We start from the raw sequence: 110,026 nt of genomic DNA, 5'->3' as shown, positions 1-110,026 counted from the left end.
CGCGAGCGCGTCCGCTACCTGCACTACAGCCTGCGCACCGAGAAGGCCTATGTCTATTGGGTTCGCCTGTTCGTGCGCTGGAGCGGCATGCGCCACCCTCGGGAGCTGGGCGCGCGCGAGGTGGAGGGGTTCCTGACGATGCTGGCGACCGAGCGGCGGGTTTCGTCGTCCACGCACAACCAGGCGCTCAGTGCGCTGCTCTTCCTCTACAAGGAAGTGCTCGGCATGGAGCTGCCTTGGCTGGACGGCCTGCAGCGCCCGGCCTACACGCGCCGCATCCCGACGGTTCTGACGCTGGACGAAGTGGGTGCCTTGCTTGGCGCCATGAGCGAGCCGGTGAGCCTGGTGGCCCGGCTGCTGTACGGCACCGGCATGCGACTGATGGAAGGCATGCGCCTGCGCGTGAAGGACGTGGACTTCGATCGCAAGGTCATCATCGTGCGCGAGGCCAAGGGGAACAAAGACCGTGTGGTGATGCTCCCGAGCTCACTGGCGGAGCCCCTTCGCCGCCAAGTCGCCTTCGCGCGCGTCGCCTGGGAACAAGACAGGAAGGAAGGCTTCGCGGGCGTCGATGTGCCGCATGCCCTGGAAAAGAAGTACCCGAAGGTCGGCCAGAGCTGGGGATGGTTCTGGGTGTTTCCTTCCCCCACGCTTGCCACCGACCCGCGCTCAGGCATCGTTCGGCGGCATCACCTCTTCGAGGAGAGGCTGCAGCGCGCCATGAAGGCCGCCGCAGCGAAGGCCGACATCCACAAGCGCGTCTCGGCACACACGCTGCGCCACAGCTTCGCCACCCACCTTCTGCAGGGCGGCACGGACATTCGCACGGTCCAGGAGTTGCTCGGTCACAGCGATGTCAGCACCACCATGATCTACACGCACGTGCTCAAGGTCGCCGCAGGCGAAACGCGCAGCCCCCTGGATGCCCTGCCCCTGTGAGTTGGGGCCACCGGGCCGGGCTCGGTGCCGGCCCGCGGAATCGACCGTCAGCGCGCCGGCTTGTACGGGCGCTTTTTCAGGTCACGCGGCACGAACACCTTGCCGCCGTTGCCCAGCTTCGTCGGCTTGGCGAACCCGTCCCCGCGGTTCGCGCCGCTGCCTTCGCTGCGCGGCGCCGAATCGCCCCAGCCCGGCTTGCGGCCGTAGCCGTCGCCGGCGCCGCGGCGCACGTCGAAGCCGCCGCTGCGGCCGCCGAACTTGCGGTCGCGGCCATGGCCTTCGCGGCCGCGGCCGCCGAAATCGGGGCGCGGCGAGCGCTGCTGCGGCTCCAGGCCCGGGATCACCTCGGCCTTGAACGGCTGCTTCGTGAAGCCTTCGATGTCGAAGATCTTGCGGCGGTCGCGGAACTCCGCGAAGGTCACCGCCAGGCCGTCGCGGCCGGCGCGGCCGGTGCGGCCGATGCGGTGGGTGTAGTCCTCGGCCTTCATCGGCAGGCCGAAGTTGAAGACGTGGGTGATCGAGGGCACGTCGATGCCGCGCGCGGCGACGTCGGTGGCCACCAGGATCTGCACCTGGCCGTTACGCAGCGACATCAGGCGGCGGTTGCGCAGGCCCTGGCTGAGCGCGCCGTGCAGCGCCACGGCATGGAAGCCGGCCTGCTGCAGGTCGGTGGCCAGGCCGTCGCACTCGATCTGGGTCGAGGCGAACACGATCGCCTGGTTGATCGAGGCGTCGCGCAGCCAGTGGTCCAGCATCTTGCGCTTGTGCTGGGCGTTGTCGGCCCAGAACAGCACCTGCTTGATGTTGGCGTGCTTTTCCTGCGGCGTGTCGATCTGGATCTTGCGCGGCTCGCGCATAACACGGGTTGCCAGCTGCTGGATGCGCGGCGCGAAGGTGGCGCTGAACATCATGGTCTGGTGGCGCTTGGCGGTGAGCTGGTTGATCTCGGCCAGGTCGTCGGCGAAGCCCAGGTCCAGCATGCGGTCGGCTTCGTCGACCACCAGGAACTGCACCTGCTCCAGCTTGATCTGCATGGAGCGCTGCAGGTCCAGCAGGCGGCCGGGCGTCGCCACCACCAGGTCGGCGTTCTGCAGGCGCGCGATCTGCATCTGGTAGGGCATGCCGCCCACCACGTTGGCGATGCGCAAACCCTTGCAATGCTTCACCAGGTCGATCGCGTCATGCGCCACCTGCTGCGCCAGTTCGCGCGTGGGGCACAGCACCAGCGCGCCGGGCGTAGCCGCCGTGAAGTGACGGGGATTGGTCGGGTCCTTTCGGCGCGGGCGCTTGGGCAGCGCCTCGCCCTTGGCCGCGGCTTCGGCGGCCAGGCGTTCGAACTCGGCACGCTCCTCAGCCTGCGCGGCGGCGCGCTGCTGCAGCAAGGTGTGCAGCACCGGCAGCAGGAAGGCCGCGGTCTTGCCGCTGCCCGTCTGGCTGGAAACCATCAGGTCGATGAAGGAGGCATCGCCTTCGCCCGGCAGCGCCATGGGAATGGCCTGCTCCTGCACCGGCGTGGGCTGGGTGAAGCCCAGGTCCTGGATCGCCTGCATCAGCTCGGGCGCCAGGCCCAGTTTCAGGAAGCCGTTGGGCGCCAGATCGATGGCGGTGTCGGCAGTGTCAAAGGATTCCGCGGAGGCAAAATCGCCCCGCACATCAAAAGTGTCGGTCATGAAAAACTCACACGCCTGCGCTGCCGGGAGGCAGGCACAGTCGTCAGGATGGCTGGAAGACATCAACCATCAAACGACTGTCAGCTGTTCACGCCATGCGGCGTGCGTGCTGTGGCTCTTCTGTGACGGAGCCGCTGTGTGTGAGGGGAGATGCGCGGTGGCTGCTGTTGCAGCCGAGAATGAGATTGTCGCAGATTCAGGGTTAACCCGCAAGCACTCCCTCGCCGGCGAGCTTCAGGAAGTTCTCGCGGTAGTGCGCCAGTTCGTCGATCGATTCGTGCACGTCGGCCAGCGCGGTATGCGCCTGCTGCTTCTTGAACGCGCTGTACACGTCGGGCCGCCAGCGCTTGGCCAGTTCCTTCAGCGTGCTCACGTCCAGGTTCCGGTAGTGGAAGAAGGCTTCGAGCTGCGGCATGTACCTGACCAGGAAGCGGCGGTCCTGTCCGATGGTGTTGCCGCACATGGGCGAGCCGCCCTTGGGCACGTACTTCGAGACGAAGGCCAGCAACTGCTCTTCGGCCTGGGCCTCGGTGATCGTCGACGCCCTGACCTTGTCGATCAGGCCGCTCTTGCCGTGCGTACCCTTGTTCCAGGAATCCATCTTGTCGAGCTGCTCGTCGGTCTGGTGGATGGCGAAGACCGGGCCCTCCACGCGCGGCAGCAGGTTCGGACCGGTGACGACCACGGCGATTTCGATCAGGCGGTCGTTCTCGGGGTCCAGCCCGGTCATTTCGCAGTCGATCCAGATGAGGTTCTGGTCGCTTTTGTCGAGCGTAGGGGCGGCAGGCAGGGGGGCGACGGTCATGGGCTGGGATTGTCGCCGTAAACTTCCGCGGATGTCCCTCTCCTACCTGATGACGCTGGCCTTCGCCGCCTTCCTGCTGGCGACGCTGGCGGTCAAATTCTGGCTCGCCTCGCGGCAGATCCGGCACGTCGCCCTGCACCGCGCGAGCGTTCCCGCGGCCTTCGCGCACCGCGTGCCGCTGACGGCCCACCAGAAGGCAGCCGACTACACCATCACCAAGACCCGCTTCGGGCTCTTGGAGACGGCCTTCGGCGCCGCGGTGCTGCTCGGGTGGACCCTGCTGGGCGGGCTCGATGCCCTCAACCAGTGGCTGCTCGGCCTGCTGGGCGAAGGCATGGTGCAACAGCTCGCACTGGTGGCCTTGTTCACCCTGGCCGGCGGCGCGCTGGAACTGCCGTTCACGCTGTACCAGACCTTCGTGATCGAGCAACGCTTCGGCTTCAACAAGATGACCTGGCGCCTGTGGGTCGCCGACGCGATCAAGGGCCTGCTGCTTGGCATCGCGCTGGGCCTTCCGCTGCTGTGGGTGGTGCTGTGGCTGATGGCCGCGGGCGGGCGCTGGTGGTGGCTGTACGCCTGGGCCTTCCTGGCGGCTTACCAGCTGTTCGTCATGTGGATCGCGCCGCGCGTCATCCTGCCGCTGTTCAACAAGTTCACGCCGCTGCAGGACGAGACCCTGAAGCAGCGCGTGACGCGCCTGATGGAGCGCTGCGGCTTCGCCGCCAAGGGCCTGTTCGTGATGGACGGCAGCAAGCGCAGCGCCCATGCCAACGCCTTCTTCACCGGCTTCGGCGCCAACAAGCGCGTGGTGTTCTTCGACACCCTGCTGGCGCAGCTGTCGCACGGCGAGATGGAGGCCGTGCTGGCGCACGAGCTGGGCCACTTCAAGCGCCGGCACATCGTCAAGCGCACGGTGTCGGGTTTCCTGATCTCGCTGCTGGCGTTCGCGCTGCTCGGCTGGCTGTCGCAGCAGGCCTGGTTCTACACCGGGCTGGGCGTGCGGCCCTCGCTGGGCGCGCCCAACGATGCGCTGGCGCTGCTGCTGTTCATGGTTGCGGTGCCGGTGTTCTCCTTCTTTGTCTCGCCCATGTTCGCGCAGCTGTCGCGCAAGCACGAGTTCGAGGCCGATGCGTACGCGGTGGAGCATGCCAGCGGCCAAGACCTGTCCGCCGCCCTGCTCAAGCTCTACGAGGACAATGCCTCCACGCTGACCCCCGACCCGCTGTTCGTGAAGTTCTACTACTCGCACCCACCGGCCTCCGAGCGGCTCGCGCGCATGGCGACGGCCTGAGAAAGTCCCCAATGACGTCCATGCTCAAGAAAAAGGATTGGTCGCTGCTGCCGCGGCGCGCGCTGACGCCCCCCGAGGTCGTGACGCGGCTGTCCACCCAGCCCGGCTGGCAGCTGACCGGCAGCGGCGCCGACGTCGCCATCGAAAAGACCTACACCTTCGCCAACTACTACGAGACCATCTCGTTCGTGAATGCCGTCGCCTTCATCGCGAACGCGCAGGATCACCACCCCGATCTGTCGGTGCACTACAGCCGCTGCGTGGTGCGCTTCAACACCCACGACGTCCAGGGCCTGACCGACACCGACTTCGAATGCGCATCGCTGGTCGATGCGCTGCTGGCGTGAACGGATTGGACCGCGGCCTGGTGGTCGCTAGCCACGGCCGCCACATGCTCGTGGAAACGCCCGAGGGCCACCGGCTGATATGCCATCCGCGCGGCAAGAAGAACGACGCCGTGGTTGGCGACCGGGTGCTCTGGCGCCGCTCCCACGACGAGGGCACGGTCGAGAAGGTCGACGCCCGGCGCAATCTGTTTTTCCGGCAGGACGAGATCCGCACCAAGTCCTTCGCCGCCAACCTCGACCAGGTCCTGGTCCTGATCGCGGCGGAGCCGGAGTTCTCGGAGCACCAACTCGCGCGGGCCCTGGTGGCGGCCGAAGCCGAGCGCATCGTGCCGCTGGTGGCCCTGAACAAGAGCGACCTGGTCGAGCCTTTCGAGCGGGCCTGGGCCCGGCTGCTGCCCTACCAGCGCATGGGCTATGGCGTGCTGCCGCTGTCGCTGCGGCTGTCGGGCGCGGTCGACCGGGAGACGCTCACGAAGCACCTGGAGGGCAAGACCACGCTGGTGCTGGGCCCCTCCGGCGCCGGCAAGAGCACGCTGATCAACCTGCTGGTGCCCGGCGCCTCGGCGCAGACGGGCGAGATCTCACGCGCGCTCAACTCGGGCAAGCACACCACGACGACCACGACCTGGTACTGGGTCGATGAGGACAGGAAGACCGCGGTGATCGACTCGCCGGGCTTCCAGGAGTTCGGCCTGAACCACATCGAGCCGACACGGCTGGCCGAATGCATGCCGGACCTGAAGGAGCACCTGGGCCATTGCCGCTTCTACAACTGCACGCACCGGCACGAACCGGGCTGCTGCGTGAGCGGCGCGGTGGAAGCCGGCGGCATTGCCGCTTCACGGCACCGCATCTACCGCGAGCTGTTCGAAGAGCTGTCGCAGCCGAAGTACTAGGCCGCGGCCTCAGCCGAGCAACCGCGCGAACGACAGCAGCGCCAGCAGCACCATCCACAGCACGACCGAGCGCCAGACCAGGCCCACGATGCTGCGCAGGTGGCCGATCTCGGCTTCGCGTCCCGGCGTGCTTTCGATGCCTTCCAGCACACGGGTGCCGTCCGCGTTGAAGCCCTGCGAGGCATTCGGCGCGAACGCCGGCTGCAGGGCCTCGCCGCCCAGGCGCACGTTCACCGCGCCCGAGGTGGCGGCCAGGATCACGCCGTCGTTGTCGTTCGGGAAGCGCTGCGCATGGTTGCGCCAGGAGTCGATCGCTTCCTCGAAGTTGCCGACCACCGCGAAAGCCAGGGCCGTCGCCCGCGCGGGCAGCCAGTCGATCGCCTCCCAGGCGCGGGCGGCCGCGGCCTGCAGGGCCGGGCTCACGGGCTGCACCTGCGTGCGCGCGCGGTATTTCCAGTAGCGCGCCACCAGTTCGCTCATGCGGTAAAACACCGCGCCGGCCGCCGGCCCCAGCCCGCAGGCGGCCAGCACCGAGGACCAGGCGAGCACGCCGAACACGTGGCGATGGGCGGCCAGCACCGAATACTCGATTACGTGCCGCACGATCTCGCTGCGCGGCAGCTCGCTGGCATCCACCTGCTGCCACTGCGCGAGCAGTTCGCGCGCGCGCCGCTCGTCGCCGGCGTCGAGCGCGTCGCGGATGTCGGTGAAATGGTGGCTGAACTGGCGAAAGCCCAGCGTGACGTAGAGCACCGCCACGCTCCACAGCAGGGCCAGGGGCCAGCCCAGGTAGATCAGGAGCAGCCAGTGCACGGCCGCCGCCACCAGCGCGGGCGCCAGCACCGCCAAGCCCCAGGTGACCCAACCGTGCTGGGGCTTGCCGGCATCGAAGTTCGTGCTGGTCCAGCGCGCCCAGGCCCTGAGCATGGCGTGGATCGGGTTGTGGCGCGCCAACGGCCGCACCTGCTCGATCAGCAGGGCGAACAGGATGGCGAAAAAGCTCATGCGGCGATGATAGCGGCCAGGCCCCGAATGAGCACCCCCTCTGACCCCGGGGCGCGCCCCAAGGCGCCCGCCCTAGCGCCCTAGGCGCTCAGGAAGCGGTAGAAGTTGCGCAGCATCCCGGCCGTGGCGCCCCAGATGAAGCGCTCGGTGGCGCCGTCCATGTAGGGCATGGAGAACCACTCGCGCCGCAGGCCTTCCACCTCCAGCTGATGGCGGTGATGGTGGGCCGGGTTCATCAGGAACTCCAGCGGCACCTCGAAGGCGTCGGCCACCTCGTGGGCGTTCAACACCAGGCGGTGGCTCGGGTTGACCAGCGCCACCACCGGCGTGACGATGAAGCGCGTGCCGGTGGTGTAGGTCGGCATCGCGCCCAGCACCTCCACGTGCGCGGGGTCCAGGCCGATCTCCTCCTGCGCCTCGCGCAGCGCCGTGTGGGCCTCATCGCGGTCGGTGGCGTCCCGCTTGCCGCCGGGGAACGCGACCTGGCCCGAATGCGTGGACAGGTGTGTCGCGCGCTCGGTCAGCAGCAGCGTGGGGTGCTCGCGCATCACCAGCGGCACCAGCACCGAGGCCAGCGCGGGCGGGCGATCGGCGAACCGGCGCTCGGCCCAGACCTCGGGCTCCCAGGTCGGCGGACTGGCGAACCGCGCCCGCAGGGCCTGCGGCAGCAGCGCCTGGGGCGCGACCGCCGGCAGGTGGCTGTCGATGCCCGCCACCGGCACGCGCCGCGGGTCGAAGTTCGGCAGCTTCGACAGCGGGATGGCGTTCTCGGGGATGGGTTCGGGCTGGATGGGCATGCAGGGATTGGAGCAAAAAACAAAAACCGCCGCGAGCGCAGGACGCTGGCGGCGGCTTGCGGGCAAGGCCCTCGCGAGAATTACTCGGCGGCGGGCTTGTTGTGGTGCGCCAGCTTTTCCTTGATGCGGGCCGACTTGCCACTGCGCTCGCGCAGGTAATACAGCTTGGCGCGGCGCACGTCGCCGCGGCGCTTGACTTCGATGCCGGCGATCAGCGGGCTGTAGGTCTGGAAGGTACGCTCCACGCCTTCGCCGCTGGAGATCTTGCGCACCGTGAAGCCGCTGTTCAGGCCGCGGTTGCGCTTGGCGATCACCACGCCTTCGTAGGCCTGCACGCGCTTGCGGGTGCCTTCGACGACGTTCACGCTGACGATCACCGTATCGCCGGGGGCGAATTCGGGGATCTTTTTGCCCATGCGGGCGATTTCCTCTTGTTCGAGGGTCTGGATGATGTTCATGGTTACCTCAGTGATCTTGCCCGCGCCCATGAAGTTGGGGGTGTTTGGACCGGGTAGAGGATCGGCAAGCCCGCCATTATAGCAAGAGGCCTGCCAGGAAGGTTTCGTCGGCCCGCGTGAGGCGCCCCTGGCGCCGCGCCGCCTCGATCAGGTCCGGCCGGCGCCGTGCCGTGATCTCCAGGCGCCGCTCGCGGCGCCAGCGCTCGATCTGCGCATGGTGGCCGGAAAGCAGTTCGGCCGGCACGCGCACGCCCTCCCACTCCTCGGGCCGGGTGTAGTGCGGGCAATCGAGCAGGCCGTCCAGCCCCGGATTGAAGCTGTCCAGCTGGTGGCTGTCCTGGTCGCCCAGTACCCCGGGCTGCAGGCGCGCCACCGCATCCAGCAAGGCCATGGCGGCGATCTCGCCGCCCGACAGCACGAAGTCGCCCAGGCTCACTTGGACGTCCACGTGGCGTTCGATGAAGCGCTGGTCGATGCCTTCGTAGCGGCCGCACAGCAGGATGGCGCCCTCGGCGGCCGACCACCTGGCCACCGCGGCATGGTCGAGCCTGTCCCCGACCGGCGAGAACAGCACCACCGGCGCGGGCGCCCCGCGCTGCGCGCGGACCGCCTCCACGCATTCGAGTAGGGGCTGCGCCATCATGACCATGCCCGGCCCGCCGCCGAAGGGGCGGTCGTCCACCCGCCGGTAGTTGCCCTGGGCGTAGTCGCGCGGGTTCCACAGCCGCACGTCCACCTGCCCGGTCTCGAAGGCACGCCGCGTCACGCCGCTGGCGAGGAAGGGCGGGAACAGCTCGGGGAACAGAGTGAGGACGTCGAAACGCATGGCTGAAGCCGGCCCTAGTAGTCGGGCTGCCAGTCCACGATGATGCGCCGCCCCGGCAGGTCCACGCTGTCGACGTAGGCCGAGACGAAGGGGATCATGCGCTCCTGGGGCTTGCCCGCCGCTTCGTAGGCGAGCACCAGCACGGTCTGCGGCCCGGTGGACATCAGCTCACGCACCTGCCCCAGGGCCACGCCCTCGCGATTGACGACATCCAGGCCGATCAGGTCGACCCAGTAGTACTCGTCGTCGCCGGCCGTCGGAAAGCTGGAACGGGGGACGAAGACGCGGGCGCCCTTCAGGGCCTCGGCCGCGTTGCGGTCGTCGACCTCGTGCGCCAGGGCCACGATCGAATCGGAATGCTCCTTGGCCTCACGGATGCGCAGCAGCCCGGTGCCGGCGAAGGCCTTGCCGCCCTGGGCCGGCGGCTGCAGGTACCAGCGCCTGGAAGAAAAAAGCGCTTCGGGTGAAGCGCTGTGGGGGAGAACCTTGAACCACCCTTTGATGCCCCAGGCGTCGGCGATGCGGCCGACTTCGATGGCATCGGGGGGGAGGTCCACCGCCTCCAGGCCCGCCGGAAGCTCGGCTGGGAGGCGGCTCGGCATGGGTCTCAGGCCGCGGTCTTGGCGGCGGCTTGCTTGAGGAGGCGCTCCACCGTCGGGGAGGCTTGGGCGCCGACGCTCTTCCAGTAGGTCAGGCGATCCTGGGCGACACGCAGGCCCTCTTCGCCGCCCTTGGCGATCGGGTTGTAGAAGCCCAGGCGCTCGATGAAGCGGCCGTCACGGCGGGTGCGCTTGTCGGCAACGACGATGTTGAAGAACGGACGCGCCTTGGCGCCGCCGCGGGAGAGTCGAATCACGACCATGATTTATCCTTGGGTGGTTTGAAGGCCCGCCATGGGCCTTCGAATTCCTCTCAGCGTTGAGACACGCGCTTCGGCCACCCGGCCAGCGACACGCTGGGAAAGCCGATCATTATAGCCCGCAGCCAAGCATGAGCACCATCCGCCCCAGCCGCGACGCCGACGTCGCCGCCATCACGGCCATCTACAGCCACCACGTGCTCCATGGCACTGGCACCTTCGAGACCACGCCCCCCACCGAAGCCGACATGGCCTCGCGCCGCGCCGATGTGCTGTCCAGGGGCCTGCCCTACCTGGTGGCGCAGGACGATGCCGGCCAGGTGCTCGGTTTCGCCTACTGCCAGTGGTTCAAGCCGCGCCCGGCCTACCGCTACTCCGCCGAGGACTCGATCTACCTGCACCCGGACGCCGCCGGCCGCGGCCTGGGCAAGCAGCTGCTGGGAGAGCTGGAGCGCCAGGCGCAGGCCGCCGGGGTCCGCAAGCTCATCGCCGTCATCGGCGATTCGGCCAACGCCGGCTCGGTCGGCGTGCACCGCGCCCTGGGCTTTGCCGACGCGGGCGTGATCAAGTCCTGCGGCTGGAAATTCGACCGCTGGCTGGACATCGTGCTGATGGACAAGGCGATCGGCGAAGGCGACACGACAACCCCCGAATGAAGAGCAAGACCCTCGCGGCCTGGCTGGCCTTCCTGGGCGGCCCGCTGGGCCTGCACCGCTTTTACCTGCACGGCTTTCGCGATCTCATCGGCTGGCTGCTGCCCCTGCCCACTTTGCTCGGCTTCTACGGCATCGCGCGCCTGCAGGCCTACGGGCAGGACGACCTCTGGAGCTGGATCCTGATCCCTTTACTGGGCCTCACGATCGCCGGCTGCTCACTGGCCGCCATCGTCTACGGCCTCATGACCCGCGAACGCTGGAACGCCTGCTTCAACCACGCCGCCGCGCAGGACCATGCGGCCGGGGCGACCAGCTGGTCCACCATCGCCGCCATCGTGGCATCGCTGATGGTGGGCACGGGCGTGCTGATGGCCACCTTGGCCTTCAGCTTCCAGCACTACTTCGAGTACCAGGTCGAGGAAGGGCGCCGGATCAGCCAGTAGCGCCAATTCCGCGCGCCGACCGCCGCACGCCGCGCATGAGCTCATGCATAGGCGGCATTTCACGCGCTGGGGGGCTTGGCGTAGATTGGATCGTCCATTCACTCTTTTGATCGAAGGAGCACCGACATGGACGCCGCCCACAAGGCCGACGCCACCCAGATCGTGATCCGCAGCGCCGAGCCCGAGGACGCCGCCGCCATCGCCGCCCTGCTCGGGCAGGAAGGCGTCGCGGAAGGCCTGCTGCAGGTTCCGCTGTCCCCCAACGCCACGCGGATCGAATTCCACCAGAAGCTGGAACCGCAAGGCTGCCGCCTCGTCGCGGTGGCGGGCAGCGAGATCGTCGGCATGGCGGGCCTGCACATGGCCGGGGCCTCGCTGAGGCGCCTGCACGTGCGCTCGCTGGGACTGGGTGTCGCGACGGCCTGGCAAGGCCGCGGGGTGGGACGCCTGCTGCTCACGCAACTGGTGGACTGGGCCGACAACTGGGGCCAGGTGCTGCGCATCGAACTGCACGTGCACGCCGACAACGCGCGGGCGCAGGCGCTGTACCGCTCGCTCGGCTTCGTCGAGGAAGGCCGGCACAAGGGCTACGCGCTGCGCCAGGGGCGCTACATCGACAGCCTGTCGATGGCGCGGCTGCACCCGAATCCGCCGGTCATCGCGGGCTGAAGGCCGCGTGGACCGTCAGAAGATCTGCAGGCTGACCCAGTAGGCGATGGCCGCGACGAAGGCGCTGGCCGGAATGGTGAAGATCCAGGCCCAGACGATGTTGCCGGCCACGCCCCAGCGCACCGCGCTGGCGCGCTGGGTGGAGCCCACGCCGACGATGGCGCCGGTGATGGTGTGCGTGGTCGACACCGGGATGCCGAGCGCGGTGGCCAGGAACAGCGTCATGGCGCCGCCGGTCTCGGCGCAGAAGCCGCCCACGGGCTTGAGCTTGGTGATCTTCTGGCCCATGGTCTTGACGATGCGCCAGCCGCCGAACATCGTGCCGGCCGCGATTGCCACATAGCAGGCGATCACCACCCAGTGCGGCGGCTCCGAGGCCGTCTGCGCCGTGTAGCCGGTGGCGATCAGCAGCATCCAGATGATGCCGATCGTCTTTTGCGCATCGTTGCCGCCGTGGCCCAGGCTGTAAGCGCCGGCGGACACCAGCTGCAGACGCCGGAACCAGCGGTCCACGCGCGAGGGCGCGGCGCGCCGGAAGATGTGGGACACCGCCAGCATCATCAGCGACCCCAGCAGGAAGCCCAGCGTGGGCGACACGAAGATGAAGGCCACCGTCTTCCAGATGCCGGAGGCGATCAACTGGCCGGCGCCCGCCTTCGCCAGCGTCGCGCCGACGATGCCGCCGATCAGCGCGTGCGAAGAACTGCTCGGGATGCCCCACAGCCAGGTCAGCACGTTCCACGTCGTGGCCCCGACCAGGGCGCCGAAGACGATGTGCGTATCCACGATGCCGGGCTGCACGATGCCCTTGCCCACCGTGGCCGCCACGTGCAGGCCGAAGATGAAATAGGCCACCAGGTTGAAGAAGGCGGCAAAGATCACCGCCGTCGACGGGCGCAGCACGCCGGTGGAAACCACGGTGGCGATCGAGTTGGCCGCATCGTGGAATCCGTTCATGAAATCGAATGCCAGGGCCAGTGCCACCAGCATCACGATCACCCACAGGGCGACTTGCGCGCTTTCCATGCCTTGTTCTTCTTGTTGTGCCGTCGATCAGGAATGCTCGAGGATGATGCCTTCGATGACGTTGGCCACGTCCTCGCACTTGTCGGTGATCTTCTCCAGCAGCTCGTAGATGGCCTTGAGCTTGAGCACCTCGCGCACATCCGGTTCCTCGCGGAACAGCTTGCTCATGGCCGAGCGCATCACGCGGTCGGCGTCCGACTCGAGCCGGTCGATCTCCTCGCAGGTCTTGAGGGCAGCCTCGGCGGTGTGGTGATCTGCCAGCTTGCCGATCATGTAGACGGCCTCCTTGACGCGGTCGCAGCACTTGACGCTGAGCTCGGTCAGGCGCGTGATCTCCTCGGTCATGTGCCGCACGTCGTACAGCGCCATGGTTTCGGCCGAGTCCTGGATCAGGTCGGCCACGTCGTCCATGGTGTTGATCAGCGTGTGGATCTGGTCGCGGTCGATCGGCGTGATGAAGGTCTTGTGGATCAGCCGGTTGACGTCATGGGTGACGCGGTCGGCGGCGCGCTCGGCATTGTCGACGTCGCGGTTGTACTGCTCACGCAGGTGCGGGTCGCTGTAGTTCGCCACCAGATGCGCGAACGCGCGCGCCGCCTCGACGATGCGGTCGGCGTGCTGGTTGAACATCTCGAAAAAATTGCCCTCGCGTGGCAACAGCTTGCCAAACAGCATCGGTGCTCCTGTTGTCGGTTTGTGACCGTTTCGTGAACGCAGCGAGTGTACCTGCGCCCGCTCCGACGGCTCAGGCGTTGCGGAATATGAAAAAGACCGCGCCGACCATGCAAAAGCCCGCCCACAGGTAATCGAGCTTGACCGGCTGGTCCAGGTACATGACGGAGAACGGCATGAACACGGCCAGCGTGATCACTTCCTGCATGATCTTCAGCTGCGCCACCGAATAGCCCGCCTGCTGGAACCCGATCCGGTTGGCCGGCACCTGCAACAGGTATTCGGCCAGCGCGATGCCCCAACTCGCGAACGCGGCGACATACCAGGGCGCGGTCGCCAGGTTCTTGAGATGACCGTACCAGGCCAGGGTCATGAAGATATTGGAGGCGACCAGCAGCAGAATGGTCTGGATCGACAGTGGAATGGCCTGAAGCATGCTCATGGGGGAATTATCGGCAACGCACCCACCCGGCTCGGTGCTGGCCGTGCTGCACGCCTGCGAACAGTTGCTGGTGCTGGACAAACCCTCGGGCCTGCTGTGCGTGCCCGGCCGCGGCGTCGACAAGCAGGATTGCCTGTCGCTGCGGGCGCAGCAGGTCTATCCCGACGCCCTGGTGGTGCATCGCCTGGACATGGCGACCTCGGGCCTGTGCCTGATGGCGCGCGGCGCCGGCGCGCAGCGGCGCCTGAGCCAGGCCTTCGCGCAGCGCGAAGTGGGCAAGCGCTACATCGCCCTGGTGGCCGGCCGCATGGCGGCGGACAGCGGCCTGATCGACCTGCCGCTGTCCGTCGACTGGCCGAACCGGCCGCTGCGGATCGTGGACCGCGTGCGCGGCAAGCCCAGCCAGACCCAGTGGCGGCTGCTTTCCTATGACGAGCAGCGCGACGCGAGCCGCCTCGAGCTGGAACCCGTCACCGGCCGCTCGCACCAGCTGCGGGTGCACCTGCTGGCCCTCGGCCACCCGATCCTCGGCGATGCGCTGTATGCCCCGCCGTCCGTGCGCGATTGCGCGCCACGGCTTATGCTGCATGCAACGCAGCTCGCGCTGGCGCATCCCGCGACCGGCGAGCCGCTGAGCTTTACCAGTCCCTGCCCCTTCTAGCCGATAGGAGCGACCATGGATGCAAGCAGACTCAGCCGGCGCCAGGCCGCGGCCCTGGTCGCCCTGCCCATCGTCTGGCGCAGCGTTCGCGCGCAGCCGGCCGCTCCCCGCAAGGTCACACCGGCCCAGGCCGAAGGTCCCTTCTACCCTGTCGCCATGCCGCGCGACAGCGACTTCGACCTGCTGCGCAACGGCACCGTGGCGTACGCGCGCGGCCAGCCCGCCTGGGTCGAAGGCCAAGTCGTCGATTTGCAGGGCCGCCCGCTGTCGGGCGCCATCGTCGAGATCTGGCAGTGCGACGAATCCGGCCACTACCACCACCCCGGCGATGGCGGCCGCGCCGACCCGGCCTTCCAGGGCTTCGGGCGGGTGGTGGCCGACGCCAGCGGCAACTACCGCTTCCGCACCATCCGGCCGGTGGCCTACAGCGGCCGCACGCCGCACATCCACTTCAAGGTGAAGCAAGGCACGCGCGAGTTGCTCACGACGCAGCTGTACGTGGCCGGCGAAGCGCTCAATGAGCGCGACGGCCTCTGGCGGCGCCTCGGCGCCGAAGATCGCGCGCTGGTGACGGTCCCCTTCCAGGCCGGCGCCGACGGGCTGCGCGCCAATTTTCCCATCACAATCGCCACGTGACGTCGACTCCAACACATCTCACCATCATCACCGGCGCGTCGCGCGGCATGGGCCTGGCGATGGCGGCCCGGCTGCTGCGGGACGGCCATGAGCTGCTTTGCATCTCGCGCAAGCCCAACCCGGCGCTCGACGAGTTCGCTGCGCAGGCCGGCATGCCTTGCGAGCAGTGGCCGCACGACCTGGCACGAGCGGCCTCCGCGGCGGCCAAGCTGGAGACCTGGCTCGCGTCGCGCGACGCCGGCGCGCTGGCCAGCGCCACCCTGATCAACAATGCCGGCCTGCTGCCAAAAATCGCCCCGCTGTCCGAGCTGGCGGCCGACGACCTGGCCGACGCGCTGCGCGTCGACCTCGAGGCGCCGATGCTGCTCACCTCGGCCTTCCTGCGCGCCACGGCGTCCTGGACTGCGCAGCGCAAGGTCCTGAACATCTCCTCGGGCATGGGACGCCGGCCGATGGCATCGCAGGCGGCGTATTGCGCCGCCAAGGCGGGCATGGACCACTTCAGCCGCTGCGTGGCGCTGGAAGAAGCCGGGCGGCCGAATGGCGCGCGCATCTGCTCGCTCGCGCCCGGCGTGATCGACACCGACATGCAGGTGCAGCTGCGCGAAGGCGACCCCGGGCAGTTCCCGGACGTGGGCAACTTCATCGGCCTGCAGGAAAAGGGCCTGCTCAGCACCCCTGATGATGCTGCGGCACGCGTGCTGGCGTACCTGGCACGCGAGGACTTCGGCACCAAGCCGGTGGCCGATGTGCGCGACTAGAAGGCCGGGCCTAGTGTCCTGTCCCACAAATTCCTGTGCTCTCGCTTGTGGGACAGGACACTAGCCGTCCAGGAAACCGCCGGCCCGGTAGGTCAGGACCAGCGTGTCGCGGTGTCCGCCGCCTTCCTGCGGCTGGATCGGCGTGGATTCGTGGATCACCCGCTCGTCGTCGAGCAGCAGCAGGCTCCAGGGCTCGGTCAGCGTGAAGCGCTCGCCGCGCGGGCCGTCGGCCTGGAACACGCGCGTTTCGCCGCCCTTGATCGCCTCGCGCGCGACCAGGAACACGGCCACGAAATCCACGCCGTCGCGGTGCGCGCCCTCGGGCGTGGGCCGGCCGATGCCCCCTGCGGTGTCGATGCGGAACTGGTGCGCCTCGACATACCAGGGCTGCGCGCCCCTGATCTGCGAGAACACGCTGCCCAGGCCGCGCAGCAGCTTGCCCCACGCCGCGGCCCGCGCCACCGCGGGCGTGACCGGTTCGAACCATCGCTGCATGCCGCCGTGCAGCGCGTTGTATTCCAGCGGTTGCCAGTGCGCGCGATGCGGCGCCTGTTCGACCGCATCGCCCCGCACCACCAGCGACGAATGGCGCCGCCGGCGGTAGCGGCCGCCGTCCTTCAGGTAGTTGTCCGGCGGCAGATCGTCCCAGCTGGGGCGCAGCGCCATCAACTCGTCGATCGCGCAGCCCGTGAGCTCGCACACGCCCTGGGCGGTGAGCACGGCATAGCCTTGCTCACGCAGGGTGTCGGTCAGGGCGCTGGGCGGGGTCGGGTGCGGTGCGAGAAGTTTCACGGCTCGAGCTTAACGCGGCCGCAGCCCGCCCGATTGCTGACCTGCATCAAGTCCTTCGCGTGCGCCCGCCACTAGGCTTGCTACCCCAAGGAGTCTTCCCATGCCCACGCTTGAATGGTCCGAGGCGGTCGCGCTCGGCCTGTCCTTCATGGACGACACGCACCGCGAATTCATCGACCTGCTCGCGGCGGCCGAATCCGCGTCCGATGCCGTACTGCCCCAGGCCTGGCACGCGCTGGTCGAACACACGGCCGCGCACTTCGGCCAGGAAGACCAGTGGATGCAGAAAACCGGCTTCGCTGCTTCCAATTGCCACACGACGCAGCACAAGGTGGTGCTGCAGGTGCTGCGCGAAGGCAGCGTGCGCGCCGCCGCCGGCGATCTTGCGCCGGCGCGGCAGATGATCCGCGAGCTGGCCGAATGGTTTCCCGCCCATGCGCAATCGATGGACGCCGCCCTGGCCCTGCACCTGCGCGGGATCGGCTACGACCCCGCAAGCGGCACCGTGGCGCGCCCCGATGCCCTGCCCACCGCGGAAATCCACGGCTGCGGCGGCGCGACCTGCTCGCCGGCGGAGACGGCCTGAGTCTCAGGTGGTCGATCAGGCCGGCGCGTGCAGCCAGTGCACGCAGAAGCGCCGGCCGGCATCCATCCAGACCGGGCCGGGCCTGAAACCGGCCTGCCCGGCGAGCGCGCGCAGTCCCTCGATCGTGAACTTGTACGAGTTCTCGGTGTGCAGCGTCTCGCCCTCGCCGATCTCGAAGCACTCGCCGTCCCATTCGATGCGCTGGTTCTTCCGGCTGACCAGGTGCATCTCGATGCGGCTCTTCGGCGCGTTGTAGAACGCGCTGTGCCAGAACAGGCCCAGGTCGAAGCCGGTGCCCAGTTCGCGATTGGCGCGCGCCAGCAGGTTGAGGTTGAAGGCCGCGGTGACGCCCTGGCTGTCGTTGTAGGCCGCGTGCAGGATGTCCGGGTCCTTCACCATGTCGGCGCCGAGCAGCAGCGCGCCGCCGCGCAGCACCTGCGCCGCCGTGGCCAGGAAGTGCCGCGCCTCCTCCGGCGTGAAATTGCCGATGGTGGATCCCGGGAAGAACCCCACGCGCCGCCCGGCCCCCGGCAGCGGCGCCGGCAGAAGCAGGCGCCGCGTGTAGTCGGCCACCACCGGCTGCACGTCCAGGCCGGGGTACTCCTGCTGCAGTTCCGCGGCACAGCGCGCCAGGTGCTCACCCGAGATGTCGATCGGCAGGTAGCGCGCCGGCTCCTGCATCGCCTCCAGCAGCAGCCGCACCTTGCGCAGCGACCCGGCCCCGAACTCCACGACTTCGGCGCGCGGCCCCATGTGCGATGCGATCTCGCCCGCGTGGGCCGCGAGGATGGCCAGCTCCGTGCGTGTCGGGTAGTACTCGGGCAGCTCGCAGATGCGGTCGAACAGCCGCGAGCCGCGCTCGTCGTAGAAGTACTTCGGCGAGATAGTGCGCGGATGCGAAAGCAGCGCGGCCTTGAGGTCGGCGGCGAAGCACGAGCTCTGGGCATCGCGTGCCTCGCCCTGTGCCTCGCCGCTGTCGATGCGGAACAGCGGGCGGTTCAGCATGCGCCGTCCCTGGCCAGGCGAAGGCCCGAAAACTGCCAGCGCGCGCCCGGCGGAAAGAAGTTCCGGTAGCTCGCGCGCGTGTGCCCTGCCGGCGTGGCGATGCTGCCGCCGCGCAGTACGAGCTGGCCGACCATGAACTTGCCGTTGTACTCGCTCACGGCGCCCGCCAGCGGCCGGAAACCCGGGTAGGGATCGTAGGACGAGCGCGTCCACTGCCAGGCGTGGCCGGTCATCTGCCGCATGCCGGGCGCAGCGGCGGCCGCCTCCCATTCGAACTCGGTGGGCAGCCGCGCGTCCGCCCACAACGCATAGGCAGACGCCTCGTAGAAGCTCAGTTGGGTGACCGGCGCTGCGGCATCCAGCGCCTGCGCGCCGCCCAGGCCGAACACCTGCCAGTGCGAGGCCGGCGCACGCACATCGCCGGGCAGGATCCAGTACAGCGGGTGCTTCCAGCCGCCCGCCTGCACGGCGGCCCAGCCGTCCGACAGCCACAAGGTCGGCTGTTCGTAGCCGCCGTCCGCGATGAAGCGCGCATATTCGCCGCATGTGACCAGCCGGTCGGCGATGCGGTAAGGCGCGAGCAGCACCGGGTGGCGCGGCGTCTCGTTGTCGAAGGCGAAGCCCTCGCCCGCGTGGCCGGCCTGGGCGGCGCCCCCGGGCATAGCGATCCATTCCGCGCCCTCCTGCGCCTCGGCCAGCCGAAGTTGACGCGGGTCGGCGGCCCGGTAAGCGGGCAGCAGCGGATTGCAGGACAGCAGGTGCAGCACGTCGGTGAGGATCAGCTCCTGGTGTTGCTGCTCGTGGTTGAGCCCCAGCTCGATCAGGGGCGCGACCGCCTGCCAGGCCTCGGGCCCGGCCTCGGCGATGAAGCGCGACACCGCATCGTCCACGTGCTGCCGATAGGCATGGACTTCGGCCAGCGAGGGCCGCGTGAGCAGGCCACGCTGCGGGCGCGGATGGCGCGCGCCGAGCGACTCGTAGTAGGAGTTGAACAGGTGCCCGAAGCGCCGGTCGAACGCCCGATAGGCCGGCCAGTGCGGCCCCAGCACCACCGCCTCGAAGAACCAGCTGGTGTGCGCCAGGTGCCACTTCGTCGGGCTCGCGTCCGGCATGGACTGCACGCACTGGTCCTCGTCCGACAGCGGCTCCGCCAGCGCCAGGCTGTGGCCGCGCACCTGCGCGAACCGGTCCTGTGCCAGGACCCGGTCCTGGGGCGCAGCCGCAGTGGCGGCCGCGAGAGCGGATGACTCGGACAAGCGCATAGGCCTCCTGGTCTGACAGGTTTCAACCAGCGCAGCCTAGTGGAGCACCGGCCTCAAGCACATCGGTGTTTCCCTCGCAATTCATTACAGCACATGCCCATGGCGCCGCCGGTTCATCGCAACCTCTTCTGACAGAACGAAACACGCCCCCTGTCCAGCCCTAGTTCGGCGCCACCACGGGCCGCAGCCGCCCGCCTTCGAGCGCTACGCGCGAGCCGGCGGGGAGCGCGCCGCGATGCTGGACGGTACGCACGCTGCCGTCGTCCATCCGGATGTGCATCTGGTAGCCGCTCGGCTGGGCGTCGCCATGCTCGTGCATGGCCACGACGGTTTCGATGACGCCGCAGTTCGGGCAGGCCGGCGCCCCGCCCATGACATGGGTCGACGGGCGTTGCGGCTCGCCGCCATCGGGGCTGGCGCGCCCCGGCGGCGGGAGCCACCTCAGCGGAGGCGCGGTCACGAGGTCCGTGCCGGCAGCGCTGCGCCCCGGCTCCCCGGGAACGGCGACCGGCTCCAAAACGGCCAGTTCCGGCCCGCTGGTGCCGGCCCGGTCGACCAGCCACAGCGTCAAGCCCGATGCGACCACGACCGCGGTCACGGCCGCCACAGCGAGGGTGGACAGCACTGACCCGCGCCGCCTCGGCTGCGCGCGCGCGCGTACCCGCGCAGCGGGTAATCGCTGTTCGCTCATGCTCGGGATTCCTTCGCTGCTCCCCTTGTAGCGAAGGATGGCGTGCGGCGGCTGTAGGCTGGCGCCACTAGGCGCATCGCCACCCGCCGACAGGGCTGTCAGCCGCCGCCTCTAGTCGAGCGCGGCGTAGACCAGGTGACGGAAGAGGTTGCGGAAGAAGATGCGCTGGTTCGGCGCCTGCGTCAGCAGCATGGCGAAGATGTCCTCGGCCGGATCGACGAAGAACGAGGTGCCGCCGATGCCGCTCCAGAAATACTGGCCGACCGATCCCGGCTGCGGCGCCAGCCCGGTGTGCGTGCGAACCGCCACGCCCAGGCCGAAGCCGTAGCCCGGCAACAGCAGCTCGCCCTTGGGCAGGATCGCGCCCAGGTGATCGGCCGTCATCCATTCGATGGTCTTGCGCGAGGCGATCCGGACGCCGTCGCAACTGCCGCGGTTTCGCATGAGTTGCAGGAAGCGCAGGTAGTCCCCGGCCGTGGACATGAGCCCGCCGCCGCCCGACTCGAACGCGGGCACGGCGCGCGGGTCCAGCATGGTCACGGGCTTGCCGCTGTCGGGGTCGGTGGCGAAGGGCTCGGCCAGCCGGCCCCAGTGCGCTTGCGGCACCGAGAAGGCGGTGTCTCTCATGCCCAGGGGCTCGAAGATGCGCCCCGCCAGCCAGCGCCCCAGCGTTTGCCCGGCCGCCACTTCCACCACCGCGCCGAGCACGTCGGTCGCGCGGCTGTACTGCCAGCAGGAGCCGGGCTGGTCCTGCAGCGGCAGCGCGGCCAGCACCTTGCAGAACTCGCGGTTGCTGCGCGAGGTGTCGGTGATGTCCACCGCCTCGTAGGCACACTGCACCGCGTTGGCCCCCAGGAACTCGTAGGTCAGGCCCGAGGTGTGGCGCAGCAGGTCGTGCACAGTGATCTCGCGGCGGGCCGGCTCGGTGCGGGCGATGCGCCCGTCCTCCTCGATAGCCACCCGCAGCTTGCCCAGCTCGAACTCGGGCAGGTAGCGGGACACCGGGTCGCCCAGCGCCAGGGCGCCCTCCTCGGCCAACATCAGGGCGGCCAGCGACACCAGCGGCTTCGTCATGGAGTAGATGCGGAAGATCGCATCGGACTTCATGGTCGCGTCGGCCTGCGGGTCCTGCAGGCCGAGGGCCTCGAACATCTCGACCTCGCCGGCACCGGCCAGCAGCACCACGGCGCCGGGAATCCGGCCCTTGTCGATGTGCGCCTGCAGCGCGCCCCGAAGCCGGGCCAGCCCGCGCGTGTTGAAGCGCCCCATCAGCCGAATCTCTTGCGGGCCAGCTCCGCGCCCCGCGCCAGGGCTTCGAGCTTGCGCCGCGCGACCTCGCGGTCCATCGGCGCCAGGCCGCAGTTGGTGCAGGGAATCAGGCGGTGCTTGGGCACGAACTGCAGCGCGGTGCCGATGGTCTCGGCCACCTGCTCGGGCGTCTCCACCTCGTCGGAGGCGACGTCGATCACGCCGACCATCACGTCCTTGCCCTCCAGCAGCTTCATCAGCTCGGGCGGCACGTGCGAGTGGTAGCACTCCAGGCTCACCTGCTGGATGCTGCTGCGCGCGAGCGCCGGGAAGACCTGCTCGTACTGGCGCCACTGGTCGCCCAGCGTCTTCTTCCAGTCGGTGTTGGCCTGGATGCCGTAGCCGTAGCAGATGTGCACCGCGGTCGTGCAGCTCAGGCCCTGCGCCGCGCGCTCGAGCGCCTGCACGCCCCAGTCGGCAGCGTCCTTCATGTACACGTTGAAGGCCGGCTCGTCGAACTGGATGATGTCCACGCCGTCGGCCTGCAGCGCCAGCGCCTCCTGGTTGAGCAGCTCGGCGAAGGCAAAGGCCAGCTTCTCGCGGTCGCCATAGAAGCGGTCGGCCACGGTGTCGACGATGGTCATGGGACCGGGCAGCGTGAACTTGAGCCGGCGGAAGGTATGGGCCCGCGCGAGCCGCGCCTCGAAGGCATGCACCCGGCCCTTGAGCTTCAGCGGCGCCACCACCTGCGGCACCATGGCCTTGTAGCGGTCGTCGCGGATGCCCATCTCGACCTTGTGTTCGAAGTCGATGCCCTCGACCTGCTCGAGGAAGCCGTGCACGAAGTGCTGGCGCGACTGCTCGCCGTCGCTGACGATGTCCAGCCCCGCGTCTTCCTGCATCTTGATCCACAGCAGCGTGGCGTCGGCCTTGGCCTGGCGCAGGGCCTCGCCGTCGACGGTCCACCGCGGCCACAGCTTGTGGGTCTCGGCCAGCCATCCGGGTTTGGGCAGGCTGCCGGCGATCGTTGTGGGGAACATGGTGGTTCGTCTCCTGGAGTGACGGAATACATTGAGGAACCTTCGCATAATGCCAGCATGGCGGCGAGCACGAACAACAACAAACCCCGAGTCGTCATCATCGGCTGCGGCTTCGGAGGCCTCGAAGCGGCGCGTGCCCTGGCGCGCGCGCCGGTGGACGTCACGCTGGTGGACCGCACCAACCACCACCTGTTCCAGCCGCTGCTGTACCAGGTCGCGACCGCGGGCCTGTCGGCGCCGGCAATCGCTGCGCCGATCCGCCACCTGTTTCGCAAGCAGGCCAACGTCACCTGCCTGCTCGGCGAGGTGAGCGCCATCGATCCGGGCGCACGGCAGGTGCAGCTCAAGGACGGCATGGCGCTGCCCTACGACCACCTGGTCGTCGCCGCCGGCGCCACCCACAGCTACTTCGGCCGCGACGAGTGGGCGGCCTTCGCGCCCGGCCTGAAGACGCTGGACGACGCCTTCGAGATCCGCCGCCGCATCCTGCTCGCGTTCGAGTCCGCGGAAAAGGAAAGCGACCCGCGGGCGCGGGAAGCCTGCCTCACCTTCGTCGTGATCGGCGGCGGTCCCACCGGCGTCGAGATGGCCGGCACCGTCGCGGAGATCGCGTGCGACACGCTGCCCGGCGAGTTCCGGCACATCGATCCGGCCAAGGCGCAGGTGTTGCTGATCGAAGGCTCCCCGCGCGTGCTGCTGGCGATGCCCGAGGACCTGAGCCTGCGCGCGCAGCGCCAGCTCGAACGCCTGGGGGTGCAGGTGCGGGTGAACTCGCGGGTCACTTCGGTCGACGCGGGCTCGGTGGAGGTGCAGCCGGAATCGGGCGCGGCCTACCGCATCGCCAGCCGCTGCATCGTCTGGGCCGCCGGCGTGGCCGCGTCGCCGCTCGGACGCCAGCTGGCGGACGCCACCGGCGCGCGCACCGACCGCGCCGGCCGCGTGCTGGTCGAACCCGATCTCACGCTGCCGGGACACCCGGAGATCAGCGTGATCGGCGACCTGGCCGCCGCCCAGAGCCATGTCCCCGGGAAGGAGCCGCGTCCGGTGCCCGGCGTGTCGCCGGCCGCCAAGCAGATGGGCCGCGCGGCGGCGGCCAACATCCTGCGGCGCATCGCCGGCCAGCCGACGCGGCCCTTCCGCTACCGTGACTACGGCAACCTCGCGACCATCGGTCGCAACGCCGCCGTGGTGGACCTCGCCTGGCGCCTGGGCCGCTTCAAATTCAGCGGCTACTTCGCCTGGCTGTTCTGGCTGTTTGCCCACATCTACTTCCTGATCGGCTTTCGCAATCGGCTGGTGGTGTTGATCGACTGGGCCTCGGCGTACTGGAGCCGGCAGCGCTACGCGCGCGTGGTCACCGGCATCGAACAGCAGCAGGCCAAGGCGCGCGGTGCGCAAACATGAACTAGCGTGAATTTCAGGAGGATCGAACCATGAGCATCCGCATCGTCCGTCTCGGCACGCCCCGCGCGTCCGGCGAGGGTCTGCGCCTGGGCACTGTCCGGCGCCCGCCGCGTGGCGTGCCGAAGTCCGAGTTCGGCACGCGCGACTTCTACGACACCTGGCTGCCCAACATCGCGCCCAGCGCCGAACTGATGGCCGAAGGCCAGGCCGCGCAGACCGACAAGGAATGGGCCGCCTTCAAGCGCAAGTTCAACGCCGAGATGAAGGCGCCGGAAGCCAGCCACCTGCTGGACCTGCTGGCCGCCCTCTCGCACCAGACCTCGTTCGCGCTGGGCTGCTACTGCGAAGACGAGAACCGCTGCCACCGTTCGGTGCTGCGCGAACTGCTCGCCCAGCGCGGCGCCGACATCCGGAATTGAGCGCTTACAGGGTGGGGTGCAGCGCGCTGGCCACCGCCGTGCCCAGCGTGTGGATGTCGAAGGGCTTGCGCAGGATGGCGGGCTTGCCGGCGAGCCGCTCGACGGCCGACATGTCCGCATAGCCGGTGGCCAAGACCACCGGCAGGTCGCCGACCAGTTCGCGGGCGCGGGAGATCACCTCGGCCCCGGTCATGTCGGGCATGACGTAGTCCACCACCAGCAGGTCGGGCTTGTGGCTGGCGATCGCCGCGAGGCCTTCGCTGCCATTGGGCGCTTCGCTCACCGCATAACCGATGAGGCCCAGGCACTCCACGATCACACGGCGCACGTCGGCGTCGTCCTCGACCACCAGGATCCGTTGCGACCGGCCGTCGACGGGGGCCGGCGTGGGCATGGGTGCCGGCGTGGCCGCGAGCGCCTCGGCGGGTGCGGCCGGAAAGTACATCTCGACCGTGGTGCCCTTGCCCGGCTCGCTCCTGATCAGCGCGAGCCCGCCCGACTGGCGGGCGAAGCCATAGACCTGGCTCAGCCCCAGCCCGGATCCGCTGCCGGCCGGCTTGGTCGTGAAGAAGGGCTCGAAGACCTTGCCCAGCAAGGCGGACGGAATGCCCGGTCCGGTGTCCGTCACCCGCACGGCCACGTAGTCGCCCCAGCGCGCCTGCCCGCCGACGTCGGTGTCGTGCTGCGGAAAGGTCGAGATCCGAAGCAGCCCGCCTTCCGGCATGGCCTCGCGCGCATTGGCCGCGAGGTTGAGCATGGCGACCTCGAACTGGCCCGGATCGACCACGACGGACAGGTCCGGCTCGCACAGATCGAGTTCGATCTCCACGGCCGAGCCTGCCGAAATCTGAAGCAGGTCCTTCATGCTCACGAGTAGCTGGTTCAGCTGGGTCAACTGGGGCAGCAGCGTCTGGCTGCGCGCGAAGGACAACAATTGCCCGGTGAGTTTGGCGCCGCGCCGGGCCGCGCTCTTGGCCCGCTCCACCACCGGCTTGACCTTCTCCTCGCTGGCGTAGAGCGAGACCAGCTCCAGGTTCATGTTGACGACGTGGAGCAGGTTGTTGAAGTCGTGCGCAATGCCGCCGGTTAGCCGCCCGACCGCCTCCATCTTCTGCGCTTGCGTGAGCGCCGCCTGGGCGCGCTCGCGGCCGGCGATCTCCGTCATCAGCCGGTTGTTTGCCTGGGCCAGCTCGATGGTACGCGCCTCGATGCGCCGCTCCAGCTGGCCGTTGAGCTCCTGGACTTCGGCCTTGGCGCTGCTGATCTCGTCGAGGTGCTCGCGGGTGGCGTACTGGCGCCGGCGGGCGCGCACGGCTGCATCGGCCGCGCTCAGCAGGATCTCCGGGTTAATCGGCCGTTCGAGCAGGATCACGTTGCCCAGCTCGTGGCCGAAGTGCAGCTTGCGCTGCGGCCGGTTGTCCTGGCAGGAACCCAGCACCAGGAAAGGAAAGTCGGACCACGGCGGCTGGGTCGCCAGCCACGCCGCGAGCTGCGCCCCCAGCGCGGTCTTCGCCAGCGTCTCTTCGCCGATCACCGCCGCAGCGGCACCCTCGCGCATCGCGTCCAGCAGCTGGACCGCCGTATCGCAGATGAGCACTTGGTGACTAGGCTGGATGACGTCCTTGACGGAAGAGGCATCTCCGCTGCGCGGGGTGTGAACAAGGACTCGCAGTTCCATCGGTGGGCATCCTATGAGAAAAACCCTCACCAATATGTAGGAGAGCGCCGATAGCCGCAGAGCTCGGGCCGTGCCAGAACGCACGGCTGAGCAGGCCCAAGCTCAACCGTTGCTGCCCTTCTCGGCTTCCTGCAAGAGGCGCCACATGACCTTGCCGCTGCCACTCTTGGGCAGGCCATCGGCGAACTGGACGATTTTCGGCGCCTTGTAGACCGCCATGTTCTCGCGGCACCAGTCGATGATCGCCTTTTCGCTGACCGATCCCTTGTGGCTCTGCCGCAGCACGACCACGGCCTTCACGGTTTCCCCGCGGTACTCATCCTTGGCGGAGATCACGCAGGCCTCTTGGATCGCCGGATGCCGGAACATCAGCGCTTCCACCTCAGCCGGCCAGACCTTGAAGCCGGACGCATTGATCATGCGCTTCAGGCGGTCGGTGAGGAAGAAGTAGCCGTCCTCATCCATGCGGCCGAGATCGCCGGAGCGGAAGAAGCGCTTGCCCTCGATTGCGACGAAGGCCGCCGCCGTCGCCTCCGGACGCTTCCAGTAGCCCGAGAACACCATGGGGCCGTGGATGAAGATCTCGCCCTGCTCGCCGGGTGCGACCTCCTGCATCGTGTCCGGGTTGACGACCCTTGCGTCGCAACTCATGAAGGGAATGCCCAGGCACTGCTGCTTGGGCGCATCGTGGGGGTTGCTGTGCGAGGGCGCGGCGGTTTCCGTCAGGCCATATCCCTCCACGTACTTCAGGCCGAACTGTTCCAGCAGGCGCTGCGCGACGGCCTGCGGCATGGCGGCGCCGCCGCCGCCGATGTGCGTCAGGCTCGACAGGTCGAACTGGTCCAGGTTCGGGCTGCCCAGCAGGTCGATCACCATGGTGGGGATGTTGGTCCAGGTGCTCACGCGCCAGCGCGAGATCAGGCGGCCCGCCAGTTCGCGGTCCCAGCGCGGCATGATCACCAGCGTCGAGCCCAGGTAAATGTTGGTGTGCATGACGCTCACCATGCCGGTGATGTGGAACATCGGCACGACCAGCAGCGCCACGGCTTCGCAAGTGCCGTTGCCCCAGGCTGCGGCGGCCGACGCGTTGTGCATGAGGCTGCTGTGCGGGTGCATGCAGCCCTTGGGCAGGCCGGTGGTGCCGCTGGTGTAGGGCAGCACGGCCAGGTCCGCCGGCCCCGCCTGCAGCGGCGGCGGTGGCGCGTCATGCGCGAGGGCCTCGGTCCAGCTCAGTACGTGGCCGCCCGCCAGCGCGGGCAGCGGATGGCTCGTGAGCAGCCAGTCACGCCAGGCCTCGGGCAGGGCGTCGGCGTTCGGGTCCTGCGGATCGAAGCCATCGGTGAAATGAGTGACGATGAGGTGCGACAGGCGCTGCTCCGCCGGCAATGCGTCGCTGGCGCGGGCCACCTCGGGCGCCAGGTCGGCCGTCGTGATCGCGACCTTGGCATCCGGGTCGGTGATGTAGTGCTTGAGCTCCTCGGCACGGTTCATCGGATTCACCGGCACCACGACGGCGTTGGCGCGCAGGATGGCGAAATGCGCGATCAGCAGCTGCGGGCAGTTCTGCATGTCGAGCATGACGCGGTCGCCCCTGGCGACGCCGAGCCGGACCAGCGTGGCGGCCAGCCGTTCCGCCTGGCGCACGACCTCGCGGTAGCTGTAGATGCGCCCGAAAAAGACCACCGCGGCCTTGTCGGGGTAGCGCTGGGCACTGATCGCGAGGTTGTCCCACAGCGAGGTGGCCGGCACGGTGAGTGAATGCGGGAGGCGCGCTGGCCAGAATCTGTAATGCGGTCGGTCCATGGAGCCAGCCTAATCCGCGCTCACGGCTGAGGCATCCGGAAAGGCCCGGAAACCGTCACCTTGGCGACGCCCGCCGGCGCCTCAGTGATCGCGCGACTGGAACAGGGAAAGGTCCAGCGGCCACTCGGCGCCCAGCCAATAGGCGTGGAGCGTGTGGTCTGCGAGGTCGTTGCCGGTGAGGCCATGCACGAAGACGTCCAGGCCGTTGCGATGCTGATCGAGCCAGGGAATGAGGCGATCGAATTCGCCGGCATCGAATGCCAGTTGGCAACTCCACGCCGGATGCGGCCCCACGAGCTTTTCATGCACGCGTCCCACGCTGACCTCGAACAGCCGCCCGGCATCCTCCGCCAACCGGCGCGCCTGGCCCACCGTGTCGGGGCCGAAGTAGATGTGCGCGTGATAGGCAGGATGGAGGTTGACGGGTCGGCGTGGCGGCATCGCGCGAGGATAGGCCTCAACGCGTCAGCTTGGCAAACAGGTAGCCGACCACGAAGGCGCCGAACACCACCGCCAGCGGGTTGGCGCGAATCTGCTCGCGCGCCATCTCGCCGTATTCCTCTTGCAGGTCCATCACCCGGCCGGTGCCGGAGTTCAAGGTCTGTTCGAGCTTGTCCACCGCCTTGTGCGCCTTCTGGGCGACGCGCTGCGTGGCGTTTTCCATTCCTGCGGCTCCGCCGCCCATGGTTCTCATCGTGTCGCTGGTCTCGTCCATCGTCCTGTTCCTCTCGCTGCTGAAACGGCTCGGGCTTTCAACTTTAGAAAGCTCTTCACTCCCGTGTTGTCGGCCAAAGGCCCGCTTCCGGCGTAGGACGCATTCCTTCGTGGGTTCCTTCGTGGCTGCTGGGCCAGGACAAACTCGTCCGTGGATAATGGTTTTCATGCCCCGTACAGCATCGCCACAGGCGCGCCGCCGCAGGTCCGGCGACGGCGCCATCACCGACGTCGCCGGCATCGAGGTCGGCCACTACACCGACACGCGGCGGCCCACCGGCTGCACCGTCGTGCTTGCGCAGGCCGGCGCCGTCGCCGGCGTGGACGTGCGCGGCGCGGCGCCCGGAACGCGCGAGACCGACCTGCTGTCGCCCTGCAACCTGGTCGATCGGGTGCACGGCATCGTGCTGGCGGGCGGCAGCGCCTGGGGCCTGGACGCCGCCAGCGGCGCGGTACGCTGGCTGGAAGAACAGGGTGCGGGGCTGGACGTGGTCGCGGCGAAGCTGCCGATCGTGCCGGGCGCGGTTCTGTTCGACCTGATGGTGGGCGATGCCGCGATCCGGCCCGATGCCGCGGCCGGCTACGAGGCCTGCCGGGCCTCGTCCGCCGCCGCGCCGGCCGAGGGCAATGTCGGCGCCGGCGCGGGCGCGGCCGTGGGCAAGATCTTCGGCATCGCGCGCGCGATGAAAGGCGGCATCGGCACCGCCTCGGTGACCGTGGACGGCGTGACCGTGGGCGCGATCGTCGCGTGCAATGCGCTGGGCGACGTGATCGACCCGGAGACCGGCGCCGTGGTGGCCGGCGCGCGCACCCGTAACGGCAAGGGCCTGGTCGACACGCGCCGCGCCTTGCTGCGCGGCGAGGCGCCCCGGCCCGTGCTGGCCGGCACCAACACCACCATCGGGGTGATCGCCACCGATGCGGCGATCACCAAGGTGCAGGCCTGCCGCCTGGCCACGATGGCGCACGACGGGCTGGCGCGCGCGATCAACCCGGTCCATACCATGTCCGACGGCGACACCCTGTTCGTGATGGGCACCGGCCGCGCCAAGGGTTCGCCGGGCATGATGGTGCTGGGCACCATGGCGGCCGAAGCGACGGCGCGCGCCGTGGTTCGCGCCGCCCGCGCCGCGCGCGGCGTGCGCGTCGGCCGCCTGCACCTACCGGCGGCCTGCGACCTGGCGTAAGGCGGGCAGACGCTGTGATGGCTTCCATCCGCTACGCACTGGTGTCGTTCCGCGAACTGCTGGTCTCGGGTGGGCCGGTGCTGGTGCTGGCGATCGGCCTGCTGGTGCTGGCTTACCTGTGGCTCGACCCCAACCCGCCCAAGAAGGTCACCCTGGCCACCGGTCCCGCGCAGAGCGCCTATGACGAATTCGGCAGGCGTTACCAGCAGGCGCTCAAGCGCTACGGCATCGAGGTCGTGCTGCTGCCCAGTGAAGGGTCGCGCGCCAATCTTCGCCTGCTGAAGGAAAAGCGCGCCGATCTCGCCTTCGTGCAGGGCGGCAGCGGCGACGCCGCCGCGAACGAGGAGAGCGGCATCGTGTCGCTCGGCAGCCTGTTCGTGGAGCCCCTGTGGCTGTTCTACCGTGCCGACGCGGCCAAGAAGGTGCCGGGCGGGGCCTTCACTTCGCTGACGCAGGTCACCGGGCTGCGGATCAACATCGGCGCCCGCGGCAGCGGTTCGCCCGGCATCATGCGCCGCCTGCTGGAGGCCAACAACCTCGACCCGGCCACCCTGCAGCTCTCGCGGCTGGACCAGACCTCGGCCACGGTGGCCTTCCTGGACGGCGAAATCGAATTGCTGGTGTTCGCTTCCGCACCGGAGTCGCCGCTGGTGCAGATGCTGCTGCAGACCCCCGGCGTGCGGCTGGTCGACTTCAACCAGAGCGAGGCGTATTCGCGGCGCTTCCCCTTCCTCACTCCGGTGCTGCTGCCGCGCGGCGTGGTCGACCTGGCGCGCGACCTGCCGCCGCAGGACGTGCACCTGATCGCCACCACCACGGCGATGCTCGCCCGCGAGGAGACGCATCCCGCGCTGCTGCAGCTGTTCGCGCAGGCGGCGCGCGACCTGCACGGGCCGCCCGGCTGGTTCAACCGCGCCGGCGGCTTCCCCAATATCGAGCACAGCGAATACCCGGTGGCGCCGGAGGCGGAGCGCGCGATCCGTTCGGGCAAGCCCTTCCTCCAGCGCTGGATGCCCTTCTGGCTGGCGAACGTGGTCGAACGCATGTGGCTGGCGCTGGGCCTCATCCTGGCGGTGCTGCTGCCCCTGACGCGGATCGTGCCCCCGCTCTACCAATTCCGCATCCGCTCGCGCGTGTTCCGCTGGTACGGGCAGCTGCGCGACATCGAGGCGCGGATGCAGGCGGGCGACGCCGACCGCGCGCAGCTGGCGCGCGAGCTCGAAGCGCTGGACGAGCGCGTCGAGCGCATCAGCGTGCCGCTGTCCTATACCGATGAGCTCTACGCCTTGCGGCAGAACATCCTGCTGGTGCGCGCGCGGCTGGCGCCGCAATGAGCGCTTTCGGGCTCACCCGACCAACGTAACCATCTCTTGCGTTGCATCGCCGAAGGTAAATTCTTCGGCCGGTGTTGGGCTGGCCCCACAGCACTGATGCGGGCGCCCCAGCCCAGCACCCGGCCCTGCGAATGGCTGAGTTTCGACTGTTGAGCCGGAGCCTGCACCTCGCGCGAATACGGGGCAGCGGCTGGCGGCGCCCCAAGCTCAACTGTAAGCGCAGCTTCCGACTCCTTACGTTTGAAGGCCGCCGCCGTGTCGGCGAGTAGGCGCTGTCCTACTAGTATTGCCACCGCTGAGCTTGTGCGCCGCCCCGGTGCCGGCCCTGCCGCCGGGCCCGGCCCGCCGAGCAGCGCCTCCTCCATGGCTCAGCCGCACGGAGCAGTACACCCAATGAAGAGACGTCACTTTTCGACCTTCGCAGCCGCCGGGCTGCTGACTGGCGGCAGCGCCTTCGCCCGCAGGAAGCCCTCGCCGGCCCCGGCGCCCACGCCCGCACCGACTCCCGCGCCGGCCCCGGCCCCGGCACCGACACCGGCTCCGACGCCCGCCCCGGCACCGACTCCTACGCCGGCCCCCACGCCCGCACCCACCCCGGCGCCGGCCCCGGCGCCCGTGAACGGCGTCGCCTATCCCTTCGGCGCGCGCCTGGCGGCATACGTGGCGGGCACCCGGCCCAACCAGAGCACGTCCACCATGGACGCCGCGCTCAAGCGCCACTACGACGCCTGGAAGGCTGCGAACGTCATTTCCGCGTCCTCGGTGGTCACCGGCGGCTATGCCGTGCGCTTCTCCGACTCGAACTACATGGCCGTGTCCGAGGGCATGGGCTACGGCATGCTGCTCACGGTGCTGTTCGCCGGCCACGACCCGCAGGCGCGCACGCTGTTCGACGGCATGCTGGCCGTGGTGCGGACCCGCTATGCCTACGGCAACGCGACCTACGACCCCAACGGCCGGTACCTGATGGACTGGCGCCTGCACGCCAACGGCACCTCCGCCGGCGATGGCTGGAACGCGATGGACGGCGATTTGGACATCGCGATGGCCTTGCTGATGGCCGACAAGCAGTGGGGTTCGACCGGCAAGTGGAACTACCTGCAGGAAGGCCGCAACACCATTGCCGCGCTGAAGTCGATCAACATGAAGCCGGACGGCACGACCAAGGGCCTTTCCACGGCCAACGTGAGCCGCACCTCCGACTACATGATCGGCCACTTCCGCGCCTTCCAACAGGCCACCGGGGACGCGTTCTGGAACACCGCGATCAACCGCGCCTACCAGCTGGCCGACCGCATGCAGACGGTGTATTCGCCCAACGCCGGCCTGATGCCCGACTTCGTCGTGGCCACCGACACCGCCACGCCCTACCCCTCGCCCGGCTACATGGGCGACGGCAACGCCAACGAGGACAAGTACTGGTGGAACGCCTGCCGCAACCCGTGGCGCTTCGCCTCCGACTACCTGCTGTCGGGCGACACGCGCTGGAAGACGGTGACGGCGCGCCTGGTCAACTTCTTCCGCAACCAGGTGAACGCGGCCGGCGGCGACATCTACTCGATCGGCACCGGCTACACCCTGGCCGGCGCCAAGGTCACCGGCGGCAACAGCGGCGCCTACCACGGCCCACTGTGCGCCGGCGCCTGCATCGACGCGCAGTACCAGGGCTTCCTCGATTCGCTGTGGAACTGGAACGTCACCCACCTGACCACCGGCTACTACGACTGCGAGCTGCAGCTGCTGAGCCTGGTCGTGGCCTCCGGCAACTGGTGGTCGCCCGTCAACGTCGGTAGCGGGCAGGCGCCTGCGCCTTCGCCGGCTCCTGCACCTTCGCCGGCTCCTGCACCCGCACCTGCACCGGGCTGTGTGCCCTATCCCAACTGGGACCCGAACTTGCGCTATGTGGGCGGCGAGAAGGTGACGAGGCTGGGCAACTACTACATTGCCAAGGTGGTGGGCCCGTCTGTGTGGAATGTGAATTCGCCCCCCGAGTGGACGCCCAGCTACTGGGGATCCACGACCTGCCCCTGACCGGGTACGGTCAGCATCACGGCGACGGCCGACGGCGAACAACGCCATGGGCGTGGTGGACCAGCTTGCGCTGACCCAGATCGGCTGACCTTCAGCCAGGAAGCCCGCGCAGTCGCGCGGGCTCCTGCCGGGCTCCTGCAAGTCGAGCCGCTGTCCTACTGGGACAGCGGCTCACTTGCATTTCAATGCTCTTTGCTCTGCTCAACATCGCCCAGGAGTACGCCATGTCAGCAACGCAGAGGCCGCAGCAAAGCGACGACCAGGACGATAAGTTCATGGACGGCCAGGAGCCGCACATACCGGATGAAGATGGCCCCCACGATGTGCCGGACGACAAGGTGATCGAGAAGACCCTGCCCAGTTCGCCATCGCCGGAACGGACACGCTCCACCTGAGGCTGCGGCGAGGCTGCCGCGGTCCTTCGTATGCCTTGCGCCGCAGCGCGGACGGACCATACTTGCAGGTCGATTGAAGGAGTCCTGTGATGTGCTTGAGGATTCGTCAAGAGCAAACTGATTCGCAGGCCAGCGGCACGACGTTGCCGCAGCCCGGCACCGATCGCTTGCGTCCGCGCCTGGCCGGCGCCGTGGCGGTCGCACTGGTCGCGGGTCTGGCCGCGGCCGCTTTCGTGACCCCGCCGCCGGTCCGGCAGGCACCGGCCGTGCAGCAGAGCGCCACGGCAACCGGTGCACCGGCCGCGCCGTACGTCGAGAAGGCTTCCATCGCTGCGGGCACGCAGGAGCAGGCGGCTGCAGCGACACCGTCCGTGATCGAGCAGTTCACGCTGTCCGGCGACGACGGGGTGCCGACCAACACGGATCTCGCCCGGACCGCATCCGGCGGCTGCGCGCACGAACTCTGAGCGAAGTCTGAAGGCGAGCCGCGCGCTTGTTGCGTGCGGCGTTTTTGCGTGCGGCGCAGGCCACTCGCCAGCCGGCGGGCGTGATCAGTGCGGCGCCGCGATTTCGCGCAGCTCCGGCGGGGCCTGCTCCAACTTTTCGCCGCCCCCTTCCCCTGGGTCACGCGATCCGATCGCCTCGGTCCAGATGGCCACCTCCTCGCGCGTCATGTTGCTGGCGGGCGTGAGCCGGCCATCGAGGTAGCCGAGCTGCTCCACGTCGTGCAGGTACTGCTCGCGCGACAGCAGCGTGCCGTTGCACACGCGCGCATCGACCACGGGGGTCTCGCGGGTTTCATGCGCGAGCCGCGCAGCCAGTTCCTCCATCACCCAGCGCGGCACCCGCTGGCGCTCGCCCGGATAGACATAGCCGAACAGCGTCAGGTGCGCCAGCAGCACGCGCCAGTGACGCCCGCAGCGCTGCAGCAGCCCGGCCCAATCGAGCTTCTCCGCATTCGCCTGCAGCAGGTGGACGATGTCGGCGCCGTCGAAGCGCTCCCGCTCCATGATGAAGGCCTTGGACAGCAGCGAGTCTTCCGGATTCGCCAGGCTGACCGGGATACCCAGCACCTCCGTCTGCGTGTTGTTCTGGAACCAGCTCTCGTCCACCGGCATGACGCCGTTGCCGGAATTGAAGATCAGGTCGATGAAGTCCTCGCCCGCGTAAACCTTCGCCAGCCAGTGCGGGTAGACGAGCTCGGCGCGCCAGCCGTGCGAGCGCATCAGGCGCACCACCCGCCGGTAGTCCTTGCGCCGGATGAACAGGTCCAGGTCCTTGGTCGCGCGCCGGATGCCGGTGTAGCACGCATGCGCGAACGCGCCGCCCACCAGGAAGGGGACATGCGCATCCGACAGCGCGCGCAGCGCGCTGCGGTAGAAGCCCGCCGTTTCCGGCAGGATCTCGCCTTCGAGCGAAGGAGCGACGGGGGGGACCTGCATGCGCAGCAGGCTAGCCCGAACGACGGCGTGCGGCACCCGGCGGACACGCTAAGCCGTTGCCCGACGTGGCCTGACCCAGCGTCGGCGGGCTCCTACACGCCGCCACGCGCATGGACGATGCCGAGCGCCCCCTGTGCTGCGGCAACATGCGCGAAACCGTCCCAGCACCGTCCATGGGCAAGTCCGCCAGCGTTGTCCGCTTCGCCGCCGTCGGCGATCTCCACGTCACCAAGGCTTCCGCCGGAAGCCTGCGCGCCGTCTTTGCGCAGGCTTCCGAAGTCGCGGACGCGCTGCTGCTGTGCGGCGACCTCACCGACTACGGCACGGCCGAGGAGGCACAGGTGCTGGCCGACGAACTCGCCGCGGTGGCGGTGCCGATCGTCGCGGTGCTGGGCAATCACGACTACGAATCCGACCTGCCTCACATCGTGCGCGAGACGCTGGTGCGCGGCGGCGTGCAGGTGCTCGATGGCGAGGCCTGCGAGATCGAGGGCGTGGGGATCGCGGGCGTGAAGGGGTTCGCCGGCGGCTTCGGGCGCGCCTCGCTCGGCTCCTGGGGCGAACCGGCGATCAAGCAGTTCGTGAAGGAGGCGCTGTCGGAGGCGATGAAGCTGGAATCGGCGCTGGCCAAGCTGCGCACGCCACGCCGCATCGCCCTGCTGCACTATTCGCCGATCGCGGGCACCGTCGCCGGCGAGCCGGTCGAGATCTTTGCCTTCCTGGGCAGCAGCCGGCTGGAGGAGCCCTTGATCCGCTATCCGGTGGATGCGGTGTTCCACGGCCACGCGCACCGCGGCACCCTGGAGAGCCGCACCATCAACGGCGTGCCAGTCTTCAACGTGTCCAAGCCCCTGCTGCTGCGCAGCCACCCGGAGCAGCCGCCGTTCCGGCTGTTCGAATTGCCGCGGGATGCGCCGGCGTCCATCGCCGCCGGCGATCCCAGGCTTACTTCAGCGCCTTGAAGCGCACCCGGTGCGGCTTGGCGCCTTCTTCGCCGAGGCGCTTGCGCTTGTCGGCCTCGTATTCCTGGTAGTTGCCGTCGAAGAAGGTCCATTGGCTGTCGCCTTCGGCGGCCAGGATGTGGGTGGCGATGCGGTCCAGGAACCAGCGGTCGTGGCTGATCACCATCACGCAGCCGGCGAACTCGAGCAGCGCGTCTTCCAGTGCGCGCAGGGTTTCCACGTCGAGGTCGTTCGAGGGCTCGTCCAGCAGCAGCACATTGGCGCCCTGCATCAGGGTCTTGGCCAGGTGCAGGCGGCCGCGCTCGCCGCCGGACAGCATGCCGACCTTCTTCTGCTGGTCGCCGCCGTTGAAGTTGAAGCGGCCGCAATAGGCGCGGCTGGGCATCTGGAACTTGCCCACGGTGATGATGTCCAGCCCGCCGGAGACGTCTTCCCACACGGTCTTGTCGTTGCCCAGGGCATCGCGGCTCTGGTCCACGAAGGACAGCTTCACGGTCTTGCCGATCTTCACCGTGCCCGAATCGGGCTGCTCGCGGCCGGCGATCATCTTGAACAGCGTTGACTTGCCGGCGCCGTTCGGGCCGATGATGCCGACGATGGCGCCCGCGGGCACCTTGAAGCTCAGGTTGTCGATCAGCAGGCGGTCACCGAAGCTCTTGGAGACGTTCTCGAACTCAATCACCTCGTTGCCCAGGCGCTCGGCCACCGGGATGAAGATCTCGTTGGTCTCGTTGCGCTTCTGGTAGTCGACGTCGGAGAGTTCCTCGAAGCGGGCCAGGCGCGCCTTGCTCTTGGCCTGGCGGCCCTTGGCGTTCTTGCGCACCCACTCGAGTTCGGCCTTCATGGCCTTGGCATGGGCTTCCTCCCCCTTCTGCTCGGCCTCCAGGCGCGCTTCCTTCTGCTCCAGCCAGGTGGAGTAGTTGCCCTTCCACGGGATGCCGCGGCCGCGGTCCAGTTCCAGGATCCATTCGGCCGCGTTGTCCAGGAAATAGCGGTCGTGGGTGATGCCGACCACCGTCCCGGGGAAGCGCGCCAGGAATTGCTCCAGCCACTCCACCGACTCGGCGTCCAGGTGGTTGGTGGGCTCGTCCAGCAGCAGCATGTCGGGCTTGGACAGCAGCAGGCGGCACAGCGCCACGCGGCGCTTTTCGCCGCCCGACAGGTTCTTGATCACGGCGTCCCACTCCGGCAGGCGCAGCGCGTCGGCCGCGATCTCGAGCTGGTGCTCGTCGCCGCCGCCGGCGGCGGAGATGATCGCCTCCAGCTCCGCCTGCTCGGCGGCCAGCTTGTCGAAGTCCGCATCGGGTTCGGCGTAGGCGGCGTACACCTCTTCCAGGCGCGCTTTGGCTTCGAGCACCTCGCCCATGCCGCCCTCCACCGCCTCGCGCACCGTCTGTTCAGGCTCGAGCTGCGGCTCCTGCGGCAGGTAGCCGATCCGGAGGCCGGGCATCGGCGTGGCTTCGCCCTCGATCTCCGTGTCGATGCCCGCCATGATCTTCAGCAGCGTGGACTTGCCCGAGCCGTTCAGGCCGAGCACGCCGATCTTGGCGCCGGGAAAAAAGGACAGCGAGATGTCCTTGAGGATCTGCCGCTTCGGCGGCACGATCTTGCCGACGCGGTTCATTGTGTAGACGTACTGGGCCATGGCAGCTGGAAACGGGAAAACCTAGGATTATCCCCAAAGGCACAGCGCCTCTCCCCGCCATGCCATGCGGAAGGCAATTAAAAGGGGACTTGCGCCGCTGCCGCGGTCAGTCTTTGGGCTTGTCGAGGCTGTTTTGCAGCGCGGTCTTGGCGACCTGGTCCAGCGCCTCGTCCACCACGTTGCGGTCGGCCACCACCTTGATGCTGCCTTGCGCCTGCAGGCGGTCCATGGTGCGACGCGACATCGAGTGCGCGGTGCCGGCCTGCGAGGTGAACATGAACAGGGTGCCGGCGGGACTGGCCCAGGTGAGCTGGGCGCGGATCCATTCGTCCTTGACCTTGAGCTCGACCCAGGTGCCGGTCCGCATCTCGTGGGCGCGCGCCGGCGCCGGCGGCTCCTCGAGCACGGCCTCGGGGCTGGCCACCTTCTCGGGCGCGAGGTCCTCGCTGTCGAGATAGCCGGAATCCTCCGCCTCCTGCTGGTCCAGCCACAGCTCGTCGGCCGCGGCCATCATGCTGTCGCTGAAGGCCGACTCCTCCGCCTCGGCCGCATTGGCCGCCGCCTGCACGACGGCATCGCGTCCCTCGTTCACCGCCGCCTGATGGATGGTGATGAGGTTGTTGAAGAAGCGCACGGTGAGTTCCGGCGGGTACTCGATGCGGTCCAGGCCCTCGCGCAGGCGGGCCAGCAACTCGGGGATCATGTGCACCAGGCGCTTGGCGCGCCCGCGGGTGGCGGTGGCGCGCTGCACGCTCCAGACCAGGTCTTCCACCAGCGCGCGGTAACCGTAGGGATCGTCCGAGCCGTCGGCGCAGCTCAATTGCGCCTCGGCCACCACCTGGGCCCAGGATTGGCGCAGGAAGTCGCCCACGAACTCCGGCACCTCGAGGTCGCGGATGTGCTCGACGAATTCGGCCGCCAGCTTTTGCGCCAGCAGGTTGCGCTGCTCGGCATGCAGCAGCGCGCGGGCCGCGTCCTCGCGGCGCTGGCGCAGCGATTGGTCGTGGTCGTTCCACTGCCCGTGCAGGTGGTCCATCAGCTCGCCGAAGGTGTCGGCGTCGACCACCTTGCTGTCGAGCCAGCGCACGGCATCTTCCACCGTCGCCATGAAGCGGTGCCAGCCCGGATCGTTCTCCTGCGAGTAGCCGAGGCTGCGCTGGGTGACCTTGTCGAGGAACTGGCGCGCCGGGTGGGTGCGGTCGCTGAAGAAGCGCGAGTCATCCTCGCCGAGCTTGAGCAGGGCCGGCTCGATCAGCTTGAGCTGCAGCTTGAACTGCGGCAACAGGCGCTTGTCGGCCGTGAGGTTCTCGAACATCAGCCGGATCACCTCCGCGCCGAGTTGCGTGCCCAGGCGCGGCGCTTCCGTGGCGGGGGCCTCGGGGCGGGCGGCCAGCATGTCTTCGGGCGCGGGCGGCGGCGGCGCCTTGGGCCGCTTTTCGAGTTTCTGGACCAGCGCATCCACCTGCTTCATTTCCTGCAGCAGGGACATGGACGCGGGCATCGTGTGCTGGAAATCCTTGCGCGCGGTCTTGGCGTCGAAGTCGCCGTGCAGCAGCTTGCGCAGGCGATCCAGCGTCAGCAGCGTCTTGGCGACCGAGTCCACCACCTGCGTGCCGCTGGCGCCGCTGCCCTTCTGGACCCGCCCGCCGATCGGCACGGCCGGCTCGATGCCGGAGGTGCGCAGCCACTCCGCCAGTTCGCGATAGAGCTTGCGCAGGTTGGCCCCCAGCAGGCCGGCCGCCGGGGCGATCAGCAATTCGCGCAGGGCCGACTCGGGCACGTGCGCAGCCAGCGTTGCTTGCAGGGCGCGCACGAAGACATCCGGGCGCAGCGGGTTGAGGCCGGGCTGGATGGTGCGCCAGCCCAGCAGCGTGCTCACCAGCGCATCCAGCATCGGCAGCGTGTCATCCACGGCCACCGAGACTTCCTGCTGCGCGCGCGCGACCTCGATGCTCTGGTCGAGCTCGCTATCCTCGAACAGCCGCAGGTCCTCGAACCGGAGGGCCTCGGCATGGACCAGTTCCTTGCCGCCACCCTGGTACACCAGCCGGGTGAGTTCCGAGCGATAGGTGGCAATCACGTCCTTCGACGAGGCGTGCAGTTTCTGGACCGCGACCTGCAGGCCGGGCTGCTGGAAGCCGGCGATGCGGCGGGCACTGTTGGGCGCGGTCGCCGCGACCAGGCCGCCCAGCATGTCCGTCACCAGGAAGTCGGCCTGCTTCAGCATCGCTTCCAGGCAGTCGTTGAGCGACGGCTGGAATGCGGTGGGGTCGTCGGAAACGCCGAGTCTTAGCTTCAGCAGGTTGGCCATGTAAAAACGGGAAAGCGCCCAAATTATCGTTCCCTGCCGCTGAGCTGCGCCAGCCTCCCCCCACTTCCGGCGGCCTGTTGGTGGGCCAAATACGACAGCCCCAAGCTCTGCAGGGGCGGCTGTGCGACAATGGCGGCTCGCGGACTCCAGTTGCCCGCGAACCCAGCGATGGATGGGCGCTTCCCAACGCGAAGCTGATCCTCATCGCCTTACTCCCCAACCCATCTGCCTTTGACTGGACCGGCGCCGCGGCGCCGACAGGCCGATTCCAGCGCCGGAAATGGCGCGAGTATTGATTTTCCGAATGACTTTTGACGAACTGAAGCTAGCCCCCGCCATCCTCAAAGCCGTGCGCGAGCAGGGCTATGAAACGCCGACGGCGATCCAGGCCCAGGCCATCCCGGCCGTCCTCGAAGGACACGACCTCCTGGGCGGGGCACAGACAGGCACCGGCAAGACCGCGGCCTTCACCCTCCCGATGCTGCACAAGCTGGCGATGAGCCGCAGCGTGTCGAACAAGTTCGGCAGCTATGGCGTGCGCGCCCTGGTGCTGACGCCCACCCGCGAGCTGGCCGCCCAGGTCGAGGAGTCGATCCGCGCCTATGGCAAGTACCTGCAGCTGAGCTCCACGGTGATCTTCGGCGGGGTCGGCATGAACCCGCAGATCGAGCGCATCCGCAAGGGCGTCGACATCCTGGTCGCCACGCCGGGCCGCCTGCTGGACCTGCAGGGCCAGGGCTTCCTGGACCTGTCAACGGTGCAGGTGCTGGTGCTGGACGAGGCCGACCGCATGCTGGATATGGGCTTCATCCACGACGTGAAGAAGGTGCTGGCGCTGCTGCCGAAGGACAAGCAGAGCCTGCTGTTCTCCGCGACCTTCAGCGACGAGATCCGCGATTTGGCCAGCGGCCTGCTGCGCGAGCCCCGGCACATCCAGGTCACGCCGCGCAACACCACGGTGCAGCGCATCACCCAGGTGGTCCATCCGGCCGGCCGCGCCCGGAAAAAGGCCCTGCTGGCGCATGTGATCAAGGAACACGACTGGAGCCAGGTGCTGGTCTTCACGCGCACCAAGTTCGGCGCCAACAACGTCGCCGAATTCCTGAACAAGAACGGCATCACCGCGATGGCGTTGCACGGCAACAAGAGCCAGACCGCGCGCACCCAGGCACTGGCGGGCTTCAAGAGCGGCGACATCCGCGCCCTGGTGGCCACCGACATCGCCGCGCGCGGCATCGACATCGACGAGCTGCCGCACGTCGTGAACTACGAGATCCCCAACGTGCCCGAGGACTACGTGCACCGCATCGGCCGTACCGGCCGGGCCGGCAACGAAGGTGCCGCGGTGAGCTTCGTGTGCCTGGACGAAGAAGGCTTCATGCAGGAGATCGAGCGCTTCACCAAGCAGCGCATCCCGGTGCAGGCGGTCGAGGGCTTCGGCCCCGAGCCGGGCGAGAGGGCCGAGCCGATCGCCATGGGACGCCAGACGCTGTGGGGTGGCGCCGGCAAGCCGCCCAGCCGCGAAGTCATGGCCGCCGCCGCCAAGGCCGCGCGCCAGGAAATGATGCAGCGCATCCGCGACAACAAGGCCCCGCAGGGCGAGCGCAGCCCGAAGAAAGAGCAGCGCACCGATGGGCGCGGCGCCAAGGTCGTCAATGGCCACAGCCAGGCGCCGGGACCGCATCATCCCAAGCCCGCTCACGCCAAGCCCGCCCGTGACGCTCGTGACGCTCGTGACACCCAGCCGCGCAACGGCAACGGCAACGGCCAGCGACACAACGGCAACGGCCGCGTGGACCTGGAGCGCCAGCCCCGCGAAGGCGCGCACCAGAACGCCAGCCCCTTCGTGCAACGCGACGCGAGCGTCAAGCGCGGCAACGACGGCCAACCCGATCCGCTGCGCACCAGCGTCGACGGCATGGGTGGGCGCGGACGCGGCGGGCGTGGCCGCTCCGGCGGCCCGCGCGGCGGCACGGGCAATCCGGCCCGCTCCTTCGGCCGATAGAGGCCGGGGCAAACAAGAAAGAGCCGCGCTGCGGCTCTTTTTTTTGGCTTCTTTCTTGCGCGTCCCCGTGTCAGGATGTTCGGCCGTAGGTCTTGGGCGCGCCCGACACGGCTTCGTCGCGAAGGTTGCGAATCACCTTGCGCAGGGCCAACACCTTCAGGTTCGAGTACAGCGCGGGATGCGTCTGGCGGAACTCGGGCGAGGCCACGAAGGCGGCCGGGTCTTCGAACACCCCGCCGCTCACCGGTTTCAGGTGCTCGGCCGCGATGGCGTCACCGACGAGAAAGGCATTGCCCAGGCCGCCCCAGATCGAAGCGCCTTCACGGTGGATGCCATAGCCGCATTCCCAGTCGAGCTCCCGCAGGCGATGGCGCGCTGCCGCCATGTAGGCCGCGTCGAAGATATAGGTGTCGGTGGCCAGCCATTGGCCGCCCAGCCAGATTTCCACGACCGGCCGGGCGGTGGGCGCGGTTCGCGTGAGCAGTCCGCGCAGCATCTCGCCGGGCAGCGCCATGTGCCGGATGCGCGCGGGGATGTCGACGATACGAAGCAGCGCCAGCAGCAGCCCGACCTTGTCCAGCGCGTCGCCGCAGCCGGCTTCCAGCACCTTGCGCGGACCGCGCAGGCTCAGCTTGAATTGCCGGGTGAATGGCAGGCGCTTGACGTATCCGTAGAGGGCCAGCGCCTTCTCGCGCTCGGACTTCGCCAGCTGTGTGAGTGAGCGGGCGCGCAGGCGGACCTTGGCATCGCCCAAGTCCAGCAGCTCGGTAGGCCCGAGCCAGTGGTCCGGGTCGTCTTCGGCCGTCCGCCCCTGTCGGTTGTCGGCGGACTCATCGGTCGTCATGCGAAACAAAACCTTCTATACGGCAAGCCCCGTCCCGGGGGCTGTAACGTGCGCAGCGCGCTCCTCCCATGGGCACGGCAGGCGACCTTGTCTCAGCCATTGTAGACGGCTGGGGCCAACCCTCGTTACCGCCCGAGGGGGTGGGCGGTAAAGTGGCAGACCGACACTCGTTCGCAGGAAGCACCATGACCGACAAGCTCCGGAAAAAGCCGGGTGAACTCCGCAGCCAGCAATGGTTCGGGCGGCAAGACCGCGACGGCTTCAACTACCGCAGCTGGGTCAAGGGAAAGGGCGTGCCGCACGACCAGTTCGATGGACGGCCGGTCATTGGAATTTGCAATACTTTCAGCGAACTGACGCCGTGCAATTCGCACTTTCGTACGCTTGCCGAGCATGTCAAGACCGGCGTCTACGAAGCCGGCGGCTTCCCGCTGGAGTTCCCGGTGATGTCGCTGGGTGAGACGCTGCTTCGGCCCACGGCCATGCTCTATCGCAACCTGGCGAGCATGGACGTGGAGGAATCGATCCGCGGCAACCCGGTGGACGGCGTGGTGTTGCTCATGGGCTGCGACAAGACCACGCCCTCGCTGGTCATGGGCGCCTCCAGCGTCGACCTGCCGACCATCGGCGTGTCCGGTGGCCCCATGCTCAACGGCAAGTGGCGCGACCAGGAGCTGGGCTCGGGCACCGGCGTGTGGAGCATGAGCGAGCAGGTGCGCGCAGGCACGCTGAAGCTGCAGGACTTCTTCGAAGCCGAAAGCTGCATGCACCGCAGCCACGGGCATTGCATGACCATGGGCACGGCCTCGACCATGGCCAGCATGGTCGAGGCGCTCGGCCTGGGCCTGCCCGGCAACGCGGCGTACCCGGCGGTGGACGGGCGGCGCAACATCATCGCGCGGATGGCGGGCCGGCGTGTCGTCGACATGGTTCACGAGGACCAGAAGCTCTCGACGATCCTCACCCGGCAGGCCTTCGAGAACGCCATCAGGACCCTCGCGGCGATCGGCGGCTCCACCAATGCCGTCATCCACCTGATCGCAATGGCCGGGCGCCTGGGTGTGCCGCTTTCCATCGACGACTTCGAACGCCTGGGCAGCGAACTGCCCTGCCTGGTGAACCTGCAGCCCTCGGGCAAGCACCTGATGGAAGACTTCTGCTACGCGGGCGGCCTGCCCGTGGTGATGAAGGAGATCGCGCAGTACCTGCACCTGGACGCCGTCACGGCCAACGGCAAGACCATCGGCGAGAACATCGAGTCGGCCAAGAACTGGAACACCGACGTGATCAAGCCGCTGGCCACCCCGTTCAAGGAGAAGGCCGGCATCGCCGTGCTGCGCGGCAACCTGGCGCCGCGCGGCGCCGTCATCAAGCCCTCGGCCGCCACGCCGGCGTTGATGAAGCATCGCGGACGCGCCGTCGTCTTCGAAAACATCGAAGAGTTCCACACCCTCATCAATGACGAGTCGCTCGACATCGACGAGAGCTGCGTGATGGTGCTGAAGAATTGCGGCCCCAAGGGCTATCCCGGCATGGCCGAGGTCGGCAACATGCCTCTGCCGCCGAAAGTCCTGCGCAAGGGCATCACGGACATGGTGCGCATCAGCGACGCGCGCATGAGCGGCACCGCCTACGGAACGGTGGTGCTGCACACGGCGCCCGAAGCCGCGGCGGGCGGTCCGCTCGCGATCGTGCAAACGGGCGACTACATCGAGTTGGACGTCGAACAGCGCCGCCTGCACCTGGACATCAGCGACGAGGAATTGGCCGCTCGCCTGAAGCAGTGGCAAGCGCCGCAGCCGCCGCTGGCGAGCGGCTACTGGAAGCTATACGTGGACCACGTCCTGCAGGCCGACCAGGGGGCCGACTTCGACTTCCTCGTCGGCAGCCGGGGCGCCTTCGTGCCGCGGCCGGACGAGCCCGAACCCGTGGAGGGCCCGGGCGGCCCGCGCGGATCGTTCGTGCCGCGCGACAACCACTGAGCCGGCGCGAGGCCCGATGCCGCACAGCTTCGACATCGCCGCGCTCGGCGAAGCGATGCTCGAGTTCAACCAGACCCGGCCCGGCGAGCCGCAATACCTGCAGGGTTTCGGCGGCGACACCAGCAATGCGGTGATCGCGGCGGCGCGCGCCGGGGCGCGCACCTGCTACCTCACCCGGCTGGGCGCCGACTGGTTCGGCGACGAGCTGATGGCCCTGTGGCGGCGCGAAGGCGTCGATGCCGGCGGCGTCGAGCGCGACCGCCAGGCGCATACCGGCATCTATTTCGTCACGCACGGCGAAGGCGGCCATGCCTTCAGCTACCTGCGCGCCGGCTCCGCCGCCAGCCGCATGACGCCTGAGTGGCTGCCGCGCGAGCGGGTGCAACAGTCGAGGATCCTGCACGTCTCGGGCATCTCGCTGGCGATCTCGGACAGCGCGCGCGAGACGGTGCTCGAGGCGATGCGGGTGGCGCGCGAAGCCGGAACGCTGGTGGCCTTCGATTCCAACCTGCGCCTGAAGCTCTGGCCGCTGGAGGTCGCGCGGCAGACGATCGCCCAGGCCGCGTCCCTGTGCGACTACTTCCTGCCGAGCGTGGAGGATGCTGCCGCCCTGAGCGGCATGCACGCGCCAGCAGCGATCCTGGACTGGGCGCATGCGCTGGGCGCCCCGCAGGTCGTGCTGAAGCTCGGAGCCGAAGGCGCGCTGGCCAGCGACGGCCGGCGGCGCGAACGCATCGCCGGCGTCCCGGTGCGCGCGATCGATGCCACCGGCGCGGGCGATTGCTATTGCGGCAACCTGCTGGCGCGCATCGCCCGGGGTGAGGACCTCTTCGCCGCCGCGCGCTATGCGAACGCCGCCGCGGCCCTGGCGGTGCAGGGCTTCGGCGCGGTCGCGCCCCTGCCCTACCCGCGCGAGGTGGAGGCGCTGCTGTGAGGCCGCTGGTCGCGGTCGACTGGGGCACGACCTTCCTGCGGGTGGCCCGCCTGGACGCCGCCGGCTCGGCCCGGGAAGAACGCGAGCTGCCGCGCGGCATCCTCAGCGTCGAGCCCGGCGGCTTCGCCGCGGTGTTCCAGGAAGCCTGCGGCGACTGGATGCAGGCGCCGGGCGCGCTGGCGCTGATCTGCGGCATGGCGGGCAGCCGGCAGGGCTGGATGGAAGCCCCCTACGCAGCCTGTCCGGCAGGCCTGTCCGACGTGGCGAACCAGCTCACCTGGGTCGAGCCGGACCGCATCGCGATCGTGCCCGGCCTGATGTGCACGGGTCCGGTCGCACCCGATGTGATGCGCGGCGAGGAAACGCAGACCTTCGGTGCGCTGCAACTGCTGGAACGCGAGGACGCCGTGGTCGTGCTGCCGGGCACGCACAGCAAGTGGGTGCGCGCGCGGCGCGGGCGCGTGGAGTCCTTCGCCACCTTCATGACCGGGGAGTTCTTTTCCCTGCTGCGCCGGCATTCGATCCTGGCGCGGACCCTGGACGAGGACGACGGTGAATTGGATGACGGGGCGCTGCGGCGCGGTGTGGATGCCGCCATGACCAGCGGCAATCTGTTGCACGCGGCCTTCAGCGCGCGCACGCTGGCACTGGTCGGGCAGCTGACGCCGCAGGCCGGCAGCAGCTACCTGTCGGGCCTGCTGATCGGCGAAGAACTGCGCTCCCGCCATCTCGATCCTGCCAAGCCCGCGCTGGTCCTGACGGGTTCGCCGGCGCTCGTGCGGCGCTACGGCGTGGCGCTGGCCCACCTGGGCATCGCCTTCGAGGCCCTGGGACAGGAATCAGCCTGGCAGGGCCTGGCCGCCATCGCGCGGTGTCTGCAGGAGCGAACGTGAGCGCAGGCAATCTCAATTCGGCCATGGCGGCCCTGCCGCTGATCGCCATCCTGCGCGGCGTGCAGCCACACGAGGCCGTGGCCATCGGCCAGGCCCTGAACGACGCCGGCTGGCACATGTTCGAGGTTCCCCTGAATTCGCCGCAGCCGCTGCAAAGCATCGCTTTGCTGCACAAGGCCTTCCCGCACCTGCTGGTGGGCGCCGGCACCGTGCTGCGGCCCGAGCAGGTGCAGGAGGTGCACCAGGCCGGCGGGCGCCTCATCGTCGCGCCCGAATTCAACGCGGCCGTGGTGCGCGCGGCGCTCGACCTGGGCATGGTGTGCCTGCCCGGCGTGGCCACGCCCACCGAAGCCTTCGCCGCGCTGGAGGCCGGCGCCACCGGCCTGAAGCTCTTTCCCGCCGAGATGATCCCGCCCGCTGCGGTCAAGGCCCTGCGGGCGGTGCTGCCACCAGGCACGGCGCTGCTGCCCGTCGGCGGCATCGACGCCTCGAACATCGCCGCCTATGTGGCGGCGGGGGCCAGCGGCTTCGGCGTCGGCTCGTCACTGTACAAACCCGGCATGGCGGCCGACGAGGTGCGCCGCAATGCGCTGGCGCTCAAGGATGCGTGCACGGGCACCATGCGCGCATGAGCCGCACGGCCGCCCGAAGGCTCATAGCACCGCAGCCCGCAGGGCGGAGGTTTATCTAATGAACGGCGCTACCCCTACCCCTTCCTCTATCTCCTTCGGCCTGCAAGGGCGCGTGTGCCTGGTCACGGGCGGCTCGCAGGGCATTGGCGAAGCCTGCGCCCGGCGGCTCGCCCGCGAGGGCGCGCCGGTCGTGATCGCCGACGTCGACGACGCGCGCGGACAGGCGCTCGCCAAGGAACTTGGTGCGCGCTATGTGCACTGCGACGTGGGCGACAAGGCGCAGGTCGACGCCGCTGTCGACGCGGCCATCCAGGCCCATGGCCGCCTCGACGTGCTGGTAAACAATGCCGGCATCTTCAAGGCTGCGGATTTCCTGGACGTGACCGAGGCCGACTTCGACGCGGTGCTGCGCGTCAACCTCAAGGGCGCCTTCCTCATGGGCCAGGCGGCGGCGCGCGAGATGGCCAAGGCCGGCCGCGGCGCGATCGTCAACATGAGCTCGGTCAACGGCACGCTGGCCATTCCCAACATCGCCAGCTACAACGTCAGCAAGGGCGGTATCAACCAGCTCACGCGCGTGATGGCGCTGGCGCTGGCGGACAAGGGCATCCGCGTGAACGCGGTCGCGCCCGGCACGATCGCCACCGAGCTCGCCGCCAAGGCGGTGCTGACCAGCGAGGACGCCCGAAAGCGCATCCTGAGCCGCACGCCGATGAAGCGGCTGGGCGAGCCGGCCGAGATCGCCGACACTGTCGCCTATCTGGCGAGCGACGCTGCGAGCTACATCACCGGCGAGATCGTGGTGGTGGACGGCGGCCGCATGACGCTGAACTACACCGTGCCGGTGTAGGGCCTGTGAACAGGCCCTAGGCGTTACTGCCCGCTCGGCACCTGCAAGCCGAGCAAAGCTGCCAGTTCGGCCGTGGGCAGCGAGCCCTCGCGCTTCACCAGGGCACCGGTCTGCGCATGCTTGCCGACGATGGTCGGGATGGAGGCGAAGCCGTACTTGTTGAACAGCTCGGTGTTCTTCTTCACCAGCGCGCGCTGGGCCGAGATGTCGCCGCTGGCCTCGATGCCGCCCTTCTTGTTGGCCAGGAAGACCACTTCGTGTTCCTCCATCGCCGCCGCGGGGTCCTTGGCGGCCAGGATCGCGGCGCCCTGCGTCTCGCTGGTGTCATTGAGCAGGCGCACCGGCATCCAGACGAACTTGGCCTGGCCCTTCAGCGGCTTGGCCGCATTCCACAGTGCGCCGCAATGCGGGCATTGGGCATCGAAGAACACATACACGGTGCGCACGCTCATCTGCGAGCCGACGGTGAAGCCACTCCCCTCGGCCTGGATCGTCTCGATGGAAACGGCTTCGGTAGCCTGCGCCTTCGCCGGAGCGCCGGCGCTGGAACTTTCCTGCTTGCCGCAACCGGCGAGCGCGGCGGCAATGAGGAGCGCGGACAGAATCTGGAGCTTTTTCATGAGTTCGGGTGATCTGGCAAGGGCCCAACGATACCAAACCCGAAAGACCCTCAGGTAGCGCAGACCTCGGCGCTGGACGGGTCTCCCGGCACGCCGCGCAGGTTCTTTGCCTGCGCGACTTCCATGTCACGCGGCAGCGTGACGCCGTTCTTTACCGCGATGATCTCGGCCATGATGCTCACCGCGATCTCCGGGGGCGTCTTGCTGCCCACGTAGATGCCGATCGGCCCGCGCAGCCGCGCCAGTTCCGCATCGGTCAGCTCGAAATGCTCGCGCATGCGCTCGTGGCGCGAGGCGTTGTTGCGGCGGCTGCCGATGGCGCCGACATAGAAGGCGTCGGTGCGCAGCGCTTCCAGCAGCGCCAGATCGTCGAGCTTGGGGTCGTGGGTGAGCGCCACCACGCAACTGCGGCGGTCGGCGCGGAAGGCGGTGACCACGTCGTCGGGCATGTCCGGCGTCAGCTTCACCCCGGGCACGCTCCAGGCGCCGCGGTATTCCTCGCGCGGGTCGCACACCGTGACCGCGAAGCCGCAGAACAGCGCCATGGTCGCGAGGTACTCGGTGAGCTGGCCGGCGCCGATCAGCAGCATGCGATATTCCGGGCCGAAGGTGTTGGCCAGGCGCGCCTCGTCGAGTTCCAGTTCCTCGGGCGCGCCGGCTTCCTCCAGCCTGACCTGGCCGTCGGCCAGCCGCACCACGCGCCGCATCAGCCGCCCGGCCTCGAGCGCGGTAACGAGCTCGGCCAGGATCGCGGGGTCGGGGTCGTACTCCAGCAGCAGCTCCAGCGTGCCGCCACAGGGCAGGCCGAAGCGATGCGCCTCGTCGGCGGTGACGCCGTACTTGACGAAGGAGGGTGGCCCGACCGGGATCTCGTGCCCGGCACCGGACTTGCCGGCGTAGGCGGGCGTGAAGCGATGGATCAGGTCGTCCTCGATGCAGCCGCCCGACACCGAGCCCACGACGCTGCCGTCCTCGCACAGCGCCATGATCGAGCCGGTGGGCCGCGGCGAAGAGCCCCAGGTGCGCACCACGGTTGCCAGCAAGGCGCGCTTGCCGGCGGCGCGCCAGTCGCGCAGCGCGCGCAAGACGGTGACGTCCAGGTTTTCCATTTCGTCTCCCTACATGTCTCTATGGGCAGCGGGATTAGCGCATCATGCTCCAGACGATGGCGACCAGCACCAGCGCCCCGACGATCCACACCCACGTCGGGATCGCCATCTTGGCCACTGCCGCTTCGTGCACCTCGGGAATCCCTGCGGCTGCTTCGTCCGGCTCCGCCCCAGCCGCGACCGGATGGCGGCGCTGCATCTCTGCGTCGAAGCGCTTGAAGAAATCCTCGGCCATGGAGCGGGCCACGCCATCGATCAGGCGCTGGCCGACCTGGGCGATCTTGCCGCCGACCTGCGCATTCACGGTGTAGTTGAGATCGCAGCCGGAGCCCTGGGGCGCGAGCTTGACCTGGGCACTGCCGCGGCCGAAGCCCGCCACCCCGCCCTGGCCGTCGAAGCTGATGGTGTAGCTGTTCGGCGGATCCAGGTCCGACAGCGCGATCTTGCCGGTGAAGCGCGAGGCGACCGGCCCCACCTTCACCTGCATGCCGACGGTGTACTGGCCCGGCCCGGTCGCTTCGACCTTGTCGCAGCCGGGGATGCACAGCTTGAGAACCTCGGGATCGTTGAGCGCGTCCCAGGCCTGTTGCTGCGTGACTGCGAGCGTGCGGCTGCCTTGCATGTCCATGGTCGTCTCCTAGCGTGCCTTCATCACGGCCGCGAGTTGCGCTGCCAGGTCTTCCAGCTTTTCCAGGTTGTGTACCGCCACCATCCGGTCCGCGAAACGGTGCAGCACGGCCGCACCCGTCGCCAGTGGAGCGTAGCCCTCATAGCGAAGCAAGGGGTTGAGCCACATCAGCTTTCGGCAGTGTCGCTTGAGCCAGCCCAGTTCCTCGGCCAGGGCGCCGCCGTCGCCGGTATCGAGTCCGTCGCTGATCAGCAGCACCAGGGTGCGCCCGCCCACCAGCCGGCGGGCATGCCGCGCGCGCAACTGCGCCAGCGATTCGCCCAGCCGCGTGCCACCCGCGAAATCGTCGATCGCCGCGGCAGCCGCCAACAGCATCGCGTCGGTGTCGGCCTGCCGGAAGACGGGCGTGAGATCGGTCAGGTGCGTGCCGAAGGCGAACACGTCGCGCCGCCGCGCGCCGCGCGTGGCCGCATGCAGGAAAGCGAGCAACAGCCGCGCATAACGCTCCATCGAACCCGACACGTCGACCAGCACCAGCAAGGGAAGCTCCTGGGGCCGGCGCGCACGCCGCTGCAGCACTGCGAGCTCGCCGCCGGTGCGCGTGGCGCGGCGTATCGTACGCGCCCAATGCGGCTGCGCGCCGCGCTCGCCGGCGCGGGTGCGACGCGACGCGACCTGCGGCACCCGCAGCGGCACCTCGCGCGCCAGCCGTTCCACCAGCGCGTATTCCTGCGCGCTGAGCGCGTTGAAATCAGCATGGCGCAGACGCATCGCCTCGCTCGCCGTCATGGCGGCGTCGAGCTCCACCTTCTGCTCGTTGCGATCCGGCGCAGCCGCAGCCTGGCTGCCCGGCGACAGCGCCTGCGCCACGCGCGGACGGCGCGTCGGCGCCGCCTTGCCGTCGTGGGAAGGCAGCATCTGCGCCAGCAGCTTGTTGGCGATCTCCGGATCGCGAAAGAACGCATCGAACAGCTCGCGGAACACGCCGCGGTCCTGCTCGCGGCCGACCATCACGCACTCCAGCGCCGAGCCGAAATCGATCTTGCGCTCCACGCCCACCATCTGCGCCGCCTCCTGTGCCAGCGCGATGCGCGAGCTGTCCACCGGGACGCCGGCGCGGCGCAGCGCGCGGCCGAAGGCGGTGATGTTGTCCGCGAGCTTGCCCGTACGGGCATCGCCCAGCGGCGTGTTCATTCGATGACCTCCGCCCTCCGGGCTGCGGTGCTGCGAGCCTTCGGAGCGGCCGTGCGGGTCACTGGATAACCTCCGCCCCGCGGGCTGCGGTGCTATGAGCCTTCGGAGCGGCCGTGCGGCTCATGCCGCCTCCTCCTCAGGCTTGAGCAGCTCGGCCGCCAGCTGCGGCGTGAGCGCGGCCACGTCGTCGCGCTGCTTGAACAGGATGCCGGCCGTGCCCGAGACCACCTCGGGGTCGAGCGCCAGCGTGTCCAGCGCCACCAGCGCGCGCGCCCACTCGACGCTCTCGGCGATGCCGGGCGCGCGCTGGAACGCATTCGCAAAGGGTTGGCTGCGCAGCCGTTGCACGAACTGCGCGACCTGCCGCGCCAGCGCTTCGCCGGCCTGCGGCACGCGGGAGCGCACGATCGCCAGTTCGCGCTCACGGTCCGGGTAGTCGAGCCAGTGGTACAGGCAGCGCCGCTTGACCGCGTCGTTGAGCTCACGCGTGCGGTTGCTGGTGAGGATGGTGACCGGCAGCGCCTTGGCACGCACGGTGCCGATCTCCGGGATGCTCACCTGGTACTCGCCCAGGTATTCCAGCAGGAAGGCCTCGAAGGGCTCGTCGGCGCGGTCGATCTCGTCGATCAGCAGCACCGCACCGGGCTCCGGCGTCTGCAGCGCCTGCAGCAGGGGCCTGCGGATCAGGTAGCGCTCCTGGTAGACCTCGCGCTCCATCTGGTCGGCAGCTTCCTTGCCTTCGACCGCGCGCATGTGCAGCAACTGGGCCGCGTAGTTCCATTCATACAGCGCCTCGCGCTGCTCCAACCCGTCGTAACACTGCAGGCGAAGCAGCTCGCGCTGCAAGGCCGTCGCCAGCGACTTGGCGAGTTCGGTCTTGCCCACGCCCGGCTCGCCTTCGAGCAGCAAGGGGCGCTGCAGCTTGAGCGCGAGGAAGACGGCGGTGGCGAGGCGCCGGTCGGCGAAGTAGCCGGCGCCGGCCAGCGCCTGCTGGAGGTGATCTATCGAATCGAGCACGACTCCAAGACTACCCCAATGCCTTGGCGACTGCTCGCTGCGTCATCACGCTGATGAGGTTGGCCCGGTAAGCCGCGCTGGCGTGGATGTCGGTCGCAAGGTCGCCGGCGTCGATCTTCACCGACGCGGCCGACTGGGGCGTGAAGTCCTTGGACAGCGCCGCTTCCAGGCCGGAATGACGGAACACCCCGTTGCCGCCGCCGGTCACGGCCACGCGCACACCGCCATCCGTCTGCGCGACGAACACACCGATGAGGGCGAAGCGCGAGGCCGGCTGGCGGAACTTCATGTAGGCCGCCCGTTTGGCCTGCGGAAAGCTCACGGCCGTGATCAGCTCGCCATCCTTGAGCGCGGTGGCGAACAGGCCCTGGAAGAAGTCGTCGGCTGCGATCTTGCGCTGCGTGGTCTGCACCGTGGCGTTCAGGCCCAGCACCGCCGCCGGGTAGCAGGCGGCCGGGTCGTTGTTGGCCAGCGAGCCGCCAATGGTGCCCAGCGCCCGCACCTGCCGGTCGCCGATGCCCGCCGCCAGGTCGGCCAGCGCCGGGATGGCGGACTTCACGTCGGCACTTGAGGCGACGTCGGCATGACGCGCCATGGCGCCGACCACGACCGCGTTGCCGTCGCGCTTGATGGTCGCAAGCTCGGCAATGCCGCCCAGGTCGACCAGCTGCTCCGGATTGGTCAGCCGCAGCTTCATCGACGCCAGCAGCGTCTGCCCGCCGGCCAGCGGGCGGGCGCCGGCATTGCCGGCCAGCTTCGTCGCATCGGCGAGCGAGGAAGGACGTTCGAAGGTGAATGCATACATGAGTCGTCTCCTTCCTTCAGGCCTTTTGCTGCTGGATCGCTTCCCACACGCGCGCCGGTGAGGCGGGCATGTCCAGCTCCTTCACGCCCAGCGACGCCAGCGCATCCAGCACCGCGTTGATCACCGCCGGCGGCGAGCCGATTGCGCCGGCCTCGCCGCAGCCCTTGGTGCCCAGCGGGTTGTGGGTGCAGGGCGTGCAGACGGTGTCGAGCTTGAAGGTCGGGAAGTCGTCGGCGCGCGGCATGGCGTAGTCCATGAACGAGCCGGTGAGCAGCTGGCCGGTTTCCTTGTCGTACACGCAGTTCTCCAGCAGCGCCTGGCCGATGCCCTGCACCAGGCCGCCGTGCACCTGCCCCTCGACGATCATCGGGTTGATGATGGTGCCGAAGTCGTCCACCGCGGTGAAGCGGTCGATCTTCACCGTGCCGGTCGCCGGATCGACGTCCACCTCGCAGATGTAGGTGCCGGCCGGGAAGGTGAAGTTGGTCGGGTCGTAGAACGCGGTTTCGTTCAGGCCCGGCTCCAGCTTGTCCAGCGGGTAGTTGTGCGGTACGTAGGCGGTGAGCGCCACCTGACCGAACGGCACCTTCTTGTCGGTGCCCTTCACCTTGAACTCGCCGCCGGCGAACTCGATGTCGGCCTCAGCCGCTTCCATCAGGTGTGCCGCGATCTTCTTGGCCTTGGTCTCGATCTTGTCGAGCGCCCGCATGATGGCCGCACCGCCGACGCTGATCGAGCGCGAGCCGTAGGTGCCCATGCCGAAGGGCACCCGTCCGGTGTCGCCGTGCACCACCGACACGTTCTCGATCGGGATGCCCAGGCGCGCCGCGACCACCTGCGCGAAGGTGGTCTCGTGGCCCTGCCCGTGGCTGTGCGAGCCGGTGAACACCGTCACGCTGCCGGTCGGGTGCACGCGGATCTCGCCGCACTCGAACAGGCCGGCCCGGGCGCCCAGGGCGCCGGCGATGTTGGACGGCGCGATGCCGCAGGCCTCGATGTAGCTGCTGTAGCCCATGCCGCGCTTCAGGCCCTTGGCCTCGCTGGCCTTGCGGCGCGCATCGAAACCGGCCACGTCGGCCAGCTGCTGCGCCTTGTTCATCGTGGTCACATAGTCACCGGTGTCGTACTGCAGCGCCACCGGCGTCTGGTACGGGAAGCTGGTGATGAAGTTGCGCTTGCGGATCTCGTCCTGGCCGATCCCCAGGTCCCAGGCACAGCGGCTGACCAGGCGCTCCAGCATGTAGGTCGCCTCGGGCCGGCCCGCGCCGCGGTAGGCGTCGACCGGCGCGGTGTTGGTGAACCAGGCGTCCACCTCCACATAGATCTGCGGCGTGGTGTACTGCCCCGCCAGCAGCGTGGCGTACAGGATGGTCGGCACGCAGGTCGAGAAGGTCGACAGGTAAGCACCCAGGTTGGCGTCGGTGTGCACGCGCAGCCCCAGGAACTTGCCGTTGGCGTCCATCGCCATCTCGGCGGTGGTGACATGGTCGCGGCCGTGCGCATCCGACATGAAGGACTCGCTGCGGTCGGCCGTCCACTTGACGGCGCAGTTGAGCTGCCTGGCGGCCCAGGTCACCGCCACGTCCTCGGCGTACAGGAAGATCTTCGAGCCGAAGCCGCCGCCGACGTCCGGCGCGATCACGCGCACCTTGTGCTCGGGCAGGCCCAGCACGAAGGCCGTCATCAGCAGGCGCTCGACGTGCGGGTTCTGGTTGGCCACGTAGAGCGTGTACTCGTCGCTCGCGCGGTTGTAGGCGCCGATGGCCGAGCGCGGCTCGATGGCGTTGGGCACCAGCCGGTTGTTGGTCAGCGAGACTTTGGTGATGTGCGCCGCCTTGGCGAACACGCCGTCGACCAAGCCCTTGTCGCCGATCGCCCACTTGTAGCAGTGGTTGTCGGGCGCGGCATCGTGCAGCGCCGTGCCCTTGGCGGCGTCGCGCACGTCGACCACCGCAGGCAAGGCGTCGTAGTCGACCTCGACCGCCTCGGCCGCGTTGCGCGCCTGCTCCAGCGTGTCGGCCACCACCATCGCCACGTGGTCGCCGACGTAGCGCACCTTGCCCAGCGCCAGCACCGGATGCGGCGGCTCCTTCATCGGCTGGCCGTCGGTGGAGGTGATGAGCCAGCCGCAGGGCAAGCCGTTGACCTTGCCTTCCATGTCCTTGCCGGTGAACACCTTGGCGACGCCGGGCATGGCCTCTGCCTTCGAGACATCGATGCCCCGGATCGTCGCGTGCGCATGCGGCGAACGCACGAACACGGCGTAGCGCTGGTTCGCCAGGCTGACATCGTCGGTGTACTGGCCGGCGCCGGTGATGAAGCGCAGGTCCTCGACGCGGCGCACGGCCTCGCCGATGTGGGGAAGCTTGGAAAAGTCGGATGCACCCATGTCGGCCTCCTTAGCTGCTGGCCTTCATCGCGGCCTGGCCCTGCTGGACCGCGCGCACGATGTTCTGGTAACCGGTGCAACGGCAGATGTTGCCGTCGAGCTGCTCGCGAATCTCGGCTTCACTGGCGTTGGGGTGGCGCTGGCAGAGGTCCACCGCGCTCATCAGCATGCCGGGCGTGCAGAAGCCGCACTGCAGGCCGTGGCACTCCTTGAACGCCGCCTGCATGGGATGCAGCGTGCCGTCGGCCGCCGCGAGGCCCTCGACGGTGGTGATTTCCGCGCCGGGGTGCTGCACCGCGAGCGTGTTGCACGACTTTATGGCTCGGCCGTTGACCAGCACCGTGCACGCGCCGCACTGGGCGGTGTCGCAACCCACGTGCGTGCCTGTGAGACGCAGGTTCTCCCGCAGCGCCTGCACCAACAATGTGTTGGGTGCAACGTCGACACTGACCTGCCTGCCGTTGACCTTGAACTGGACCAGCATGTTGTCTGTCTCCTTGAAAATGTCCGGGGCGGAACATCCCCGGAGGGGACAGTCATTGTTGAACCGCACCCAAGTGGAAACCCTAGGCTAAACCCTAGGTCCGTGCGGGTTTTGCTCGACCCATGCGATCGAGCTGCAGCCATGGATCAGCTGGCGTCGTCGGCCAGCCGTTCCATGCAGTCGTCGATCAGCGCGTGCAGCTCAACCACGCGACGCGGGCCAAGCATCTCGTTGATGCGCTCCTGCGCGATGCGCCAGCGCCGCTGCGCTTCGAGGCGCTTGTCGCGGCCGGCCGCCGTGACGCTCACCAGCCGGCTGCGCTGGTCGGCCCCCGGCCCCAGCTCGGCCAGGCCGGCATCGAGCAGCGGGCGCAGGTTGCGCGTGAGCGTGGAGGGCTGGATGCCCATCTCGCGCGCCAGGTCCACGGGACGGATCGGGCCGAGCTTGGCGACATAGGACAGCAGCGAGTACTGCGTGCCCTTGAGCCCGGTCTTGCCGACCTCGGCGTCGTAGTGCGCCGCCACGCGGCGCATCAGCTGGCGCAATTTGAGGTTGGTGCAGCCTTGCGGCTTGACAGCGGCGTCCATGGCGTTTATTGTAGCTGCAACTGTTGCATATGCAAGTGTTGATCAAGGAGTATCGATGAGTGAAGTGAACCAGCTCGAGGCGTGGTTGGCGCTGGAGCGCGAAGTGAAGGCACGGATCGAAGCCGGCAGCGGTGTCGGCGTGGCCCGGCCGGAACAGGTGGCCGGCAAGAGCGGCCTGGAGATGTTGCAGGCCGTGCTGAGCGGCGAGATCCCGGCGGCGCCGATCTCCAAGACGCTGGACTTCGACCTGATCGAGGTGGAGCGCGGCCGCGTCGTGTTCCAGGGCACGCCCGGCCCTGCGCATCTCAATCCCATGGGCGGCATCCACGGCGGCTGGTATGCGACGCTGCTGGATTCGGCGCTGGGCTGCGCGGTGAACACCATGCTGCCTCCTGGAACGGCCTACACCACGGCCGAACTGAGCGTGAACCTGGTGCGCGCCATCGGCAGCAAGGCGCCGCGCGTTCGCGCCGAAGGCAAGATCATCCACTGCGGCCGGCAACTGGCCACGGCCGAAGCGCGCCTGTACGGGCCGGATGGCACGGTCTACGCGCATGGCACGACGACCTGCCTGGTGTTCGAGCTGAAGTGAAGGCGCCCGGCTCCGGCCCGACCTGTCACGGCTCATGGTCGGCTGCAGCGATGTGGCATGACTCGTTCTGAGCCGCTTGCGGTTCTCGCCCATCACCGTTCTTGATGGCAGCGGTGCGAGGCTTTGTGGGCAGAAGGCCGAGGTAGATCCGTCAGGAATCAGGTGTACGCTTGGCTGGCGCTCACGCACATTGGCCTCGAACCTTGGGCTTCAGGAGGTGCAGGATGAAGGAGGAACCCGTCGTGTTCTTGCCGCCTGGGGCCGTGCGCCAATCCCTTCCGGATAAACAAAAACCTCGCATCAGGTTGTCACGCAACGGACCCTATCTGGTTGCGGTCGACGACCTGACGAATTCGAAGGGAGAGCGGCTCCAGGGCTGGAACGGCGTCGCCTTGTGTCGCTGCGGCGCTTCGCACAAAAAGCCGTTCTGTGACAGCTCCCACATCCGGATCGGATTTTCGGACGATCAGCGACCGGACCGCACGCCGGATGGCGTCGTGGACTACCCGGGCGCCAACCTCGTCGTGAGCTTCAACCGTCTTCAGTGCTCGGCGTCGGGGCGGTGCGCCAAGTCGCTTCCGCTGGTCTTCCGCGAAGGAGAAAGGCCATGGATCCAGCCGGATCGGGCCGACGCAGACGCCATCGCCGAAGTCGTTCGACGCTGCCCATCGGGCGCGCTTCGATACACATGGCACGGCCAACCCGGACCCAGTGAGGCGCGTGCTCCCCGCATTCGGATCGCGCGAAACGGCCCCTATGAGGTCGAGGGATTTGATCTTGACACCGGGAACTGGAGCGAAGGCGCCTCGCGTGAGCGCTATACCCTCTGTCGGTGCGGCGGATCGAAGAACAAGCCGTTCTGCGACGGTACGCACCGCAGCATCAATTTTCAGGACGACGGCAACTGAATCCGTAGGCTGCCGCCCTCACCCCCTGCCCTCTCGCAGAGCGAGAGGGCGCACGACCTCAGGGACGCAACAAGCTTTCGAGCATCAAGCCCGCCGCCAGGCAGCGGCTGTCTTCGCCCGGCGGCGCGATCACCTGCAGGCCCATCGGCAAGCCGTTGACGCCAGTGGCGCCGGGCACGTTCAGGCAGGGCGTGCCGAGCAGGGTCCAGGCGCGGTTGAAGGTCGATGTGCCCGTGCTGGCATAGCCGCCAGGCGGCTCGTCCGGCGCGCTCGGCGTGAGCAGCACGTCGATGCCCGGCAGCCATGGCGCGCAGGCCAGGCGCGCGCCGGCCGCGACGGCCTGCGCCGCGGCGTAGTCCGGGTCGCCAATCTGGCGTGCCTGCAGCAGGTAGTCGCGCAGCAGCGGCGACAGGCGATCGAGGTCCGTGTCGATCTCGCGCGCCAGCGAGCGCGCTGCTTCCCAGCCCTGTATCGCGTCGTGGGCGTGGAAGGCGTCCCCGGCCCAGGCCGGCAGCTCGCATTCGACCACGCGGGCACCGGCTTCACGCAAGCGCTTGGTCGCCAGATCGAGTGCCTGCGCCGCACTGTCGCTCAGTGCGCCCCAGGGATATGACCGCGGAATGCCTACGCTCCATGAGGTGGGCGCTGCCTGCCGGCCGGCCTGGATGCGCCTGCCACTCACGGCCTGGGCGAAGCGGCCGACCTCGCCCACCGAGCGCGCGAACAGGCCCACGGTATCGAGTGACCAGGAGAAGGACTTCATGCCCGCGGTCGGCAACATGCCGAAGGTCGGCTTGAAGCCAACGACGCCGCAGTACGAGGCCGGCCGCACGATGGAGCCGCCCGTCTGCGAGCCGATCGCCAGCGGCACCAGCCCGGCCGCCACCGCCGCGGCCGAACCTGCGGACGATCCACCCGGGGTGCATCCCGGCGCGGCCGGATTCAGGGTGGCCGCGGGATGCAGGTAGGCGAACTCGGTGCTGACGGCCTTGCCGATCACCAGGCCGCCCGCCTGCCGGATGATCCCCACCATGGCCGCGTCGGTGGCCGGCTGGTGGCCCTCATAGATCGGCGAGCCGTAGCCTGTAGGCAGGTCGGCGGTGTCGAAGATGTCCTTGACCGCCACCCACTGGCCCGCCAGCGGGCCCTTCAGCTGCCGCGCCAGCTGTTGCACGGAATCCTCGTCGCGCAACGCCGCGAAGGCCTTCAGTGCAATGTCGGCGGCGCGGATGCGGTCCAGGCCTTCCATCATGACGCCTGGGTCCAGCCGCCGCCCAGGGCCTTGTACAGCAACAACTGGCTTTGCAGCTGCTGGGCGCGCGTTTGCACCAGCAGCAGCCGCGCGGTGTAGAGCGCGCGCTGCGCATCGAGCAGGTCGAGGTAGCTGGCCACGCCGCTGTTGTAGCGCAATTCCGAGAGCTTGAAGCGAACGGCTTCCGCCTCGACCGCGCGCTGCAGCGCCTGCACCTGGTCGCCGAAGGTAGCGCGCCCGGCCAGCGAGTCCGCCACCTCGCGGAAGGCCGACTGGATGGCGCGTTCGTACTGCGCAATCGCGATGTCGCGGCCGGTCTCCGTGGCCGCGAGATTTGCGCGGTTGCGGCCGGCATCGAAGATCGGCTGCACCAGGGTCGGTGCCACCGTCCAGTTCCATGCGCCGCCCTGGAACAGACGCGAAAGCTCGCTGCTGGAGCGGCCAACGCCGGCCGTGAGCGTGATGCGGGGGAAGAACGCGGCGCGCGCCGCACCGATGTTGGCATTGGCGGCCATCAGCAGTTGCTCGGCCTGTCGCACGTCCGGCCGGCCCGTCAGCACTTCAGAGGGCGTTCCCGCCGGCAAGTCCGGCAGTTGGACCGATTCGGTGCTCGCCGAAGTCTGGAATTGCGCCGGCACCGGCTGGCCAAGGAGCAGCGCCAGCGCATTGAGGTCGAGCGCGCGTTGCCGCGTGAGCTGCGCCAACGCTGCCCGCGCGGTCTCCACCAGCGATTCGGCCAGCCGGAAATCCAGCTCGGAGGTCGCGCCGTTCTCGAAGCGCAGGCGGGTCAGGCGCAGCGACTCTTCGCGCGTGGCCAGCGTCTGGCGGGTGATCTCCAGCGCCTCGTCATCGGCCACCAGCGCCACCCAGGTGGCGGCGACACTGGACACCAGGCTGATCTGCGCCGCCTTGCGCCCTTCCTCGGTCGCGAAAAATTCAGCGAGCGCCGACTGGCTCAGGCTCGCCACGCGCCCGAACAGGTCCACTTCCCAGGCCGTGAAGCCCAGGGCCGCGGTGTACTGCGTGGTCATGACGCCCGAGGTGTTCGGCGCGCGCGATCCCGCCACCGTGACGCCGACGGTCGGGAACTGGTCAGCCCGCTGGATGTTGTACGCCGCCCTGGCCTGCTCGACGTTGAGCATGGCGATGCGCAGGTCGCGGTTGTTCACCAGCGAAATGCCGATCAGCTGCTTCAGGCGCGCATCGGCAAAAAAGTCCTGCCAGGGCAGCGCGGCCGCCGCCGGCCCTTTCTCCGCCGAGGCATAACCCCAGTTGTCGGGTACCGGCGCCGCCGGCCGCTGGTAGGCCGGGATCATCGAACAGGCGCCCAGGAACACGGAGGCGCCGAGGGCAATCAGTTTCTTCTTCATTCCGCGCTTCCGGGGACGGCCCCTTTGTCCAGCTCGTGCGCGTACATGCGCCGCTGCCGTTCGCTGCCCTTGAAGAGCTTGCGTATCACCACGAAGAACACCGGCACGAACAGCACCAGCAGGCTGGTGGCGGTGAGCATGCCGCCCATCACGCCGGTGCCGATGGCGCGCTGGCTGGCCGAGCCGGCGCCGGTGGCGATCACCAGCGGCAGCACGCCCAGGATGAAGGCCATCGAGGTCATGATGATCGGGCGGAACCGCAGGTGGCAGGCCGCCAGCACCGCCTCGGTCAGGCTCTTGCCCTGCGCGTGCAGGTCCTTGGCGTACTCGATGATCAGCACCGCGTTCTTGCCCGACAGCCCGATGATGGCCACCAGGCCGACCTTGAAGTACACGTCGTTCGGAAAACCGCGCAGCGTCGCGCCCAGCAGGGCGCCGACGATGCCCAGCGGCACCACCAGGATCACCGAGATCGGGATCGACCAGCTCTCGTACAGCGCCGCCAGGCACAGGAACACCGCCAGCAGCGAGAAGCCGAGCAGCACGGCCGCCTGCGCGCCCGACAGCTTTTCCTCGCGCGAGATGCCGGTCCACTCGTAGGCGAAGCCGGACGGCAACTGCGCCGCCAGCCGCTCCATCTCCTCCATCGCCTCGCCGGTGCTGCGGCCGGGCGCCGCGTCGCCCGCGATGCGCATGGCCGGATAGCCGTTGTAGCGGATGGTCTGCATGGCGCCGGTCACCCAGTGGGTACTGGCGAAGGCCGACAGCGGCACCGGCACGCCCCGGCTGTTGTTGGCCGTCAGGCGCAGCAGGTCTTCCGGCTGCATGCGCGACGGCGCGTCGGCCTGCACCACCACGCGCTGCAGGCGCCCGCGGTTCGGGAAGTCGTTGACGTAGGACGAACCCAGCGAGGTGGACAGGGTGGAATTGATCGAGTCGAAGGTGACGCCCAGCGCATTGGCCTTGTCCCGGTCGATGTCGATCTGCAGCTGCGGCGCGTCCTCCAGGCCGTCCGGACGCACGCCGGCGACGATCTTGCTCTGCGCCGCCAGCCCGAGCAGCTGGTTGCGCGCTGCCACCAGCGCCGCGTGGCCCTGGCCGCCGCGGTCCTGCAGCCGCATGTTGAAGCCGGTGGCCGTGCCCAGTTCGGGAATCGGCGGCGGACTCAAGGGGAAGATGAAGGCGTCGCGGATGCCCGACAGCGCCCCGAAGGCGCGGCCGGCAATCGATTGCGCCGTGTGCTCGCTGCCCTTGCGCTCGCTCCAGTCCTTCAGCGTCACGAACGCCAGGCCGGCGTTCTGCCCCTGGCCGGAGAAGGAGAAGCCCAGCACGCCCACCATGCTCTGCACCTCGGGCTGCTTGAGGACGAAGTCCTCCACCTGCCGCATCACCGAGGTGGTGCGCTCCACCGTGGCGCCGGGGGGTAGCTGCACATTGATGATCAGGTAACCCTGGTCCTCGTTCGGCAGGAAGGAGGTCGGCAGGCGCCAGAACAGGAAGGCCACGGCCACCAGCACACCGGCGTAGACCACGAGTGCCCGGGGGATACGCCGCAGGATGCGCGCCACGAAACTCTCATAGCCCTTGGCGGTGCGTGCGAAGCCCCGGTTGAAGCGGCCGAAGAAGCCGGTCTTCTCCATGTGGTGGCCGGCCTGCATGGGCTTGAGCAGCGTGGCGCACAGCGCCGGCGTGAGCGACAGCGCCATGAAGGCCGAGAACGCGATGGAGCTCACCATCACGGCGGAAAACTGCTTGTAGATGTTGCCCACCGCCCCGCCGAAAAAGGCCAGCGGCACGAACACCGAGATCAGCACCAGCGTGATGCCGACGATGGCGCCCTGGATCTGGCCCATGGCCTTGATCGTCGCCTCGCGCGGCGGCAGCCCCTCCTCGCTCATGATGCGCTCGACGTTCTCGACCACCACGATGGCGTCGTCCACCACGATGCCGATCACCAGCACCATGCCGAACATGGTCAGCACGTTGATCGAGAAGCCCAGCGCCGACAGCACGGCGAAGGTGCCCAGCAGCGACACCGGCACCACCACCGCCGGGATCGCGGTGTAGCGCAGGTTCTGCAGGAACAGGAACATCACCAGGAACACCAGCACCATGGCCTCGAGCAGGGTCTCGACCACCTGCGAGATCGAGATGCTGACGAAGCGCGAGCTGTCGTAGGGGATGCCCCACTTCATACCCTTGGGGAAGAAGCGCGACAGCTCCTCCATGCGGGCCCGGATCGCCTTGGCCGTGGCCAGGGCGTTGCCAGTGGGCGCCAGCTGCACACCGATGCCGGTGGAGGGCCTGCCGTTCAGCCGCGCCGACACCGCGTAGCCCTGCGCGCCCAGTTCGATCCGCGCCACGTCGCGCAGGCGCACCGTCGAACCGTCGGTGTTGGCGCGCAGCACCAGGTTGCCGAACTCCTCGGGCGAGGTGAGCTGGCCGTTCACCACGATGGTGGCGGCGATGCCCTGGCCGGCCACGTTCGGCATGTCGCCGATCGCGCCGGCCGATACCTGCGCGTTCTGCGCGCGGATGGCCGCGTTGACGTCGGTGGCCGACAGGTTGAAGGCGATCAGCTTGGCCGGATCGAGCCAGATGCGCATGGCGCGCTCGGTGCCGAACAACTGCGCCTGCCCGACGCCCGGGATGCGCTGGATCTCCGGCAGCACGTTGCGCGAGGCGAAGTCGCCCAGCGCCACCGGGTCCCAGGCCGGGTCATCCGACGACAGGATGGTGAACAGCAGGAAGTTGCTGCGCGACTTGTCCACGCGCACACCCTGCTGCGTCACCGCGGCCGGCAGGCGCGGCGCCGCGCGGCTCAGGCGGTTCTGCACGTCCACCTGTGCCAGGTCGGGGTTGGTGCCGGACTCGAAGGTGAGCGTGATGGCGCCGGTGCCGTTGGCCTGCGCGACCGACTCCATGTAGATCAGGCCGGGCGAGCCGTTCATCTCCTGTTCGATGATGGACAGCACGGTGTCTTCCAGCGTCTGCGCCGAAGCGCCCGGATACACCGTATTCACCACGATGGATGGCGGCGCGACCGAGGGGTACTGCGCCACCGGCAGCTTGCTCACGGCCACGCTGCCCATCACCAGGATGAACAGCGCGATCACCCATGCAAAGACCGGGCGGTCAATGAAGAACCTGGACATGCGGCGACCTCAGGGCTTGGCCGGCGCCGAGGCGGAAGCCGTCGCCGAAGCCGGCGCGGAAGCGGCCTTGGCGGCAGCGGCGCCGGGCGGCGACCAAGGCACCGGCTTGACGGGCGCCCCGGGATGCAGCTTCTGGAAGCCGTCGACCATCACCGTCTCGCCGGCCTTCAGGCCGTCGAGGATGACCCACTTGCCGTCCTGCTGGTTGCCGATCTTCACGTTGCGCGGGCTCACCTGCCCCTGCGGGTCGACCACCATCACGCTGTCACCCTGGGGCGAGCGCGTCACCGCCTGCTGCGGCAGCAGGACCGCATTGCCGACCTTGGCCTGCTCCAGTCGCACGCGCACGTACAGGCCCGGCAGCAGCAAGCCGTTGGGGTTCGGCACTTCAGCCCGCAGCGTGATCTGGCCGCTGGTCGGGTCGACCGACAGGTCGGAGAACAGCAGGCGCCCCGGTTGCGGGAACTCGCTGCCGTCCTCGAGCATCACGCGCACCAGTGCCCCATCCTGCCCCGGCGCCCGCTTCAGCCGGCCTTCGTTCAGCGCGCGGCGCAGCCCCAGCACTTCGCTGGCCGACTGCGTGAAGTTGACGTACATCGGGTTGATCTGCTGGATCAGCGCGAGCTGCGTGGCTTCGCCCTGCCCCACCAGCGCGCCCTCGGTGACCAGCGCCCGCCCGATGCGGCCGGAGATCGGCGCCGTCACGGTCGCGTAGTTCAGGTTGATGCTCGCCGTCTGCACCGCCGCCTTGGCGGCCGCGACTTCGGCCCGGGCCTGCTGCTCGGCGGACACGGCATTGGCGTAGTCCTGCTTGCTCACCGCGTTGGCGGCCACCAGCGGCTTGTAGCGCTCGGCCAGCGCGCTGGCCTGGACCAGGTTGGCCTCGGCGCGCGCCAGCGTCGCCTGGGCGCTGGCCTGCTGCGCCGCGTAGGGGGCGGGATCGATCTTGAACAGCGGCTGGCCGGCGCGCACGTCGCTGCCCTCGCGGAAGAGCCGCTGCTGCACGATGCCGGCGGCGCGGGCCCGCACCTGCGCCACGCGCGAGGCTTCCAGCCGGCCCGGCAGTTCGGTGATCAGTCCCACGTCGCCCGGGGTGACGGTGACAACGCCAACTTCGGGCGGCGGCATGCCGCCACCGGGCGCGTTCTGGGCCTGGCCGGAGGGGCTGCAAGCGGCCGAAAGTACGCCGGCGCTCAGGACGGCCAGCAGGAGTCGAAGGCGTGACGCGCGCGACAAGGTCATGTGATGCGAGAAAACTTCTTCTTTAAAAAAAAGACCGCCGCGCCAAATGGCGCGGCGCTCCGCGGGTGCTCCGGGCAGTATAGGGAAACTGGTGAAAAGCTGCCTTAGTCAGGGATTAGGGCCCGGCCAGGCGCTTGGACAGCCGTAGCGCGGCGATGCGACCGCCGTAGTAGCCCGGCACCGTGCCCGTCCGCCGGTAGCCCTGCAAGCCGTAGAAGGCCAGCGCCACCGGGTTGTCGGCGCGCGCCTCCAGCACGATGCGCTCCAGCCCGGCCGTTCGCGCGCACTCTTCCAGCCATTCCAGCAGGTGCCGCCCAATGCCGCCCTCGCGCCGCCCGGGATGCACGGCCAGCAGCGTCAGGTGCGCCTTGTCCTCGCCGTATTCCATGATCCCGAAGCCGACCAGCTCATCGCCGTCGTGCGCCACCGCCACGTTGGTGGCGGGGTGGCGGATGGCGCGCAGCACGCGCGCCGCGGTCCAGCTCCAGCCCAGCCCCTGCTCGATCTGGTCGCGTGACATCTCGGCAATCGCGTATGCGTCCCTTGCCGTGGCGAGCCGGATGCTGGGCAGCACTATCATGGCTGCGTCAGCATACCCCCATATGTAAAACCATGAGACTGCTACACACCATGCTGCGCGTCGGCGACCTGCAGCGCTCGATCGACTTCTACACCCGCGTGCTCGGCATGACGCTGCTGCGCACCACCGACCGGCCCGAACAGAAGTATTCGCTGGCATTCGTCGGCTACGGCACCAACCCCGAGCACGCCGAACTCGAGCTCACCTACAACTACGGCGTGGACCAGTACGAGCTGGGCACCGCCTACGGCCACATCGCGCTGGGCGTGCCCGACGCTTACGCCGCCTGCGACAAGATCCGCGCGAGCGGCGGCAACGTCACCCGCGAGCCGGGGCCGGTCAAGGGCGGCACCACCGTGATCGCGTTCGTCACCGATCCGGACGGCTACAAGATCGAACTGATCCAGCGCACAGGCGAAAGTGCCTGAGAACTGTCCTTTCGGAGCACACCAGATGGAACCCAGCGTATTCACGCGCATCGTCCGCGGAGAGTTGCCCGCGGCCAAGGTCTACGAAGACGAGCACACCATCGCGTTCATGGACGCCGGCCAGGTCAACCCCGGGCATGTGATCGTGGCGACCAAGCGGCAGGTGGAGACGGTGATGGAGCTTGACGACGAACTCGCGGCGGCGGTGTTTCGCACGGCCGCCAGGGTGGCGCGGGCGGTGGACCGCGCCTACCAGCCCGAGGGGATCACGCTGTTGCAGGCGAACAAGCCCGCAGGCTGGCAGACGGTGCCGCACTTCCACATCCACGTTCTTCCGCGCCACGAGGACGACGGCGTGACGCTCGGGTGGCCGCGCAAGAATCCGACGCTGGAAGAACTCTCGGTGCTGGCGCGGCGGATCGAGGTGAAGGACTGAGAGCCGCTGTTTCGGACTCTCGTGCCGGCAAGGCTGGCCCGGCACTGGCGCGCCACCTTGCCCCTCTACCAAGCGCATAGCAGTTCGGTCCCACCCAAATCGGGCGCTTTGTCCTTGCTGCCCTTGGCGGATCCCGGCCAGACTGGCACCGGGTGCAGCGCCTGGATGTTTCCCGGCCCAAACGGGGCAGACGCCGGACGCCAATCCCTCGGCGTTTTCACGCACCGCCCTATGCAGGCCGACTGTCAGCCTGCAAGGTGCGCGTTGAGGAGAGTCTCGTGGACTTCGGGCACAGGTATTACTTCGAGCTTGGCCGCTTTGTCGACCAGTTCGCGCGAGTGGAGAAGTCGGTTCAACTGATTCTTTTCATGTCGGCGGAAGTCGACATCGTCCACGGCCGCGCGCTGTTCGCGGGAACGAAGAACCGCGAGGCCATCGCCCTGATCCGGAAGCTGCACGAATCCCGGGCTGGCAGGCTGCCGGCCGATATCGAGGATGCGTTCAAGCAACTGCTGGAAATCAACAGCACGCGCGATGCCCTGGTGCATTGGGGTGTCCGGCGATCACCGTATTCCGCTTTGGATTCCTTGCAGCCGGAGGACAGCGCTGATGAAGTTTTCTTACTTTCGAATTCGTTGACGGCCTACTCCCGGCGCTTGCTAAGGGGATATCCAATGTCCCCAGTGATCGTCCACTGCATGAGCAACGATCTGCGGACGATCGAGGTGAAGCTGGAGATGTTTTTGCTCGACCTCAATGGCGGCGGCCCGAAGCAGGCGGGCCGGACCGCGCTCGCAGCGCGCCCCTGGTTCTATAAACCGCCTCAGGTCATTCCATTTCCGCAAGCTCCACGAAGCGGGGCACTTGCCCGCCAGGAAAGGCAGCCATGAAGCCGAATGAACCAGGAACAGACAACGCCATGCAGATTGTTTATGGCGGCGCGATCCTTATCCTCGTGGTCGTCCTCGCCGTCACCGACGGCATCCTGGGCCTGGAAGGCGCCTGGAGCGCGCTGGCCGTCCTGGTGGCGGAAGCATGGTGGTGGCAAAGCGATCTCGTCTGGGAGCTCGGAACGCGACGCGTGCGTAAACAGGAGCGCGCCTGGGCGGCAACAAGCACCCAGGCAACAAGGACTTGATCGCCAACGCGCACCGTGCGCACCGGAGGCCAAGCCGAACTCGAAGGTCGATGCAGCGACGCAGGTGTCGGATCACCAGCCGGTGCTGGTGCAGCTCGGTTGAGGCAAATTCCTTCGATCAGTCGCGAAGCGCGGCAAAGCCCTGTCCTTCCAGCTCGAAATCTGCCCACCACATGCAGACGGCAGCCAATACGGCGGGAACCAGGGCAAGCAGCGGGAGCTGTGCTCCTCCGGGCACTCCCTTCACGTTTGCTACTGTGCTGAGGATGAGCAGCCACGGCGCCACACCTGCAAACCAGACTGTCGGAAGCTTGCCTCTTTCGAGGGCACGAAGCTGGGTACCCAGGCCCATGAGGACGGCCGAGACGGCGGCGATCGCCGCCCAGAATCCCTGCGTTCCGTCTGCGATCAAGACTATTTCGAGTGCAAGTACCGCCAACGTGGCCGGGATATGCGCCACGCGAAGCAGTCGATAGGAGCGTTGGCGAGCGGCATCCATGTTGGCGAAGGCACTGACCGCCCCGAACAGGGCGCACGCACACAGAGCCAGACTTGCCAGAAAAGAAGTCTCCATGAGCGACGCTCCATTGGTAGGTGCAATCTGGCCATGCTAACCACCGCTTCGCGAGCATTCAGTTCAATTGAGGAACCCAGGACAATTTCAGGACATTTCGACTAGGCTCACGGAGTCGTCCTGCCAATGATGGAGGTGGTGGACTATCGAGGAGTTGCCTTCATCCCAAGCATTCAAATTTCTGCCGATCTACGGTACAAAGCGTACCGGGGGGCTGCATAAAGCGAGTTCGCACGCCGGAACTCAAATCCGTGGGGGCGCCGTGATCACTCTTGAAGAACTCGCGAAGGTTCCGCTCTTCTCCGCGCTTTCCGAAAAGGAACTCGACTTCCTCGCCCGCTCCGTGGAAGACATCCGGCTCGTCACCGGCGAATACGGCGCTCACGAAGGGGAGGCACGGGCCCTGTTCGTGATGATCGAAGGCAAGACCGAGCTGACCAAGGTCATCAACGGCGTCGAAAGCGTCATCGCGATCCGGCTGCCGGGCGAGCTGGCCGGCGAAATCCCCATCACCCTCAGCACGCCGCTGCCGGCGAGCATCCGGGCCGTCGAGCCCTCCCGCATCCTCAAGCTCGATGCCAAGGTGTTCCACACGCTCGCGGCGATGGTGCCCCAGGTCGCTGTGACCGTGGGCGCGGCGGCGCTGGAACGCATGGAAATGCTGCGCAAGGCGGCCTCGCAGCCACCGGCCCCGGAGATCCTGCTGGTCGCACCGGAGCGGGACCCGGGCATGCATGCCATCGGCAGCTTCCTGCATCGCAACCAGATCGCCTTCGATTCCCTGGCGCCGGACGACCCGGCGCTGGCGGCACGGCTGGGCGGCCAGACGATGAGCGGCCCCTATCCGGCGGTGCAGCTGGCCGACGGCACCCGGCTGACGGCGCCGACCCTGCGCACGATCGCCAAGCTGTGCGGCTTGCAGGTCGCGCCGCGCCTGACCTACTACGACGTGGTGATCATCGGCGGCGGGCCGGCCGGCCTCACCGCCGCGGTCAATGCGGCCTCTGAAGGCTTGCGCACGGTGGTCGTCGAGTGTTTCGCCCCCGGCGGGCAGGCCGGCACTTCCACCCGGATCGAGAACTACCCCGGCTTTCCTTTTGGCGTTTCCGGCGACGACCTCGCCAGCAATACGCTGAAGCAGGCCAAGCGACTGGGTGCGGAAATAGTCGTGACGCGGCGGGTGGCGGGCGTCGACCTGGCCGCCATGACCGTCACCCTGGACAAGGACCAGGTGCGGACCAAGGCCATCGTGCTTGCCATGGGGGTGGAATGGCGGCGCATGGCCGTCGAGTCGGTCGACCGCCTCATCGGCAGCGGCGTCTACTACGGCGCGGCGCGCAGCGACGCCGGCCTGGCGCAGGGCAAGGACGTGTACCTGATTGGCGCCGGCAACTCCGCCGGCCAGGCCGCCTTGTTCTTTTCCAGCCATGCCAGTTCCGTGACGCTCATCGTGCGCGCCGAGTCGCTGGCTTCGAGCATGTCGCAGTACCTCATCGACCAGATGGCGACCAAGCGGAACATCCGGGTGGAGACCCGATCGGAGGTGATCGCCGGGCACGGGGACGAGCGGCTGCAGGCCATCGACGTCATCGACCGCAAGACCGGCACGACGACCCGGCGAACCACGGAGGCGCTGTTCGTCCTGATCGGCGCCCACGCGTCGACCGGTTGGTTGCCGGAGCAGGTCGCGCGCGATTCGCACGGCTTCATCCTCACCGGGTCCGACGCCCTGAAGCAAGGGCCCTGGGACAGCGGCCGCGAGCCCTTCGCGCTGGAAACCAGCGCCCCCGGCGTGTTCGCCGTGGGCGATGTGCGCTCCGGATCGGTCAAGCGCGTGGCGGCGGCGGTTGGCGAGGGCGGCATGGCCATTGCCTTCGTCCACCGGTACCTGCAGCTGGCGTCGAACACCCGCTGACCGGGACATCGCCAGGCCCGTCCTCGGGCCGCGTCGCGCCTGCCGAACGCAGGTGCCGCTCACTCGAGCGTGAAGCCCACCTTCAGCGTCACCTGCCAGTGGGCGACCTTGCCGCCCTGGATGTGGCCGCGTGTTTCGACCACCTCGAACCACTGCATGTTGCGGATGGTCTCGCTGGCCCGGGCGAGGGCGGCGTTCACCGCGTCCTCGATGCCCGTGGGGGACGATCCGGTGAGCTCGAGGATCTTGTAGACATGGTCGGACATGGCTGCTCCTTGGGGTCTTGCGTCCATTGTGACGAGGAAGCGCCGGTGCGAGCGCAGCCGTGCGCCGCCTGGCGAGTCCGTTAAGCCTAAGGTTCTCCGCCTTCGAGGCACCAAGGGTGGCGGGCCTGACCCCGCACAAACCCGCAACGCTGCAGTTTTCTTGATCTGTCATAGCGTTTGCGCGGCGCGATCGGCCTATCTTGCGCCGCACCTTCAGCCACAGGAGACAAGCGATGCGGAAGACAACCCTGGGTGCGGCGCTGGCGCTCGCGCTCGCGTTCGCCAGCCCCGCCGCCCGCGCGGCCGGTGACACGATCAAGGTCGGAATCCTGGCCGAAATGTCCGGCACCTTTGCCGACTTCGGCCAGCAGATCACCAACGGCGCGCGTGCCTACATGAAGCAGCACGGCGACACGGTGGCGGGCAAGAAGATCGAGCTCATCATCAAGGACACCACCGGACCCGCGCCCGACGTCGCCAAGCGCCTCGCCCAGGAGCTGGTGGTGAAGGACGAGGTCGACTTCATCGCGGGCTTCGGCCTCACGCCGAACGCCCTGGCGGTGGCTTCCATCGCCACCGAAGCGAAAAAGCCCACCATCGTCATGAACGCGGCCACTTCGGTCATCACCGCCAAGTCGCCGTACATCGTGCGAACCTCGTTCACCCTGGCGCAGGTGACCCAGCCGATGGCCCAGTGGGCCTACCAGAGCGGCGTGCGCAAGGTCTACACGGTGGTGGCGGACTACGGTCCGGGCCACGACGCGGAAGGTACCTTCAAGAAGACCTTCACCGCCCTCGGCGGGCAGGTGGTCGGCGAGGCGCGCGTGCCGCTCAAGAACCCCGAGTTCAGCCCCTTCGTCCAGAAGGTGAAGGACGCCCGGCCCGAAGCGGTGTTCGTGTTCGTGCCGGCGGGCGAACTCGCCGTGGGCTTCATGAAGGCCTATCGCGAGCGCGAACTGGCCAAGGCCGGCATCAAGCTGCTGTCCACCGGCGACGTGACGGAGGATGGCGTGATCGACGCGCTGGGCGACAACGCCATCGGCGTGATCTCCACCCACCAGTACTCGATGGCGCACGAGTCGCCGGAGAACAAGGCCTTCCTCGCGGCGTACGCGCAGGTTGCGCCGCAGCAGCGGCCCAACTTCATGGCGGTCGGTGGCTACGACGGCATGGCCGCGGTGTACGAAGTGGTGCGCAAGCTGGGCGGCAAGGTCGACGGCGACCAGGCCATGGGCGTGCTCAAGGGCCTGAAGATCGCGAGCCCGCGCGGCCCGATCCAGATCGACGCCGACACGCGCGACATCGTGCAGAACGTGTACGTGCGCGAGATCAAGAAGGTCGGCGGCAAGCTCTACAACGTCGAGTTCGACCACTTCCCCGCAGTCAAGGACCCGGGCAAGTAGCCAGGCGCCTACTGCGCGTCGCCCCGTGCACAGCTTCCTCGGCGTCCTGTTCGACGGCATCGCCTACGGCATGCTGCTGTTCCTGGTTTCCGTCGGCCTCTCGGTCACGCTGGGCATGATGAACTTCATCAATCTGGCGCACGGCGTGTTCGCGATGGCCGGCGGCTACCTGCTGGTCACGCTGACGGGCAAGGCCGGCATCGGCTTCCTCGCCGCGCTGCCGATCGTGTTCGTCGGCACCGCGGCCTTCAGCTTCGTGGTCGAGCGCCTGCTCTACCGGCCGCTGTACCGGGCCCCGCACCTGAAGCAGGTGCTGCTCACCGTGGGCATCATCTTTGTGGCCGTCGCGGCGGCGACCTACGGCTGGGGCCCGCAGCAGCAGCCGGTCGTCGTGCCCGAGGCCTTCAGCGGGCAGGTGCCCGTCTTCGGGCTGGAACTCTCGCGCTATCGCCTGCTGCTCATCGGCGTGGGCCTCGCCGTCGCGCTGGCGCTGGTGTTCGGGCTGGAACGCACGCGCTTCGGCGCGCGCATCCGGGCTTCGGTGGACCGGCAGAGCACGGCCGAGGCCCTGGGCATTCATGTCGGCCGGGTGTTCCAGCTGACGCTGGCGATCGGCTGCGGGCTGGCCGGCCTCGGCGGCGCGCTGGGCGTGAACGTGCTCGGGCTCGACCCGTACTTCCCGCTCAAGACCCTCGTCTACTTCCTGCTGGTGGTCGTCGTCGGCGGCGCGGGATCGGTGCCCGGCACGCTGCTCGCCGCCCTGCTGCTCGGGGTGGCGGACACCGCCGGCAAGTACTACCTGCCCGAAGCCGGCGCGTTCATCATCTACGCGGCCATGGTGCTGCTGCTCCTGCTGTTTCCCAGCGGGCTGCTGGGACGCAGGAGGCTGGCATGATGCTGCCGCCGCGCGTGCCGGCCCATCTGGTGGGCGCGCCGCCCTACCTGCTGCAGCTGCGGCAGCGCGAGCGCTGGAGCGCGGCCGAGATCGCGTTCTGGATCGCGCTGGTGGCGGTGTACTTCGTCTTTCCGAAGAACCTGCTGTTCGCCTCGCAGATCCTGATCTCCGGGCTGTTCGCCCTGTCCCTCGACCTGATCCTCGGCTACGCCGGCATCGTCACGCTGGGGCACGCCGCCTTCTTCGGGATCGGCGCCTACACCGCCGGCCTGCTGGCGGTGCACGGCGTGCGCGATCCCCTGGCCGGCCTCGCCGCCGCGGCATGCGCCGGCGCCTTCGCCGGCCGGCTCACGAGCTTCCCCGTGCTGCGCGGCAGCGACCTTGCGCGGCTGATGATCACCCTGGGCATCGGCTTGCTGCTCTACGAGGCGGCAAACCGCGCGACGGCCCTCACCGGCGGCGTCGACGGGTTGCAAGGCGTGGAGATCGGGCCGGTGCTGGGGCTGTTCGCGTTCGACCTGAAGGGCCGGGTGGCGTACGCCTACGTGCTGGGGGTCGTCTTCGTGCTGTTCGTGCTGGTGCGCGCGCTGATGGTCTCGCCCTATGGCCTGACGCTGGCGTGCATCCGCGAGAACCCGAAGCGCGCCCAGGCCATCGGCGTGCCGATCGGCGCTCGCCTGGGCAATGTCTACACCTTCTCGGCGCTGCTGGCAGCCGTCGCGGGGGCGCTGCTCACGCAGACCACGCAGTTCGTCGGCATCGACACGCTGGGTTTCCAGCGCTCGGCGGACGTGCTCGTCATGCTGATCGTGGGCGGTACGGCCCGCCTCTATGGCGGCTTCGTCGGCGCCGCCGTGTTCCTCATCGCGCAGGACCGCCTGGCCGACCTGAATCCCGTGTACTGGCTGTTCTGGCTCGGCATCCTCCTGATCGTGAGCACGCTCTATCTCGAAGGCGGGGTGGTGGGCGGCCTGCGGCACCTGGCCGCGCGGGTGCGGGGGCGGCGATGAACCCGGTGCTGGAAACGCGCGGGCTGTGCATGGCCTTCGGCGGCCTGAAGGTCACGCAGGACGTGAACCTGAAGCTCGAACACGGCGCGCGCCATGCGCTCATCGGACCCAACGGCGCCGGCAAGACCACCCTGGTCAACCAGCTGACGGGCGTGCTGCGATCTTCCGCGGGATCGGTCTGGCTCGAAGGGCGGGAGATCACGGGCCTGCGTCCGGACCAGCGCGTGCGCCGGGGGCTGGCGCGCACCTTCCAGATTAACACCCTGTTCCCGCAGCTCACGCCCCTGGAAGCCGTGGCCAACGCCATTTGCGAACGCGACCGCGACCGCCTCGGCGTGCTGCAGCGGCGCTTCCACGGTTTGACGCGCCGTCGCACCGAGATCGACGAGGCCTACGGGCTGCTGGAGCGGATGAACCTGGGCCCGGAAGCGCTGCGGCCGACCCGAGAGCTCGCCTACGGCAAGCAGCGGCTGCTGGAGATGGCGCTCGCGCTCGCCATCGGGCCGAAAGTGCTGTTGCTGGACGAGCCCGCGGCGGGCGTACCCGAGAGCGACGCCGAGGAACTGTTCGCGGTGCTCGCCGAGCTGCCGCGCGACATCAGCGTGCTGTTGATCGAGCACGACATGTCGCTGGTCTTCCGCTTCGCGGAGCGCATCACGGTGCTGGTCGGCGGCGCGGAACTCGTCACCGCCACGCCGGCGCAGGTCGCCGCCGACCCGCGGGTGCGCGAGGTCTACCTAGGCAGCCGTCATGGCTGAACTGCTGGCACTGGAGGGGCTTTGCGCCGGCTACGGCGAAGGCATCGTGCTGGACGAATGCAGCTTCACGCTCGACGAGGGCGAAACGCTCGCGGTGCTCGGACGCAACGGCGCCGGCAAGAGCACGCTGCTGCTCACCGCGATGGGGCAGACGCGGGTGCGCCGCGGCGCCATCCGCTGGTGCGGGCAAGACCTGATCGGCGTGCCGCGCCACCGCCGCGCGGCACTCGGCCTGGGGTGGGTGCCGCAGGAGCGCGAGATCTTCGATTCGCTGAGCGTGGAGGAGAACCTGACGGTGGCGGCGCGCCCCGGACGCTGGGACCTGGCCCGGGTCTACGGGCTTTTTCCGCGCCTGCGCCTGCGGCGGCGCCATTGGGGCAACGAACTGTCGGGGGGCGAGCAGCAGATGCTGGCGATCGGCCGCGCGCTGATGCTGAACCCGCGCCTCTTGCTGCTGGACGAACCCCTGGAGGGCCTGGCGCCCGTCATCGTGGAGGAGGTGTGCGCCGGCATCGAGCGCATGGTGGCCAGCGAGGGCCAGTCGCTGGTGCTGGTGGAGCAGCACGTACAGCAGGCCCTGGCGCTCACGCAGCGCTGCATCGTGCTGGAGCGCGGCCGCATCGTGCACGCCGCCGGCAGCAGCGACATGGCGCAGGACGCGGGCCGGCTCGACCGCTGGCTGGGCGTGCGGCAAAGACTCGAAGGAGAACCCGCATGAATGCGGCCGAACAACTGCTCGCCACCGGCGCCGACGGCACGACCGCCCTGGAGTGCGGCGACCAGCGCATGACCTATGCGCAGCTGCGCGAGCAGGTGCGGCGCTGCGCCGGCGCCTGGCGAAGCCGCGGCGTCGAGCCGGGCGACCGCGTGTTCGTGATCGCCCCCGACAGCATCGACTGGGTGGTGGCCTACCTCGGCGTGATCTGGACCGGCGGGGTGGCGGTGGGCGTCAATCCGCGGCTGCCCGCGGCGGAACTGCTGCCCATCCTCGACGACAGCGCGCCGCGCTTCGTCTGGTGCGAAGAGCCCGTCGCCTGGCCACGCCTGGTGCGCAACGACGCGCTGTGGCAGCGCGAGATCGCGGGCGCGCCGGCCTGCGACGCCATGCCGCGCGACGACGAGGCGCCGGCGCTGTGGATCGGCACGTCCGGGACGACCGGCATCCCGAAGGGCACGATCCACGTGCAGCGGACGGTAACGCAGGCCAACGCCTTCGCCTGCGGCGTGCTGGGCCTGGGCGCGCAGGACCGGCTGTACGCCAGCTCGAAACTGTTCTTCGCCTACGCGCTGGGCAACAGCCTGTTCGCCGGCCTTCGCAGCGGCGCGACGGTGATCCTCGATCGCGAATGGCCCACGCCCGAGCGGGTGGAGGAGATGGTGGCGCGGCACAGCCCGACGCTGCTCTTCAGCGTGCCCACGCTCTACCAGAAGATGCTGGGCGCCGGCGTCGCCGCCCGGCTGGCGGGCCGCGGCATCCGCCACTTCGTGTCCGCCGGCGAGGCGCTGCCCCTGCCCACCCGCCGCGGCTGGCGCGACGCGACGGGGCTGGCGCCGGTCAGCGGCTATGGAACGACCGAGACGCTGTGCCTGATGCTCTACAGCGACGACGACAGCGGCCTGCTGCTGCCCACGCCGCACACGGAGATCGAATACAGCCACGCCGACCCGGCGATGCCGCAGCGGGTGTGGTTTCGCCATGGAACCGTGGCCGCCGGCTACTGGAACCGTCCCGAGGCGCAGCGTGACGGCTTTCGCCCGGGCGGCTGGTTCTCGCCCGGCGATCAGTTCCTGGTCCACGGCGACGGGCGCCTGGAATTCGCCGGCCGCAACGACGACATGCTGAAGATCGCCGGGCAGTGGGTCAGCACGCTGTGGGTCGAGCAGAGCCTGGCCGGCGCCTGCGCGGGCACGTTGCAGCAGGTGGCCGCCCTCGGGGTGACGAGCCGCGAGGGCCTGGCCGAGCTGGCGGTGCTGGCGGTGGCGGCGCCCGGCAGCCGGGAGGAAGCCGCGCGCCGCATGGCCACCGCCATCGAGGCCATGCCCCGTCACCGGCGGCCGCGCTCGGTGCACTGGCTGGAATCCCTGCCGCTCACCGCCACCGGCAAGCTGCAGCGCAGCCGGCTGCGCGCGCTGCACGCCGACATGGCCCGCTGACGAAGCGGCCATCGGCTCATTGGGTTTATCGTCGGGGTCTACGGCTTCGCAAAGGACGCCCGCTGGCCCAGCGGGGCTTTGACGCGGCGGGAGTTGGCTGATGGATCGCTTCAGGGCCTACCGGATCACGAATGAAGGCCGCGTGTCGGCTTCGTTCGCCGACATGGATGAGTCGCAGCTGGACCAGGGTGAGGTCGACGTCGACATCAGCTTCGCCAGCATCAATTTCAAGGATGCGCTGGCCGCGACCGGCCGCATGCCGATCATCCGGCGCTTTCCCTGCATCGGCGGCATCGACGCGAGCGGCGTCGTGCGCAGCTCGCGCTCGCCGCGCTTCAAGGCCGGCGACCCCGTCATCGTCCACAGCCATGGTTTCGGAGTTTCGCACCACGGCGGCTACTCGCCGCGCGCGCGGGTCCCGGCCGACTGGGTCACGGCGGTGCCGGCGGACATGACGCTGCAGCAGGCGATCACCATCGGGGTAGCCGGCTACACGGCCGCGCTGGCGGTGGAGCTGATGGAACTCAACGGCCTGGCGCCCGGCAAGGGCAAGGTGCTGGTCAATGGCGCCTCGGGCGGCGTCGCCAGCGTGGCGATCGACTTGCTGTCGGCGCGCGGCTTTCACGTCGTCGCGGCGACGCGCAAGCTGGCCGAACGCGGCTATCTCGAGGGATTGGGAGCGGCGGAAGTTGTCGACGCCGGCAGCCTGCAGGTCGGGAACCGGCCGCTCGAATCAGCCGTCTGGCAGGGCGCGGTCGATTCACTCGGTGGCGCCGCGCTGTCGGCGCTCACCCGGACCATGCAGAAGGACGGCGTCATCGCCAGCATCGGCAATGCGCTGGGGGTGGAGTTCAGCACCAACGTCATGCCCTTCATCCTGCGCGGGGTGCGCCTGATCGGCGTGAACTCCGACAACGACGTGGCCTTGCGCGACCACCTCTGGCACCGCCTGGGGACCGACCTGCGCCCTCGACACCTGGACCGCATCGCGCAGGTTCACTCCTTCGACGAGCTGCCGGAAATGATCGACGCCGTAGCGGACGGGCGCATCAAGGGGCGCACGGTGGTCCAGGTCAGGGCTTGAGTCGCCGTCCGCACTAGCGGCCGGCGCGCAGCGCCACGGCGTCCTTCGCCAGCTGCGTGATGTGTTTCCAGTCGCCGCGCGCGATCACCTCGGCGGGCGACAGCCAGGAGCCGCCGACGCAGGCCACGTTGGGCAGGACCAGGAAGTCCCGCGCATTGGCCGGGTTGATCCCGCCCGTGGGACAGAACTTCACGTCGCCGAACGGCCCTTCCCAGGCCATCAGCATGGTGGCGCCGCCGGCGGGCACTGCAGGGAAGAACTTGAGCGCGTCGAAGCCGTCCTGCTGCGCCGCCATGATCTCGCTGCCGGTCGACACACCGGGCAGCAGCGGCAGGTCCAGGTCCTTGCAGGCCTGGCCAACGGCCTGGGTGTAGCCCGGGCTGACCGCGAAGCGCGCACCCGCCCTGGCCGCCGCCTGCGCATCCGCCGCGCTGCGCACCGTGCCCGCGCCGATCACGGCCTCGGGCACATCGCGCGCGATCGCCTCGATGCAGGCCAGCGCCGCCCCCGTGCGCAGCGTCACTTCCAGCATGCGGATGCCGCCGGCCACCAGGGCGCTCGCCAGCGGCGCGGCATGGGCGACGTCGGACAGCACGATCACCGGGATCACCGGCGCATCGTCCATCACATCCCTGGGCGTGAGTTTCACAACCATGTGCAGGCCCCCTCCTCGGCCGAGCGCGCGTTGCGGCGGAAGGCGGCGAACATTTCGCGGCCGATGCCGTGGCGGTTCGATTCCTTCAGGCCCTCGGGCATGGCCGCGGGCGGCCGCACCAGCCATTCATGGTCGGGCACCAGCGCCTGCAGGGTGCCACTCGTGGCATCCAGCAGGACCTCGTCGCCATCGCGCAATCTCGCCAGCGGCCCGCCATCGGCGGCCTCGGGCGAAACATGGATCGCCGCCGGCACCTTGCCCGAAGCGCCGCTCATGCGGCCGTCGGTCACCAGGGCCACGCGAAAGCCCTTGCCCTGCAGCACCGCCAGCGGCGGCGTCAGCTTGTGCAGCTCCGGCATGCCGTTGGCCTTGGGCCCCTGCCAGCGCACCACGCAGACCACGTCGCGCTCCAGTTCACCGGCCTTGAAGGCGCGCTGCAGGTCCTCCTGCGAATCGAACACGCGCGCGGGAGCCTGGATCACATGCCGATCATCGGGCACCGCCGAGGTCTTGATCACGCTGCGCCCCAGGTTGCCGGTCAGCAGCTTCAGCCCGCCGGTAACGCTGAACGGGTCGGTGGCCGGACGGGCCACATGCGGATCGCGGGTGGCGCCGATATCCTGCCAGTGCAGCTTGTCCCCTTCCAGCGCCGGCTCGCGCGTGTAGTCGCGCAGGCCGCCTTCGCGCACCGTGAGCACGTCCTCGTGCATCAGGCCGGCGTCCAGCAGCTCGCGGATCACGTAGCCCGGGCCGCCCGCCTGCTGGAATTGGTTCACGTCGGCCTGGCCGTTGGGGTAGATGCGGCACAGCAGGGGCACCACCGCCGACAGCGCCTCGAAGTCGTTCCAGTCGATCCGGATGCCGGCGGCGCGCGCCACCGCCACCCAGTGGATCAGGTGGTTGGTCGAGCCGCCGGTGGCCAGCAGCGCGGCCAGCGCGTTGACGATGACGCGCTCGTCCACCATCCGTCCGATCGGGGTGAAGCGCCCGGCCTTGAGGTTGCCCAGCGCGGTGCGCACCGCCTCGCGCGTGAGCTCGTCGCGCAGTTCGGTGTGGGGCGGCACGAAAGCGGCGCCCGGCACGTGCAGGCCCATGGCTTCCATCAGCATCTGGTTGCTGTTGGCTGTGCCGTAGAAGGTGCAGGTGCCCTGCGTGTGGTAGGCCTTCGATTCGGCCTCCAGCAGTTCGGCACGCCCGACCAGCCCCTGGGCCGCCTGCTCGCGCACCTTGGCCTTGGCGCTGTTGGACAGGCCGCTGGGCATGGGGCCGCCGGGCACGAACACCATGGGCAGGTGACCGAAATGCAGCGCGCCGATCAGCAGTCCCGGCACGATCTTGTCGCAGATGCCCAGCATCAGCGCGGCATCGAACACGTCGTGGCTCAGGGCGACTGCCGTGCCCATGGCGATCACGTCGCGCGAAAACAGGCTCAGCTCCATCCCGGCCGTGCCCTGCGTCACGCCGTCGCACATGGCCGGCACACCGCCGGCCACCTGGGCGGTGGCGCCGTGCCTGCGCGCCTCGTCCTTGATCACGTCCGGATAGCGGGCGAAGGGCGCATGCGCCGACAGCATGTCGTTGTAGGAGCTGACGATGCCGATGTTGGGCGCATGCTGGGCCACGACGCGCAGCTTGTCGTTGCCCGGCAGCGCCGCGAAGGCATGGGCCACGTTGGCGCAGCCCATGCGGTCGGCGCCGCGGTCACGCGCGGCGCTCTCGTCGATCAGGCGCAGGTAGGCGGCGCGGCCCGGGGCACTGCGCTCGCGGATGCGCTGGGTCACGGCCGCGACGGCCGGGTGCAGTTTCATGCGGTCATCCTAGCAAGAACGATCGCCGCAGAGGTGGCGACGCGCTTTCACGGGCCGCGCTACAGTTGCGCATGACCAGCCCGCTCAAGCCGTCGCGTGACCCCGCTGCCATGCTGGAGCGCACGCTGCAGGAGTGGGGCGGCCACGAGGACCTGTGGATCTTCGGCTACGCGTCGCTGATCTGGAAGCCCGAGTTCGAGTTCGCCGAGCGCCGGCCGGCCCGGGTGCACGGCTGGCACCGCGCGCTCAAGATGTGGAGCCGCATCAACCGCGGCACGCCCGAGCGGCCGGGGCTGGTGTTCGGCATGCTCTCGGGCGGCTGCTGCCACGGCATGGCGTTCCGGGTGGAGCAGGCGCATGGGCGCCAGGTGCTCGCGAGGTTGTGGGCGCGCGAGATGATCATGGGCGTGTACGACCCGAAGTGGCTGTCCTGCCAGACGCCGCATGGGCCGGTGACGGCGCTGGCCTTCACCCTGTCGCGCAAGAGCCCCAGCCACACCGGCGTGCTCACGGCGGACGAGTACCGCCGCATCTTCACCGAAGCCAGCGGCATCTACGGCACCACCTTCGACTACGCGCACCGGACGCTCGAAGAGCTGCGGCGCCACAACATTTACGACCGCGGACTGGAAAAGCTGCTCAAGGCGATCGAGCGCTGAGCGCCTGCTCGGCGGCCCGAAGGTCCTGCAGGGTGTCGATGTCGGTGACGACGCCGGCGTCGTCCAGGTCGAGTTCGAGCACGCGCCCTGCCGCGGCCTGGGCCCGGACGACTTCCTGCGCGCCTTGCGGTCCCCGCAGCTTCAGCAAGGCCTCGCGGCAGGACGCATCGAAGCCCACCGGGTGGCCGCGCTGCCCGAGATGGCGCGGCAGCACGACCGCATGGGTCGCCAGCGCGGCGGCGACGGCGCGCAGCGATTGCGGCCGGACCAGGGGCAGGTCACCCGGCAGCACCAGCCAGCCGCCGGCTTCCCGGGCGGCCGCCACCGCCGCGGCGATCGAGTCGCCCATGCCGGCGTGGCCGGCATCCTCGAGGTGCCAGGGCAGCCCGCAGGCCTTCACGGCCTCCAGGGTCCAGTCCAGCACCGGCCGGCCGGCCAGCAGCGCCTGCAGCTTGGAACCGCTGCCGCCGGAGGCGAGGAAGCGCTCGCCGCGCCCGGAGGCGAGGATCAGCACAACCGGCGAAGCGGACTCGGACTTGGCCATGGTCAACAAGGGATTGACGCCCATCGTGCTGCAGATGAGAAAATTTGACAATGAGCATGACCTCGTCCCGCATCGCCGACCTGCGCAAGAGTTACGGGCGCGCCGAACTCAGCGAAGACGCTTCGCACGCCGACCCCCTGGCGCAGTTCGACCAGTGGCTGTCGGAAGCGATCGCCGCGGAAGTGCCCGAGCCCAATGCGATGACCCTGGCCACGGTGGCGAGCGACCTGCGGCCCAGCACACGGGTGGTGCTGATCAAGGGCTACGACGAGCGCGGGATCGTCTGGTACACCAACTACGACAGCCGCAAGGGCCGCGAACTGGCCGGCAATCCCTTTGCGGCGCTGCAATTCCACTGGGTCGAACTCGAGCGCGTGGTGCGCATCGAAGGCCGGGTCGAGAAGACCAGCGCCGGGGAGAGCGACGACTACTACGCGAGCCGCCCGCTCGATTCGCGCATCGGGGCCTGGGCCAGCCCGCAGAGCCAGGTGATCGAAAGCCGCGCCGTGCTGCTGGCCAATGCGGCGAAATACGGTGCGCAATACCTGCTGAATCCGCCGCGTCCGCCGCATTGGGGCGGCTACCGTCTGGTGCCTGACGAATGGCAGTTCTGGCAGGGACGCAAGAGCCGGCTGCATGACCGGCTGCGCTACCGGCTGGACGGCCAGCAGTGGCTGCGCGAGCGCCTCGCGCCTTAGCGCCCTCACGCTGGTCCTCATCCGGGCGTAACATCCACGCAGTCATGACCGCCCGGCGCCACTTCTGGATCCTGCTGTTCGCGTTGCTGCTGCCCTTCGCGCAGCTGGCAGCAGCGGCGCACGAGGTCTCGCATGTGCGCACGGCGCAGGAGGCGGGCTCCAAGTCGGGGCTGCCCGGCGGGCCTTGCGACATCTGCGCGGTCGCCGCCCACCTCAGTGGCGGCGCGGCGGCGAGCCCACCCGCCACGATCCTGCATCCCGAGCTGCGCCAGGTCGCACCGCTCTGGCAAGGCACTAGCCAAACCTCCAACGGCGCCGCCGCCCCCTTCGACAGCCGCGCGCCTCCGAACTTCTTGCTGCCCTGATCCGTTGGTTCGCCTCGCTTCGCCACGCGAAGCCGGCGCTCGCCACGCAATCACCGCAAGGAGCTCGATTCGATGAACCCACTGTTAAGAGCCGCGTGCCTGCTGGCGCTCGCGGCGCCCTGTCTTTCCAAAGCCGACACCGCCGCCGACCTACAGGCGCTGCGTGACGAAATCAAGGCGATGCGCAGCCAGTACGAGGAGCGCATTCGCTCGCTGGAGTCGCGCTTGCAGGCGGCCGAGACGGCAGCCCAGGCGACACCGCCCGCGCCGGCACCGCCCGCGCCGGCACCGCCCGCGCCGGCCCCGGCCGCCGCTGCGGCACCCGCCGCCGCCTCGGCCGCACCGGGCTCCGGCACAGGCTTCAACCCGGCCCTGTCCCTGATCCTGTCGGGGCTGTACACCAACACCAGCCGCGACCCGGCCACCTACCGCATCAGCGGTTTCGCGTTGCCGCCGGATGCAGAGGTGGGGCCGGGCACGCGCAGCTTCAGCCTCGCCGAGTCCGAAGTGACGCTGTCCGCCAACGTCGACCCGTGGTTCAGCGGCGTGGCGACCCTGAGCTTCGCGCCGGACAACAGCGTCTCGGTCGAGGAGGCGTTCATCCAGACCACCTCGCTCGGCCGCGGGCTGACCCTGAAGGCGGGTCGCTTTCTGTCTTCCATCGGCTACCTGAACTCACAGCATAAGCACGTGTGGGACTTCGTCGATGCCCCACTCGCCTACCAGGCGATGCTGGGCACGCAGTACGGCGACGACGGAGTCCAGTTGGCATGGCTCGCGCCTACCGACCAGTACCTGGAGTTGCGCGGCGAGCTGGGCGGCGGCCGCAGCTTCCCCGCCGGCGGCTGGTCCGGCAATGGCGCGGGCACGTCGGCGCTTTCGCTGCACACCGGCGGCGACATCGGCGAGAGCTCAAACTGGCGCGCCGGGCTGTCGGTGCTGGACGCCAAGGCATCGGATCAGCGCCTGCTGGGCCCCGATGCCTTCTCGTCCGGCCGCGCCGATGCCTTCAGCGGCCGCACCCGCGTCTGGATCGCCGATGCGGTGTGGAAGTGGGCGCCGCAAGGCAACGCCACGCGCACCAACTTCAAGCTGCAGGGGGAGTACCTGCGCAGCACCCGGGACGGCACGCTGGTTGCCGACGTGGACGCGCTGGCCAGCAGCACGCCCTATCGCGCCGTGCAATCGGGCTGGTACCTGCAGGGCGTCTACCAGTTCATGCCGCGCTGGCGCGTCGGGCTTCGCACCGAGCGGCTGGACCCGGGTTCGCCCGACTACGCTGACAACGCCGCCTTCTTCGCCCCCGACGGCTGGCGGCCCCGCCGCAACAGCGCGATGCTGGACTGGAACCCCAGCGAGTTCTCGCGCGTGCGCCTGCAGTACGCGCAGGACCGGGCGCGTCCCGGCAGCGCCGACAACCAGTGGTTCCTGCAATACCAGATGAGCCTCGGCGCGCACGGCGCCCACGGCTATTGAGGTCCGGTCATGAAGCTCTCCAAACTCTCCGAACTCTTCAAGCTCGCGGCGCTGGCGCTGCTCGCCATCTCCGTGCCCGCGCAGGCCGCGCTGCGCGTGTTCGCCTGCGAGCCCGAATGGGGCGCGCTCGCGCAGGCACTGGGCGGCAACCTGGTCGACGTCACCGTCGCCACCACCGCCTTGCAAGACCCGCACCAGATCCAGGCCCGGCCCAGCCTGATCGCACGCATGCGCAATGCGGACCTGGTGGTCTGCACCGGCGCGGAACTGGAAATCGGCTGGCTGCCGCTGCTGCTGCAGCAGTCGGGCAACGCCCGGGTGCAGCCCGGGCAGCCCGGTTACTTCGAGGCGGCGCGCCAGGTGCGCCTGCTCGAAGTGCCCGGCAGCGTCGACCGGTCGCAAGGCGACGTGCATGCCGCCGGCAATCCGCACATCCAGACCGACCCGCGCAACATCGGCGCCGTGGCGACCGCCCTGGGCGCGAAGCTTGCGCAGTTGGACACGGGCCATGCGGCGGAATACCAGGCACGGACGGCCGACTTCTCGCAGAAGTGGCAGCAGGCCGTCGCGCGGTGGACCCAGCAGGCCGCCCCCCTGCGCGGGCTGCCGGTGGTTTCGCAACACAAGGGCTTCGCCTACCTCTACGACTGGCTGGGTCTGCGCGAGGTCGCGGTGCTCGAACCCAAGCCGGGCGTCGAGCCGAGCGCCTCGCACCTGCAGCAGGTGCTGGCCGCGCTCAAGGCCACACCGGCGCGCATGGTGCTCCACGCCGCCTATCAAGACCCCCGGCCGGCCGAGTGGATGAGCAAGAACGCGGACATCCCCGTGGTGAGCATCCCCTTCACCGTGGGCGGGTCCGACGCGGCGAAGGACCTGTTCTCCCTGTTCGACGACACCGTGGCGCGACTGGTCACGGCCGGGGCGCGCAAATGAACTGGGCCGCATTGGACTGGAGCATCCTGGGCCCGGCGCTGGCGGCGGGGCTGCTGGTGCTGGCGACGCATGTGCCACTGGGCACGGAAGTGCTGGACCGCGGCATCGTCTTCATCGACCTCGCGATCGCGCAAATCGCCGCGCTCGGCGTGGTCGTGGCGCAGGCGGCCGGCTTGCCGGAACGGGGCATCTGGGTGCAGGCAGCGGCCGTGGTCGCTGCCCTGCTGGGTGCCTTGCTGCTGACCTGGACGGAGCGCCGCGCGGCGCAGCAGCAGGAAGCGCTGATCGGCGTGCTGTTCGTGCTGGCCTCCTGCGTGGGCATCCTGGTGGTGGCCCACAACCCGCACGGCGGCGAAAACCTGAAGGATCTGCTGGTGGGCCAGATCCTGTGGGTCGACACCGCACAGCTGGCCTGGCTCGCGGCCGTGACGCTGGTGCTGCTGGCAGTCATTCGAAGCGGCATCGCGCGCAGGCTGGGACGCTTCGGCTTCTATGGCGTGTTCGCCATCGCGGTCACCGCCTCGGTGCAGCTGGTGGGGGTGTACCTGGTGTTTTCCAGCCTGATCATTCCCGCGCTGGCCACGCGCGGCGCAGCGCGGGGCCGCTTGCCGCTGGCCTACGCCATCGGCGCGGCCGGCTATGCCCTTGGGCTGGCGCTGTCGGCCCTGTTCGACCTGCCGTCGGGCGCGATCATCGTGTGCGCGCTGGCCCTGTGCGGCGGCGTGTGCGCGATGCTCGCCCGGCGCGCGCCGCAGGCGGGAGTTTCAGTCCCAGTCCGCTGAACCAGGCAAATGCCTGGTTCAGCGGACCAGTGAGGCGAAGGTCTTGCGGAACTTGGCAACCTTGGGGGCCGCCACGGCAACGCAGTAGCCCTGGTAGGGGTTCTTCTCGAAGAAGTCCTGGTGGTATTCCTCCGCCGGCCAGTAGTTGGCCAGCGGCTGCACTTCGGTGACGATCGGCTTGCCGAACAGCTTGTCCTGGCTCATCTCGCGGATGATGTCGTCGGCCACCTGCTTCTGCTCGGGCGTGGTGTAGTAGATGCCGCTGCGGTACTGGGTGCCGGTGTCGTTGCCCTGCCGGTTGAGCTGCGTCGGGTCGTGGACCACGAAGAAGATCTCCAGGATCTGGCGGGTGCTGACCTGCTGCGGGTCGTACGTGAGCTTCACCACCTCGGCGTGCCCGGTGTTGCCGGTGCAGACCTGTTCATAGTTCGGTTGCTGGACCTGGCCGTTGCTGTAGCCGGACTCCACATCGGTGACGCCGCGCACCTTCACGTACACCGCCTCGGTGCACCAGAAGCAGCCGCCCCCCAGCACGATGGTCTGCAAGTCGCTCATGAGAAGTCCTCGTTGGATTCGAAGAATGTAGTCGCATCGGCAAGGGCGCGGCTTTACTGCGGATTTACCTTGGGCGGCGCCCGCCTCGCCTTGACGCTTCGCGGGGTCAAAGCTATATTACTAACCAGTCAGTCATTAAAATGGCGCCTCCATGGCACTTTCCAAGTTGATCGGTGGCCGGGTCGAGGAAACCCAGGCCAAGCGCGAACGGCGCAAAGAAGCCCGGCCGGGCGAACTGCTGGACGCCGCGCTGGACCTGTTCGTCGAAAAAGGCTTTGCTGCCACCAAGTCCGAGGAAGTGGCCGCTCGCGCCGGCGTTTCCAAGGGCACCCTGTTCCTGTATTTCCCGAGCAAGGAAGAGCTGTTCAAGGCCGTGGTGCGCGAGAACATCTCCGGCCGCTTCCAGGAATGGAACCAGGAGTTCGAGCGCTTCGAAGGCAGTTCCGCGGACATGGTGCGCTACTGCATGAAAGTGTGGTGGGAGCGCGTGGGGATGACCCGCGCCTCCGGCATCACCAAGCTGATCATCAGCGAAGCACGCAACTTCCCGGACATCGCCGCCTTCTACCAGCAGGAAGTGATCAGGCCGGGGCAGGACCTGCTGCGCCGCATCCTGCAGCGCGGCGTCGACCGCGGCGAGCTCCACGTGCCTGACATCGAGTACGCCGCCTACCTCATCACGGCCTCGATGGTGTTCCTGATCATGGGCAAGCATTCGCTCGGAGCCTGCGTGCCCACCGACCATCCGCTCGATGCCGAGCGCTATCTCTCCTGCCACATGGAGACTATGCTGCGTGGGCTGTGCACGCGGCCGGAAGACAACGACAAGGGCGCGGGACGCAACCGGAAATGACGAAGAATCACTACAAGTGGCTGGCCGCCGGGCTGGCCGTGGTCCTGATCGCCGTGGGTGGCGCCCGCGCGCTGTCGGCCCGCAAGGCGAAGCAGGATGCGGTCGCGCAGGCCGGGGCCAAGGTGCAGGCGGTGGTGGAACTCGCCGCCAGCGACGTCTTCAAGGCCGCCAGCCGCGAGCTGGCGCAGGGCCTGCCGATCTCCGGATCGCTCAAGGCGGTGAACACCGCCATCGTCAAGGCGCGGGCCGCCGGCGAATTGCAGGGCCTCACGGTGCGCGAAGGCGACGTGGTCAAGGCGGGCCAGGTGATCGCCCGCATCGAGGCCACCGAATTCCTGGCGCGGCTCAAGCAGGCGGAGCAGCAAGCCGATTCGGCCAAGGCGCAGATCGACATTGCGCAGCGCCAATGGGACAACAACAAGGCGCTGGTGGACCAGGGCTTCATCTCGAAGACGACGCTGGACACCTCGCAGAACAACCTGAGTGCCGCCAAGGCCACCCACCAGGCGGCACTGGCGGCCGTCGACATGGCGCGCAAGACCCTCCAGGACACCGTGCTCACCGCGCCGATCTCCGGCGTGGTGGCCCTGCGCGCCGCCCAACCCGGCGAGCGCGTGGGCGTGGACGCCAAGGTGGTGGAGATCGTGGACCTGAGCCGGCTGGAACTGGAAGCCACGCTCAGCGCCACCGACTCGGTGGGCGTGCGGGTGGGACAGCAGGCCCTGCTGCAGGTCGAGGGCAGCGGCAAGCCCTTCGCTGCCCGGGTGGTGCGCATCAATCCCAGCGCCCAGACCGGCAGCCGCAGCGTGCTGGCCTACCTGGCGATCGACAATCCCGAAGGGCTGCGGCACGGACTGTTCGCCCAGGGCACGCTGGGCACAGGGCGGGTCTCGGCGGTCGCCGTGCCGCTGTCGGCCGTGCGCACCGACAAGCCGGCGCCGTATGTGCAGGTCGTGGAGAACGACCAGGTGGCGCACAAGCCGGTCGAGCCCGGCGTGCGCGGCGAATCGGGCCAGGAGATCATGGTGGCGGTCAAGGGACTGGCCGCCGGCGCCCAGGTGATCCACGGCGGCCTCGGGCCGCTGCGCGAAGGCACGGCGGTGAAGTTCACCGCGCCGCCCGCCGCCCCTGCGCCGGCGCCGGCGCCCGCGCCCGTCGCGGCCGCCAGCAAGCCCAGCCCCTGACGCGACGACATCAGCATGTGGTTCACCCGCGTCAGCCTGAAGAACCCGGTCTTCGCGACCATGGTGATGCTTGCCATCGTCGTGCTGGGGCTGTTTTCCCTGCAACGGCTGAAAGTCGACCAGTTCCCGAACATCGACTTTCCGGTCGTGGTGGTGACCGCCGAATACCCCGGCGCCTCGCCCGAAATCGTCGAGAGCGAAGTCACCAAGAAGATCGAGGAAGGCGTCAACTCCATCGCCGGCATCAACGCCCTCACCTCGCGCAGCTATGAGGGCCAGTCGGTCGTCATCATCGAGTTCCAGCTCCATGTCGACGGGCGCAAGGCCGCCGAGGACGTGCGCGAGAAGGTGGCCTCTATCCGGCCGCTGTTCCGCACCGAGGTGAAGGAGCCGCGCGTGCTGCGCTTCGACCCGGCCGCGCGCTCGATCTGGTCGCTGGCGGTGCTGCCGGACGCCTCCAGGGGCCGCGCCATGAGCGCCGTGGAGCTCACCAACTGGGCCGACCAGGTGCTTAAGAAGCGCCTGGAAAACGTGCGCGGCGTGGGCTCGGTGACGCTGGTGGGCGGCACCAAGCGCGAGATCAACATCTACCTCAACCCGCAGGCGATGGAAGCCCTGGGCGTGACCGCCGACCAGGTGGCCGCCGCCGTGCGGGCCGAGAACCAGGACCTGCCGGTGGGCGCGATCCGCTCGCTGTCGCAGGACCGCGTGGTGCAGGTGGACGCGCGCATGCAGCGGCCGGAGGACTTCGGCAAGATCATCGTCACCCGCAAGAACAACACGCCGGTCCGCGTGGAGCAGGTCGCCCGGGTGGCCGACGGCGCCCAGGAGATCGACAGCCTGGCGCTCTACAACGGCGGGCGCACCCTGCTGCTGGCGGTGCAGAAGGCGCAGGACGAGAACACCATCGAGGTGGTCGACGGCCTGAAGAAGACCGTCAACGAGATCAACGCGCAGCTGCCGCCGGGCGTGCGCCTGGCCGAGATCATGGACGGCTCGCGCGCCATCCGGGTGTCGGTGGAGAACGTGCGGCGCACCCTGATCGAGGGCGCGCTGCTCACGGTGCTGATCGTGTTCCTGTTCCTCAATTCCTGGCGCTCCACCGTCATCACCGGCCTGACGCTGCCGATCGCGCTGATCGGCACCTTCCTGTTCATGTACGCCTTCGGCTTCTCGATCAACATGATCACGCTGATGGCGCTGTCGCTGTGCGTGGGCCTGCTGATCGACGACGCGATCGTGGTGCGCGAGAACATCGTGCGCCACGTGCAGATGGGCAAGGGACCGTTCCAGGCGTCGCTGGACGGCACGCAGGAGATCGGCCTGGCGGTGCTGGCCACGACCTTCTCCATCGTGGCGGTGTTCCTGCCGATCGGCTTCATGGGCGGCATCATCGGCAAGTTCTTCCATGAGTTCGGCATCACCATCGTCGCCGCGGTGATGATTTCCATGTTCGTGAGCTTCACGCTGGACCCGATGCTGTCCTCGGTGTGGCACGACCCCGAGATCGAGGCGCACGGCAAGGCGCGCGGCCGGCGCAGTCTCTACGACCGCACCATCGGCCGCATCACCGGCTGGTTCGACCGCGCGACCGACGCCCTGGGCAACGCCTACCAGGACATCCTGCGCTGGTCGCTGGCGCACAAGCTCACGACCCTGGCCGTGGCCGCCGCGGTGTTCCTGCTGAGCATCTTCATGGTCCCGCTGGTGGGCACGGAGTTCGTGCCCAAGGCCGACTATTCCGAGACCTCGATCAACTTCTACACGCCGGTCGGCTCTTCGCTGGAGGTGACCGAGGCCAAGGCCCGGCAGGTCGAGGCGATCGTGCGCGAGTTTCCGCAGGTGCAATACACGCTGGCCACCATCAACACCGGCAACGCGCAGGGCAAGATCTACGCATCCGTCTACGTGCGGCTGGTGGATCGCAAGGACCGCAGCATGAGCGTGGACCAGATGTCCGGCGTGCTGCGCCAGCGGCTGGCGCAGGTGCCGGGCATCACGGTCACGCACGTCGGCCTGCTGGACGCGGTGGGTGGGAACAAGCAGATCGAGTTCTCGCTGCAGGGCACCGACCTCAAGGAACTGGAGCGGCTGTCGCGGCTGGTCACGCAGAAGATCCGCGACATCCCCGGGCTGGTCGACCTGGACTCCAGCGTCAAGCCCGACAAGCCGGTGATCGAGGTCGACGTGAACCGCGACGCCGCCTCCGACCTGGGGCTGTCGGTGGCGCAGGTCGGCGCATCGCTGCGCACCCTGGTGGCCGGCCAGACGGTGGGCAACTGGCGCGCCCCCGATGACCAGACCTACGACGTCAACGTGCGGCTGGCCCCGGACGCGCGCAAGGCGCCGCAGGACCTGGAGCGCCTGCCCTTCGCCACCGGCACCCACCCGGACGGCAGTTCGCGCGTGGTGCGCCTGAACCAGCTGGCGCAGGTGAAGGAATCCACCGGCCCCAACCAGATCAACCGGCGCGACCTCGCGCGCGAGGTCGCGATCAATGGCAACGCCTACAACCGCTCGGCCGGCGAGATCTCCAACGACATCCGCAAGGTGCTGGACGGCATCGCCTTCCCGCCCGGCTACCGCTACCAGTTCAGCGGCTCGGCCAAGAACATGGCCGAATCCTTCGCCTACGCGGTGTCCGCGCTGGCGATGGCGATCGTCTTCATCTACATGATCCTGGCCAGCCAGTTCAAGAGCTTCCTGCAGCCGCTGGCGCTCATGACCTCGCTGCCCCTGACCCTGATCGGCGTGGTGCTGGCACTGCTGATGTTCGGCTCCACGCTGTCGATGTTCTCCATCATCGGCATCGTGATGCTGATGGGGCTGGTGACCAAGAACGCCATCCTGCTGGTGGACTTCGCCATCCGCATGCGCGAGCAGGGCATGGAACGCTCCGAGGCGCTGCTGCACGCCGCCAAGGTGCGGCTGCGCCCAATCCTGATGACCACACTGGCGATGATCTTCGGCATGGTGCCGCTGGCCTTCGCCTTGACCGAGGGCTCGGAGCAGCGCGCGCCCATGGGCCAGTCCGTGATCGGCGGGGTGATCACCTCCTCGCTGCTGACGCTGGTGGTGGTGCCGGTGGTCTATTGCTACCTGGACGACCTCGCCCGCTGGGCCCGCCGCCGGCGGGCGCCGGCCGCCGCCGGCCAGGCCGCGGCCGGGGGCGGCGCCGGCGCCCTGCCCGCCTCTAAAATCGAGGACTAGTCCTGATCAGCCACGCCAACAGTCCCATCATGAACGCCCCTGCCGATATCGAACGCGCCCGCTTCAACATGATCGAGCAACAGATCCGTCCCTGGGACGTGCTCGACCTGGATGTGCTCCAACTCCTGTCGCGCGTGCGGCGCGAGGACTTCGTGCCGCTGGCGCACAAGGCGCTGGCCTTCGTGGACATGCAGATCCCCCTGTTCGGCGCGACCGAGGAGGCGCTGCAGCGCGGCCAGTGCATGCTCGAACCCAAGGTGGAAGCGCGCGTGCTGCAGGACGTGAAACTCACCGGCATCGAGAAGGTCCTCGAAGTCGGGGCCGGCTCCGGCTACATGGCCGCGCTGCTGGCCAGCCGCGCCCAGCGGGTGATCTCGCTGGAGATCGAGCCGCAGCTGGCCCGCATGGCCCGCGAGAACCTGCAACGCGCCGGCATCGGCAACGTCGAGGTGCGCGAGGCCGACGGTGCCGGCGGCCTGCCCGGCGAAGCGCCGTTCGACGTGATCGTGCTGAGCGGCTCGGTAGCCGAAGTGCCGCCCGCGCTGCTCAAGCAGCTGAAGGTGGGCGGCCGCCTGGCCGCCATCGCCGGCGGCGAGCCCATCATGCGCGCCACCTTCATCACGCGCACCAGCGAGACCGCCTACAGCACCTCGCAGCCCTGGGACACGCTGGCGCCGCGCCTGCGCAACTTCCCCGAACCCTCTCGCTTCTCCTTCTGATGATCGACCAGGTCCGCCCCGCCCAACTGCCTGACTGGATCCGCTCGCAGGGCGGCAACGCCGTCGTCCTCGATGTGCGCGAGCCGGTGGAACTGCGGGCCGCAAGCGTCAATCCCGGCGGCTTCGAGCTGGTGCACATCCCCATGAACCAGATTCCGGGCCGGCTGGCCGAGCTCGACCCGGCGCGCCCGCTGGCCATCCTTTGCCACCACGGCAACCGCAGCCAGCGTGTGGCCATGTTCCTGGCCGCCCAGGGCTTCGATCACGTCGCCAACTTGGCGGGCGGCATCGACGCCTGGTCGCAGGAAGTCGATCCAAGCGTTCCGAGATACTGAAACCAGGAGGGAGCATGAGCTTCACGTGGACCCCCTTGCGCCTGAAATTGCTGCCTCTGCTGTTGGGAGCGGCATTTGCCGCCCCATCGCAGGCGCAGAACCTGCTCGAGCTGTACGAGTCGGCGCGCGCCTATGACGCCACCTGGCAGTCGGCCAAGGCCCTGTACGACGCCAACATCTATCGCGCCGAGCAGGCCAGGGCCAACATCCTGCCCAGCGCCAACCTGGCCGCCGGCGCGTCGCGCGTGCACTTCGAAAACGGGTTCGCACCAGGCACCTTCCCGCCGATCGACCGCACCTTCACCGCGCAGACCGGCACCGTCAGCGCCTCGCAGCCGCTGTACCGGCCCGCCAACTTGGCGGCCTACGAGCAGGGCAAGCGCCAGGCCGACCTCGCGCAGCAGCAGCTCACGGCCGCGAGCCAAGACCTGATCGTGCGCGTGAGCCAGGCGTACTTCGACGTGCTGGCAGCGCAGGACACCTTGGCCTTCGTGCGCGGTCAGAAAGCCGCGGTGGCCGAGCAGCTGGCCTCGGCCAAGCGCAACTTCGAAGTGGGAACCACCACCATCACCGACACGCGCGAGGCGCAATCGCGCTACGACCTGGTGATCGCGCAGGAAATCCAGGGCGAGAACGACCTGCGGGTCAAGAAGCTGGCGCTCGACTCGCTGGTCGGGCGCCCCAACGTCAATCCCGCCCCGCTCACCGTCACCGAGCTGCCGCCGCCGAATCCGGCCGACCCGCAGGCCTGGGTGGACCGGGGGGAAACGGTCAGCCCTTCCATCCTGCAGGCGCGCCAGGCGCTTGAAATCGCGCAACTGGAAACCGAGAAGGCGCGCGCCGGGCACAAGCCGACGCTGGACCTGGTGGCCAGCTACAACGTCATCCGCAACCCGAACGGCAACCAGCAGGTCGCCGTGTTCAACCGCACCGACACCGGCACCGTAGGCGTGGCGTTCAACCTGCCGCTGTTCGCGGGCTTCGCGACGCAAAACCGCGTGCGCGAAACGCTGTCACTGGAAGAGAAGGCGCAGGCCGACCTGGAGAATACGCGCCGTAGCGTGGCGCAGGCGACGCGCGCCGCCTACTTCAGCCTGGTCTCGGTCCAAAGCCAGGTCAAGGCGCTGGAGGCGGCGGAAGCTTCGAGCCAGAGTTCGCTGGACGCCAACCGGGTGGGCTACCAGGTGGGTGTGCGGATCAACATCGACGTGCTCAATGCACAGAGCCAGCTGTACCTGACCAAGCGAGACCTCTCGCAGGCCCGCTACAACGTGGTGCTCGGCCACCTGAAGCTGCGCCAGGCCAGCGGCACGCTGGCTCCCGAGGACCTGGCACGCCTCAACACGCTGGTCGCCACGCCGCTGGCGCAGTAGCGCGCCGGGGCCGCAGCATCAGCGGCCTGGTTCAGTGGACAGCTCCAGGATGGCTTCGGCCGTCCGGCGCGCCGCGCCCTGGTGGGCCTCGGCGAAAGCGAGGCCGGCCCGGACCGCTCCGGTGTGCCGCTCGCGGTTGCCGGCCAGCTCGACTGCGCTGCGCATGCCCTCCTCCATCGAGGCGACCCGCAGCGCGGCGCCAGCTTCTTCCGCCAGCCGCGAGGCCTCGGCAAAGTTGAAGGTGTGCGGCCCCATGACCACCGGGCAGCCGCAGGCGGCCGCCTCGATCAGGTTCTGGCCACCGAGCTTTTCGAAGCTGCCTCCGAGCAGCGCCACATCGGCCAGGCCGTAGTAGAGCGCCATCTCGCCGAGCGAATCGCCGATCCACACGTCGGCCCGCGCGGGCGCCTCGCCCCAGGCGCTGCGGCGCGACACCGAAAGCCCCTGCGAAGCGGCGAGCGCCGCCACCTCGGCGAAGCGCTGCGGATGCCGCGGCACCACCAGCCATTGGGCGTCCGATCCGCGCATCGCCTGCGCGAGCCGGAAGAACTCGGCCTCCTCGCCTTCGCGCGAACTGGCGAACATGACGACTGGCCTGTGCAGCCCTTCGCGCCAGCGGCGGCCCTGCGCGAGCTGCTGCGCGTCGGGCGTGGCGTCGAATTTGAGGTTGCCGAACACGCCCTGCACCGTGGCCCCGGCCCGTGTCAGGCGCCGGGCATCGCCCTCGGTCTGGGCCCAGACCGCCGTCAGCGAGGAATACGCCGGACGGGACAGGAAGGCCAGTTGCCGCGCCTGCGCGAGCGACTTTTGCGACAGCCGCGCGTTGGCCAGGGCCAGCGGGACGCCGCGCTGCCGGCAGACCGCCACCAGGTTGGGCCACACCTCGGTTTCCATCAGCACGCCGGCGCTGGGCCGGAAGTGATTGAGGAAGGCGCGCACGGCCTTGGGCGTGTCCCAGGGCAGCCAGGCCTGCCGGTCGCCGTCGCGCAGCAGACGTTCGCCTTCCGCGCGGCCGGTCGCCGTGCCGTGCGTGAGAAGGATCCGGATGCCGGGCTGGAGCGCACGCAGCTGCGCGATCAGGATCGCCGCCGCGCGCGTCTCGCCGAGCGAGACGGCGTGGATCCACAGGGCGCCGGGCTCGGCGCCGTCCTCGTAGCGGCCGAAGCGCTCGTCCACATGCTGCAGGTAGCCGGGCTCGGCAGCCCCGCGCCGGCGCAGCTTGCGCCGCAAGAGCGGCTGCGCTCCGATCACCGCCAGGGTGTACAGGGGCCGGATCATGGAGCCGGCCCCACCGCCTCGACCGCTTGCCAGGCCTGCCACACCGCATCCACCGACGGCGTGGGCTGGGCATAGACGGCGCGCTGGCGCAGTGCATCGAGCGGCCCGGTGCGCCAGGCGGTGTCGAAGTTGTAGATCTGCACGTGCGGCAGGTCCAGCGCCACCGCGATGTGGCTGAGGCCGCTGTCGACGCCGACCACGCCGGCGCAGGAGGCGAGGCGATCCGCCAGCGCGCCCAGTTCCAGGCGCGGCCAGACCTGGGCGCCGCCGCCGAGCTCGGCCGCGATGCGTTCGCTGCGCTCGCGCTCGGCCTCGCTGCCGTGCGGCAGGCCGATGGTGAATCCGCGCGTCAGCAGACGCTGTCCCAGCGCCACCCAGTGCGCCTCCGGCCAGCATTTGTCCGCGCGCGAGGTGCCGTGGACCAGGCACACGGCGCGGCCCGGGCCGTCCGTTGGCGCCTGCGCGCGCAGGCCGAACCGCAGGCCGGGCGGAACGGGGTAGCCGAGCGCCCGGGCGCACAGCTCGCGCGAGCGCTGCACGGCGTGCACGCGCGGCTCGATGTCGATGGCCACGTCGGCCAGCCAGCGCGTGGGCGCCTCGTAGCTGGAGCCTTCGGTGCGGTTGCCGAGCGCGTAGCGCTTGCCGCCGGGCGCGAGCCGCGCCACGCGCGCGACCAAGCCGGATTTGGTCAGGCCCTGCAGGTCGAGCACCGCGTCATAGGCGCGGCTGCGCAGGAGCTCGCGGAAGGCGCGCCATTCGGCCCGCGTCGACGTGGCCAGCGGCGCCTTGCGCCAGCGCCGCAGCTCGCAGGCCACGGTGGTGGCCACGCCCTCGCAGCGCGTGACCAGCGGCGCGAAGCCCTTTTCCACCACCCAGTCGACTTGCGCCTGCGGCAGGGCCGCGCGCAAATCCTGCACGGCGGGCATGGCGTGCACCACGTCGCCCAGGGACGACAGCTTGACGATAAGAATCCTCACAGCCCGCCATTGTGACTGTTCGCGAGCCCTGCACCGCACTGCAGCCGGGTGGTCACTCCATGAGCCGCACGGCCGCTCCGAAGGCTCATGGCACCGCACCCCGCAGGGCGGAGCCTATTCCATGAGTCGCTCGGCGATCAGCACCGCGAAGAACACGAACCCCGCGGCCAGCGTCCACGTCAGCAGCGTGAGCCCGAGGCGGCGATAGCGCATCTGGCCGGTGGTCGCATACAGCACGAAGGAAATGCCCGATGCCACCAGCATCAGCAGCATCAGGGCACGGAAGACGGCCATTACCAGGCGCGCGCCGGCAGCGCGAAGCCCGCGGGGGCGTCCTTCTCGTCCTCGAAAGTGGCCAGCTCGAAGGCATCCGGCTGGGCGAGCAGTTCGCGCAGCAGCCGGTTGTTCAGCGCATGGCCGGAGCGGAATGCGCTGTAGGAGGCGAGCAGCGGCTTTCCGATCAGGTACAGGTCGCCCATGGCGTCGAGCATCTTGTGCTTGACGAACTCGTCGTCGTAGCGCAGGCCATCGGCATTGAGCACGCGGTAGTCGTCCATCACGACGGCATTGTCCAGCCCGCCGCCGAGGCTGAGCCCATTGGCTCGCATCATTTCCACATCGCGGGTGAAACCGAAGGTGCGCGCCCGCGCGATGTCGCGTGCATAGTTGCCGCTGCCGAGGTCGAATTCGACGCGCTGCCCGGTGGAACTGACCACCCGGTGGTCGAAATCGATCTCGAAGCTGAGCTTGTAGCCATGGTAGGGGTCCAGGCGCACCCACTTCAGGTTGTCGCCGCTGCCCTCGCGCACTTCCACGGTCTTTTTCACGCGCACGAAGCGGCGCGGCGCATTCTGCAAGGCGATGCCCGCGCTTTGCAGCAGGAACACGAACGAGGCCGAGGAGCCGTCCAGGATCGGCACTTCCTCGGCGGTGATGTCCACGTACAGGTTGTCCAGGCCCAGTCCCGCGCAGGCCGACATCAGGTGCTCGACCGTGTGCACCTTGGCGCCGCCACTGCCGATGGTGGACGCCAGGCGCGTGTCCGACACCGCATTGGCCGACACCGGGATGTCCACCGGGATCGGCAGGTCCACCCGGCGGAACACGATGCCGGTGTCCGGCTGCGCCGGCCGCAGCGTGAGCTCGACCCGTTGGCCGCTGTGCAGCCCCACGCCCACGGCGCGGGTCAGGGTCTTGAGGGTGCGTTGCTGGAGCATGGGTCGATTTTACTTTTGGCCTGCTTTCGGCGTCTTTGGTTCGGCTTATGGCCGCGATAGTTCCCGGGGAACTCCGCAAAAGAAAAGGGTGGGCCAGGCCCACCCGAAGGTACTCCCCTTGGAGAACTACTCTTCTGATTCCTTCGGGCCGCCCACCAAGGTGAGCAGCCCGCGTTCTTCCATCAGTCCGCCTGCTTGCGCAGGAAGGCCGGGATCTCGAAGTCGTCCATGCCGCCGGAAGACAGCGCGTCCACCTTGGCCGCGGCCTGCGTGCGGTTGGTGCGCCACACGCTGGGCACGGCCAGGCCGCCGTAGTCGGGCTGCGTGGCCTGCGGCTCGCGCGGGACGCTGGCGCCCGGACCGCCGACGGCGTTGCTCACCGTGGGCACGTTGAACGGCACGTTGTCGGTGCCGGTGCGCAGCACCTGCAGCGGCGGCGCCGTGCGACGCTGGCCCTGGCGCGACAGGCCGGTGGCCACCACGGTGACGCGGATCTCGTCGCCCAGGCTGTCGTCGTAGGCCGTGCCGTAAATCACGTGGGCGTCGGGCGAGGCATAGGCGCGGATGGTGTTCATCGCGAGCTTGGACTCCGATAGCTTCAGGCTGCCCTTGGCGGCGGTGATCAGCACCAGCACGCCCTTGGCGCCCGACAGGTCGATGCCCTCCAGCAGCGGGCACGCCACCGCCTGCTCCGCGGCGATGCGCGCGCGGTCCGGGCCGTTGGCCACGGCCGTGCCCATCATGGCCTTGCCGGGCTCGCCCATCACGGTGCGCACGTCCTCGAAGTCCACGTTGACATGGCCGGGCACGTTGATGATCTCGGCGATGCCGCCCACGGCATTCTTCAGCACGTCGTTGGCGTGCGCGAAGGCCTCGTCCTGCGTGACGTCGTCGCCCAGCACCTCGAGCAGCTTCTCGTTGAGCACCACGATCAGCGAATCGACGTTGGCTTCGAGTTCAGCCAGCCCGTTGTCCGCGTTGGTCATGCGGCGCCCGCCTTCCCAGTCGAAGGGCTTGGTCACCACGCCCACGGTGAGGATGCCCATCTCCTTGGCGACGCGCGCGATCACCGGCGCCGCGCCCGTGCCCGTGCCGCCGCCCATGCCGGCGGTGATGAACAGCATGTGGGCGCCGCTGATCGCCTGGCGGATGTCGTCCGCGGCGGCCTCGGCGCATTCACGCCCCTTGTCGGGCTTGCTGCCCGCGCCCAGCCCGCTTTGACCGAGCTGGATGGTCTTGTGCGAGCTGCTGCGCGACAGCGCCTGGGCGTCCGTGTTCGCGCAGATGAACTCCACGCCCTGCACGGCGCGACTGATCATGTGCTCGACCGCATTGCCGCCGCCACCACCCACGCCGATGACCTTGATCTGCGTGCCCTGGTTGAACTCTTCGACTTCGATCATTTCGATGCTCATTTCATTCTCCTGTTATCTATGCAGTTGCCAATTTCTGAAGATTGCTGTTGGTTTGATTCAACGCGCGGACGGCGGATCGGTGCACCGCCATCGTCGCTTTCGCGGCGGGCCGGGGCTTGCACGGGACAACCAGAGCCTGAACGGATGCATCTAGAAGTTCCCCACGATGAAGTCCTTGAAGCGGCCGAAGGCCGTCTTCATGGAACCGTTCTTCTGCGCCACCTTCAGCCCGCGCAGGCGCGCCACTCGCGCCTCCTCGAGCAGGCCCATGACGGTGGCGGCGCGCGGCTGCGCCACCATGTCGGCCAGGGCGCCGGTGTACTTGGGCACGCCGCGGCGCACCGGCTTGAGAAAGATGTCCTCGCCCAGTTCGACCATGCCGGGCATCAGCGCGCTGCCGCCGGTGAGCACGATGCCCGAGGACAGCACCTCCTCGTAGCCGGATTCGCGGATCACCTGCTGCACCAGCGAGAAGATCTCCTCCACGCGCGGCTCGATCACGCCGGCCAGCGCCTGCTTGGACAGCATGCGCGGGCCGCGGTCGCCCAGGCCGGGCACCTCCACCTGCTGCTCCGGGTCGGCCAGCAACTGCTTGGCGTAGCCGCTTTCGACCTTGATGTCCTCGGCGTCCTTGGTCGGCGTGCGCAGCGCCATCGCGATGTCGCTGGTGATCAGGTCGCCGGCGATCGGTATCACCGCGGTGTGGCGGATCGCGCCGTTGGTGAAGATCGCCACGTCGGTCGTGCCGGCGCCGACGTCCACCACCGCCACGCCGAGTTCGCGCTCGTCCTCGGACAGCACCGCCAGGCTGGACGCCAGCGGATTGAGCATGAGCTGCTCGACTTCAAGGCCGCAGCGGCGCACGCACTTGATGATGTTCTCCGCCGCGCTCTGCGCGCCGGTGACGATGTGCACCTTGGCCTCCAGGCGGATGCCGCTCATGCCGATCGGCTCCTTGACGTCCTGGCCGTCGATCACGAACTCCTGGGGCTCGACCAGCAGCAGGCGCTGGTCGGTGGAGATGTTGATGGCGCGCGCCGTCTCCACCACGCGTGCCACGTCGGCCGGGGTCACCTCGCGGTCCTTCACCGCGACCATGCCGCTGGAATTGATGCCGCGGATGTGGCTGCCGGTGATACCGGTGTAGACGCGCGTGATCTTGCAGTCGGCCATCAGCTCGGCTTCCTTCAGCGCCTGCTGGATGCTCTGCACCGTGGCGTCGATGTTGACCACCACGCCGCGCTTGAGCCCGTTGGACGCGGCCACGCCCAGCCCGGCCATCTTCAGCTCGCCCCCGGGCAGGACTTCGGCCACCACCGCCATCACCTTGGCGGTGCCGATGTCCAGTCCGACGACCAGGTCCTTGTATTCTTTTGCCATTTCTCTAAGCCCGTTGCCCCTCGTTCATTTCTTGCCTGCGTCGGCATTGGTGGTGCCCACGCCCCTCAGACGTACCGCATAACCCTCGGCGTAGCGCAGGTCCGCCGACAGCAGCGCATCCACGCGCCGGCCGTTGCGCGCCGCAACCTGCGTCAGGGTCTGGATGAAGCGCTGCGCCCGCGTCGTGACCTCCGCCGGCGTGCCGCGCCCCAGTTCGACCAGCGCGCCGTTGTCCAGCTCCACCTGCCAGTTGCCGCGCGGCGTCAAGGCCAGCTCCTGCACGGCCAGGTCCAGCGGCTCGAACAGCGGCTTGACGGCCGCGTACATCGCCAGCACCTGCTGCGACTGGCCGTCCGGCCCGGACAGGCGCGGCAGGTCTTCCTGCTCGACGTCGCCCACGTTGGCCTCGAACACCTCGCCGAAGCTGTTCAGCAGCTTCGACTCGGCCTCGCTGCCCCACAGCGCCACCGGGCGGTGCTCTTCGAGCATCACCCGCAGGCGGTTGGGGAACTCGCGCCGCACCACGGCCTGGCGCACCCAGGGCACGCTTTCGAAAGCCCGCCGGGCGACCGAGAGATCGACGGTGAAGAAGTTGCCGGCCAGCCGCGGCGCCACGTTGGCGCGCAGCGTCGGCACGCTGTTGTGGGCGACCTCGCCCTGCACCGTGATGCCCGCGACCGAGAACACCGGGTGGCGCACCGCCCACCAGGCCAGCGCCGCCGCCAGCAGCAGGGCGCAGGCCGCGTACACGACGGAAGCCGCCGTGTTCATCAGCCTGACGTCCAGCGGCACGGGCAGCGCGGGGTTCATGCGGCGGCATCTCCCTGGTCGAGCGAGGCCGAGGCCAGCAGCTGCAGGCACAGGTCCTCGTAGCTGATGCCGGCCGCGCGAGCCGACATGGGCACCAGCGAGTGGCCGGTCATCCCGGGCGAGGTGTTGATCTCCAGCAGGTAGGGCTTGCGCGTGGCGGCATCGATCATCACGTCCACGCGGCCCCAGCCGCGGCAGCCCAGCACCCGGTAGGCCTTGACCACCATCTCCTGGATCGCCTGCTCCTCGCCGGCGGGCAGGCCGCAGGGCACCAGGTACTTGGTGTCGTCGGTGAAGTACTTGTTCTGGTAGTCGTAGTTACCTTCCGGCGCGACGATGCGGATCACCGGCAGGGCGCGGGCGCCCTCGCCTTCGCCCAGCACCGGGCAGGTCACCTCGTCGCCGCTGATGAACTGCTCGCACAGCACATCGGCATCCAGCGCCGCGGCGGCGTCCACCGCCCCGGCCATCTCCGAGTAGCCCTGCACCTTGCCCAGACCGATCGAGGAACCCTCGCGCGCCGGCTTGACGATCAGCGGCAGGCCCAGTTCGTCGGGCACCTGGCGCACCTGCTCGCGGGTGAAGACGCCGCGGTGCAGCAGCACGTAGCGCGGCGTCGGCAGGCCCTCGGCAATCCAGACCCGCTTGGTCATGACCTTGTCGATGGCGATGCTGGAGGCCATCACGCCCGAGCCGGTGTAGGGGATGCCGAGCAGCTCGAGCGCACCCTGCACCGTGCCGTCCTCGCCGAAGCGGCCGTGCAGCGCGATGAAGCAGCGCTTGAAGCCCTTGTGCTTCAACTCCGCCAGGTCGCGCTCGGCCGGGTCGAAGGCGTGCGCGTCCACGCCCTTGGACTGCAGGGCCTTGAGCACGCCGCTGCCGGACATCAGCGACACCTCGCGCTCGGCGGAACGCCCGCCCATCAACACGGCAACCTTGCCGAACGACTTCACATCCACATCCATACCCACCAGCGCGCTCATGCAGCGCCTCCCATTTCCACCAACTTCGCAGGCACGCCGCCGATCGAGCCGGCGCCCATGCACATCACCACATCACCGTCGCGCGCCAGCTCGAGGATGGCCCCCGGCATGGCCGCGATCTCGTCCACGAACACCGGCTCGACCTTGCCGGCCACGCGCACCGCGCGCGCCAGCGAGCGGCCATCGGCCGCCACGATCGGCGTCTCGCCCGCCGCATAGACCTCGGCCAGCAGCACCGCGTCGGCCTGGCCGGCGACCTTGACGAAGTCCTCGAAGCAATCGCGCGTGCGCGTGTAGCGGTGCGGCTGGAACGCCAGCACCAGGCGGCGCCCCGGGAAGGCGCCGCGCGCCGCCGCCAGCGTGGCGGCGATCTCCACCGGGTGGTGGCCGTAGTCCTCGATCACGGTGAACTTGCCGCCGCCGTTGCCGTCGCGTACCGGCAGTTCGCCGTAGCTCTGGAAGCGCCGTCCGACCCCGTGGAATTCGGCCAGCGCCTTCTGCACCGCCTCATCGGGGATGTTCAGTTCCACTGCGATGGCGATGGCGGCCAGCGCATTCAGCACGTTGTGGCGGCCGACCAGGTTCAGCGTGATGTCCAGGTCCGGCAGCGTGACGCCGTTGCGGCGCTGCGCCGTGAAGCGCATTTGCGTGCCCTCGGCGCGCACGTTCACCGCACGCACCTGCGCATCCTCGCCAAAGCCGTAGCTGGTCACCGGGCACTGGACGTCGGGCCAGATCTCGCGCACCGCCGGATCGTCCACGCACAGGATGGCCGTGCCGTAGAAGGGCATGCGATGCAGGAAGTCGACGAAGGCGCCCTGCAGCTTCTTGAAGTCGTGCCCGTAGGTCTCCATGTGGTCGGCATCGATGTTCGTCACCACCGCCATCACCGGCATGAGGTTGAGGAACGAGGCGTCCGACTCGTCGGCTTCGACCACGATGTAGTCGCCGCTGCCCAGCTTGGCGTTGGCGCCGGCGCGGTTCAGGCGGCCGCCGATGACGAAGGTGGGATCCACCCCGCCTTCGGCCAGCACACTGGCCACCAGACTGGTGGTGGTGGTCTTGCCGTGCGTGCCGGCGATGGCGATGCCCTGCTTCAGGCGCATCAGCTCGGCCAGCATCATGGCGCGCGGCACCACCGGAATCTTGCGGGCGCGTGCGGCGACCACTTCCGGGTTGTCCTCCTGCACCGCGGTGGAGGTCACCACGGCGTCGGCGCCGGCAATGTTGCCGGCGTCGTGGCCGAGGAAGGTCTGGATGCCCAGGCCCTGCAGCCGGCGCAGCGTGGGGCTGTCGGACAGGTCGGAGCCGGAGATCACGTAGCCGAGGTTGCGCAGCACCTCGGCGATGCCGGACATGCCGGCGCCGCCGATGCCTACGAAATGAATGTGCTTGATCGCGTGTTTCACACGATCCTCCTGATTTCGTCGGCCATTCGAATACGCGACGAAGTGAGCTTGTGTTTAATAGCGTGCTTCATTGGGTCAGTGCCTCGCACGCGGCCACCATGTCTGCGGTGGCGTGGGTCTTCTGCATGGTCTTGGCCGCGGTGGCGCGGCGAATCAGTTCAGGTCGCTGCACGGTGCGCAGCAGCTCGGCCAGCCACTCGGGCGTGAGCTCGCGCTGCTGCACCAGCCAGCCGCCGCCGGCATCGACCAGGAATTTCGCGTTGGTGGTCTGGTGATCGTCCACGGCCGCGGGGAAAGGCACGAACACCGCCGCGCAACCGACGGCTGCGAGTTCGGTGACCGTGCTCGCGCCGGCGCGGCAGACGATCAGGTCGGCCTCGGCATATGCCTGGGCCGTGTCTTCGATGAATGGGGTGAGCTCGGCCTGCACGCCGGCGGCGGCGTAGTTGGCGCGCAGCTCGTCAATCTGCTTGGCGCCGCTCTGGTGCAGCACCGAGGGGCGCTGTCCGGCCGGCAGCAGCGCCAGCGCCTTGGGCACGATCTCGTTGAGCGCCCGCGCGCCGAGGCTGCCGCCCACGACCAGCAGCCGCAGCGGTCCGGTGCGCGCGCCCAGGCGCTCGGCGGGCTCGGCTTGCGACAGGAAGCCGGCGCGCAGCGGGTTGCCGATCCAGGCGGCCTTCTTCAGCACGTCGGGGAAGGCGGTGAACACGCGGTCGGCCACGCCCGCCAGCACCTTGTTGGCCATGCCGGCGATCGAGTTCTGCTCGTGCAGCACCAGCGGTTTGCCCAGCAGCACGCTCATCATGCCGCCCGGGAAGGTGATGTAGCCGCCCAGGCCGATCACCACGTCGGGCTTCACGCGGCGCACCACCACGATGCTTTGCCAGAACGCGCGCAGCAGGCGCAGCGGCAGCAGCACCAGGGTCGTCAGGCCCTTGCCACGCACGCCGGAGAAGGCCACGGTCTCGAAGCTGAAGCCGCGCGGCGGCACCAGCTGGCTTTCCATGCTGCCGGGTGCGCCCAGCCAATGCACGCGCCAGGCGCGCTCGCGCAGCGCCTCGGCCACCGCCAGACCCGGGAAGATGTGCCCGCCCGTGCCGCCGGCCATCACCAGGGCGCATTTCACGTCGTTCATGCGCGACCTCCCCGCATGAGCACCTTGTTCTCGTAGTCGACGCGCAGCACCACGGCGATTGCGACCAGGTTCATCAGGATCGCCGAGCCGCCGTAGCTCATGAGCGGCAGTGTCAGGCCCTTGGTCGGCAGCGCGCCCAGGTTCACGCCCATGTTGATGAAGGCCTGGAAACCGACCCAGATGCCCACGCCTTGGGCCACCAGGCCGGCGAACACGCGGTCCAGGGCGATGGCCTGGCGGCCGATGTGCATGATGCGGCGCGTCATCCACAGGAAGGAAACGATCACGACGAGCACGCCGACCAGGCCGAACTCCTCGCCGATCACGGCCAGCAGGAAGTCGGTGTGCGCCTCCGGCAGCCAGTGCAGCTTTTCCACGCTGCCGCCCAGCCCGACGCCGAAGATCTCGCCGCGGCCGATCGCGATCAGCGAATGCGACAGCTGGTAGCCCTTGCCCAGCGCGTGCTTCTCGCTCCAGGGATCGAGGTAGGCGAAGATGCGTTCGCGGCGCCATTCCGACAGCGCGATCATCAGCATGAAGGCAACCACCATCACCGCGGCGATGAGGAAGAACATGCGCGCGTTGACGCCGCCGAGGAACAGAATGCCCATGGCGATCACCGCGATCACCATGAAGGCGCCCATGTCGGGTTCGGCCAGCAGCAGCAGGCCCACGATGGCGACCGCGGCGGCCATCGGCAGCACGGCGCGGAAGAAGCGTTCCTTCACGTCCATCTTGCGGACCATGTAGTCGGCCGCGTAGAGCAGCACCGCGAACTTGGCCAATTCCGAGGGCTGGAAGCTCAGCAGGCCGAAACCGATCCAGCGGCGCGCGCCGTTCACGCCCTTGCCGATGTGCGGGACCAGTACCACCACCAGCAGCATCAGCGAGGCGACGAACAGCCAGGGGGCGAGCTTCTCCCAAGTGGCGATGGGCACCTGGAAGGCCAGCAGCGCGAACAAGAAGGACACGGCGATGAACACGCCGTGCCGCAGCAGGAAGTGGCCATGCGCGTAGTTGGCAAAGCGCGGGTTGTCGGGCAGCGCGACCGAGGCCGAATACACCATCACCAGCCCGAACGCCAGCAGGCCGACGGTGAGCCAGACGAGCGCCTGGTCCACCCCATGCACGCGCGCGGGCACGGCCGGGCGCGAGGCGCCGGTCCAGGGCAGCCAGGCCCCGAGGCGTGCGGCCAGCGCGTTCATTGGACAACCTCCGCCCTGCGGGCTGCGGTGCAATGAGCCTTCGGAGCGGCCGTGCGGCTCATTCCCGCACCTCCAGCGACACCCCGGCTTCATCGGCCACGGCCTGCACCGCCGCGCGGAACACCTCGGCGCGGTGGCCATAGTCGCGGAACATGTCGAAGCTGGCGCAGGCCGGCGACATCAGCACCGCGTCGCCGGCATGGGCGCGTTGCGCGGCGAGCCTGACGGCTTCGTCCATCGAACCGGCATCGAGCAGGCTGACGCCGGCGGGCTCGAGCACGGCGCGGATCTGCGGCGCGTCGCGGCCGATCAGCACGGCGGCGCGGGCGAAGCGCCCCACGGGCCCGGCCAGCGGCGCGAAGTCCTGCCCCTTGCCGTCGCCGCCGAGGATGACCACCACCTTGCGGTCGGCGCCCAGGCCCTGCAGGGCCGCCACGGTCGCGCCGACGTTGGTGCCCTTGCTGTCGTCGAAGTACTCGACCTCGTTGACCACGCCCACGGACTCGACGCGGTGCGGCTCGCCCTGGTATTCGCGCAGGCCGTACAGCATGGGGCCCAGCGGGCAGCCGGCCGCCATCGCCAGCGCCAGTGCCGACAGCGCGTTCACCGCGTTGTGGCGGCCGCGGATGCGCAGCGCGTCGGCCGGCATCAGGCGCTGGAAGTGCAGTTCCACCTCCTCGCCCTTGCGCGGCTTGTGCGTCTCGTCGGCTTCGAGGGCACGCACCAGCCAGGCCATGCCGTTGACGACCTCGATGCCGAAGTCCCCGGGGCATTGCGGCATGTCGCCGCCGAACGTGACGTGTTCGCGTTGTTCGTACTTGCCACCCTTGAGCCGCACCGGCGCGGGCAGCATCTGCATCACCACCGGATCCTCGCGGTTGAGGATCATCACGCCGCCGGTGCCGAAGATCCGGGCCTTGGCGGCGGCGTAGGCCGGCATGGTGCCGTGCCAGTCCAGGTGGTCCTGGGTGACGTTCAGCACCGCGCCCGCCGTGGGCTCGAAGGCGCCTGCGGCGTCGAGTTGGAAGCTCGAGAGCTCAACCACCCAGACCTGGGGCAACTCCTGCGCATCGATCCTGCCGGCCAGTGTCTCCAGCAGCGTGGGGCCGATGTTGCCCGCCACCGCCACCGAGCGGCCGCTGCGCTCGACCAGTTGCCCGGTGAGCGAGGTCACGGTGGTCTTGCCATTGGTGCCCGTCACGGCCAGCACCGCCGGGGTGTAACCCTGTTGCTCCTTCAGCAGCGCCAGCGCGTCGGCGAACAGGCTCAATTCGCCCCCGGCCGGGATGCCGCGCTGCGCCGCCGCCGCAACCACCGCCTCGACCTGCGCCGGCGTCAGGCCGGGGCTGCGATAGACCGCGTGCACGCCTTCCAGAAGCGACTCGGCGAAAGGGCCGGCCACGAACTTCGCCTGCGGCAGGCGCTCGCGCAGCGCCGCCAGCTGCGGCGGCGCCTCGCGCGTGTCGGCGACGGTGACCTGCGCGCCCTCGCGCGCACACCAGCGCGCCATCGCCAGGCCGGAGGCGCCGAGGCCGAGGACGAGGACGCTCTTGTCTTGAAGCTCCATCTTCACCTCAGCTTCAAGGTCGACAGGCCCAGCAGGCACAGCAGCATGGTGATGATCCAGAAGCGCACCACGACCTGGGTCTCGGTCCAGCCGCTCTTCTCGAAGTGGTGGTGCAGTGGCGCCATCTTCAGGATGCGCCGCCCTTCCCCGTACTTCTTCTTGGTGTACTTGAAGTAGGTGACCTGCGCCATCACGGAGATCGCCTCGACCACGAAGATGCCGCCCATGATCGCCAGCACGATTTCCTGCCGCACGATGACGGCGATGGTGCCCAGCGCGCCGCCCAGCGCCAGCGCGCCCACGTCACCCATGAAGACTTGCGCCGGATGGGCGTTGAACCACAGGAAAGCCAGCCCCGCGCCCGCCACCGAGGCGCAGAAGATCAGCAGCTCGCCCGAGCCCGGGATGTGCGGGAAGAACAGGTACTTCGAATAGACGGAGCTGCCCGTGACGTAGGCGAACACGCCCAGGGCCGAGCCGACCATCACCACCGGCATGATCGCCAGCCCGTCCAGGCCGTCGGTCAGGTTCACCGCGTTGCTGGAGCCGACGATGACCAGGTAGGTCATGATCATGAAGCCGAACACGCCCAGCGGATAGCTCACTTCCTTGAAGAAAGGCACCTGCAGGCCGGCCTTGGGCGGCAGGTTCACGTCGAAGCCCGAGGCGACCCAGGTGTAGAACAGCTGCAGCACCCGCCAGTTGGAGCTCTCGGAAATGCTGAACACCAGGTAGAGCGCCGCCAGGGCGCCGATCAGCGACTGCCAGAAGTACTTCTCGCGCGAGCGCATGCCCTCCGGGTCCTTGCGCACCACCTTGCGCCAGTCGTCCACCCAGCCGATCGAGCCGAAGCCCAGCGTCACCGCCAGCACGATCCACACGAAGCGGTTGGTGAGGTCGAACCACAGCAGCGTGGACACGGCGATCGAGATCAGGATCAGCACGCCGCCCATGGTCGGCGTGCCGCTCTTGACCAGGTGCGTCTGCATGCCGTAGCCGCGCACCGGCTGGCCGATCTTCAGCGCCGTCAGGTGCCGGATCACCGCCGGGCCGGCGATCAGCCCGATCAGCAGCGCCGTCATGGCGGCCATCACGGCGCGGAAGGTGATGTACTGGAAGACGCGAAGGAATCCGAATTCCGGGCTGAGTGTCTGCAGCCAGCTCGCCAGGCTAAGCAGCATGGGAGGCTCCTGTTTGTTGTTCTTGTTCGGCGCGGCGGATGATCGCCTCGACCACGCGCTCCATCTTCATGAACCGCGATCCCTTGACCAGCACGCTGGCGGCGGCGCCGAGTTCGGCCAGCACCGCCGCATTGAGCGCCTCGATGTCCTCGAAGTGGCGGCCCTGCATCGCCCGCGATTGCTCGCCCAGCGTGAACAGCTGCTCGATGCCGCGCGCGCGCGCATGCTGGCCCACTTCGGCGTGGAACTGCGGGCCCTGCTCGCCCACTTCCCCCATGTCGCCCAGCACCAGCAGGCGCGGGCCGGGCAGCTCGGCCAGCACGTCGATCGCCGCGCGCACCGAGTCCGGGTTGGCGTTGTAGCTGTCGTCCACCAACGTGACCGAACGGCCCGCGATGCGCGCCGACAGCGCACGCGAGCGGCCCTTCACGGGCTCGAAGCTTTCCAGCCCCTGCGCGATCGCTGCCAGCGGGACGCCCGCGGCCAGCGCGCAGGCCACGGCGGCCTGCGAGTTGCGCACGTTGTGGCGGCCGGCGATATGGAGTCGGTAGGCCAACGGGCCGGCGGGCGTTTGCACGCTCACCTGCCAGTGCCCCTCATGCCATTCAGCCCCGGCCAGAACGATGTCGGCGCCCGAATGGGCGTCGCCGAATGTGGTGCAGGCTCGCGTGCCTGCCGTTGCCTTCCAGAGCGGCGTGAACTCCTCGCCCGCGGGGAACACCGCGACGCCGCCGGGACCCAGCGCGGAAAGCACCGAGCCGTTCTCGCGCGCCACGGCTTCGACCGTGGCCATGAATTCCTGGTGCTCGCGCTGGGCGTTGTTGACCATGGCCACGGTGGGCTTGGCGATGTCGGCCAGGTAGGCGATCTCGCCCGGATGGTTCATCCCCAGTTCGAAGGCGGCGATGCGATGCGTCGCGCGCAGGCGCAGCAGCATCAGCGGCAGGCCGATGTCGTTGTTCAGGTTGCCCTGCGTGGCCAGCATGGCCTGCGGCTGCCAGGCGCGCAGGATGGCCGCGACCATCTGCGTCACGGTGGTCTTGCCGTTGCTGCCCGTCACCGCGATGAGCGGCAGCTGGAACTGCGCGCGCCAGCCCGCCGCCAGCGAACCGAGCGCCAGCTTGCTGTCGTCCACCTCGATGCCGGGCAAGCCCGCCGGCAGGCGGCCGGTGTGGGCGATCGCGGCCACGGCGCCTTTCGCTTGCGCTTCCTCGAGGAAATCGTTGGCGTCGAAGCGCTCGCCCTGGATCGCGACGAACAGGTCGCCCGGCTCCAGGGTGCGCGAGTCGCTGTGGACGCGGCGCACCGCGACGGCGCCGTCGCCGGCCAGCCGGCCGCCGGGAATCCAGGGTAGCGCCTGCACGAGCGTGAACATCTTG

Annotated in this window: 110 protein-coding genes (1 of these 110 cut by a window edge); 51 read left to right on the top strand and 59 right to left on the bottom strand. The window is 68.9% G+C overall.

The features are described from left to right. Positions 1-939 carry the 3' portion of an integron integrase gene (locus UC35_RS17705; protein ID WP_061502009.1) on the top strand. 54 nt of this gene lie to the left of the window's left edge, so the window shows 939 of its 993 coding nt (coding positions 55-993); its start codon lies off the left edge, out of view; the stop codon is at positions 937-939. Positions 940-986: 47 nt separating this feature from the next. On the opposite strand, the gene UC35_RS17700 is transcribed toward UC35_RS17705, so the two are convergent. Both UC35_RS17700 and orn read right to left on the bottom strand, forming a co-directional pair. Further along, on the bottom strand, positions 987-2,609 hold the full coding sequence (locus tag UC35_RS17700) for a DEAD/DEAH box helicase (RefSeq protein ID WP_061502007.1): 1,623 nt from the start codon (positions 2,607-2,609) through the stop codon (positions 987-989). A 202-nt stretch (positions 2,610-2,811) separates the two neighbouring features. Continuing rightward, positions 2,812-3,414, bottom strand: coding sequence for an oligoribonuclease (gene orn / locus UC35_RS17695; protein WP_061502004.1), 603 nt, complete (start codon positions 3,412-3,414; stop codon positions 2,812-2,814). 31 nt (positions 3,415-3,445) lie between these two features. Between orn and UC35_RS17690 the strand changes: the two genes are divergently transcribed. From UC35_RS17690 to rsgA, 3 genes are read left to right on the top strand one after another with little or no spacing between them, the layout of a single operon-like run. Continuing rightward, complete coding sequence (locus UC35_RS17690) at positions 3,446-4,705, top strand: M48 family metallopeptidase (RefSeq protein WP_061502002.1); 1,260 nt, start codon at positions 3,446-3,448, stop codon at positions 4,703-4,705. A gap of 11 nt (positions 4,706-4,716) precedes the next feature. After that, on the top strand, positions 4,717-5,052 hold the full coding sequence (locus UC35_RS17685; RefSeq protein WP_061502000.1) for a 4a-hydroxytetrahydrobiopterin dehydratase: 336 nt from the start codon (positions 4,717-4,719) through the stop codon (positions 5,050-5,052). Further along, positions 5,019-5,948 (top strand): ribosome small subunit-dependent GTPase A, encoded by a 930-nt coding sequence (rsgA, locus tag UC35_RS17680; protein ID WP_061501996.1) that lies wholly within the window; start codon positions 5,019-5,021, stop codon positions 5,946-5,948. The genes UC35_RS17685 and rsgA overlap by 34 nt, the downstream gene beginning before the upstream one ends. A 9-nt stretch (positions 5,949-5,957) precedes the next feature. On the opposite strand, the gene UC35_RS17675 is transcribed toward rsgA, so the two are convergent. The 6 genes from UC35_RS17675 to rpsP form a co-directional block, all read right to left on the bottom strand. Then, on the bottom strand, positions 5,958-6,953 hold the full coding sequence (locus tag UC35_RS17675; protein WP_061501994.1) for a CobD/CbiB family protein: 996 nt from the start codon (positions 6,951-6,953) through the stop codon (positions 5,958-5,960). Positions 6,954-7,033: 80 nt separating this feature from the next. Next, positions 7,034-7,750 (bottom strand): CoA pyrophosphatase, encoded by a 717-nt coding sequence (locus tag UC35_RS17670; protein ID WP_061501992.1) that lies wholly within the window; start codon positions 7,748-7,750, stop codon positions 7,034-7,036. 80 nt (positions 7,751-7,830) lie between these two features. Next, positions 7,831-8,208 (bottom strand): 50S ribosomal protein L19, encoded by a 378-nt coding sequence (rplS, locus tag UC35_RS17665; RefSeq protein ID WP_061503908.1) that lies wholly within the window; start codon positions 8,206-8,208, stop codon positions 7,831-7,833. 76 nt (positions 8,209-8,284) lie between these two features. Further along, positions 8,285-9,034, bottom strand: coding sequence for a tRNA (guanosine(37)-N1)-methyltransferase TrmD (gene trmD, locus UC35_RS17660; RefSeq protein ID WP_061501990.1), 750 nt, complete (start codon positions 9,032-9,034; stop codon positions 8,285-8,287). 14 nt (positions 9,035-9,048) lie between these two features. Next, a complete protein-coding gene (rimM, locus tag UC35_RS17655; RefSeq protein WP_061501988.1) occupies positions 9,049-9,636 on the bottom strand; it encodes a ribosome maturation factor RimM in 588 nt (195 codons plus the stop codon). Positions 9,637-9,641: 5 nt separating this feature from the next. Beyond that, positions 9,642-9,896 carry a 30S ribosomal protein S16 gene (rpsP, locus tag UC35_RS17650; RefSeq protein ID WP_061501986.1) on the bottom strand — a complete coding sequence of 85 codons (255 nt, stop codon included), beginning with the start codon at positions 9,894-9,896 and terminating at the stop codon, positions 9,642-9,644. A gap of 128 nt (positions 9,897-10,024) precedes the next feature. Between rpsP and UC35_RS17645 the strand changes: the two genes are divergently transcribed. From UC35_RS17645 to UC35_RS17635, 3 genes are all read left to right on the top strand, one after another. Continuing rightward, positions 10,025-10,549 carry a GNAT family N-acetyltransferase gene (locus tag UC35_RS17645; protein ID WP_061501983.1) on the top strand — a complete coding sequence of 175 codons (525 nt, stop codon included), beginning with the start codon at positions 10,025-10,027 and terminating at the stop codon, positions 10,547-10,549. After that, on the top strand, positions 10,546-10,992 hold the full coding sequence (locus UC35_RS17640; protein ID WP_061501980.1) for a TM2 domain-containing protein: 447 nt from the start codon (positions 10,546-10,548) through the stop codon (positions 10,990-10,992). Before UC35_RS17645 ends, UC35_RS17640 begins: the two co-directional genes overlap by 4 nt. A 126-nt stretch (positions 10,993-11,118) precedes the next feature. Continuing rightward, on the top strand, positions 11,119-11,661 hold the full coding sequence (locus UC35_RS17635) for a GNAT family N-acetyltransferase (protein ID WP_082793354.1): 543 nt from the start codon (positions 11,119-11,121) through the stop codon (positions 11,659-11,661). A gap of 15 nt (positions 11,662-11,676) precedes the next feature. Here UC35_RS17635 and UC35_RS17630 read toward each other — a convergent pair whose 3' ends face one another. The 3 genes from UC35_RS17630 to UC35_RS17620 form a co-directional block, all read right to left on the bottom strand. Then, entirely contained in the window at positions 11,677-12,687 is a 1,011-nt protein-coding gene (locus tag UC35_RS17630; protein ID WP_061501978.1) for an inorganic phosphate transporter, read from the bottom strand. A 27-nt stretch (positions 12,688-12,714) separates the two neighbouring features. Then, positions 12,715-13,362, bottom strand: coding sequence for a DUF47 domain-containing protein (locus tag UC35_RS17625; RefSeq protein WP_061501976.1), 648 nt, complete (start codon positions 13,360-13,362; stop codon positions 12,715-12,717). A 70-nt stretch (positions 13,363-13,432) separates the two neighbouring features. Next, positions 13,433-13,801 (bottom strand): DMT family protein, encoded by a 369-nt coding sequence (locus UC35_RS17620; RefSeq protein WP_061501974.1) that lies wholly within the window; start codon positions 13,799-13,801, stop codon positions 13,433-13,435. Here UC35_RS17620 and UC35_RS17615 point away from each other — a divergent pair. The 3 genes from UC35_RS17615 to UC35_RS17605 are packed head-to-tail and all read left to right on the top strand — an operon-like array spanning position 13,800 to position 15,859. Continuing rightward, the gene (locus UC35_RS17615; RefSeq protein ID WP_227820363.1) at positions 13,800-14,462 is read left to right on the top strand and encodes an RluA family pseudouridine synthase; all 663 of its coding nucleotides are present in this window, start codon (positions 13,800-13,802) and stop codon (positions 14,460-14,462) included. The genes UC35_RS17620 and UC35_RS17615 overlap by 2 nt on opposite strands. Positions 14,463-14,477: 15 nt before the next feature. Further along, the gene (locus tag UC35_RS17610) at positions 14,478-15,098 is read left to right on the top strand and encodes a protocatechuate 3,4-dioxygenase (protein ID WP_173861263.1); all 621 of its coding nucleotides are present in this window, start codon (positions 14,478-14,480) and stop codon (positions 15,096-15,098) included. Then, entirely contained in the window at positions 15,095-15,859 is a 765-nt protein-coding gene (locus tag UC35_RS17605; protein ID WP_227820362.1) for an SDR family NAD(P)-dependent oxidoreductase, read from the top strand. Before UC35_RS17610 ends, UC35_RS17605 begins: the two co-directional genes overlap by 4 nt. 60 nt (positions 15,860-15,919) lie before the next feature. Here the strand turns inward: UC35_RS17605 and UC35_RS17600 are convergent, their stop codons facing one another. After that, positions 15,920-16,651, bottom strand: a complete 732-nt coding sequence (locus tag UC35_RS17600; protein WP_061501968.1) for a 2OG-Fe dioxygenase family protein — start codon at positions 16,649-16,651, stop codon at positions 15,920-15,922. Between the two features lie 100 nt (positions 16,652-16,751). Between UC35_RS17600 and UC35_RS17595 the strand changes: the two genes are divergently transcribed. Continuing rightward, complete coding sequence (locus UC35_RS17595) at positions 16,752-17,237, top strand: hemerythrin domain-containing protein (RefSeq protein ID WP_061501967.1); 486 nt, start codon at positions 16,752-16,754, stop codon at positions 17,235-17,237. 15 nt (positions 17,238-17,252) lie between these two features. Here UC35_RS17595 and egtD read toward each other — a convergent pair whose 3' ends face one another. The 5 genes from egtD to UC35_RS17570 form a co-directional block, all read right to left on the bottom strand. Beyond that, the gene (egtD, locus tag UC35_RS17590) at positions 17,253-18,242 is read right to left on the bottom strand and encodes an L-histidine N(alpha)-methyltransferase (RefSeq protein WP_061501964.1); all 990 of its coding nucleotides are present in this window, start codon (positions 18,240-18,242) and stop codon (positions 17,253-17,255) included. Beyond that, positions 18,236-19,504 carry an ergothioneine biosynthesis protein EgtB gene (gene egtB / locus UC35_RS17585; protein WP_082793353.1) on the bottom strand — a complete coding sequence of 423 codons (1,269 nt, stop codon included), beginning with the start codon at positions 19,502-19,504 and terminating at the stop codon, positions 18,236-18,238. Before egtB ends, egtD begins: the two co-directional genes overlap by 7 nt. Positions 19,505-19,664: 160 nt before the next feature. Next, complete coding sequence (locus tag UC35_RS17580) at positions 19,665-20,195, bottom strand: hypothetical protein (protein WP_145979523.1); 531 nt, start codon at positions 20,193-20,195, stop codon at positions 19,665-19,667. 111 nt (positions 20,196-20,306) lie between these two features. Continuing rightward, the gene (locus UC35_RS17575) at positions 20,307-21,464 is read right to left on the bottom strand and encodes a serine hydrolase domain-containing protein (protein ID WP_061501962.1); all 1,158 of its coding nucleotides are present in this window, start codon (positions 21,462-21,464) and stop codon (positions 20,307-20,309) included. Beyond that, positions 21,464-22,483, bottom strand: coding sequence for a methionine synthase (locus UC35_RS17570; RefSeq protein WP_061501960.1), 1,020 nt, complete (start codon positions 22,481-22,483; stop codon positions 21,464-21,466). The genes UC35_RS17575 and UC35_RS17570 overlap by 1 nt, the downstream gene beginning before the upstream one ends. Positions 22,484-22,540: 57 nt before the next feature. Here UC35_RS17570 and UC35_RS17565 point away from each other — a divergent pair, with 57 nt between their 5' ends. Both UC35_RS17565 and UC35_RS17560 read left to right on the top strand, forming a co-directional pair. Further along, the gene (locus UC35_RS17565; RefSeq protein WP_061501959.1) at positions 22,541-23,887 is read left to right on the top strand and encodes an NAD(P)/FAD-dependent oxidoreductase; all 1,347 of its coding nucleotides are present in this window, start codon (positions 22,541-22,543) and stop codon (positions 23,885-23,887) included. A 29-nt stretch (positions 23,888-23,916) separates the two neighbouring features. Next, positions 23,917-24,306: a DUF488 domain-containing protein gene (locus tag UC35_RS17560; RefSeq protein WP_061501957.1), complete on the top strand. Its 390-nt coding sequence runs from the start codon at positions 23,917-23,919 to the stop codon at positions 24,304-24,306. A 4-nt stretch (positions 24,307-24,310) separates the two neighbouring features. Here UC35_RS17560 and UC35_RS17555 read toward each other — a convergent pair whose 3' ends face one another. The 4 genes from UC35_RS17555 to UC35_RS17540 all read right to left on the bottom strand — a co-directional run bounded on the left by UC35_RS17555 (position 24,311) and on the right by UC35_RS17540 (position 28,502). Then, positions 24,311-25,903 (bottom strand): response regulator, encoded by a 1,593-nt coding sequence (locus UC35_RS17555; protein WP_158513930.1) that lies wholly within the window; start codon positions 25,901-25,903, stop codon positions 24,311-24,313. Positions 25,904-26,086: 183 nt separating this feature from the next. Beyond that, positions 26,087-27,787: a long-chain fatty acid--CoA ligase gene (locus tag UC35_RS17550; protein ID WP_061501953.1), complete on the bottom strand. Its 1,701-nt coding sequence runs from the start codon at positions 27,785-27,787 to the stop codon at positions 26,087-26,089. An 81-nt stretch (positions 27,788-27,868) separates the two neighbouring features. After that, entirely contained in the window at positions 27,869-28,228 is a 360-nt protein-coding gene (locus UC35_RS17545; protein WP_061501951.1) for a DOPA 4,5-dioxygenase family protein, read from the bottom strand. A gap of 16 nt (positions 28,229-28,244) precedes the next feature. Continuing rightward, positions 28,245-28,502 carry a hypothetical protein gene (locus UC35_RS17540; RefSeq protein WP_145979522.1) on the bottom strand — a complete coding sequence of 86 codons (258 nt, stop codon included), beginning with the start codon at positions 28,500-28,502 and terminating at the stop codon, positions 28,245-28,247. Positions 28,503-28,668: 166 nt separating this feature from the next. Between UC35_RS17540 and UC35_RS17535 the strand changes: the two genes are divergently transcribed. From UC35_RS17535 to UC35_RS17515, 5 genes are all read left to right on the top strand, one after another. Beyond that, on the top strand, positions 28,669-29,688 hold the full coding sequence (locus UC35_RS17535) for a P1 family peptidase (protein WP_061501948.1): 1,020 nt from the start codon (positions 28,669-28,671) through the stop codon (positions 29,686-29,688). A 17-nt stretch (positions 29,689-29,705) separates the two neighbouring features. Next, on the top strand, positions 29,706-31,022 hold the full coding sequence (locus tag UC35_RS17530) for a TAXI family TRAP transporter solute-binding subunit (RefSeq protein WP_061501946.1): 1,317 nt from the start codon (positions 29,706-29,708) through the stop codon (positions 31,020-31,022). Between the two features lie 393 nt (positions 31,023-31,415). After that, entirely contained in the window at positions 31,416-33,053 is a 1,638-nt protein-coding gene (locus UC35_RS17525; RefSeq protein ID WP_145979520.1) for a glycosyl hydrolase family 8, read from the top strand. Positions 33,054-33,238: 185 nt separating this feature from the next. Then, complete coding sequence (locus UC35_RS17520; protein ID WP_061501943.1) at positions 33,239-33,448, top strand: hypothetical protein; 210 nt, start codon at positions 33,239-33,241, stop codon at positions 33,446-33,448. Positions 33,449-33,543: 95 nt separating this feature from the next. After that, positions 33,544-33,915, top strand: a complete 372-nt coding sequence (locus UC35_RS17515) for a hypothetical protein (protein ID WP_145979519.1) — start codon at positions 33,544-33,546, stop codon at positions 33,913-33,915. Between the two features lie 84 nt (positions 33,916-33,999). On the opposite strand, the gene UC35_RS17510 is transcribed toward UC35_RS17515, so the two are convergent. Further along, positions 34,000-34,890, bottom strand: coding sequence for a nucleotidyltransferase (locus tag UC35_RS17510; RefSeq protein ID WP_082793351.1), 891 nt, complete (start codon positions 34,888-34,890; stop codon positions 34,000-34,002). A gap of 110 nt (positions 34,891-35,000) precedes the next feature. Between UC35_RS17510 and UC35_RS17505 the strand changes: the two genes are divergently transcribed. Next, positions 35,001-35,852, top strand: a complete 852-nt coding sequence (locus UC35_RS17505) for a metallophosphoesterase family protein (RefSeq protein ID WP_227820361.1) — start codon at positions 35,001-35,003, stop codon at positions 35,850-35,852. Here UC35_RS17505 and ettA read toward each other — a convergent pair. Next, complete coding sequence (gene ettA, locus UC35_RS17500; RefSeq protein ID WP_061501937.1) at positions 35,836-37,497, bottom strand: energy-dependent translational throttle protein EttA; 1,662 nt, start codon at positions 37,495-37,497, stop codon at positions 35,836-35,838. The two genes, UC35_RS17505 and ettA, sit on opposite strands and share 17 nt — an antisense overlap. A gap of 106 nt (positions 37,498-37,603) precedes the next feature. Then, complete coding sequence (locus UC35_RS17495) at positions 37,604-39,808, bottom strand: DUF1631 family protein (protein ID WP_061501935.1); 2,205 nt, start codon at positions 39,806-39,808, stop codon at positions 37,604-37,606. A 304-nt stretch (positions 39,809-40,112) separates the two neighbouring features. On the opposite strand from UC35_RS17495, the gene UC35_RS17490 reads away from it, so the two are divergent. After that, the gene (locus UC35_RS17490; RefSeq protein WP_061501933.1) at positions 40,113-41,813 is read left to right on the top strand and encodes a DEAD/DEAH box helicase; all 1,701 of its coding nucleotides are present in this window, start codon (positions 40,113-40,115) and stop codon (positions 41,811-41,813) included. Between the two features lie 70 nt (positions 41,814-41,883). On the opposite strand, the gene UC35_RS17485 is transcribed toward UC35_RS17490, so the two are convergent. Next, entirely contained in the window at positions 41,884-42,657 is a 774-nt protein-coding gene (locus tag UC35_RS17485; protein WP_061501931.1) for a transglutaminase-like domain-containing protein, read from the bottom strand. 185 nt (positions 42,658-42,842) lie between these two features. Between UC35_RS17485 and UC35_RS17480 the strand changes: the two genes are divergently transcribed. The 5 genes from UC35_RS17480 to UC35_RS17460 are packed head-to-tail and all read left to right on the top strand — an operon-like array spanning position 42,843 to position 47,948. Continuing rightward, on the top strand, positions 42,843-44,639 hold the full coding sequence (locus UC35_RS17480; protein ID WP_082793350.1) for an IlvD/Edd family dehydratase: 1,797 nt from the start codon (positions 42,843-42,845) through the stop codon (positions 44,637-44,639). A 16-nt stretch (positions 44,640-44,655) separates the two neighbouring features. Next, entirely contained in the window at positions 44,656-45,573 is a 918-nt protein-coding gene (locus tag UC35_RS17475) for a sugar kinase (RefSeq protein WP_061501929.1), read from the top strand. After that, positions 45,570-46,466: a 2-dehydro-3-deoxygalactonokinase gene (locus UC35_RS17470; protein WP_061501927.1), complete on the top strand. Its 897-nt coding sequence runs from the start codon at positions 45,570-45,572 to the stop codon at positions 46,464-46,466. Before UC35_RS17475 ends, UC35_RS17470 begins: the two co-directional genes overlap by 4 nt. Before the next feature lie 23 nt (positions 46,467-46,489). Continuing rightward, positions 46,490-47,098 carry a 2-dehydro-3-deoxy-6-phosphogalactonate aldolase gene (locus UC35_RS17465; RefSeq protein WP_061501925.1) on the top strand — a complete coding sequence of 203 codons (609 nt, stop codon included), beginning with the start codon at positions 46,490-46,492 and terminating at the stop codon, positions 47,096-47,098. A 58-nt stretch (positions 47,099-47,156) separates the two neighbouring features. Continuing rightward, positions 47,157-47,948 carry an SDR family NAD(P)-dependent oxidoreductase gene (locus UC35_RS17460; RefSeq protein WP_061501923.1) on the top strand — a complete coding sequence of 264 codons (792 nt, stop codon included), beginning with the start codon at positions 47,157-47,159 and terminating at the stop codon, positions 47,946-47,948. Positions 47,949-47,971: 23 nt separating this feature from the next. On the opposite strand, the gene UC35_RS17455 is transcribed toward UC35_RS17460, so the two are convergent. The 9 genes from UC35_RS17455 to UC35_RS17415 all read right to left on the bottom strand — a co-directional run bounded on the left by UC35_RS17455 (position 47,972) and on the right by UC35_RS17415 (position 56,781). Beyond that, a complete protein-coding gene (locus UC35_RS17455; RefSeq protein WP_061501918.1) occupies positions 47,972-48,568 on the bottom strand; it encodes a thioredoxin fold domain-containing protein in 597 nt (198 codons plus the stop codon). A 50-nt stretch (positions 48,569-48,618) separates the two neighbouring features. Next, positions 48,619-49,677, bottom strand: a complete 1,059-nt coding sequence (locus UC35_RS17450) for an XdhC family protein (RefSeq protein WP_061501914.1) — start codon at positions 49,675-49,677, stop codon at positions 48,619-48,621. 34 nt (positions 49,678-49,711) lie between these two features. Beyond that, positions 49,712-50,305, bottom strand: coding sequence for a CoxG family protein (locus tag UC35_RS17445; protein ID WP_082793349.1), 594 nt, complete (start codon positions 50,303-50,305; stop codon positions 49,712-49,714). A 9-nt stretch (positions 50,306-50,314) separates the two neighbouring features. After that, positions 50,315-51,499, bottom strand: coding sequence for a vWA domain-containing protein (locus tag UC35_RS17440; RefSeq protein WP_061501912.1), 1,185 nt, complete (start codon positions 51,497-51,499; stop codon positions 50,315-50,317). A 120-nt stretch (positions 51,500-51,619) separates the two neighbouring features. Then, positions 51,620-52,516, bottom strand: coding sequence for an AAA family ATPase (locus UC35_RS17435; protein WP_061501910.1), 897 nt, complete (start codon positions 52,514-52,516; stop codon positions 51,620-51,622). Positions 52,517-52,526: 10 nt separating this feature from the next. Continuing rightward, on the bottom strand, positions 52,527-53,321 hold the full coding sequence (locus UC35_RS17430; RefSeq protein ID WP_061501907.1) for an FAD binding domain-containing protein: 795 nt from the start codon (positions 53,319-53,321) through the stop codon (positions 52,527-52,529). A 16-nt stretch (positions 53,322-53,337) separates the two neighbouring features. Next, the gene (locus tag UC35_RS17425) at positions 53,338-55,710 is read right to left on the bottom strand and encodes a xanthine dehydrogenase family protein molybdopterin-binding subunit (protein WP_061501906.1); all 2,373 of its coding nucleotides are present in this window, start codon (positions 55,708-55,710) and stop codon (positions 53,338-53,340) included. A 10-nt stretch (positions 55,711-55,720) separates the two neighbouring features. Then, positions 55,721-56,194 carry a (2Fe-2S)-binding protein gene (locus UC35_RS17420; RefSeq protein ID WP_061501904.1) on the bottom strand — a complete coding sequence of 158 codons (474 nt, stop codon included), beginning with the start codon at positions 56,192-56,194 and terminating at the stop codon, positions 55,721-55,723. Positions 56,195-56,340: 146 nt separating this feature from the next. Continuing rightward, positions 56,341-56,781 carry a MarR family winged helix-turn-helix transcriptional regulator gene (locus UC35_RS17415; protein ID WP_061501902.1) on the bottom strand — a complete coding sequence of 147 codons (441 nt, stop codon included), beginning with the start codon at positions 56,779-56,781 and terminating at the stop codon, positions 56,341-56,343. Positions 56,782-56,836: 55 nt separating this feature from the next. Here UC35_RS17415 and UC35_RS17410 point away from each other — a divergent pair, with 55 nt between their 5' ends. Further along, complete coding sequence (locus UC35_RS17410; RefSeq protein ID WP_061501901.1) at positions 56,837-57,373, top strand: PaaI family thioesterase; 537 nt, start codon at positions 56,837-56,839, stop codon at positions 57,371-57,373. Between the two features lie 224 nt (positions 57,374-57,597). Beyond that, positions 57,598-58,281 (top strand): CDGSH iron-sulfur domain-containing protein, encoded by a 684-nt coding sequence (locus UC35_RS23265; RefSeq protein WP_082793348.1) that lies wholly within the window; start codon positions 57,598-57,600, stop codon positions 58,279-58,281. A 58-nt stretch (positions 58,282-58,339) separates the two neighbouring features. Here the strand turns inward: UC35_RS23265 and UC35_RS17405 are convergent, their stop codons facing one another. The 5 genes from UC35_RS17405 to UC35_RS17385 all read right to left on the bottom strand — a co-directional run bounded on the left by UC35_RS17405 (position 58,340) and on the right by UC35_RS17385 (position 65,880). Beyond that, positions 58,340-59,533, bottom strand: coding sequence for an amidase (locus tag UC35_RS17405; RefSeq protein WP_082793347.1), 1,194 nt, complete (start codon positions 59,531-59,533; stop codon positions 58,340-58,342). Beyond that, on the bottom strand, positions 59,530-60,903 hold the full coding sequence (locus tag UC35_RS17400; RefSeq protein WP_061501899.1) for an efflux transporter outer membrane subunit: 1,374 nt from the start codon (positions 60,901-60,903) through the stop codon (positions 59,530-59,532). The genes UC35_RS17405 and UC35_RS17400 overlap by 4 nt, the downstream gene beginning before the upstream one ends. Then, positions 60,900-64,058, bottom strand: coding sequence for an efflux RND transporter permease subunit (locus UC35_RS17395; RefSeq protein WP_061501897.1), 3,159 nt, complete (start codon positions 64,056-64,058; stop codon positions 60,900-60,902). The genes UC35_RS17400 and UC35_RS17395 overlap by 4 nt, the downstream gene beginning before the upstream one ends. A 9-nt stretch (positions 64,059-64,067) precedes the next feature. Beyond that, a complete protein-coding gene (locus UC35_RS17390) occupies positions 64,068-65,300 on the bottom strand; it encodes an efflux RND transporter periplasmic adaptor subunit (protein ID WP_061501896.1) in 1,233 nt (410 codons plus the stop codon). Between the two features lie 115 nt (positions 65,301-65,415). Beyond that, positions 65,416-65,880 (bottom strand): GNAT family N-acetyltransferase, encoded by a 465-nt coding sequence (locus UC35_RS17385; protein WP_082793346.1) that lies wholly within the window; start codon positions 65,878-65,880, stop codon positions 65,416-65,418. 32 nt (positions 65,881-65,912) lie between these two features. Between UC35_RS17385 and gloA the strand changes: the two genes are divergently transcribed. The 4 genes from gloA (at position 65,913) to UC35_RS17365 (ending at position 67,882) form a co-directional block, all read left to right on the top strand. After that, positions 65,913-66,308: a lactoylglutathione lyase gene (gloA, locus tag UC35_RS17380; RefSeq protein WP_061501891.1), complete on the top strand. Its 396-nt coding sequence runs from the start codon at positions 65,913-65,915 to the stop codon at positions 66,306-66,308. A gap of 25 nt (positions 66,309-66,333) precedes the next feature. Continuing rightward, positions 66,334-66,744, top strand: coding sequence for an HIT family protein (locus UC35_RS17375; RefSeq protein WP_061501889.1), 411 nt, complete (start codon positions 66,334-66,336; stop codon positions 66,742-66,744). A 278-nt stretch (positions 66,745-67,022) separates the two neighbouring features. Continuing rightward, a complete protein-coding gene (locus UC35_RS17370) occupies positions 67,023-67,634 on the top strand; it encodes a hypothetical protein (RefSeq protein ID WP_145979518.1) in 612 nt (203 codons plus the stop codon). Then, a complete protein-coding gene (locus UC35_RS17365) occupies positions 67,631-67,882 on the top strand; it encodes a hypothetical protein (protein WP_145979517.1) in 252 nt (83 codons plus the stop codon). The genes UC35_RS17370 and UC35_RS17365 overlap by 4 nt, the downstream gene beginning before the upstream one ends. A 118-nt stretch (positions 67,883-68,000) precedes the next feature. Here the strand turns inward: UC35_RS17365 and UC35_RS17360 are convergent, their stop codons facing one another. Beyond that, positions 68,001-68,456, bottom strand: coding sequence for a hypothetical protein (locus UC35_RS17360; protein ID WP_061501884.1), 456 nt, complete (start codon positions 68,454-68,456; stop codon positions 68,001-68,003). Positions 68,457-68,718: 262 nt separating this feature from the next. On the opposite strand from UC35_RS17360, the gene UC35_RS17355 reads away from it, so the two are divergent. Beyond that, positions 68,719-70,371, top strand: coding sequence for an FAD-dependent oxidoreductase (locus UC35_RS17355; protein WP_061501882.1), 1,653 nt, complete (start codon positions 68,719-68,721; stop codon positions 70,369-70,371). 59 nt (positions 70,372-70,430) lie between these two features. Here the strand turns inward: UC35_RS17355 and UC35_RS17350 are convergent, their stop codons facing one another. Continuing rightward, positions 70,431-70,637, bottom strand: a complete 207-nt coding sequence (locus UC35_RS17350) for a dodecin (RefSeq protein WP_061501880.1) — start codon at positions 70,635-70,637, stop codon at positions 70,431-70,433. A 233-nt stretch (positions 70,638-70,870) separates the two neighbouring features. On the opposite strand from UC35_RS17350, the gene UC35_RS17345 reads away from it, so the two are divergent. The 7 genes from UC35_RS17345 to UC35_RS17315 all read left to right on the top strand — a co-directional run bounded on the left by UC35_RS17345 (position 70,871) and on the right by UC35_RS17315 (position 77,941). Then, on the top strand, positions 70,871-72,040 hold the full coding sequence (locus UC35_RS17345) for an ABC transporter substrate-binding protein (RefSeq protein ID WP_061501878.1): 1,170 nt from the start codon (positions 70,871-70,873) through the stop codon (positions 72,038-72,040). Positions 72,041-72,065: 25 nt separating this feature from the next. Beyond that, positions 72,066-72,935 (top strand): branched-chain amino acid ABC transporter permease, encoded by an 870-nt coding sequence (locus tag UC35_RS17340; protein ID WP_082793345.1) that lies wholly within the window; start codon positions 72,066-72,068, stop codon positions 72,933-72,935. Then, entirely contained in the window at positions 72,932-73,945 is a 1,014-nt protein-coding gene (locus tag UC35_RS17335) for a branched-chain amino acid ABC transporter permease (protein ID WP_082793343.1), read from the top strand. Before UC35_RS17340 ends, UC35_RS17335 begins: the two co-directional genes overlap by 4 nt. Beyond that, the gene (locus UC35_RS17330) at positions 73,942-74,703 is read left to right on the top strand and encodes an ABC transporter ATP-binding protein (protein ID WP_061501876.1); all 762 of its coding nucleotides are present in this window, start codon (positions 73,942-73,944) and stop codon (positions 74,701-74,703) included. The genes UC35_RS17335 and UC35_RS17330 overlap by 4 nt, the downstream gene beginning before the upstream one ends. Beyond that, on the top strand, positions 74,696-75,421 hold the full coding sequence (locus UC35_RS17325) for an ABC transporter ATP-binding protein (protein ID WP_061501874.1): 726 nt from the start codon (positions 74,696-74,698) through the stop codon (positions 75,419-75,421). Before UC35_RS17330 ends, UC35_RS17325 begins: the two co-directional genes overlap by 8 nt. Next, a complete protein-coding gene (locus tag UC35_RS17320; protein ID WP_061501872.1) occupies positions 75,418-76,857 on the top strand; it encodes an AMP-binding protein in 1,440 nt (479 codons plus the stop codon). Before UC35_RS17325 ends, UC35_RS17320 begins: the two co-directional genes overlap by 4 nt. 100 nt (positions 76,858-76,957) lie before the next feature. After that, complete coding sequence (locus UC35_RS17315; RefSeq protein ID WP_061501870.1) at positions 76,958-77,941, top strand: acryloyl-CoA reductase; 984 nt, start codon at positions 76,958-76,960, stop codon at positions 77,939-77,941. A gap of 13 nt (positions 77,942-77,954) precedes the next feature. Here the strand turns inward: UC35_RS17315 and eda are convergent, their stop codons facing one another. Both eda and edd read right to left on the bottom strand, forming a co-directional pair. Beyond that, entirely contained in the window at positions 77,955-78,596 is a 642-nt protein-coding gene (eda, locus tag UC35_RS17310) for a bifunctional 4-hydroxy-2-oxoglutarate aldolase/2-dehydro-3-deoxy-phosphogluconate aldolase (protein ID WP_061501868.1), read from the bottom strand. Continuing rightward, positions 78,587-80,404: a phosphogluconate dehydratase gene (gene edd / locus UC35_RS17305; protein ID WP_061501866.1), complete on the bottom strand. Its 1,818-nt coding sequence runs from the start codon at positions 80,402-80,404 to the stop codon at positions 78,587-78,589. Before edd ends, eda begins: the two co-directional genes overlap by 10 nt. A 71-nt stretch (positions 80,405-80,475) precedes the next feature. Here edd and UC35_RS17300 point away from each other — a divergent pair, with 71 nt between their 5' ends. Continuing rightward, positions 80,476-81,063, top strand: coding sequence for a gamma-glutamylcyclotransferase (locus UC35_RS17300; protein ID WP_061501864.1), 588 nt, complete (start codon positions 80,476-80,478; stop codon positions 81,061-81,063). Here UC35_RS17300 and UC35_RS17295 read toward each other — a convergent pair. Beyond that, a complete protein-coding gene (locus UC35_RS17295) occupies positions 81,044-81,607 on the bottom strand; it encodes an NTP transferase domain-containing protein (RefSeq protein WP_061503901.1) in 564 nt (187 codons plus the stop codon). The genes UC35_RS17300 and UC35_RS17295 overlap by 20 nt on opposite strands. Before the next feature lie 50 nt (positions 81,608-81,657). On the opposite strand from UC35_RS17295, the gene pdxH reads away from it, so the two are divergent. The 5 genes from pdxH to UC35_RS17270 all read left to right on the top strand — a co-directional run bounded on the left by pdxH (position 81,658) and on the right by UC35_RS17270 (position 85,861). After that, positions 81,658-82,305 (top strand): pyridoxamine 5'-phosphate oxidase, encoded by a 648-nt coding sequence (gene pdxH, locus UC35_RS17290; protein WP_061501863.1) that lies wholly within the window; start codon positions 81,658-81,660, stop codon positions 82,303-82,305. Positions 82,306-82,349: 44 nt separating this feature from the next. Beyond that, positions 82,350-82,670 carry a hypothetical protein gene (locus tag UC35_RS17285; protein WP_061501862.1) on the top strand — a complete coding sequence of 107 codons (321 nt, stop codon included), beginning with the start codon at positions 82,350-82,352 and terminating at the stop codon, positions 82,668-82,670. Between the two features lie 72 nt (positions 82,671-82,742). Continuing rightward, entirely contained in the window at positions 82,743-84,146 is a 1,404-nt protein-coding gene (locus tag UC35_RS17280) for a hypothetical protein (RefSeq protein ID WP_061501859.1), read from the top strand. Between the two features lie 9 nt (positions 84,147-84,155). Continuing rightward, positions 84,156-85,079 (top strand): metal ABC transporter substrate-binding protein, encoded by a 924-nt coding sequence (locus UC35_RS17275; RefSeq protein WP_061501857.1) that lies wholly within the window; start codon positions 84,156-84,158, stop codon positions 85,077-85,079. Beyond that, positions 85,076-85,861 (top strand): metal ABC transporter permease, encoded by a 786-nt coding sequence (locus UC35_RS17270; RefSeq protein ID WP_061501855.1) that lies wholly within the window; start codon positions 85,076-85,078, stop codon positions 85,859-85,861. The genes UC35_RS17275 and UC35_RS17270 overlap by 4 nt, the downstream gene beginning before the upstream one ends. Positions 85,862-85,879: 18 nt before the next feature. Here UC35_RS17270 and msrA read toward each other — a convergent pair whose 3' ends face one another. Continuing rightward, on the bottom strand, positions 85,880-86,416 hold the full coding sequence (gene msrA, locus UC35_RS17265) for a peptide-methionine (S)-S-oxide reductase MsrA (RefSeq protein WP_061501853.1): 537 nt from the start codon (positions 86,414-86,416) through the stop codon (positions 85,880-85,882). 151 nt (positions 86,417-86,567) lie between these two features. Between msrA and UC35_RS17260 the strand changes: the two genes are divergently transcribed. The 6 genes from UC35_RS17260 to UC35_RS17235 are packed head-to-tail and all read left to right on the top strand — an operon-like array spanning position 86,568 to position 94,090. Then, positions 86,568-87,269, top strand: a complete 702-nt coding sequence (locus UC35_RS17260) for a TetR/AcrR family transcriptional regulator (RefSeq protein ID WP_061501851.1) — start codon at positions 86,568-86,570, stop codon at positions 87,267-87,269. After that, positions 87,266-88,453 (top strand): efflux RND transporter periplasmic adaptor subunit, encoded by a 1,188-nt coding sequence (locus UC35_RS17255; protein ID WP_061501849.1) that lies wholly within the window; start codon positions 87,266-87,268, stop codon positions 88,451-88,453. Before UC35_RS17260 ends, UC35_RS17255 begins: the two co-directional genes overlap by 4 nt. Positions 88,454-88,468: 15 nt before the next feature. After that, positions 88,469-91,663, top strand: coding sequence for an efflux RND transporter permease subunit (locus UC35_RS17250; protein WP_061501847.1), 3,195 nt, complete (start codon positions 88,469-88,471; stop codon positions 91,661-91,663). A gap of 29 nt (positions 91,664-91,692) precedes the next feature. After that, positions 91,693-92,382, top strand: coding sequence for a protein-L-isoaspartate O-methyltransferase family protein (locus tag UC35_RS17245; protein ID WP_061501844.1), 690 nt, complete (start codon positions 91,693-91,695; stop codon positions 92,380-92,382). Continuing rightward, entirely contained in the window at positions 92,382-92,717 is a 336-nt protein-coding gene (locus UC35_RS17240; RefSeq protein ID WP_061501843.1) for a rhodanese-like domain-containing protein, read from the top strand. The genes UC35_RS17245 and UC35_RS17240 overlap by 1 nt, the downstream gene beginning before the upstream one ends. A 14-nt stretch (positions 92,718-92,731) precedes the next feature. Further along, positions 92,732-94,090 (top strand): TolC family outer membrane protein, encoded by a 1,359-nt coding sequence (locus UC35_RS17235; RefSeq protein WP_061501841.1) that lies wholly within the window; start codon positions 92,732-92,734, stop codon positions 94,088-94,090. A gap of 18 nt (positions 94,091-94,108) precedes the next feature. On the opposite strand, the gene UC35_RS17230 is transcribed toward UC35_RS17235, so the two are convergent. From UC35_RS17230 to UC35_RS17165, 14 genes are all read right to left on the bottom strand, one after another. Beyond that, the gene (locus UC35_RS17230; protein ID WP_061501839.1) at positions 94,109-95,368 is read right to left on the bottom strand and encodes a 3-deoxy-D-manno-octulosonic acid transferase; all 1,260 of its coding nucleotides are present in this window, start codon (positions 95,366-95,368) and stop codon (positions 94,109-94,111) included. Continuing rightward, the gene (gene waaC / locus UC35_RS17225; protein ID WP_061501837.1) at positions 95,365-96,345 is read right to left on the bottom strand and encodes a lipopolysaccharide heptosyltransferase I; all 981 of its coding nucleotides are present in this window, start codon (positions 96,343-96,345) and stop codon (positions 95,365-95,367) included. Before waaC ends, UC35_RS17230 begins: the two co-directional genes overlap by 4 nt. Positions 96,346-96,459: 114 nt before the next feature. Continuing rightward, positions 96,460-96,639: a hypothetical protein gene (locus tag UC35_RS17220; RefSeq protein ID WP_061501835.1), complete on the bottom strand. Its 180-nt coding sequence runs from the start codon at positions 96,637-96,639 to the stop codon at positions 96,460-96,462. Then, positions 96,639-97,562 carry a UDP-3-O-acyl-N-acetylglucosamine deacetylase gene (lpxC, locus tag UC35_RS17215; RefSeq protein ID WP_061501833.1) on the bottom strand — a complete coding sequence of 308 codons (924 nt, stop codon included), beginning with the start codon at positions 97,560-97,562 and terminating at the stop codon, positions 96,639-96,641. The genes UC35_RS17220 and lpxC overlap by 1 nt, the downstream gene beginning before the upstream one ends. 182 nt (positions 97,563-97,744) lie before the next feature. Further along, positions 97,745-98,977, bottom strand: coding sequence for a cell division protein FtsZ (gene ftsZ, locus UC35_RS17210; protein WP_061501831.1), 1,233 nt, complete (start codon positions 98,975-98,977; stop codon positions 97,745-97,747). 150 nt (positions 98,978-99,127) lie between these two features. After that, on the bottom strand, positions 99,128-100,357 hold the full coding sequence (gene ftsA / locus UC35_RS17205) for a cell division protein FtsA (RefSeq protein ID WP_061501829.1): 1,230 nt from the start codon (positions 100,355-100,357) through the stop codon (positions 99,128-99,130). 24 nt (positions 100,358-100,381) lie between these two features. Beyond that, positions 100,382-101,167, bottom strand: a complete 786-nt coding sequence (locus UC35_RS17200; protein ID WP_061501828.1) for a cell division protein FtsQ/DivIB — start codon at positions 101,165-101,167, stop codon at positions 100,382-100,384. Further along, entirely contained in the window at positions 101,164-102,150 is a 987-nt protein-coding gene (locus UC35_RS17195) for a D-alanine--D-alanine ligase (protein WP_227820360.1), read from the bottom strand. The genes UC35_RS17200 and UC35_RS17195 overlap by 4 nt, the downstream gene beginning before the upstream one ends. Then, positions 102,147-103,559: a UDP-N-acetylmuramate--L-alanine ligase gene (gene murC / locus UC35_RS17190; protein WP_061501827.1), complete on the bottom strand. Its 1,413-nt coding sequence runs from the start codon at positions 103,557-103,559 to the stop codon at positions 102,147-102,149. The genes UC35_RS17195 and murC overlap by 4 nt, the downstream gene beginning before the upstream one ends. 67 nt (positions 103,560-103,626) lie before the next feature. Beyond that, positions 103,627-104,694, bottom strand: a complete 1,068-nt coding sequence (murG, locus tag UC35_RS17185; RefSeq protein WP_061501824.1) for an undecaprenyldiphospho-muramoylpentapeptide beta-N-acetylglucosaminyltransferase — start codon at positions 104,692-104,694, stop codon at positions 103,627-103,629. Further along, positions 104,691-105,899, bottom strand: a complete 1,209-nt coding sequence (ftsW, locus tag UC35_RS17180) for a putative lipid II flippase FtsW (protein ID WP_082793341.1) — start codon at positions 105,897-105,899, stop codon at positions 104,691-104,693. The genes murG and ftsW overlap by 4 nt, the downstream gene beginning before the upstream one ends. Before the next feature lie 58 nt (positions 105,900-105,957). Then, positions 105,958-107,466: a UDP-N-acetylmuramoyl-L-alanine--D-glutamate ligase gene (gene murD / locus UC35_RS17175; protein ID WP_061501820.1), complete on the bottom strand. Its 1,509-nt coding sequence runs from the start codon at positions 107,464-107,466 to the stop codon at positions 105,958-105,960. A 2-nt stretch (positions 107,467-107,468) separates the two neighbouring features. Then, positions 107,469-108,647 (bottom strand): phospho-N-acetylmuramoyl-pentapeptide-transferase, encoded by a 1,179-nt coding sequence (gene mraY, locus UC35_RS17170; protein WP_061501819.1) that lies wholly within the window; start codon positions 108,645-108,647, stop codon positions 107,469-107,471. Next, positions 108,637-110,022 carry a UDP-N-acetylmuramoyl-tripeptide--D-alanyl-D-alanine ligase gene (locus UC35_RS17165; RefSeq protein WP_061503899.1) on the bottom strand — a complete coding sequence of 462 codons (1,386 nt, stop codon included), beginning with the start codon at positions 110,020-110,022 and terminating at the stop codon, positions 108,637-108,639. Before UC35_RS17165 ends, mraY begins: the two co-directional genes overlap by 11 nt. Positions 110,023-110,026: the final 4 nt, after the last annotated feature.

Source organism: Ramlibacter tataouinensis, from assembly GCF_001580455.1.
Lineage (GTDB): Bacteria > Pseudomonadota > Gammaproteobacteria > Burkholderiales > Burkholderiaceae_C > Ramlibacter > Ramlibacter tataouinensis_B.
Note: the sequence above shows the minus strand (reverse complement) of the source record. Positions and strands in the feature narration are given on the sequence as shown.

Excerpts from the sequence above, each read along its gene's own strand:
- UC35_RS17700 (WP_061502007.1), bottom strand. The coding sequence starts at position 2,609 with ATGACCGACACTTTTGATGTGCGGGGCGATTTTGCCTCCGCGGAATCC.
- orn (WP_061502004.1), bottom strand. The coding sequence starts at position 3,414 with ATGACCGTCGCCCCCCTGCCTGCCGCCCCTACGCTCGACAAAAGCGAC.
- UC35_RS17690 (WP_061502002.1), top strand. The coding sequence starts at position 3,446 with ATGTCCCTCTCCTACCTGATGACGCTGGCCTTCGCCGCCTTCCTGCTG.
- UC35_RS17685 (WP_061502000.1), top strand. The coding sequence starts at position 4,717 with ATGACGTCCATGCTCAAGAAAAAGGATTGGTCGCTGCTGCCGCGGCGC.
- rsgA (WP_061501996.1), top strand. The coding sequence starts at position 5,019 with ATGCGCATCGCTGGTCGATGCGCTGCTGGCGTGAACGGATTGGACCGC.
- UC35_RS17675 (WP_061501994.1), bottom strand. The coding sequence starts at position 6,953 with ATGAGCTTTTTCGCCATCCTGTTCGCCCTGCTGATCGAGCAGGTGCGG.
- UC35_RS17670 (WP_061501992.1), bottom strand. The coding sequence starts at position 7,750 with ATGCCCATCCAGCCCGAACCCATCCCCGAGAACGCCATCCCGCTGTCG.
- rplS (WP_061503908.1), bottom strand. The coding sequence starts at position 8,208 with ATGAACATCATCCAGACCCTCGAACAAGAGGAAATCGCCCGCATGGGC.
- trmD (WP_061501990.1), bottom strand. The coding sequence starts at position 9,034 with ATGCGTTTCGACGTCCTCACTCTGTTCCCCGAGCTGTTCCCGCCCTTC.
- rimM (WP_061501988.1), bottom strand. The coding sequence starts at position 9,636 with ATGCCGAGCCGCCTCCCAGCCGAGCTTCCGGCGGGCCTGGAGGCGGTG.
- rpsP (WP_061501986.1), bottom strand. The coding sequence starts at position 9,896 with ATGGTCGTGATTCGACTCTCCCGCGGCGGCGCCAAGGCGCGTCCGTTC.
- UC35_RS17645 (WP_061501983.1), top strand. The coding sequence starts at position 10,025 with ATGAGCACCATCCGCCCCAGCCGCGACGCCGACGTCGCCGCCATCACG.
- UC35_RS17640 (WP_061501980.1), top strand. The coding sequence starts at position 10,546 with ATGAAGAGCAAGACCCTCGCGGCCTGGCTGGCCTTCCTGGGCGGCCCG.
- UC35_RS17635 (WP_082793354.1), top strand. The coding sequence starts at position 11,119 with ATGGACGCCGCCCACAAGGCCGACGCCACCCAGATCGTGATCCGCAGC.
- UC35_RS17630 (WP_061501978.1), bottom strand. The coding sequence starts at position 12,687 with ATGGAAAGCGCGCAAGTCGCCCTGTGGGTGATCGTGATGCTGGTGGCA.
- UC35_RS17625 (WP_061501976.1), bottom strand. The coding sequence starts at position 13,362 with ATGCTGTTTGGCAAGCTGTTGCCACGCGAGGGCAATTTTTTCGAGATG.
- UC35_RS17615 (WP_227820363.1), top strand. The coding sequence starts at position 13,800 with ATGGGGGAATTATCGGCAACGCACCCACCCGGCTCGGTGCTGGCCGTG.
- UC35_RS17620 (WP_061501974.1), bottom strand. The coding sequence starts at position 13,801 with ATGAGCATGCTTCAGGCCATTCCACTGTCGATCCAGACCATTCTGCTG.
- UC35_RS17610 (WP_173861263.1), top strand. The coding sequence starts at position 14,478 with ATGGATGCAAGCAGACTCAGCCGGCGCCAGGCCGCGGCCCTGGTCGCC.
- UC35_RS17595 (WP_061501967.1), top strand. The coding sequence starts at position 16,752 with ATGCCCACGCTTGAATGGTCCGAGGCGGTCGCGCTCGGCCTGTCCTTC.
- egtD (WP_061501964.1), bottom strand. The coding sequence starts at position 18,242 with ATGCTGAACCGCCCGCTGTTCCGCATCGACAGCGGCGAGGCACAGGGC.
- egtB (WP_082793353.1), bottom strand. The coding sequence starts at position 19,504 with ATGCGCTTGTCCGAGTCATCCGCTCTCGCGGCCGCCACTGCGGCTGCG.
- UC35_RS17580 (WP_145979523.1), bottom strand. The coding sequence starts at position 20,195 with ATGAGCGAACAGCGATTACCCGCTGCGCGGGTACGCGCGCGCGCGCAG.
- UC35_RS17575 (WP_061501962.1), bottom strand. The coding sequence starts at position 21,464 with ATGGGGCGCTTCAACACGCGCGGGCTGGCCCGGCTTCGGGGCGCGCTG.
- UC35_RS17570 (WP_061501960.1), bottom strand. The coding sequence starts at position 22,483 with ATGTTCCCCACAACGATCGCCGGCAGCCTGCCCAAACCCGGATGGCTG.
- UC35_RS17565 (WP_061501959.1), top strand. The coding sequence starts at position 22,541 with ATGGCGGCGAGCACGAACAACAACAAACCCCGAGTCGTCATCATCGGC.
- UC35_RS17560 (WP_061501957.1), top strand. The coding sequence starts at position 23,917 with ATGAGCATCCGCATCGTCCGTCTCGGCACGCCCCGCGCGTCCGGCGAG.
- UC35_RS17550 (WP_061501953.1), bottom strand. The coding sequence starts at position 27,787 with ATGGACCGACCGCATTACAGATTCTGGCCAGCGCGCCTCCCGCATTCA.
- UC35_RS17545 (WP_061501951.1), bottom strand. The coding sequence starts at position 28,228 with ATGCCGCCACGCCGACCCGTCAACCTCCATCCTGCCTATCACGCGCAC.
- UC35_RS17540 (WP_145979522.1), bottom strand. The coding sequence starts at position 28,502 with ATGGACGAGACCAGCGACACGATGAGAACCATGGGCGGCGGAGCCGCA.
- UC35_RS17535 (WP_061501948.1), top strand. The coding sequence starts at position 28,669 with ATGCCCCGTACAGCATCGCCACAGGCGCGCCGCCGCAGGTCCGGCGAC.
- UC35_RS17530 (WP_061501946.1), top strand. The coding sequence starts at position 29,706 with ATGGCTTCCATCCGCTACGCACTGGTGTCGTTCCGCGAACTGCTGGTC.
- UC35_RS17525 (WP_145979520.1), top strand. The coding sequence starts at position 31,416 with ATGAAGAGACGTCACTTTTCGACCTTCGCAGCCGCCGGGCTGCTGACT.
- UC35_RS17520 (WP_061501943.1), top strand. The coding sequence starts at position 33,239 with ATGCTCTTTGCTCTGCTCAACATCGCCCAGGAGTACGCCATGTCAGCA.
- UC35_RS17510 (WP_082793351.1), bottom strand. The coding sequence starts at position 34,890 with ATGCAGGTCCCCCCCGTCGCTCCTTCGCTCGAAGGCGAGATCCTGCCG.
- UC35_RS17505 (WP_227820361.1), top strand. The coding sequence starts at position 35,001 with ATGGACGATGCCGAGCGCCCCCTGTGCTGCGGCAACATGCGCGAAACC.
- ettA (WP_061501937.1), bottom strand. The coding sequence starts at position 37,497 with ATGGCCCAGTACGTCTACACAATGAACCGCGTCGGCAAGATCGTGCCG.
- UC35_RS17495 (WP_061501935.1), bottom strand. The coding sequence starts at position 39,808 with ATGGCCAACCTGCTGAAGCTAAGACTCGGCGTTTCCGACGACCCCACC.
- UC35_RS17490 (WP_061501933.1), top strand. The coding sequence starts at position 40,113 with ATGACTTTTGACGAACTGAAGCTAGCCCCCGCCATCCTCAAAGCCGTG.
- UC35_RS17485 (WP_061501931.1), bottom strand. The coding sequence starts at position 42,657 with ATGACGACCGATGAGTCCGCCGACAACCGACAGGGGCGGACGGCCGAA.
- UC35_RS17480 (WP_082793350.1), top strand. The coding sequence starts at position 42,843 with ATGACCGACAAGCTCCGGAAAAAGCCGGGTGAACTCCGCAGCCAGCAA.
- UC35_RS17475 (WP_061501929.1), top strand. The coding sequence starts at position 44,656 with ATGCCGCACAGCTTCGACATCGCCGCGCTCGGCGAAGCGATGCTCGAG.
- UC35_RS17465 (WP_061501925.1), top strand. The coding sequence starts at position 46,490 with ATGGCGGCCCTGCCGCTGATCGCCATCCTGCGCGGCGTGCAGCCACAC.
- UC35_RS17460 (WP_061501923.1), top strand. The coding sequence starts at position 47,157 with ATGAACGGCGCTACCCCTACCCCTTCCTCTATCTCCTTCGGCCTGCAA.
- UC35_RS17455 (WP_061501918.1), bottom strand. The coding sequence starts at position 48,568 with ATGAAAAAGCTCCAGATTCTGTCCGCGCTCCTCATTGCCGCCGCGCTC.
- UC35_RS17450 (WP_061501914.1), bottom strand. The coding sequence starts at position 49,677 with ATGGAAAACCTGGACGTCACCGTCTTGCGCGCGCTGCGCGACTGGCGC.
- UC35_RS17445 (WP_082793349.1), bottom strand. The coding sequence starts at position 50,305 with ATGGACATGCAAGGCAGCCGCACGCTCGCAGTCACGCAGCAACAGGCC.
- UC35_RS17440 (WP_061501912.1), bottom strand. The coding sequence starts at position 51,499 with ATGAACACGCCGCTGGGCGATGCCCGTACGGGCAAGCTCGCGGACAAC.
- UC35_RS17430 (WP_061501907.1), bottom strand. The coding sequence starts at position 53,321 with ATGTATGCATTCACCTTCGAACGTCCTTCCTCGCTCGCCGATGCGACG.
- UC35_RS17425 (WP_061501906.1), bottom strand. The coding sequence starts at position 55,710 with ATGGGTGCATCCGACTTTTCCAAGCTTCCCCACATCGGCGAGGCCGTG.
- UC35_RS17420 (WP_061501904.1), bottom strand. The coding sequence starts at position 56,194 with ATGCTGGTCCAGTTCAAGGTCAACGGCAGGCAGGTCAGTGTCGACGTT.
- UC35_RS17415 (WP_061501902.1), bottom strand. The coding sequence starts at position 56,781 with ATGGACGCCGCTGTCAAGCCGCAAGGCTGCACCAACCTCAAATTGCGC.
- UC35_RS17410 (WP_061501901.1), top strand. The coding sequence starts at position 56,837 with ATGAGTGAAGTGAACCAGCTCGAGGCGTGGTTGGCGCTGGAGCGCGAA.
- UC35_RS23265 (WP_082793348.1), top strand. The coding sequence starts at position 57,598 with ATGAAGGAGGAACCCGTCGTGTTCTTGCCGCCTGGGGCCGTGCGCCAA.
- UC35_RS17405 (WP_082793347.1), bottom strand. The coding sequence starts at position 59,533 with ATGATGGAAGGCCTGGACCGCATCCGCGCCGCCGACATTGCACTGAAG.
- UC35_RS17400 (WP_061501899.1), bottom strand. The coding sequence starts at position 60,903 with ATGAAGAAGAAACTGATTGCCCTCGGCGCCTCCGTGTTCCTGGGCGCC.
- UC35_RS17395 (WP_061501897.1), bottom strand. The coding sequence starts at position 64,058 with ATGTCCAGGTTCTTCATTGACCGCCCGGTCTTTGCATGGGTGATCGCG.
- UC35_RS17390 (WP_061501896.1), bottom strand. The coding sequence starts at position 65,300 with ATGACCTTGTCGCGCGCGTCACGCCTTCGACTCCTGCTGGCCGTCCTG.
- UC35_RS17385 (WP_082793346.1), bottom strand. The coding sequence starts at position 65,880 with ATGATAGTGCTGCCCAGCATCCGGCTCGCCACGGCAAGGGACGCATAC.
- gloA (WP_061501891.1), top strand. The coding sequence starts at position 65,913 with ATGAGACTGCTACACACCATGCTGCGCGTCGGCGACCTGCAGCGCTCG.
- UC35_RS17375 (WP_061501889.1), top strand. The coding sequence starts at position 66,334 with ATGGAACCCAGCGTATTCACGCGCATCGTCCGCGGAGAGTTGCCCGCG.
- UC35_RS17365 (WP_145979517.1), top strand. The coding sequence starts at position 67,631 with ATGAAGCCGAATGAACCAGGAACAGACAACGCCATGCAGATTGTTTAT.
- UC35_RS17360 (WP_061501884.1), bottom strand. The coding sequence starts at position 68,456 with ATGGAGACTTCTTTTCTGGCAAGTCTGGCTCTGTGTGCGTGCGCCCTG.
- UC35_RS17350 (WP_061501880.1), bottom strand. The coding sequence starts at position 70,637 with ATGTCCGACCATGTCTACAAGATCCTCGAGCTCACCGGATCGTCCCCC.
- UC35_RS17345 (WP_061501878.1), top strand. The coding sequence starts at position 70,871 with ATGCGGAAGACAACCCTGGGTGCGGCGCTGGCGCTCGCGCTCGCGTTC.
- UC35_RS17335 (WP_082793343.1), top strand. The coding sequence starts at position 72,932 with ATGATGCTGCCGCCGCGCGTGCCGGCCCATCTGGTGGGCGCGCCGCCC.
- UC35_RS17330 (WP_061501876.1), top strand. The coding sequence starts at position 73,942 with ATGAACCCGGTGCTGGAAACGCGCGGGCTGTGCATGGCCTTCGGCGGC.
- UC35_RS17325 (WP_061501874.1), top strand. The coding sequence starts at position 74,696 with ATGGCTGAACTGCTGGCACTGGAGGGGCTTTGCGCCGGCTACGGCGAA.
- UC35_RS17320 (WP_061501872.1), top strand. The coding sequence starts at position 75,418 with ATGAATGCGGCCGAACAACTGCTCGCCACCGGCGCCGACGGCACGACC.
- UC35_RS17315 (WP_061501870.1), top strand. The coding sequence starts at position 76,958 with ATGGATCGCTTCAGGGCCTACCGGATCACGAATGAAGGCCGCGTGTCG.
- eda (WP_061501868.1), bottom strand. The coding sequence starts at position 78,596 with ATGGTTGTGAAACTCACGCCCAGGGATGTGATGGACGATGCGCCGGTG.
- edd (WP_061501866.1), bottom strand. The coding sequence starts at position 80,404 with ATGAAACTGCACCCGGCCGTCGCGGCCGTGACCCAGCGCATCCGCGAG.
- UC35_RS17300 (WP_061501864.1), top strand. The coding sequence starts at position 80,476 with ATGACCAGCCCGCTCAAGCCGTCGCGTGACCCCGCTGCCATGCTGGAG.
- UC35_RS17295 (WP_061503901.1), bottom strand. The coding sequence starts at position 81,607 with ATGGCCAAGTCCGAGTCCGCTTCGCCGGTTGTGCTGATCCTCGCCTCC.
- pdxH (WP_061501863.1), top strand. The coding sequence starts at position 81,658 with ATGAGCATGACCTCGTCCCGCATCGCCGACCTGCGCAAGAGTTACGGG.
- UC35_RS17285 (WP_061501862.1), top strand. The coding sequence starts at position 82,350 with ATGACCGCCCGGCGCCACTTCTGGATCCTGCTGTTCGCGTTGCTGCTG.
- UC35_RS17280 (WP_061501859.1), top strand. The coding sequence starts at position 82,743 with ATGAACCCACTGTTAAGAGCCGCGTGCCTGCTGGCGCTCGCGGCGCCC.
- UC35_RS17275 (WP_061501857.1), top strand. The coding sequence starts at position 84,156 with ATGAAGCTCTCCAAACTCTCCGAACTCTTCAAGCTCGCGGCGCTGGCG.
- UC35_RS17270 (WP_061501855.1), top strand. The coding sequence starts at position 85,076 with ATGAACTGGGCCGCATTGGACTGGAGCATCCTGGGCCCGGCGCTGGCG.
- msrA (WP_061501853.1), bottom strand. The coding sequence starts at position 86,416 with ATGAGCGACTTGCAGACCATCGTGCTGGGGGGCGGCTGCTTCTGGTGC.
- UC35_RS17260 (WP_061501851.1), top strand. The coding sequence starts at position 86,568 with ATGGCACTTTCCAAGTTGATCGGTGGCCGGGTCGAGGAAACCCAGGCC.
- UC35_RS17255 (WP_061501849.1), top strand. The coding sequence starts at position 87,266 with ATGACGAAGAATCACTACAAGTGGCTGGCCGCCGGGCTGGCCGTGGTC.
- UC35_RS17250 (WP_061501847.1), top strand. The coding sequence starts at position 88,469 with ATGTGGTTCACCCGCGTCAGCCTGAAGAACCCGGTCTTCGCGACCATG.
- UC35_RS17245 (WP_061501844.1), top strand. The coding sequence starts at position 91,693 with ATGAACGCCCCTGCCGATATCGAACGCGCCCGCTTCAACATGATCGAG.
- UC35_RS17240 (WP_061501843.1), top strand. The coding sequence starts at position 92,382 with ATGATCGACCAGGTCCGCCCCGCCCAACTGCCTGACTGGATCCGCTCG.
- UC35_RS17235 (WP_061501841.1), top strand. The coding sequence starts at position 92,732 with ATGAGCTTCACGTGGACCCCCTTGCGCCTGAAATTGCTGCCTCTGCTG.
- UC35_RS17230 (WP_061501839.1), bottom strand. The coding sequence starts at position 95,368 with ATGATCCGGCCCCTGTACACCCTGGCGGTGATCGGAGCGCAGCCGCTC.
- UC35_RS17220 (WP_061501835.1), bottom strand. The coding sequence starts at position 96,639 with ATGGCCGTCTTCCGTGCCCTGATGCTGCTGATGCTGGTGGCATCGGGC.
- lpxC (WP_061501833.1), bottom strand. The coding sequence starts at position 97,562 with ATGCTCCAGCAACGCACCCTCAAGACCCTGACCCGCGCCGTGGGCGTG.
- ftsZ (WP_061501831.1), bottom strand. The coding sequence starts at position 98,977 with ATGAGCATCGAAATGATCGAAGTCGAAGAGTTCAACCAGGGCACGCAG.
- ftsA (WP_061501829.1), bottom strand. The coding sequence starts at position 100,357 with ATGGCAAAAGAATACAAGGACCTGGTCGTCGGACTGGACATCGGCACC.
- UC35_RS17200 (WP_061501828.1), bottom strand. The coding sequence starts at position 101,167 with ATGAACCCCGCGCTGCCCGTGCCGCTGGACGTCAGGCTGATGAACACG.
- UC35_RS17195 (WP_227820360.1), bottom strand. The coding sequence starts at position 102,150 with ATGAGCGCGCTGGTGGGTATGGATGTGGATGTGAAGTCGTTCGGCAAG.
- murG (WP_061501824.1), bottom strand. The coding sequence starts at position 104,694 with ATGAACGACGTGAAATGCGCCCTGGTGATGGCCGGCGGCACGGGCGGG.
- ftsW (WP_082793341.1), bottom strand. The coding sequence starts at position 105,899 with ATGAACGCGCTGGCCGCACGCCTCGGGGCCTGGCTGCCCTGGACCGGC.
- murD (WP_061501820.1), bottom strand. The coding sequence starts at position 107,466 with ATGGAGCTTCAAGACAAGAGCGTCCTCGTCCTCGGCCTCGGCGCCTCC.
- mraY (WP_061501819.1), bottom strand. The coding sequence starts at position 108,647 with ATGCTGCTTAGCCTGGCGAGCTGGCTGCAGACACTCAGCCCGGAATTC.
- UC35_RS17165 (WP_061503899.1), bottom strand. The coding sequence starts at position 110,022 with ATGTTCACGCTCGTGCAGGCGCTACCCTGGATTCCCGGCGGCCGGCTG.